The sequence below is a fragment of the Microbacterium sp. MPKO10 genome (assembly GCF_026107415.2).
In the GTDB taxonomy this organism is placed as follows: domain Bacteria; phylum Actinomycetota; class Actinomycetes; order Actinomycetales; family Microbacteriaceae; genus Paramicrobacterium.
The window spans coordinates 56,306-171,079 of sequence record NZ_JAPCHX010000004.1; the positions used below are offsets into that span (position 1 = coordinate 56,306).

At 64.5% G+C, this 114,774-nt stretch carries 107 protein-coding genes (2 of these 107 only partly in view); 23 read left to right on the forward strand and 84 right to left on the reverse strand.

Annotated elements, in window-relative coordinates:
* From OK352_RS08445 to OK352_RS08460, 4 genes are all read right to left on the reverse strand, one after another.
* Positions 1-450, reverse strand: the 5' end (the start) of a protein-coding gene (locus tag OK352_RS08445; RefSeq protein ID WP_265141028.1) for a dihydrolipoamide acetyltransferase family protein. It extends 882 nt beyond the left edge of the window; the window shows 450 of its 1,332 coding nt (coding positions 1-450); it begins with the start codon at positions 448-450; the stop codon falls past the left edge of the window.
* The gene (locus OK352_RS08450) at positions 447-1,484 is read right to left on the reverse strand and encodes an alpha-ketoacid dehydrogenase subunit beta (protein ID WP_265141029.1); all 1,038 of its coding nucleotides are present in this window, start codon (positions 1,482-1,484) and stop codon (positions 447-449) included. The genes OK352_RS08445 and OK352_RS08450 overlap by 4 nt, the downstream gene beginning before the upstream one ends.
* Positions 1,481-2,575 carry a pyruvate dehydrogenase (acetyl-transferring) E1 component subunit alpha gene (gene pdhA / locus OK352_RS08455; protein WP_265141030.1) on the reverse strand — a complete coding sequence of 365 codons (1,095 nt, stop codon included), beginning with the start codon at positions 2,573-2,575 and terminating at the stop codon, positions 1,481-1,483. Before pdhA ends, OK352_RS08450 begins: the two co-directional genes overlap by 4 nt.
* A 215-nt stretch (positions 2,576-2,790) precedes the next feature.
* Positions 2,791-5,076, reverse strand: coding sequence for a polyribonucleotide nucleotidyltransferase (locus OK352_RS08460; protein ID WP_265141031.1), 2,286 nt, complete (start codon positions 5,074-5,076; stop codon positions 2,791-2,793).
* A gap of 308 nt (positions 5,077-5,384) precedes the next feature.
* Between OK352_RS08460 and OK352_RS08465 the strand changes: the two genes are divergently transcribed.
* Entirely contained in the window at positions 5,385-8,837 is a 3,453-nt protein-coding gene (locus OK352_RS08465) for a DUF3376 domain-containing protein (protein WP_265141032.1), read from the forward strand.
* 14 nt (positions 8,838-8,851) lie between these two features.
* Positions 8,852-10,021: an acyltransferase family protein gene (locus OK352_RS08470; RefSeq protein ID WP_265141033.1), complete on the forward strand. Its 1,170-nt coding sequence runs from the start codon at positions 8,852-8,854 to the stop codon at positions 10,019-10,021.
* Positions 10,022-10,027: 6 nt separating this feature from the next.
* On the opposite strand, the gene OK352_RS08475 is transcribed toward OK352_RS08470, so the two are convergent.
* The 3 genes from OK352_RS08475 to OK352_RS08485 all read right to left on the reverse strand — a co-directional run bounded on the left by OK352_RS08475 (position 10,028) and on the right by OK352_RS08485 (position 11,144).
* Entirely contained in the window at positions 10,028-10,210 is a 183-nt protein-coding gene (locus OK352_RS08475) for a hypothetical protein (protein ID WP_265141034.1), read from the reverse strand.
* Between the two features lie 96 nt (positions 10,211-10,306).
* A complete protein-coding gene (rpsO, locus tag OK352_RS08480) occupies positions 10,307-10,576 on the reverse strand; it encodes a 30S ribosomal protein S15 (protein WP_265141035.1) in 270 nt (89 codons plus the stop codon).
* Positions 10,577-10,685: 109 nt separating this feature from the next.
* On the reverse strand, positions 10,686-11,144 hold the full coding sequence (locus tag OK352_RS08485) for a VanZ family protein (protein WP_265141036.1): 459 nt from the start codon (positions 11,142-11,144) through the stop codon (positions 10,686-10,688).
* 125 nt (positions 11,145-11,269) lie between these two features.
* Between OK352_RS08485 and OK352_RS08490 the strand changes: the two genes are divergently transcribed.
* Complete coding sequence (locus OK352_RS08490) at positions 11,270-11,464, forward strand: DUF5302 domain-containing protein (RefSeq protein ID WP_265141037.1); 195 nt, start codon at positions 11,270-11,272, stop codon at positions 11,462-11,464.
* Positions 11,465-11,538: 74 nt separating this feature from the next.
* On the opposite strand, the gene OK352_RS08495 is transcribed toward OK352_RS08490, so the two are convergent.
* From OK352_RS08495 to OK352_RS08510, 4 genes are all read right to left on the reverse strand, one after another.
* Positions 11,539-12,168: an FMN reductase gene (locus tag OK352_RS08495; protein ID WP_265141038.1), complete on the reverse strand. Its 630-nt coding sequence runs from the start codon at positions 12,166-12,168 to the stop codon at positions 11,539-11,541.
* Positions 12,169-12,171: 3 nt separating this feature from the next.
* Entirely contained in the window at positions 12,172-13,296 is a 1,125-nt protein-coding gene (locus OK352_RS08500; RefSeq protein ID WP_265141039.1) for an LLM class flavin-dependent oxidoreductase, read from the reverse strand.
* A 153-nt stretch (positions 13,297-13,449) separates the two neighbouring features.
* The gene (locus OK352_RS08505) at positions 13,450-14,493 is read right to left on the reverse strand and encodes an LLM class flavin-dependent oxidoreductase (RefSeq protein WP_265141040.1); all 1,044 of its coding nucleotides are present in this window, start codon (positions 14,491-14,493) and stop codon (positions 13,450-13,452) included.
* Positions 14,494-14,679: 186 nt separating this feature from the next.
* Complete coding sequence (locus tag OK352_RS08510; protein ID WP_265141041.1) at positions 14,680-15,156, reverse strand: Lrp/AsnC family transcriptional regulator; 477 nt, start codon at positions 15,154-15,156, stop codon at positions 14,680-14,682.
* A 110-nt stretch (positions 15,157-15,266) separates the two neighbouring features.
* On the opposite strand from OK352_RS08510, the gene OK352_RS08515 reads away from it, so the two are divergent.
* Positions 15,267-16,472, forward strand: coding sequence for a trans-sulfuration enzyme family protein (locus OK352_RS08515; protein WP_265141042.1), 1,206 nt, complete (start codon positions 15,267-15,269; stop codon positions 16,470-16,472).
* Here OK352_RS08515 and OK352_RS08520 read toward each other — a convergent pair.
* Complete coding sequence (locus tag OK352_RS08520) at positions 16,424-16,963, reverse strand: adenine phosphoribosyltransferase (RefSeq protein ID WP_265141043.1); 540 nt, start codon at positions 16,961-16,963, stop codon at positions 16,424-16,426. The genes OK352_RS08515 and OK352_RS08520 overlap by 49 nt on opposite strands.
* Positions 16,964-16,968: 5 nt before the next feature.
* Complete coding sequence (locus OK352_RS08525) at positions 16,969-17,343, reverse strand: FKBP-type peptidyl-prolyl cis-trans isomerase (protein WP_265141044.1); 375 nt, start codon at positions 17,341-17,343, stop codon at positions 16,969-16,971.
* A gap of 96 nt (positions 17,344-17,439) precedes the next feature.
* On the opposite strand from OK352_RS08525, the gene OK352_RS08530 reads away from it, so the two are divergent.
* Positions 17,440-17,664, forward strand: coding sequence for a hypothetical protein (locus OK352_RS08530; protein ID WP_265141045.1), 225 nt, complete (start codon positions 17,440-17,442; stop codon positions 17,662-17,664).
* 4 nt (positions 17,665-17,668) lie between these two features.
* Here the strand turns inward: OK352_RS08530 and OK352_RS08535 are convergent, their stop codons facing one another.
* On the reverse strand, positions 17,669-19,150 hold the full coding sequence (locus OK352_RS08535) for an aspartate ammonia-lyase (protein WP_265141046.1): 1,482 nt from the start codon (positions 19,148-19,150) through the stop codon (positions 17,669-17,671).
* Between the two features lie 56 nt (positions 19,151-19,206).
* The gene (locus OK352_RS08540) at positions 19,207-20,631 is read right to left on the reverse strand and encodes an NCS2 family permease (RefSeq protein ID WP_265141047.1); all 1,425 of its coding nucleotides are present in this window, start codon (positions 20,629-20,631) and stop codon (positions 19,207-19,209) included.
* A gap of 169 nt (positions 20,632-20,800) precedes the next feature.
* On the opposite strand from OK352_RS08540, the gene OK352_RS08545 reads away from it, so the two are divergent.
* Positions 20,801-22,081, forward strand: a complete 1,281-nt coding sequence (locus OK352_RS08545; protein ID WP_265141048.1) for a uracil-xanthine permease family protein — start codon at positions 20,801-20,803, stop codon at positions 22,079-22,081.
* Between the two features lie 17 nt (positions 22,082-22,098).
* Here OK352_RS08545 and OK352_RS08550 read toward each other — a convergent pair whose 3' ends face one another.
* From OK352_RS08550 to OK352_RS08560, 3 genes are all read right to left on the reverse strand, one after another.
* The gene (locus OK352_RS08550; RefSeq protein WP_265141049.1) at positions 22,099-22,428 is read right to left on the reverse strand and encodes a peptidase; all 330 of its coding nucleotides are present in this window, start codon (positions 22,426-22,428) and stop codon (positions 22,099-22,101) included.
* Positions 22,425-23,606, reverse strand: a complete 1,182-nt coding sequence (locus OK352_RS08555; RefSeq protein ID WP_265141050.1) for an inorganic phosphate transporter — start codon at positions 23,604-23,606, stop codon at positions 22,425-22,427. Before OK352_RS08555 ends, OK352_RS08550 begins: the two co-directional genes overlap by 4 nt.
* A 146-nt stretch (positions 23,607-23,752) precedes the next feature.
* A complete protein-coding gene (locus OK352_RS08560; RefSeq protein ID WP_265141051.1) occupies positions 23,753-24,592 on the reverse strand; it encodes an aldo/keto reductase in 840 nt (279 codons plus the stop codon).
* A gap of 61 nt (positions 24,593-24,653) precedes the next feature.
* Between OK352_RS08560 and OK352_RS08565 the strand changes: the two genes are divergently transcribed.
* Complete coding sequence (locus OK352_RS08565) at positions 24,654-26,762, forward strand: S9 family peptidase (RefSeq protein WP_265141052.1); 2,109 nt, start codon at positions 24,654-24,656, stop codon at positions 26,760-26,762.
* A gap of 68 nt (positions 26,763-26,830) precedes the next feature.
* Here the strand turns inward: OK352_RS08565 and OK352_RS08570 are convergent, their stop codons facing one another.
* Positions 26,831-27,859 (reverse strand): 6-phosphofructokinase, encoded by a 1,029-nt coding sequence (locus tag OK352_RS08570; RefSeq protein WP_265141053.1) that lies wholly within the window; start codon positions 27,857-27,859, stop codon positions 26,831-26,833.
* Between the two features lie 143 nt (positions 27,860-28,002).
* Here OK352_RS08570 and OK352_RS08575 point away from each other — a divergent pair, with 143 nt between their 5' ends.
* Both OK352_RS08575 and OK352_RS08580 read left to right on the forward strand, forming a co-directional pair.
* The gene (locus OK352_RS08575; protein ID WP_265141054.1) at positions 28,003-29,520 is read left to right on the forward strand and encodes a class I adenylate-forming enzyme family protein; all 1,518 of its coding nucleotides are present in this window, start codon (positions 28,003-28,005) and stop codon (positions 29,518-29,520) included.
* On the forward strand, positions 29,517-30,746 hold the full coding sequence (locus OK352_RS08580) for a beta-ketoacyl-[acyl-carrier-protein] synthase family protein (RefSeq protein WP_265141055.1): 1,230 nt from the start codon (positions 29,517-29,519) through the stop codon (positions 30,744-30,746). Before OK352_RS08575 ends, OK352_RS08580 begins: the two co-directional genes overlap by 4 nt.
* Positions 30,747-30,755: 9 nt before the next feature.
* Here OK352_RS08580 and OK352_RS08585 read toward each other — a convergent pair whose 3' ends face one another.
* Genes OK352_RS08585 through OK352_RS08595 form a run of 3 tightly spaced genes read right to left on the reverse strand, consistent with a single transcriptional unit; the run spans position 30,756 to position 33,014 of the window.
* The gene (locus tag OK352_RS08585; protein WP_265141056.1) at positions 30,756-31,556 is read right to left on the reverse strand and encodes a MetQ/NlpA family ABC transporter substrate-binding protein; all 801 of its coding nucleotides are present in this window, start codon (positions 31,554-31,556) and stop codon (positions 30,756-30,758) included.
* Positions 31,557-31,602: 46 nt separating this feature from the next.
* On the reverse strand, positions 31,603-32,274 hold the full coding sequence (locus tag OK352_RS08590; RefSeq protein ID WP_265141057.1) for a methionine ABC transporter permease: 672 nt from the start codon (positions 32,272-32,274) through the stop codon (positions 31,603-31,605).
* Complete coding sequence (locus tag OK352_RS08595; protein ID WP_265141058.1) at positions 32,271-33,014, reverse strand: methionine ABC transporter ATP-binding protein; 744 nt, start codon at positions 33,012-33,014, stop codon at positions 32,271-32,273. Before OK352_RS08595 ends, OK352_RS08590 begins: the two co-directional genes overlap by 4 nt.
* A gap of 286 nt (positions 33,015-33,300) precedes the next feature.
* On the opposite strand from OK352_RS08595, the gene OK352_RS08600 reads away from it, so the two are divergent.
* Positions 33,301-33,564, forward strand: coding sequence for a mycoredoxin (locus tag OK352_RS08600; protein WP_265141059.1), 264 nt, complete (start codon positions 33,301-33,303; stop codon positions 33,562-33,564).
* Positions 33,565-33,602: 38 nt separating this feature from the next.
* On the opposite strand, the gene OK352_RS08605 is transcribed toward OK352_RS08600, so the two are convergent.
* Both OK352_RS08605 and OK352_RS08610 read right to left on the reverse strand, forming a co-directional pair.
* On the reverse strand, positions 33,603-33,965 hold the full coding sequence (locus OK352_RS08605) for a DUF6804 family protein (RefSeq protein WP_265141060.1): 363 nt from the start codon (positions 33,963-33,965) through the stop codon (positions 33,603-33,605).
* Positions 33,962-36,109: a DEAD/DEAH box helicase gene (locus tag OK352_RS08610; RefSeq protein WP_265141061.1), complete on the reverse strand. Its 2,148-nt coding sequence runs from the start codon at positions 36,107-36,109 to the stop codon at positions 33,962-33,964. Before OK352_RS08610 ends, OK352_RS08605 begins: the two co-directional genes overlap by 4 nt.
* 205 nt (positions 36,110-36,314) lie before the next feature.
* Here OK352_RS08610 and OK352_RS08615 point away from each other — a divergent pair, with 205 nt between their 5' ends.
* A complete protein-coding gene (locus tag OK352_RS08615; protein ID WP_265141062.1) occupies positions 36,315-36,848 on the forward strand; it encodes a hypothetical protein in 534 nt (177 codons plus the stop codon).
* A 513-nt stretch (positions 36,849-37,361) separates the two neighbouring features.
* On the opposite strand, the gene OK352_RS08620 is transcribed toward OK352_RS08615, so the two are convergent.
* The 6 genes from OK352_RS08620 to OK352_RS08645 all read right to left on the reverse strand — a co-directional run bounded on the left by OK352_RS08620 (position 37,362) and on the right by OK352_RS08645 (position 45,654).
* Entirely contained in the window at positions 37,362-39,440 is a 2,079-nt protein-coding gene (locus OK352_RS08620; protein WP_265141063.1) for an HNH endonuclease signature motif containing protein, read from the reverse strand.
* A 530-nt stretch (positions 39,441-39,970) separates the two neighbouring features.
* Complete coding sequence (locus OK352_RS08625; protein ID WP_265141064.1) at positions 39,971-40,822, reverse strand: aldehyde dehydrogenase family protein; 852 nt, start codon at positions 40,820-40,822, stop codon at positions 39,971-39,973.
* Positions 40,819-42,330 (reverse strand): aldehyde dehydrogenase family protein, encoded by a 1,512-nt coding sequence (locus OK352_RS08630; RefSeq protein ID WP_265141065.1) that lies wholly within the window; start codon positions 42,328-42,330, stop codon positions 40,819-40,821. Before OK352_RS08630 ends, OK352_RS08625 begins: the two co-directional genes overlap by 4 nt.
* A 20-nt stretch (positions 42,331-42,350) precedes the next feature.
* Positions 42,351-43,343 carry a deoxyribose-phosphate aldolase gene (gene deoC, locus OK352_RS08635; protein WP_265141066.1) on the reverse strand — a complete coding sequence of 331 codons (993 nt, stop codon included), beginning with the start codon at positions 43,341-43,343 and terminating at the stop codon, positions 42,351-42,353.
* Entirely contained in the window at positions 43,336-44,331 is a 996-nt protein-coding gene (locus tag OK352_RS08640) for a sugar-binding transcriptional regulator (RefSeq protein ID WP_265141067.1), read from the reverse strand. Before OK352_RS08640 ends, deoC begins: the two co-directional genes overlap by 8 nt.
* A gap of 108 nt (positions 44,332-44,439) precedes the next feature.
* A complete protein-coding gene (locus OK352_RS08645) occupies positions 44,440-45,654 on the reverse strand; it encodes an MFS transporter (protein ID WP_265141068.1) in 1,215 nt (404 codons plus the stop codon).
* 22 nt (positions 45,655-45,676) lie between these two features.
* Here OK352_RS08645 and OK352_RS08650 point away from each other — a divergent pair, with 22 nt between their 5' ends.
* Positions 45,677-46,345: a maleylpyruvate isomerase family mycothiol-dependent enzyme gene (locus tag OK352_RS08650; RefSeq protein ID WP_265141069.1), complete on the forward strand. Its 669-nt coding sequence runs from the start codon at positions 45,677-45,679 to the stop codon at positions 46,343-46,345.
* Between the two features lie 19 nt (positions 46,346-46,364).
* Here OK352_RS08650 and OK352_RS08655 read toward each other — a convergent pair whose 3' ends face one another.
* Genes OK352_RS08655 through truB form a run of 4 tightly spaced genes read right to left on the reverse strand, consistent with a single transcriptional unit; the run spans position 46,365 to position 49,028 of the window.
* The gene (locus OK352_RS08655; RefSeq protein WP_265141070.1) at positions 46,365-47,294 is read right to left on the reverse strand and encodes a bifunctional riboflavin kinase/FAD synthetase; all 930 of its coding nucleotides are present in this window, start codon (positions 47,292-47,294) and stop codon (positions 46,365-46,367) included.
* A complete protein-coding gene (locus OK352_RS08660) occupies positions 47,291-47,728 on the reverse strand; it encodes a hypothetical protein (protein WP_265141071.1) in 438 nt (145 codons plus the stop codon). The genes OK352_RS08655 and OK352_RS08660 overlap by 4 nt, the downstream gene beginning before the upstream one ends.
* Before the next feature lie 23 nt (positions 47,729-47,751).
* The gene (locus tag OK352_RS08665; protein WP_265141072.1) at positions 47,752-48,111 is read right to left on the reverse strand and encodes a hypothetical protein; all 360 of its coding nucleotides are present in this window, start codon (positions 48,109-48,111) and stop codon (positions 47,752-47,754) included.
* Positions 48,108-49,028, reverse strand: a complete 921-nt coding sequence (gene truB / locus OK352_RS08670) for a tRNA pseudouridine(55) synthase TruB (protein WP_265141073.1) — start codon at positions 49,026-49,028, stop codon at positions 48,108-48,110. Before truB ends, OK352_RS08665 begins: the two co-directional genes overlap by 4 nt.
* A gap of 111 nt (positions 49,029-49,139) precedes the next feature.
* On the opposite strand from truB, the gene OK352_RS08675 reads away from it, so the two are divergent.
* Positions 49,140-50,012, forward strand: coding sequence for an HhH-GPD family protein (locus OK352_RS08675; protein ID WP_265141074.1), 873 nt, complete (start codon positions 49,140-49,142; stop codon positions 50,010-50,012).
* Between the two features lie 4 nt (positions 50,013-50,016).
* On the opposite strand, the gene OK352_RS08680 is transcribed toward OK352_RS08675, so the two are convergent.
* From OK352_RS08680 to OK352_RS08760, 17 genes are all read right to left on the reverse strand, one after another.
* On the reverse strand, positions 50,017-50,667 hold the full coding sequence (locus OK352_RS08680; protein ID WP_265141075.1) for a hypothetical protein: 651 nt from the start codon (positions 50,665-50,667) through the stop codon (positions 50,017-50,019).
* 82 nt (positions 50,668-50,749) lie between these two features.
* Complete coding sequence (rbfA, locus tag OK352_RS08685) at positions 50,750-51,193, reverse strand: 30S ribosome-binding factor RbfA (RefSeq protein WP_265141076.1); 444 nt, start codon at positions 51,191-51,193, stop codon at positions 50,750-50,752.
* 78 nt (positions 51,194-51,271) lie between these two features.
* Positions 51,272-54,019: a translation initiation factor IF-2 gene (gene infB, locus OK352_RS08690; protein WP_265141078.1), complete on the reverse strand. Its 2,748-nt coding sequence runs from the start codon at positions 54,017-54,019 to the stop codon at positions 51,272-51,274.
* 44 nt (positions 54,020-54,063) lie between these two features.
* Positions 54,064-54,309 (reverse strand): YlxR family protein, encoded by a 246-nt coding sequence (locus OK352_RS08695; protein ID WP_265141079.1) that lies wholly within the window; start codon positions 54,307-54,309, stop codon positions 54,064-54,066.
* A 74-nt stretch (positions 54,310-54,383) separates the two neighbouring features.
* A complete protein-coding gene (nusA, locus tag OK352_RS08700) occupies positions 54,384-55,373 on the reverse strand; it encodes a transcription termination factor NusA (protein ID WP_265141080.1) in 990 nt (329 codons plus the stop codon).
* 116 nt (positions 55,374-55,489) lie between these two features.
* Positions 55,490-57,262, reverse strand: coding sequence for a proline--tRNA ligase (locus tag OK352_RS08705; RefSeq protein ID WP_265141081.1), 1,773 nt, complete (start codon positions 57,260-57,262; stop codon positions 55,490-55,492).
* Positions 57,256-59,772 (reverse strand): helix-turn-helix transcriptional regulator, encoded by a 2,517-nt coding sequence (locus OK352_RS08710; protein WP_265141082.1) that lies wholly within the window; start codon positions 59,770-59,772, stop codon positions 57,256-57,258. The genes OK352_RS08705 and OK352_RS08710 overlap by 7 nt, the downstream gene beginning before the upstream one ends.
* A 126-nt stretch (positions 59,773-59,898) precedes the next feature.
* A complete protein-coding gene (locus tag OK352_RS08715; protein ID WP_265141083.1) occupies positions 59,899-61,905 on the reverse strand; it encodes a glycosyl hydrolase family 18 protein in 2,007 nt (668 codons plus the stop codon).
* A gap of 134 nt (positions 61,906-62,039) precedes the next feature.
* A complete protein-coding gene (locus OK352_RS08720) occupies positions 62,040-62,777 on the reverse strand; it encodes a hypothetical protein (RefSeq protein ID WP_265141084.1) in 738 nt (245 codons plus the stop codon).
* Positions 62,774-63,760: a VWA domain-containing protein gene (locus OK352_RS08725; protein WP_265141085.1), complete on the reverse strand. Its 987-nt coding sequence runs from the start codon at positions 63,758-63,760 to the stop codon at positions 62,774-62,776. The genes OK352_RS08720 and OK352_RS08725 overlap by 4 nt, the downstream gene beginning before the upstream one ends.
* On the reverse strand, positions 63,757-64,749 hold the full coding sequence (locus OK352_RS08730) for a vWA domain-containing protein (RefSeq protein ID WP_265141086.1): 993 nt from the start codon (positions 64,747-64,749) through the stop codon (positions 63,757-63,759). The genes OK352_RS08725 and OK352_RS08730 overlap by 4 nt, the downstream gene beginning before the upstream one ends.
* On the reverse strand, positions 64,750-65,202 hold the full coding sequence (locus OK352_RS08735; protein WP_265141087.1) for a hypothetical protein: 453 nt from the start codon (positions 65,200-65,202) through the stop codon (positions 64,750-64,752). It abuts the gene before it with no gap.
* Positions 65,189-66,076 (reverse strand): DUF58 domain-containing protein, encoded by an 888-nt coding sequence (locus OK352_RS08740; RefSeq protein WP_265141088.1) that lies wholly within the window; start codon positions 66,074-66,076, stop codon positions 65,189-65,191. Before OK352_RS08740 ends, OK352_RS08735 begins: the two co-directional genes overlap by 14 nt.
* Before the next feature lie 8 nt (positions 66,077-66,084).
* Complete coding sequence (locus OK352_RS08745; RefSeq protein ID WP_265141089.1) at positions 66,085-67,086, reverse strand: AAA family ATPase; 1,002 nt, start codon at positions 67,084-67,086, stop codon at positions 66,085-66,087.
* 76 nt (positions 67,087-67,162) lie between these two features.
* Positions 67,163-68,296, reverse strand: a complete 1,134-nt coding sequence (gene ispG / locus OK352_RS08750; RefSeq protein WP_265141516.1) for a flavodoxin-dependent (E)-4-hydroxy-3-methylbut-2-enyl-diphosphate synthase — start codon at positions 68,294-68,296, stop codon at positions 67,163-67,165.
* A gap of 125 nt (positions 68,297-68,421) precedes the next feature.
* Positions 68,422-69,060, reverse strand: a complete 639-nt coding sequence (locus OK352_RS08755; RefSeq protein ID WP_265141090.1) for a CoA transferase subunit B — start codon at positions 69,058-69,060, stop codon at positions 68,422-68,424.
* Positions 69,057-69,842, reverse strand: a complete 786-nt coding sequence (locus OK352_RS08760) for a CoA transferase subunit A (RefSeq protein WP_265141091.1) — start codon at positions 69,840-69,842, stop codon at positions 69,057-69,059. Before OK352_RS08760 ends, OK352_RS08755 begins: the two co-directional genes overlap by 4 nt.
* 160 nt (positions 69,843-70,002) lie before the next feature.
* Here OK352_RS08760 and OK352_RS08765 point away from each other — a divergent pair, with 160 nt between their 5' ends.
* A complete protein-coding gene (locus OK352_RS08765; RefSeq protein ID WP_265141092.1) occupies positions 70,003-71,187 on the forward strand; it encodes an acetyl-CoA C-acetyltransferase in 1,185 nt (394 codons plus the stop codon).
* Between the two features lie 52 nt (positions 71,188-71,239).
* On the opposite strand, the gene OK352_RS08770 is transcribed toward OK352_RS08765, so the two are convergent.
* From OK352_RS08770 to OK352_RS08780, 3 genes are all read right to left on the reverse strand, one after another.
* Positions 71,240-71,530 (reverse strand): SHOCT domain-containing protein, encoded by a 291-nt coding sequence (locus OK352_RS08770; protein ID WP_265141093.1) that lies wholly within the window; start codon positions 71,528-71,530, stop codon positions 71,240-71,242.
* A 118-nt stretch (positions 71,531-71,648) separates the two neighbouring features.
* Positions 71,649-72,308 carry a response regulator gene (locus tag OK352_RS08775; RefSeq protein ID WP_265141094.1) on the reverse strand — a complete coding sequence of 220 codons (660 nt, stop codon included), beginning with the start codon at positions 72,306-72,308 and terminating at the stop codon, positions 71,649-71,651.
* Positions 72,305-73,459 carry a sensor histidine kinase gene (locus OK352_RS08780; RefSeq protein ID WP_265141095.1) on the reverse strand — a complete coding sequence of 385 codons (1,155 nt, stop codon included), beginning with the start codon at positions 73,457-73,459 and terminating at the stop codon, positions 72,305-72,307. Before OK352_RS08780 ends, OK352_RS08775 begins: the two co-directional genes overlap by 4 nt.
* Before the next feature lie 92 nt (positions 73,460-73,551).
* On the opposite strand from OK352_RS08780, the gene OK352_RS08785 reads away from it, so the two are divergent.
* Complete coding sequence (locus OK352_RS08785; protein ID WP_265141096.1) at positions 73,552-74,949, forward strand: MFS transporter; 1,398 nt, start codon at positions 73,552-73,554, stop codon at positions 74,947-74,949.
* Here OK352_RS08785 and OK352_RS08790 read toward each other — a convergent pair.
* Positions 74,933-76,360, reverse strand: coding sequence for a M50 family metallopeptidase (locus tag OK352_RS08790; protein ID WP_265141097.1), 1,428 nt, complete (start codon positions 76,358-76,360; stop codon positions 74,933-74,935). The genes OK352_RS08785 and OK352_RS08790 overlap by 17 nt on opposite strands.
* Before the next feature lie 98 nt (positions 76,361-76,458).
* On the opposite strand from OK352_RS08790, the gene OK352_RS08795 reads away from it, so the two are divergent.
* A complete protein-coding gene (locus OK352_RS08795) occupies positions 76,459-78,027 on the forward strand; it encodes a Mur ligase family protein (protein WP_265141098.1) in 1,569 nt (522 codons plus the stop codon).
* On the opposite strand, the gene OK352_RS08800 is transcribed toward OK352_RS08795, so the two are convergent.
* On the reverse strand, positions 78,012-79,088 hold the full coding sequence (locus OK352_RS08800) for a 1-deoxy-D-xylulose-5-phosphate reductoisomerase (protein WP_265141099.1): 1,077 nt from the start codon (positions 79,086-79,088) through the stop codon (positions 78,012-78,014). The two genes, OK352_RS08795 and OK352_RS08800, sit on opposite strands and share 16 nt — an antisense overlap.
* Positions 79,089-79,108: 20 nt before the next feature.
* Positions 79,109-80,086, reverse strand: coding sequence for an FKBP-type peptidyl-prolyl cis-trans isomerase (locus OK352_RS08805; RefSeq protein WP_265141100.1), 978 nt, complete (start codon positions 80,084-80,086; stop codon positions 79,109-79,111).
* 119 nt (positions 80,087-80,205) lie between these two features.
* Between OK352_RS08805 and OK352_RS08810 the strand changes: the two genes are divergently transcribed.
* Positions 80,206-80,964, forward strand: a complete 759-nt coding sequence (locus tag OK352_RS08810; RefSeq protein ID WP_265141101.1) for a lysophospholipid acyltransferase family protein — start codon at positions 80,206-80,208, stop codon at positions 80,962-80,964.
* Between the two features lie 17 nt (positions 80,965-80,981).
* On the opposite strand, the gene OK352_RS08815 is transcribed toward OK352_RS08810, so the two are convergent.
* A complete protein-coding gene (locus tag OK352_RS08815) occupies positions 80,982-81,461 on the reverse strand; it encodes an OsmC family protein (RefSeq protein ID WP_265141102.1) in 480 nt (159 codons plus the stop codon).
* 69 nt (positions 81,462-81,530) lie between these two features.
* Here OK352_RS08815 and OK352_RS08820 point away from each other — a divergent pair, with 69 nt between their 5' ends.
* Together OK352_RS08820 and ald are read left to right on the forward strand one after the other, a co-directional pair.
* On the forward strand, positions 81,531-82,532 hold the full coding sequence (locus tag OK352_RS08820) for an asparaginase (RefSeq protein WP_265141103.1): 1,002 nt from the start codon (positions 81,531-81,533) through the stop codon (positions 82,530-82,532).
* A 97-nt stretch (positions 82,533-82,629) separates the two neighbouring features.
* Positions 82,630-83,754 carry an alanine dehydrogenase gene (gene ald, locus OK352_RS08825; protein ID WP_265141104.1) on the forward strand — a complete coding sequence of 375 codons (1,125 nt, stop codon included), beginning with the start codon at positions 82,630-82,632 and terminating at the stop codon, positions 83,752-83,754.
* Here ald and OK352_RS08830 read toward each other — a convergent pair.
* From OK352_RS08830 to OK352_RS08860, 7 genes are all read right to left on the reverse strand, one after another.
* Entirely contained in the window at positions 83,745-86,543 is a 2,799-nt protein-coding gene (locus tag OK352_RS08830; RefSeq protein WP_265141105.1) for an FtsK/SpoIIIE domain-containing protein, read from the reverse strand. The two genes, ald and OK352_RS08830, sit on opposite strands and share 10 nt — an antisense overlap.
* A gap of 72 nt (positions 86,544-86,615) precedes the next feature.
* Positions 86,616-87,464, reverse strand: a complete 849-nt coding sequence (locus OK352_RS08835) for a PP2C family protein-serine/threonine phosphatase (RefSeq protein WP_265141106.1) — start codon at positions 87,462-87,464, stop codon at positions 86,616-86,618.
* A 97-nt stretch (positions 87,465-87,561) separates the two neighbouring features.
* A complete protein-coding gene (locus tag OK352_RS08840) occupies positions 87,562-88,758 on the reverse strand; it encodes a DUF4192 domain-containing protein (RefSeq protein ID WP_265141107.1) in 1,197 nt (398 codons plus the stop codon).
* 73 nt (positions 88,759-88,831) lie between these two features.
* The gene (locus tag OK352_RS08845) at positions 88,832-90,805 is read right to left on the reverse strand and encodes an ABC transporter ATP-binding protein (protein WP_265141108.1); all 1,974 of its coding nucleotides are present in this window, start codon (positions 90,803-90,805) and stop codon (positions 88,832-88,834) included.
* A complete protein-coding gene (locus OK352_RS08850) occupies positions 90,802-92,535 on the reverse strand; it encodes an ABC transporter ATP-binding protein (RefSeq protein ID WP_265141517.1) in 1,734 nt (577 codons plus the stop codon). Before OK352_RS08850 ends, OK352_RS08845 begins: the two co-directional genes overlap by 4 nt.
* Positions 92,536-92,543: 8 nt before the next feature.
* Positions 92,544-93,125 carry a TetR/AcrR family transcriptional regulator gene (locus OK352_RS08855; RefSeq protein ID WP_265141109.1) on the reverse strand — a complete coding sequence of 194 codons (582 nt, stop codon included), beginning with the start codon at positions 93,123-93,125 and terminating at the stop codon, positions 92,544-92,546.
* A gap of 9 nt (positions 93,126-93,134) precedes the next feature.
* A complete protein-coding gene (locus tag OK352_RS08860; RefSeq protein WP_265141110.1) occupies positions 93,135-94,130 on the reverse strand; it encodes an aldo/keto reductase in 996 nt (331 codons plus the stop codon).
* Positions 94,131-94,234: 104 nt separating this feature from the next.
* Here OK352_RS08860 and OK352_RS08865 point away from each other — a divergent pair, with 104 nt between their 5' ends.
* Positions 94,235-94,744: a methylated-DNA--[protein]-cysteine S-methyltransferase gene (locus OK352_RS08865; RefSeq protein WP_265141111.1), complete on the forward strand. Its 510-nt coding sequence runs from the start codon at positions 94,235-94,237 to the stop codon at positions 94,742-94,744.
* Between the two features lie 8 nt (positions 94,745-94,752).
* On the opposite strand, the gene OK352_RS08870 is transcribed toward OK352_RS08865, so the two are convergent.
* The 14 genes from OK352_RS08870 to OK352_RS08935 all read right to left on the reverse strand — a co-directional run bounded on the left by OK352_RS08870 (position 94,753) and on the right by OK352_RS08935 (position 106,667).
* Positions 94,753-95,493 carry a YaaA family protein gene (locus OK352_RS08870; protein WP_265141112.1) on the reverse strand — a complete coding sequence of 247 codons (741 nt, stop codon included), beginning with the start codon at positions 95,491-95,493 and terminating at the stop codon, positions 94,753-94,755.
* A gap of 31 nt (positions 95,494-95,524) precedes the next feature.
* Positions 95,525-95,794 (reverse strand): F0F1 ATP synthase subunit epsilon, encoded by a 270-nt coding sequence (locus tag OK352_RS08875; protein WP_265141113.1) that lies wholly within the window; start codon positions 95,792-95,794, stop codon positions 95,525-95,527.
* 2 nt (positions 95,795-95,796) lie between these two features.
* Positions 95,797-97,260, reverse strand: a complete 1,464-nt coding sequence (atpD, locus tag OK352_RS08880) for a F0F1 ATP synthase subunit beta (RefSeq protein WP_265141114.1) — start codon at positions 97,258-97,260, stop codon at positions 95,797-95,799.
* Between the two features lie 32 nt (positions 97,261-97,292).
* Positions 97,293-98,189 carry a F0F1 ATP synthase subunit gamma gene (locus OK352_RS08885; protein WP_265141115.1) on the reverse strand — a complete coding sequence of 299 codons (897 nt, stop codon included), beginning with the start codon at positions 98,187-98,189 and terminating at the stop codon, positions 97,293-97,295.
* Positions 98,190-98,192: 3 nt separating this feature from the next.
* Complete coding sequence (gene atpA / locus OK352_RS08890) at positions 98,193-99,821, reverse strand: F0F1 ATP synthase subunit alpha (protein ID WP_265141116.1); 1,629 nt, start codon at positions 99,819-99,821, stop codon at positions 98,193-98,195.
* A gap of 51 nt (positions 99,822-99,872) precedes the next feature.
* Complete coding sequence (locus tag OK352_RS08895) at positions 99,873-100,667, reverse strand: F0F1 ATP synthase subunit delta (RefSeq protein ID WP_265141117.1); 795 nt, start codon at positions 100,665-100,667, stop codon at positions 99,873-99,875.
* Between the two features lie 6 nt (positions 100,668-100,673).
* Positions 100,674-101,234, reverse strand: a complete 561-nt coding sequence (locus OK352_RS08900) for a F0F1 ATP synthase subunit B (RefSeq protein WP_265141118.1) — start codon at positions 101,232-101,234, stop codon at positions 100,674-100,676.
* Between the two features lie 29 nt (positions 101,235-101,263).
* Positions 101,264-101,497: an ATP synthase F0 subunit C gene (gene atpE, locus OK352_RS08905; RefSeq protein WP_265141119.1), complete on the reverse strand. Its 234-nt coding sequence runs from the start codon at positions 101,495-101,497 to the stop codon at positions 101,264-101,266.
* A gap of 44 nt (positions 101,498-101,541) precedes the next feature.
* Positions 101,542-102,336 (reverse strand): F0F1 ATP synthase subunit A, encoded by a 795-nt coding sequence (gene atpB / locus OK352_RS08910; protein ID WP_265141120.1) that lies wholly within the window; start codon positions 102,334-102,336, stop codon positions 101,542-101,544.
* A gap of 171 nt (positions 102,337-102,507) precedes the next feature.
* Entirely contained in the window at positions 102,508-102,954 is a 447-nt protein-coding gene (locus tag OK352_RS08915) for a Cg1360 family ATP-synthase-associated protein (RefSeq protein WP_265141121.1), read from the reverse strand.
* Entirely contained in the window at positions 102,951-104,207 is a 1,257-nt protein-coding gene (locus tag OK352_RS08920) for an MraY family glycosyltransferase (RefSeq protein ID WP_265141122.1), read from the reverse strand. Before OK352_RS08920 ends, OK352_RS08915 begins: the two co-directional genes overlap by 4 nt.
* 8 nt (positions 104,208-104,215) lie before the next feature.
* Complete coding sequence (locus OK352_RS08925; RefSeq protein WP_265141123.1) at positions 104,216-104,875, reverse strand: L-threonylcarbamoyladenylate synthase; 660 nt, start codon at positions 104,873-104,875, stop codon at positions 104,216-104,218.
* 92 nt (positions 104,876-104,967) lie between these two features.
* The gene (locus OK352_RS08930; protein WP_265141124.1) at positions 104,968-105,765 is read right to left on the reverse strand and encodes an ABC transporter permease; all 798 of its coding nucleotides are present in this window, start codon (positions 105,763-105,765) and stop codon (positions 104,968-104,970) included.
* Positions 105,762-106,667 (reverse strand): ATP-binding cassette domain-containing protein, encoded by a 906-nt coding sequence (locus tag OK352_RS08935; protein ID WP_265141125.1) that lies wholly within the window; start codon positions 106,665-106,667, stop codon positions 105,762-105,764. The genes OK352_RS08930 and OK352_RS08935 overlap by 4 nt, the downstream gene beginning before the upstream one ends.
* Before the next feature lie 143 nt (positions 106,668-106,810).
* Here OK352_RS08935 and OK352_RS08940 point away from each other — a divergent pair, with 143 nt between their 5' ends.
* Entirely contained in the window at positions 106,811-107,749 is a 939-nt protein-coding gene (locus OK352_RS08940; protein ID WP_265141126.1) for a TetR/AcrR family transcriptional regulator, read from the forward strand.
* Between the two features lie 3 nt (positions 107,750-107,752).
* On the opposite strand, the gene prmC is transcribed toward OK352_RS08940, so the two are convergent.
* Positions 107,753-108,625, reverse strand: a complete 873-nt coding sequence (gene prmC / locus OK352_RS08945; protein ID WP_265141127.1) for a peptide chain release factor N(5)-glutamine methyltransferase — start codon at positions 108,623-108,625, stop codon at positions 107,753-107,755.
* A gap of 146 nt (positions 108,626-108,771) precedes the next feature.
* Here prmC and cysK point away from each other — a divergent pair, with 146 nt between their 5' ends.
* Positions 108,772-109,710, forward strand: a complete 939-nt coding sequence (gene cysK / locus OK352_RS08950; protein ID WP_265141128.1) for a cysteine synthase A — start codon at positions 108,772-108,774, stop codon at positions 109,708-109,710.
* 2 nt (positions 109,711-109,712) lie between these two features.
* Positions 109,713-110,276 carry a serine O-acetyltransferase EpsC gene (gene epsC / locus OK352_RS08955; protein WP_265141129.1) on the forward strand — a complete coding sequence of 188 codons (564 nt, stop codon included), beginning with the start codon at positions 109,713-109,715 and terminating at the stop codon, positions 110,274-110,276.
* A 33-nt stretch (positions 110,277-110,309) separates the two neighbouring features.
* On the opposite strand, the gene prfA is transcribed toward epsC, so the two are convergent.
* The 4 genes from prfA to thrC form a co-directional block, all read right to left on the reverse strand.
* Complete coding sequence (gene prfA, locus OK352_RS08960) at positions 110,310-111,389, reverse strand: peptide chain release factor 1 (protein WP_265141130.1); 1,080 nt, start codon at positions 111,387-111,389, stop codon at positions 110,310-110,312.
* Positions 111,390-111,490: 101 nt separating this feature from the next.
* The gene (gene rho / locus OK352_RS08965) at positions 111,491-113,581 is read right to left on the reverse strand and encodes a transcription termination factor Rho (protein ID WP_265141131.1); all 2,091 of its coding nucleotides are present in this window, start codon (positions 113,579-113,581) and stop codon (positions 111,491-111,493) included.
* Between the two features lie 179 nt (positions 113,582-113,760).
* On the reverse strand, positions 113,761-114,681 hold the full coding sequence (gene thrB / locus OK352_RS08970; protein ID WP_265141132.1) for a homoserine kinase: 921 nt from the start codon (positions 114,679-114,681) through the stop codon (positions 113,761-113,763).
* A protein-coding gene (gene thrC, locus OK352_RS08975) for a threonine synthase (protein WP_265141133.1) crosses the window boundary here: on the reverse strand, positions 114,678-114,774 show its end. 986 nt of this gene lie beyond the right edge of the window; only the last 97 of its 1,083 coding nucleotides appear in the window; the start codon falls outside the window, past its right edge; the stop codon is at positions 114,678-114,680. The genes thrB and thrC overlap by 4 nt, the downstream gene beginning before the upstream one ends.

Here is a 114,774-nt window from a genome sequence, read left to right on the forward strand (position 1 = left end):
CTCGGCCGGGGCATCCGCGCTCTCGCGCGCGCCCTGCCTCGGGGCATCCTCCGGCACCGTGGCCGCAGACGCTGACGGAGCGTTACCGTCCCATGCCCGGCGACGCCGTCTCGGCGCTGCGCCTGTCTCCTTCTTCGGCCCGTAGCCGACGAGCACAGGTTCACGCTCGTCGCCTGCCTTCTGCGAGCTGGCGGATTCGCTCGACTCTCCGTCAAGCTCGAAGGCGATGAGCGGTTCACCGACTTGAACTGTTGCACCCTCCTCGGCGTAAAGTTTCCTGATCTTCCCGTCGAACGGCGAGGGGAGCTCGACGAGCGCCTTCGCCGTCTCGATCTCGGCGATCACCTGGTTGACGGTAACAGTGTCGCCTTCGGCGATCTTCCAGCTGGCAATCTCGGATTCCGTCAGCCCCTCTCCCAGGTCGGGGAGGAGAAAGTCTGTGACGCTCATCCGTCGAACCTCCACTCGCTCAGGGAGTTTCTGCGGCCCATCGACCTGTCGACAGCATCCAGAATCCGATCCATGTCCGGCAAGAAGTGGTCTTCGAACGCCGCCGGCGGATACGGCGTGTCAAAGCCGGTGACCCGCTCGGGTGCTGACTCGAGGAATTCAAAGCACCGCTCGGTGATGGTCGCCGAAATTTCGGCCCCCATGCCCCCGAAACGCTGTGCTTCGTGGGTCACGATGAGGCGCCCCGTGACGCGGACGGATGCTGCGACGGCGTCGAAGTCGACGGGCTGCAGCGATCGCAGGTCGATGACCTCAACCGAGATGCCGTCTTCCGACGCTGCGGCCGCGGCATCGAGCGCTGTCGGCACGAGGGGCCCGTAGGCGACCAGCGTGATGTCTGTTCCGCTTGTGAGCACGCGTGCGCGCTCCATGCTCTGATCGGGCACGTGCTCGAGATCGACCTCGCCCTTCGTCCAGTACCGGCGCTTGGGCTCGAAGAAGAGAACCGGATCATCACTGGCGATGGCCTCACGCAGCATCGAGTAGGCATCTTGCGGATTCGAGCAGGTGACGACCCGAAGTCCCGCCGTGTGGGCGAAGTATGCCTCGGGCGACTCGGAGTGGTGCTCGACCGAGCCGATTCCCCCTCCGAACGGAACACGGATCGTGATCGGCATGCGCACATCCCCATTGGTGCGGGCGTGAAGCTTGGCCACCTGCGCCACGATCTGATCGAAGCCGGGGTAGATGAATCCGTCGAACTGGATCTCGCAGACAGGACGATACCCGCGATAGGCGAGACCAACCGCCGTTCCGATGATTCCTGCCTCCGCCAGCGGCGTGTCGATGACGCGCTGGGGGCCGAATTCGGCCTTCAGTCCGTCTGTGACCCGGAAGACCCCGCCGAGCTCGCCGATGTCTTCCCCCATGACGACGACCTTGTCATCGTCAGTCAGCGCTCGCCTGAGGCCTTCGTTGATCGATTTCGACAGGGTGAGAGTGCGAACGGCTCCCGCTGTTGCCTGTTCGGTCATGAGAGCTCACCCCCGTCGAAGGAGGCGAGGTAGGCCTCGTGCTGGCTGCGCTGACGCGCCAGGTGACGGTTCGGCTCGGCGAACACGTTGTCGAAGAACGACAGCGGCTCGGGTGGGCGCAACGCGCGGATCGCAGCGCGAAGCTCACGCGCGACGGTGTCGGAGTGCTCACTGATCCGCGCCGTTTCCGTGTCGTCGAGCGCGCCGATCCGAGTCAGGTAGCGCTCGACCCGATCGAGTGGATCCTTCGCACGCCACTCGGCAAGCTCGTCGTCTGAGCGGTACCTTGTCGGGTCGTCGCTCGTGGTGTGCGGACCCATCCGGTAGGTCACAGCTTCGATGAACGTCGGCCCGTTGCCGGAGCGCGCCCGGTCCGCGGCGATGGCTGTTGCCGCGAAGACCGCGAGAACATCATTGCCGTCGACCCGGATGCTGGGAATGCCGAAGCCCGGTGCGCGATCGGCGATCGGCTTCGTCGCCTGGACTCCAACGGGCTCCGAGATGGCGTACTGATTGTTCTGGCAGAAGAAAATCACGGGTGCCGCGTAGCTTGCGGCGAAGACCATGGCCTCGTTGACATCCCCTTGGCTTGTCGCGCCGTCGCCGAAGTAGGCAATCGAGATATCGTCTGAGGCATCGAAGTCGCAGCCCATGGCGTAGCCGACCGCGTGCAGAGTCTGTGCCCCGATAATGATGGCGGGTGCGGCCATGCTGATGTCATACGGATTCCACCCGGCGTTCGCGTTACCCCGCCACACGGAGATCATCGTCGTCAGGTCCACGCCGCGGCAGTAAGCCACTGCGTTCTCTCGGTAGCTGCCGAAGACGAAGTCGGACTGCCGGAGCGCGTGTGCTGATCCCACCTGCGCAGCTTCTTGCCCGAGAAGCGGAGGCCAGAGGCCGATCTCGCCTTGCCGCTGGAGTGCTGTCGCCTCGGTGTCGAGCCGCCGACTGATCAGCATGTCTTCGTACAGCGAGCGTAGTTCTGCCGAGCCGATGTCGGCCACCCAGGGATCGAAACCTGGTGCGTCCACGCGTTCTCCGCGTGGTGTGAGCAGTTGAACGTACTCCCCGGAATGTGTGAGGAGCATTGTCGGACCATGTGTTGTGGACACTGTGACACGCGTCTTTCTCTCGTGTTCCGAATGGGTCGCTTGTGGCTCGCCGTCCGGCCCCGGCCTCGTTGCCGGATTACTTCGAGACTACGTCACGTCGCGCGTGCGCTCAATGCGGCACGCATGCAGTTCACAGAGACGCGAAGGCCCGCCCCGCATTATGCGGGGCGGGCCTTCGGGTGAGAAACGGATCAGCTCTCGGCTGTGCCTGACTCGGCACCGGAATCGGCGCCGGAGTCGGCGTCCTCGTCCGCGATGACGGGCTGGAGCGACAGCTTGCCGCGATCGTCCACCTTGGTCACCTCGACGAGGATCTTCTGGCCGACGCCGAGCACGTCTTCGACGGCACCGACACGCTTGCCGCCGGCAAGCTTGCGCACCTCGGAGATGTGGAGCAGACCGTCCTTGCCCGGGAGCAGCGAGATGAATGCGCCGAACGCGGCGATCTTCACGACTGTTCCCAAGAACTGGTCTCCGACCTCAGGGTTCGTCGGGTTCGCGATGGCATTGACCTGCGCACGCGCGGCCTCAGCCGACGGGCCGTCGACCGCGCCAATGAACACGGTGCCGTCGTCTTCGATCGAGATGTCGGCCCCGGTCTCGTCCTGGATACCGTTGATCGTCTTGCCCTTCGGACCGATCAGCTCACCGATCTTGTCCAGCGGGATCTGCACGCTGATGACGCGCGGAGCCGTCGGAGCCATTTCGTCCGGTGTGTCGATCGCGGAGTTCAGAACCTGCAGGATCTGTGTGCGAGCATCCTTGGCCTGTGTCAGGGCTGCCGCGAGGACGGAGGCGGGGATTCCATCAAGCTTCGTGTCCAGCTGGATCGCCGTCACGAACTCGCTTGTTCCCGCGACCTTGAAGTCCATGTCGCCGAGCGCGTCTTCTGCGCCGAGGATGTCGGTCAGCGCCGCATATCGGGTCTGGCCGTCAACCTCGTCAGAGACGAGTCCCATGGCGATGCCTGCGACCGGAGCCTTCAGCGGGACACCGGCGTTGAGCAGCGACAGAGTCGAGGCGCACACGGAGCCCATGGACGTCGAGCCGTTGGAGCCGAGTGCCTCGGACACCTGACGGATCGCGTAGGGGAACTCCTCACGGGGCGGCAGGACCGGTGCGAGGGCGCGCTCCGCGAGGAAGCCGTGGCCGATCTCGCGGCGCTTCGGCGATCCCACGCGGCCCGTCTCTCCCGTCGAATACGGCGGGAAGTTGTAGTGGTGCATGTACCGCTTGTGCGTCTGCGGAGACAGCGAGTCGATCTGCTGCTCCATCTTCAGCATGTTCAGCGTGGTGACGCCCATGATCTGGGTCTCACCGCGCTGGAAGATGGCGGAACCGTGCACGCGCGGGATGACCTGCACCTCGGCGTCGAGCGGGCGGATGTCGGCGAGGCCGCGCCCGTCAATGCGGACGCCCTCGGTGAGGATCCGGTCGCGGACGATGCGCTTGGTCACTGCCTTGTAGGCGCCCGACACTTGACCGACTGCCTCAGCCGGAAGCTCGCCGGCCTCGACCTTGGCAGCCACCTGCTCCTTGACCCGCTCCTTGAGCGCGTCATCGGCGTTCTGGCGCTCGATCTTGTCAGCGATCTGGTAGACGTTCGTCAGCTCGTCGGCTGCGAGACCGTCGACGACCGCGAAGACCTCGTCGCCGTACGGAAGGAAGACCGGGTAATCCTGGACCTCCTTGGCGGAATGCGCGGCCATTTCCGACTGTGCACGCACGAGTTCCGCGATGAACGGCTTCGCCGCATCGAGTCCCGCAGCGACGATCTCCTCGTTCGGCTTGACGGCGCCGGCCTTGATCAGGTCGAAGCTGTGCTCTGTCGCCTCGGCTTCCACCATCATGATGGCGACGTCCTCTGAACCGTCAGCGTTGGTGACGACGCGTCCGGCGACCATGAGGTCGAAGACCGCCTGCTCAACCTGTTCGACGTTCGGGAACGCGACCCACTGGTCTTCGTGCTGCCCATCGCCGGGAATCAGCGCGAGTCTGACGCCCGCGATCGGGCCCGAGAACGGCAGTCCCGAGATCTGCGTCGACGCGGATGCCGCGTTGATCGCGAGAGCGTCGTAGAACTCGCCCGGTGCAATCGACAGAACGGTGACGACGATCTGCACCTCGTTACGAAGACCGGCGACGAACGACGGGCGCAGCGGGCGGTCGATCAGTCGGCAGACGAGGATCGCGTCTGTCGAGGGACGGCCCTCGCGGCGGAAGAATGATCCGGGGATCTTTCCTGCCGCGTAGCTGCGCTCCTCGACATCGACGGTGAGCGGGAAAAAGTCGAAGTTGTCTTTCGGGTGCTTGCCGGCGGAAGTCGCCGACAGAAGCATTGTCTCGTCGTCAAGATAGGCGGCGACGGAGCCTTGTGCCTGCTGGGCGAGACGGCCGGTCTCGAACCGCACGGTGCGCTTTCCGAAGCGCCCGTTGTCGAGGACGGCCTCGGCAGCAGTGATTTCTGGACCTTCCAAGGTCACTCTCCTTCTGTGTCCGCGGGCGCGCACGCCCGACGTCACGGAGCAGAACAGGCAGTACATACTCATGACCACAGTGAGGTCGTCATGGCTGATCTCCAGTAGAAAACCGCCCTCATCTGCTCTGAGGGAAATCCACCACCGAGGACCAGCTTCCTGCCGGCCTGCTCCGTTCTTGCGTGATCAATCAGCTGATCGATCCGGCACGATCCTATCAGAGCACCCTGTTCGCGGCCCGTATTCTGGGTTCTGGCACGTCGCCGCTCGCGAGCGCTACCGTGGACACAGCGAGAACGGGGGCGGTCATGACCGAGTCGAACGGGCAGGTCGTGTGCCTCGGGATCGGAACGGAGAGCGCGAAGACCCTGTCACGTTCTGACGACCTCGGCGAGGGTGTGCACGGCCGGGTGCTCCGCGTGGCCCTCGCGCTGCGTGGCGGGGTCAGTCTCGCGGTCTGGATCGGCGGTGCTGTGGCCGAACTCGACGTCGCCCGGCGCGTGCGCATCCGGCGCACACCTCGAGGCTGGGACGCCTTCTATATTCCACCATCCGATGCCAGAGCGTCTGATCTCGCGGAGGCTGAACTCACCCGTGCACGCGTGTATGCGCGTCTTCTCACTGATGCTGGGTTCGACGCGCTGGATGTCGACGTCCTCGCGGGGGCAAGCGCGGGCGGACTCAATGCTGTCGTCTACGCGGCGGCTCAGCGTGCGGGTGCGAGCGTGAATCGTCTGCTCGAGACCTGGCAGGATGCCGCTGATATTCGCCAACTCCTCCAGCCTCCGGGATTCTCGCGCGTGGACTCACTGTTGCGAGGCGACTACTACTTCTGGCCCTGTGTCACTCGTGCGCTTCACGATCTCTATGACTCCGACGACATTCCGCGCAATCCCCTTCACCGCTCGGGCACCGTGAGCATCGACCTGGCTGCGACGATCATCGACAGCGCTGACAGAAGCGTCCCCGGCGCACGCGATACGCGCGGATACTTTCATTTTGTGGGGACCGATGCGCCGGGAGATGCAGCCCGCGGGCGCAGCATCCCGGACGCGACCGGGGACGGCTCCGATCTGGCCCGGCTTGCCTATGCTGCCCGATCAACGTCGTCATACCCCGGCGCCTTCGAACCGGCCTTGATCTTCTCAACGACCAAGCGCGAGAGCGATGAACCCATCGGAGATGCGGCCCGTATTGATATGTCGTATGCCTTCAGCGCGCATCGGCCAACGTGGGATCATCCCTTTCGCGTGATCGACGGCAGCATTCTCGACGAGGTTCCGATTGCGCAGGCGTTCACAGCGGCGCGGCGCTCAGCATCGCCGACCAGCTCCTCACGTCTCGTCCTGTACCTCGATCCGAGCCCACCTGTTCCCTCCCCCCGCACCGTCCGTCCCACCCATTACGGGCCGAACGAGCCTCCACACGGACCGCTCTCCGTGCTGAAGCGGTTCACCGACCGCCAGTCGCGGATTCTCAACGTCGTGCGGCTCGGCGGCCGCTCGCCCGCAGAGCGTGAACCCGGCGCGGATGAGATCGCGCACATCGAGCGTGTCCGCCTGGCGTTACTACGGGAACACGCTCGTGGTGACGCCTATGCCGCCGCACGGTTGTCCGCTCGTTTCGAACCGGAAGCCGCCGCACGCGCCTATGTCCGTTTCCGCGCTGCCACAGACGTCGAGTACCTCAACGCCGTCACTGCCGATCCTGCGGCCTGGCAGAACTCGGCAAACATCTCATCGCGGTCCGTATGGCCGACCTGGACCGCCCAGGATCGCGAAGACCTGCAGTACTGCACCGAAACCCGCTATGGCTCGGGCGTTGACGAGCGGCAGCGGCCGAGCACCGTTGACGCGATCTCTCTCGGCTCCCAGGCCGTTCTCGATGCCGCACTCTGCGGGCTGGCCTGGGTGCGCGCCATCGAACATCGCCGAACTGAGCAAGATACGTCGATCGCCACGGTCCGCCTGCGCCTGTATCGCGTGCTCGGGGCGGCGACGGATGACCGGGATGCCGCGACAGTGCAGGTTCTCGATGCCGCGCGAGACGCTCCCGATCCCGCGGAACGCGCCGTTAATGCCTGGATCCAGGCCCAAGCGGATTCCGACGTCGACGATCTCTGGCGCGAGCTTGACGACGTTGTGTCCTCGCTTCGCGCACTGTCGCCTCCGGACGACGACCCGGAATGGGCACGCAGCCCGTTCAGCGCCTTCCCGGGGAAACCGGCCGGGGCACGTGACCTCGCCCCCTACCTTGCACCCCGAGGCATTCCGGAGCCGATCAGCTCGTTGTCATTCGAGCGCCTGACCGCCAGTGAGCCACCCGCCCATCTCGACCAGTTCGGGGCCCTCGTACGTCGCCGCCAGAGAGGCCGTGTGCGGATCGCCCTTGGACTCGCTCCTGCTGATGTGACAGACGAGACGATGGCCCGCCTCTTCGACGTGCCATCGCTCACCGCAGATGACAAGCTCTCCGGCTCACTCCTGTTCAACTTCGGTGGGTTCCTCAGCGGAGAGTGGCGTGCCAACGACTGGTGGTGGGGCCGGTTGGATTCAGCGGCCGCGCTCGTGCGGATTCTCAGCGATCGCTCGGGACCGACTCCGGCATCCGAGGATGCTGCCGACTCCGTCGATATCGTGCAGAGCGCACTGCTCGACGAGCTCGCCGACTCGCACCGTCCGCCTCTGTCAGCCGAGCATTCGCATGCGAGCACGGCAGACATCCGCGAGGCATTCGAGTTCGGCGCTGACTCGCTCGACAACCTCGCACCGGCCTACCGGCTCTCCATCATGTCCCGGGGGCTTCGGATCGCCTCGCGTGCGCTCAGCAGCTCCACCGGACCCGTGGGGCGCGCCCTCATCGCCCTCGCACGCCCTCTCGCCGTCGCCCTGCCCACGGTTGTCACGCCGCTGCGCGCTGCCGCATTCGGCGCGACGATCGGGCTCGCGATCGCCGTGACCGCCGGTCTCACCGCCGATCCGAGACCATCAGAGCTCACCATCACGTGGCCCGCTCATCTGGTGTCCGCGATCGTGATCGCCGCCACGATCGCGAGCGCCATCGATGCGGAACGCCGATGGCGGAACGTCATCCGCCGAATGCATCACGTGGCGGTTCGAATGCCACGAGATACGCTGCCCGATATTGTGGCCGTCCACGAGCGCGCGCGCGTACAAAGCCTGACGCTCTGCGCCCTGGCGATCATGACGGCCGTGTCAGGATCGGCAATCGTCGCCGTGCGCGGTCTCGACGCCACCTGGTGGATCCTGACGGCCGCTGCTTCTGCGACAGCGGCGCACGCCAGGACGCGTGCACTCGACCTGTCGCCCTCGCGGACGCCGCTTCTTCTGTACACAGTGAGCACTGGAATGTACGTCGCGTGGGCGGCACTGATCATCGCTACCCCGATGGTTCTCGCCCCGCTCCATGCCGATCACCGTTTGGTGACACCGGTCACTGTCGCCGTCACCGGGGCGATCTGTTCCGGGCTTCTCACCGCCGGGTGGCTGCGATGGGCGCCGACGCTGCGCGGCTGGATCGCCAACCCGGTGGTGACCAGCCTCGGTGCCGCGCTGGCCGGTGCCGCCCCGGTCTGGGTGGCCACACGCGTCACCGCCGCCCCGTTCCCGGCTCTCACAACGGTGTCGACAGTTATCATTGCGATCGTCGCGTGGGGCACGGTTCTCTGGTGGCTCCCCGAAGTACCAGCCGGGCCACGGGACCGGTTCACCGACGACGACTCGCGCCGCTCAGCCGCCTGATACGAAGGACGCTCATGTCGAGTTCACCCGCGACCGAATCCCGCCCCGCCCGCAGCAAGCGCATCCCGCTCTGGGACAACGCGCGTTTCGCCTGCATGGTGTTCGTCGTTGTGGGGCACGGCATCCAGAGACTCATCGGCGATTCGGATGCTGCACTCACGGTGTACCTCGTCATCTATTCGTTCCACATGCCGGCGTTCGCGTTCATCAGCGGATACTTCTCGAAGTCGGGACCGCCCTCCGTGCGGCAGATGCAGCGAGTCATCACGGACATCGTGCTGCCGTACGTCTTCATGGAGACGATCTGGACAGCCGTAAAGTTCTTTGCGGAGGGCGACGAGACGCTGAATCCGACGAAGCCGTCATGGACGCTCTGGTTTCTGCTCGCCCTCGCCATATTCCGGCTCGTGCTTCCCTACCTGGCGCTCGTGCGCTGGCCGCTGCTGTGGGCAGTCGTGCTCTCGGTCGGGGTCGGCTACCTCGATAACGTGGACAGCACTTTCTCGCTCGCTCGGCTCTTCGGCATCCTTCCCTTCTTCGTGCTCGGCTGGCGCGTGAAGAAATGGGATCTTGTGACCCGGTGGGGGCTCGATGTCCGCACCCCGTGGTGGCTGCGTGCCGCTGCTCTGGCCGTGGTCGCCGCGTGGAGCGCCGTCGTCTGGTTTTCCATCGATCTCTGGCGGGAGGTCGATCTGCGCTACTGGTTCTTCTACGACCAGTCCTATGACGGTCTCGGGCAGGATGCGTGGTGGGCCGGAGCCGTTCGGCTCGGGGTGATTCTTCTCAACACCGCACTCATCGCTGCATTCATGGTGCTGATCCCGCGGCGACGCACGGTCTTCACCGGATTCGGGCAGGCCACGATGTACGTTTACCTCTTGCACAGCTTCGCGCTCTACCCCATCCGGGAGTCAGGGCTTCTCACGCACGAAGCTCTCGCCGACTATCTTCTGCCGGTGATGATCGTCGTCAGCGTGCTGCTTGCCGTCGTGCTGTCGACCTGGCCGGTACGTCGGCTGTTCCGGCCACTCATCGAGCCTAAACCGCACTGGATCTTCACGCGCGACGACAGGCTCCCCGCGGGACCGAGCCGCACCGATCCGACCGGCTCACGGCGGCCGAAAACCGCGAGTGTTCCCACGGTGCCGCCGCAACCGGAAGCCGACACTCACCGGGCCGGATAGCGGCGGCTAGGAGCGCCGTCTCATGGCGATCAGCACGGCACCGACGATGACGAGTGCAATGATCACGGCAAGGAATGCTTTCACCACGAACCAGAGCACCTGAAAGAAGGCGCCGATCAGCCACCAGGCAACGACGATCGCGACGATGAACACAGCAATGGCAAGAATTCGCCGGGCAGTCGTTCCCATGTGATCCTCTCTGCGGGTTCGTGCCCCCAGACTACGGCAAACCGGCCGCCACCATAGTTGGTGACGACCGGTCTGCGAAAGAAGTGCGATATACGCTTAGCGGCGCAATCCGAGACGCTCAATGAGCTTACGGTAGCGGGTGATGTCCACGTCGGACAGGTAGCCCAGCATGCGACGGCGCTGACCGACGAGAAGGAGCAGTCCACGACGCGAGTGGTGGTCGTGCTTGTGGTCCTTCAGGTGCTCGGTGAGCCCCTTGATGCGCTCCGTCATCACGGCGATCTGAACCTCAGGGGATCCAGTGTCACCGGGGTGTGTCGCGTACTCTTCGATGATCGCCTTCTTGGTCTCTGCATCAAGTGCCATAGAATCGATCCCCTTCCAGTCGTTGCGCGGTGCCCGTCACCCGATGTGCGAGCTCTCTTTATCCGCGGCCGATAGACGGCAACCGAACAAGACTAGCAGACCGAACCTCCTACGGAGTACGGGTGAGGGCGCCCCGCGCATGGCGCACCCGTCGAGCGGCCAGTACAGAAATCCCGAGCGCGGCGAGAGCACCGATGAGGGCACCCGTACTGTTCGCGATCACGTCACTGACGGTTGCGTATCGGGTGGCCGAGAGCAGGACGCCCTGAATGGTCTCGATCAGGAGCGTGTCGCAAACGCCGACGACGATCCCGACCCACCACCGGGCGGGTCCCGCCCACAGTGCCACGAGCAGCCCCACGGGAATGAACATTCCGATGTTCGCCGTGAACTCCACGACGTCATACGTCAGCCACGCCGTCAGCGGATGCTGTGAGAATCCGTCGAGCACCTGGTCGATCAGCCCGACGACGCCATCGTCGAAGGGCTGGGGCGTCAGCGTGACCGCCCACACGAAGATCAGGTAGGCGACCGCCACAATGCCGAAGAGGAGCCGCTGAAGACGCATCCGACCATTCTGCCCGATGTCACGGCGTGATCAGTGCACTAGTCAATGGCACACGCGTCGCCTAGTCTGGGCGAACCGGGAAAATCTGCAGCGATCGACATCGCCGCCGCGTTGCAAGGAGGACAATGAGCGCCGACAATCCGGCCCCTGAGGGCCCGCCAGAGGACGTCAAACGCAAGTTCCGCGAGGCGCTTGACCGCAAGAACAGTCAGCAGAAAGGTCCCATCGACGGCGACGATCACCTGCGTGAGAATTCGCCCGTCGACCATGCGCAGGGACGCGCGGAGCAGAAGCGCGATTTCCGTCGCAAGACGGGCTGACGCGCAGCCCACAGCGGAGACGCGAAAGCGGACGGTCCCGTCGGGGCCGTCCGCTTTCGTGTGCGGGACCGCCGTCAGTTCCCCTGGAAGCCCCCGAGGAGTTGATCGAAGTTCTCATCGAGTGCGAAGGGGTCAACGACGTTGGCCGACCGCTCCGAATCTTTCATGAGTGCGGCAAGCTCCCCCGCCGCCCGGTCGATGCGCTCCGGCAGCGATTTCACGGTGTCTTCACCGGCGCCCCAGTCGTCACTTGCCGCATACACGGCAGTGGGGATGACGACGGAGTGCATGTAGTTGAACAGTGGTCGCATGGCGTAATCGAGCGCGAGCGAATGCCGCGGAGTCCCGCCCGTAGCACCGATCACCACCGGGAGATCGGTGAGCGCTGTGTTGTCGATCACATCGACGAATGATTTGAAAAGACCGGCATAGCTCGTCTTGAAAATGGGTGAGACGGCGATCAGACCATCAGCCCCGGTCACCTGATCGATCGCGTTCTGCAGCGGCTCATCGGCGAAACCCGTGAGTAGGTTGTTCGTAATCGACTGTGCCAGATCACGCAGCTCGAAAGTCGCGATGTCCACATCGTGGCCCGCCTCGACCAGGCGCTCCTCCGTGCTCTGCGCGAGCTTGTCCGCCAGCATCCGCGTCGACGACGGGGTGCTGAGGCCCGACGACACAACCGCGAGCTTCCGCGTTGTCATACTCTATTTCTCCGATCCCGCTGGTGACGCGCTTAGTGTAACCGTTTCACGGTGCTCAGCATTCCCCGCAGCGACGCGCGCGGCGTGAGTCGGAGCATCAGGAATGTGAGACGGGCGAACCCGCGCAAACTCGCGGCGCAGTACGGGAACGACCTCCGCGCCGAGCAGATCGAGCTGTTCCAGCACCGTTTTCAGCGGCAGGCCCGCGTGGTCCATGAGGAAGAGCTGGCGCTGGTAGTCGCCCACGTAGTCACGGAATCCCAACGTCCGATCGATCACCTGCTGCGGGCTGCCGACGGTCAGGGGGGTCTGCTTTGTGAACTCCTCGAGGCTCGGACCGTGACCGTAGACCGGCGCGTTGTCGAAATACGGCCGGAATTCATTCACCGCATCCTGTGAGTTCTTGCGCATAAAGACCTGACCGCCCAGCCCGACGATCGCCTGGTCGGCCGAGCCGTGGTAGTGCTCGAAGCGCTGACGATACAGCCCCACCATCCGCTGGGTGTGCGAACTCGGCCAGAAGATGTGGTTGGCGAAGAAGCCATCGCCGTAGTACGCGGCCTGCTCGGCAATCTGCGGTGATCGGATGCTGCCATGCCAGACAAACGGCGGGGTACCGTCCAGCGGCCGCGGGGTGGACTGGAAGCCCTGAAGCGGCGTGCGGAACTGTCCCTCCCAGTCGACGTACTCCTCACGCCACAGCTGGCGAAGCAGGCCATACTTCTCGATGGCGAGAGGAATGCCCTGGCGGATGTCCTCGCCGAACCACGGATAGACGGGTCCTGTGTTGCCGCGGCCGAGCACCACGTCCATTCGCCCTCCGGAGAGGTGCTGAAGCATCGCGTAGTCTTCGGCAAGACGAACCGGGTCGTTCGTGGTGATCAGCGTTGTCGCCGTGGAAAGGATGATGCGCGAAGTCTTCGCCGCGAGATAGCTGTTGATCGCGACAGGGCTCGACGGAAAGAACGGTGGGTTGTGGTGCTCGCCCATGGCGAAGACATCGAGGCCGACCTCTTCTGCATGCTGGGCGATCGTGAGGACGTCCTGCAGCCGCGACGCGTCGGTGGGCGTGCGTCCGGTTACGGGGTCTGGCGTGATGTCGCCGACGCTGAAGATTCCGAATTGCATTCTCGGCCGCTCCTGACATTTCGATGCAAATGAATAGATATTCGGGACAACAGGCATCGATGCCAGGGTATTCCCCCGTCATCCGAAACGGTGTGGCAGGGTGTTCTGGCGCCGCCAGCCGGCGTGTCAGCGCGCAACAGCGCCCGAAGACGCTCAGTCGACCGTCAGAAGTTCGCTGGCGAGAAGCTCAAGTGTTCGTTCGCGCGCGGGGATGGCCTCGAGCGGGTCGGCATCGTACGACCCGGCAACGGGTGAGACCATCAGCTCATCGACGTCGTACTGTCGTGCCAGGGCCTGAGCCTTCGCCGCCGCTGTTGCGGGGTCACCGATGATGTAACCGTCGAGCGCCTGCTGGATGAACTCCTCCGTCAGCGCGTCGGTCTCGGCAGCCTCGGCCTCTTCGATCGTGTCGAGCGGGCCCATCGGCTTATTCGTGCGCAAACGAGCCATCTGAAGCAGGTTCGGAAGCGCCTGCGCGTACGCCTCGTCGGAAGACTCGGCGACGACGGCGTTTGCCGTCATAAATGTCTGCGGCTTCTCCGCGTGCACGGAGGGCTGGAATCCTGAGCGATAGAGATCGAGAGCCCGATCGGCTCCCCTGCCGGCAAAGTGATTGGCGAACACGTATGGCAGCCCGAAAGACGCGGCCAATGTCGCCGAGTAGTCGCTTGAGCCAAGCAGCCACACCGTCGGAGATCCGTCGGCCACCGGTGTCGACCGCAGCGAGTACTCCTTTCCGCTCGTCAGCTCGACGGTGGCGCCATCGGTCGCCAGAAGGGCGATGATGTCACTGACGTTGTTCGGAAATCGGTTCACGTCACTTGTCGCGCCGGACTGCGCAAGCACAGCGGTCACCACCGGGTCACTTCCCGGCGCTCGACCGATCCCGAGATCGATCCGGCCGGGAGCAGCGGCCTCCAGGAGTGCAAACTGCTCGGCGACGACGAGAGGCGCATGATTCGGGAGCATCACACCGCCCGAGCCGACGCGAATGCGCTCGGTGCGCGACGCGACAAGTGCGATCAGCACGGCAGGGTTCGTCGACGCGACAGCCTTCATATTGTGGTGCTCGGCCACCCAGTAACGCGTGTAACCAAGCCCATCGGCTTTCTGCGCCAGACGCGTCGACGCATGAAGCGCCTGCGCCGTTGTCTGCCGGGAACGGACGGGGATGAGGTCGAGCACTGAAAGTTCCATCACAGAAGTGGAACGTCTCAGACTCTTTTTCATTCCCCCCTCATGCCTCGTCTCTGCCGTCACGGAAGGTCTCCGAGGTCAGAGGTACGGGTCGCGCCCGCCGTCGACTCGACGTCGCATGCCAGGCAACCGGCGTCGTCAGGCAGACACGAGCGTGTGGCAACCGTGTCGGGCAGATGTGCCGGATCAGTCGAGAAGCTCCTGCCACCCCGTTCCCTTGACGTGTTCGAAAACGATGTTCGTCTCGGAATGCGCAACGACAGCGTGGCCTGTGACGTACTTCACGACGAAATCACGCAGCTCTGTCGTACTGCGCGCGGCGACATGCAGCAGGTAGTCGTCTCGGCCTCCGAGGTGGAAGAGGGAGAGAACGCCGGGCCAGGTAGTCACCTCGCGACGGAAGGCCTCGATGTCCGATCTGTCGTGCTGTGTGAGCTGAATGGCGATCACCGCCTGAATCGGAGCGCCAAGCACGGCAAGATCGATGTCGGCGTAATAGCCTGTGATATCGCCCGATCGCTGCAGACGCTTGAGGCGCAGCGACACTGTTGACTCCGCGATCCCGAGATCGTGCGCGAGCTGCGAGCCCGATGCGCGTGCGTTCAGGGACAGGGCTTTCAGCAGCGCTCTGTCGGTCTTGTCGAGTTGGGGGGTGTTCGTCATTGTCTTACCTCACACGGGTTCGCGTTGAAGCTTCTTTGCTGTTTGGGAGTGGTTTCGCGAAAACTTCAGTCGTCCTTGAACATTGCCACAGATTCTGTCTTAATCACAGCATGAACAGAGACGTTCGCTTTGATACACGTGCCGTGCACGGTGGCATGGAGTCCGTGCGCGAGTCAGGATCCCACGTTCCAGTCATCGATCTGTCGACGACGAATCCACTTCCCGATGTTCGAACGGGAGGTGACTCGTACGAGAACCTGGCGGGAGGCGGCTCCCGTGGCGCCGACGACTCGCCCGTGTACCAGCGGCTCTGGAACGACGGCGTCGCTCGCTTTGAGCACTCACTTGCCGGTCTCGAGGGCACGGACTCCGCAGCCGCCTTCAGCACGGGGATGGCCGCACTCACCGCGACGCTGACAGCCATCACCGCTGCCGGCGATGCGGACATCGTCGCCATCAGGCCGCTCTACGGCGGCACCGATCATGTCCTCGACAGTGGTCTGCTGGGGACGCGCGTCACGTGGGCGACGCCGGAGACAGTCGGAAGGCACATCTCTCCTACGACGGCCCTCGTCGTCTGTGAGACGCCCGCGAACCCCACGCTCGATGTCGTCGACATCGGCAGCGTCGTACGCCAAGCCGGATCGGTCCCCGTCCTCGTAGACAACACGTTCGCCACGCCCGTGCTGCAGAGACCGCGCGAGCAGGGCGCAACGCTCGTTCTGCACAGTGCCACGAAGTTTCTCGGGGGCCACGGAGACGTCATGGGCGGCATCATCGCCGGCCCAGAGCCGTGGATACGCCGCATCAGGCATGTACGCGCACTCACCGGAGCGCTGCTGCACCCGTCGGCGGCGTATCAGCTGCACCGTGGGCTTCGGACCCTGCCCATCCGCGTGCGTGCGCAGCAGGAGAACGCTCGGCGTCTGGTCGACGTTCTTCGACAGCATCCGGCTGTGGCCACCCTTCACTACCCCGGGCTCGCCTCGGACGGCGATGTGGTCGCCCGGCAGATGTCGGGCTCCGGGTCCGTCTTCGCTCTTGACCTTGCCGGCGGGTTTTCCGCGGCATGCCGGTTCGTCGATGCCGTCTCGATTGCGTGCCATGCCGTGTCGCTCGGCGGCGTCGATACTCTCGTGCAGCATCCGGCATCGCTCACTCACCGCCCGGTCGCTGCGACGGCCCGCCCAGGAGACGGGATCGTGCGTGTTTCCGTCGGCCTCGAAGATGTGCGCGATCTCGAGCAGGACCTCACACGGGCGCTTGATCAGGCAGAGGGATCCGCAGATTCGGTCAGGAGCACGCGAACAGGGTAATCGCGGAGAGCTTCGATTCCGCCGAGCCCGTCGAGTGCGAGGACGAGCCCGAACCCGGCGACGATTGCCCCGGCACGTTCTACCAGCCGTGCCGCGGCGCGGCAGCTTCCGCCCGTCGCAAGAACGTCATCGACGATGAGGACGCGGGAGCCCGCGGGGAGAGTCGTCGGCTTCAGCTCCAAGGCAGCTGTGCCGTATTCGAGCGAATATTCCTCACGAAGGATATCTCCCGGGAGCTTCCCCTCTTTGCGGATGGCGAGCAGACGGGTGCCCGTAGAGTAGGCAAGCGCCGAGGCGAGAAGGAATCCTCGTGCCTCGATGCCGGCGACGACGTCAAAACCGCCGGCGACACCGGAACCAAGCTCGTCGACAACACGGCGAAGAGTCTCGGGGTCGGCGAACGCCGGGGTCAGGTCGCGAAAGACGATCCCGGGCTTCGGGAAGTCCGGGATCGTCTCGCTGAGTTCGAGAACTCGAGCAGCAGCTGTCACGAGAGCTACCGCACTCCGAGAAGATCGATGATGAAGATCAGCGTCTGACCGGAGAGCGGGTGACCTCCCCCGGCCGGCCCGTAGGCCAGATGCGGGGGAACCGTGAGCTGACGGCGTCCGCCGACGCGCATGCCGGGGATCCCCTCCTGCCACCCGGCGATCAGATTGCGCAGTGGAAAGTTGATGCTCTCTCCACGGCTCCACGACGAGTCGAATTCTTCGCCGCTATCGTAAGAGACACCAAGATAGTGCACGTCGACCGTCGACGAGGCGAGCGCTTCGTCGCCATCCCCCAGATCGATGTCGGTGATCTCGAGTGTTTCGGGGGCGGGTCCGACGGGAGCGTCGACCTCGGGCTTTGTCTTGTTGGATTCGGTCATAGGTCCATCCAAGCCGACTGACCGGCCAGCGGCAACCTGAAACAGGATGTCACGGCCAGTGATGCTTGCTTTCCCCCTTGATGAGAGGCATCCTTAATGGACAAACTCATCGCCCGGTCCGATTCGCAGGTGAAGCCGCGAACACCGGGCGATGAGGACGTTAACGCGGCAGTCACCCACGACCTCCCGCTCACTGAGGCCCTCTGCCACCGCGCTGGCCATACCCCGTTTCGCGCACCGACCCGTGCCGTCACAGCATCCGAGCGGCCAGTACCGCCACAGCATCAGAGCGCGCGGCCGGATGCTGTGGCGGGAAAGTAGCGAATCAGGAGTCGGTGGACTCCGTTGACTCGCTGCCCACTGGGGCGTGATCCGCATCGTCGATCACCGGAATCGCCATCGTGACAGCTTCGAGTCCGGAAAGCCGGGCTGGCGACAGCTGCTTCGTCACGTCTTCACGCGACATCAGATCAGCCTCGACGACGAGGTCGGCGATGTTTCGGTTCGTCAGGAGAGCCGTCTTCGCAAGTGCCGCGGCCGCCGTGTACCCGATGAACGGGGTCAACGCGGTGACGACGCCGACAGAGGTGCCGACCATTGTCTCGAGTCTGTCCTCGTTCGCTGTGATGCCGTCGATTGAGTTCACTCGGAGCGTCTGGCATCCGCGCGCCATCCACAGGATGCTCTGAAGAAGCGAGTGCGCGATGACGGGCTCGAATGCGTTCAACTGCAGTTGACCGCCTTCTGCGGCCATGGTCACCGTGGTGTCTGCTCCGACGACGGAGAAGGCGATCTGGTTCATCACCTCGGGGATCACGGGGTTGACCTTGCCCGGCATGATCGATGACCCTGCCTGCTTCGCCGGAAGGTTGATCTCGCCGAAGCCGGCCTGCGGTCCGCTCGAGAGGAGGCGCAGATCGTTGCAGATTTTGGACAGCTTAATGGCCGAGCGCTTGAGTGCGCTGCTGAACGACATGAACGCGCCGGCATCGCTCGTCGATTCCACAAGATCGGGTGCCGTCTCGAGCTTGAGCCCCGTGATCTCATTGAGGTGACGCACCACAACCGACGCGTAGCGAGGGTCAGCCGTGATGCCGGTTCCGATCGCTGTTGCCCCCAAGTTGATCTCGGCCAGAAGCCAGATCGTCTCGGACAGTCGCCTGTGGTCCTCGCCGAGCGTTGTGGCGAATCCGTGGAACTCCTGCCCGAGCGTCATGGGAACAGCATCCTGAAGCTGCGTACGCCCCACCTTGAGCGTGTGGCGGAATTCCTGCCCCTTCGCGGCAAACGACTGACGCAGCAGATCGAGCTCATCAAGAAGATCCGTGAGTGACCGCGCAAGCGCGATCTTGATGGCCGTGGGGTAAACATCGTTGGTGGACTGACTGCGGTTCGTGTGGTCGTACGGCGAGATATACGCGTAATCGCCCTTTTCGTGGCCAGCCATCTCAAGCGCGATGTTGGTGATGACCTCGTTCGCGTTCATGTTCGTCGAGGTTCCCGCGCCTCCCTGGATGACGCCGACGCAGAATTCCTCGTGGAATTCTCCGTCAATCACCCGCTGGCACGCACGGTCAATCAGGTCTGCCTTCTCGGCATTCAGAGCACCCAATTCGGCATTTGCGCGTGCTGCTGCCTGTTTGACCGAGGCTAAGGCGACGATCAGGTGGGGATACACCGAGATCGGACGCTTGGAGATGTCAAAGTTCTCGAATGCCCTCGCGGTGTGGATGCCCCAGTACGCGTCGCTGGGGATCTCCATCGATCCGAGAGAGTCGGTTTCCGTTCGTGTCGGACGTTCGCTCATGACAGCGACTCTACCGGCGAAATCGCCGGGCTCGGGCGCATCAGCACAGCACCGTCTCAGCCCAGCAGCGCCTCAATGGGTCCGCGAGCGAAGTAGACGAGGAAGCCAGCCGCGACGATCCAGAGAAGCGGGCTGATCTCGCGGGCCTTACCCGTCAGCGACCGCACAACGACCCACGCGATGAATCCCGCGCCGATCCCGTTCGCGATGGAGTACGTCAGCGGCATGATGGCGACAGTGAGAAACACGGGGAGAGTGATGGAGAAGTCGGTCCACTCGATCTCTCGGATCTGTGACATCATCATCCCGCCCACGACGACGAGAGCGGCGGCCGCCACCTCGCTCGGGACGATGCTTGTCAGCGGTGTGAGGAACATCGCCAGCAGGAAAAGCACGCCTGAGACGACGTTGGCGAGCCCGGTGCGCGCCCCCTCGCCGATGCCTGCACCCGACTCGACGAAGACGGTGTTCGACGAGCCTGACGTCAGGCCTCCGGCGACCGCTCCCACACCCTCGACAATAAGCGCCGACTTCAGCCGTGGGAAGGTTCCCCGATCATCCGCGAGCCCAGCCTCTTTCGACAATCCCGTCATCGTGCCCATGGCGTCAAAGAAGTTGGTGAAGACCAGGGTGAATACGAGCATGAGCGCTGCCAACACCCCGATCCGCTCGAAGCTGCCGAACGACACCTGGCCGATCAAGCCGAGATCGGGAAGGCTGAAGACGCGTGACGGCAGTGCGGGCACCGCGAGTCCCCAACCTCCAGAATTGTCGGTCGACGAGCCGAGGTGGAAGATGCTCTCAACGATCATCGCGATGACGGTTCCCACGAGGATGCCGATGAGGAGCCCGCCCTTGACCCGACGGGCGACCAGCACACCGCAGATGAGAAGCGTGACGACGAAGATCGTCGTCGGACCTGTCGCGACAGAGCCATCGATGCCGAGGCCGACAGGAGGAGACGACTCCCCCGTCGACGTGACGAATCCGGCATTCACAAGGCCGATGAAGGCGATGAACACGCCGATCCCCACGGTGATCGAGATCTTGAGCTGCATGGGAACCGCATCAAAGATCATGCGTCGCAGGCCTGTGGCGGCGAGAACGACGATGATGATGCCGTTGATGACGACCAGCCCCATCGCCTCGGCCCAGGTGACCTCTCCGACAACGCTGAAGGCCAGGAATGAATTGATCCCGAGTCCCGCCGCGAAAGCAAACGGCAGCCGTGCGACGACGCCGAACAGAATCGTCATCAGGCCCGCAGTGAATGCGGTCACTGCCGAGAGCTGTGCGAAATCGAGTGCCTGGCCATCGACATCCGTCCCCGAGGACAGGATGATCGGATTGAGGATCACGATGTACGCCATCGCAACGAACGTCACCAACCCGCCGCGCAATTCGGCGCCGATGGTGGAGCCGCGGGTCGTGATCTCGAAATAGCGGTCGAGACGTCCTGGCGTCGCCGTGTCGGTCGCCACGCGGCGCTCCCTCCTGGGCGACGTTCGTCGCCCGCTCTGATCAGTGCGCGGTCATCGACCGCCGTCGAACATCATATTGTGCTTCGTCGCTCCGGGCCCCGTCGCACAGCTGCCTGTACGGTATCTTCGGGGCCGCACGGCGCGAGACCCCCAGTGAGAGCGAGGACACATGCGACTTCCCTGGGCAGTGCACGGTGATGGCAAGGACATCGGAGCGCAAGAAGTCGTCGGTCCAGCGGAACGCCTCAGCTGGCCGCGCACGATCGGCATCGGAGCGCAGCACGTCATCGCCATGTTCGGTGCGACGTTCCTCGTTCCCGTGCTCACCGGTTTCAGCCCCAGCACGACTCTGCTGTTCTCCGGAATCGGGACGCTGCTCTTTCTGCTCATCACGCAGAACAAGCTCCCCAGCTATCTGGGCTCATCATTCGCCTTCATCGCACCGATCACTGCGGCGACAGCCACTCACAGCATGGGTGGCGCACAGTTCGGCATCATCGCTGTCGGTCTCCTCCTGGCACTTGTCGGCGCAATTGTGCAATGGACGGGATCTGGGTGGATCGACGCCGTGATGCCTCCCGTCGTCGCCGGAACGATCGTGGCGCTCATCGGCTTCAATCTCGGGCCCGAGGCGTGGAACAACTACAAGGTGGCACCCGTCAGCGCCACGGTGACGCTCGCCGCTGTCGTCGTCTCGTCCGTGCTGTTTCGCGGCATCCTTGGCCGTCTGTCGATCTTCATCGGGGTGGTCGTCGGCTATATCTGTGCCACGGTGCGGGGCGAAGTCGACTTCTCGGCGATCGAGGCGGCCGACTGGTTCGGCCTGCCCGTCCTCACAGCGCCGGCCAACCCATTCACCGACCTCACCCTCTGGGGGCTGCTGCCTGCTTTCCTCCCCGTCGTCCTGGTGCTCATCGCCGAGAACGTCGGCCATATCCGCGGTGTGGCTCAGATGACCGACCCGTCCGTGAATGCGCAGACCGGCCGCGGCCTCATCGCGGACGGGCTCGCCACGATCCTCGCCGGAGCCGGAGGCGGATCCGCAACAACGACGTACGGTGAGAACATCGGGGTCATGGCCGCCACGCGCGTCTATTCGACGGCCGCTTACTGGGTGGCGGGAATCGTCGCCGTGCTGCTCTCGCTCTCACCGAAATTCGGTGCGGTGATCGACACGATCCCGGCGGGCGTCCTCGGTGGAGTGACGACGGCCCTCTACGGCATGATCGGGATCATCGGCGTGAAGATCTGGATCGACAACCGAGTCGACTTCAACAAGCCGGCCAATCAGTTCACCGCTGCGACGGCGCTCATCATCGGCATCGCGAACTTCATCTGGAGCGACGAGGGCTCCGGAGTCACGTTCAATGGCATCGCATTCGGCACGATTGCCGCGATCGTCATCTACCACGTGATGACATGGGTCGGCCGGTGGCGCGGCACCAACTGATCACCGGGCGCGATCACTCAGTGAAAGAGCGGGATGATCAGATAGATCCCGTAGACGACTGCGCCACCGCAGACGACGAAGCACGCGTACGCGCCGATGCGCGCGATCATGCGCTGAGCGGGAGTGAGTGGGTTCTTCCGCACCGCCTTCTCCACACGCTTCTCTTCCCGCAACCGCTTCTTCTCGCTCATCACCGTGATGGCATCGGTGAACTCGGCCGGCGCGACGAGCGGAGCACGGCCCGCTGTGACGAGTAGCCTCAGCCCCAGCGCGTACAGGCCGACGACGGCGGCAGCGGCGATCAGCGCCGCGATGAAAACAATGAGAAAGGCCATCCAGTCGATCATGATTTCGCCTTTTTCTTCTTACGACGCGGCTTCGTGATCTTGACGGCGCCTCCTGACGCCGCGACGTCAGCGACAGCGTTGCTGTGATCGACCTTGTCCCGCCGGGACCAGAGGTAAATGCCAAGAATGACGGCAACGCCCACGATGGTGTCGATCAACAGTCCGAGAGGACCGATTCCCGCGAGGAATGCGGCAGCCGCTCCGACAATCGCCGCGGAGGGCAGCGTCATCAGCCATCCCACGGCGATCCGGCCCGCCGTGCCCCAACGCACCTTCGACCCGCGGCGGCCGAGTCCAGAGCCGATAACCGACCCCGACGCAACCTGCGTGGTCGACAAAGCGAATCCGAGGTGGCTCGAGGCGAGAATCGTGGCGGCGGTTGACGCTTCGGCTGCAAAGCCCTGCGCTGGTTTCACCTCGGTGAGTCCTGTGCCGAGCGTCTTGATGATGCGCCATCCGCCGATATAGGTGCCGAGCGCGATCGCGAGGGCGCACACGAGGATCACCCAGAACTGCGGGCCGGTCCCGATGTCTTGGGAGCCGACGGCGATGAGGGTCAGCGTGATGATTCCCATGGTTTTTTGGGCGTCGTTCGTGCCGTGCGAGAGTGCAACGAGTGACGATGTAAAGATCTGGCCGAACCGGAAACCGCTGCGGCCATCAGCCTTCTTGTCGTAGCGCCGCGTCAGCGCATAGGCCATGCGCGTCGTGATGAACGCGATGACACCGGCGGTGACAGGGGCGACGAGGGCCGGAAGGATCACCTTGGACAGCATCACCGAAAAGTCGACGGAATGAATGCCGACGCCCACGAGCGCTGCGCCAATCAGCCCGCCGAACAGGGCATGCGACGAACTCGACGGCAGCCCGAGCAACCAGGTCAGCATGTTCCAGACGATCGCTCCGAGAAGCCCCGCGAAGATCAGTGCGGGTGTGATCAGAACACCCTCATCTCCTTCGCGGATAATCCCGCCCGAGATCGTGCGTGCCACTTCCGTGGACAGGAACGCGCCGATGAGATTCAGAATGGCGGCGACGCCCACGGCCACCTTCGGCTTCATCGCCCCGGTGGCGATGGGAGTCGCCATCGCGTTAGCGGTGTCGTGAAAACCGTTCGTGAAGTCGAAGAACAACGCGAACGCGATAACGAGGATGACGACGAGGGAGGTTATTTCCACCAGTAGGGTCTCTGATTCGAAGCCGGTGTACGAACGTCTGTCCCCGCCATTTCACGGGAACGTCCGCGTCTGGACACCCGCGGCGGGCGCTGACGGTATCGAGTCTTGCACCGGCACGCCATATCGGTCAACTCAGGCGAGCCTTGTCACATCTCCTCGTGCACAGTCGGGTCACCGCCGAACAGCCGTCCATCCGGCGACCCGAGCGACGTGATGGCCGCAACCTCGTCAGAGCTGAGCGAGAACCCGAACACATCGAGGTTCTGACGCTGCCTGTCGGGGCTCGCCGATTTCGGAATCGGAACGACACCGCGCTCGATGTGCCAGCGCAGAACGGCCTGCGCGGGAGTGACGCCGTGCCGGTCGGCGATCTCGACGATCGTCTGCTCGTTGTAGGGGGCGGCTGACTTTCCCAAGGGGCTCCATGCCTCCGTGAGGATGTCGTGCTGGGCGTGAAACTCGATCAGCTGCTCCTGCGGGAAGTACGGATGAACCTCGATCTGGTTCACCGCGGGAAGCACCCCGGTCTCGGCGGCGAGCCGGGTGAGGTAGTCCCGTGTGAAGTTCGACACACCGATTGAGCACACCGTGCCGTCCGCCTGCAGATCGATCATCGCTCGCCATGCATCAACATATTTATCCACGCTGGGATTCGGCCAGTGGATGAGATACAGGTCGATCACATCGACACCGAGGGCTGCCCGCGACGCTTCGAATGAGTCGAGCGTCTCCTGGTACCCGTGGTGCCGACCGGGAAGCTTCGTGGCCACCACAATGTCTGAGCGATGAACGTCGGTCTCGGCGAGCGCACGCCCGACAACATCCTCGTTCTCGTAGTTGACAGCGGTGTCGATGAGCCGGTAGCCGGCGTCAAGGGCTGACAGCACCGCTGCCGTCCCCTCCTCTCCCTTGAGTGGATAAGTTCCGAAGCCAAGAGCGGGCAGGGACGTGTCATCGCGAAGCTGGCGTGCGGGGATCTCAGTCATGACTCCACCGTAATCGCTCCGATGCTCCTGTCCGCCGCCGGCGAACGGATAGCGTTGTCACATGACTGATGCACCACGCGCACCGCGTCGCGATTTTGCACGCACACATCACGGCGACACCGTCAACGATCCCTACCACTGGCTGAGCGACAAAGACGATCCGGCGGTGACCGATTATTTGAATCGTGAGAATGCCTACGCCGATTCCGCAACTGCCCATCTCGCCCCGCTGCGCCAGACGCTGTTCGACGAGATCAAAGCGCACACTCAGGAGACCGATCTGTCGGTGCCTGTTCGCGAAGGCGCCTGGTGGTATTACTCGCGGACGTTCGAAGGCAAGCAGTACGCCGCTCATGTGCGCGCTCCGGCCGCTGATTGGACACCGCCGGACACCGAGAGCGGCGACGTCGACGGTGAGGAGGTCGTTCTCGATGACAACATCGAGGCCGACGGACATGACTTTTACCGACTCGGCTCGTTCGACATCAGCCGAGACGGCACACGGATGCTGTACGCGATCGATGCCGTCGGAGATGAGCGGTACACGCTGCGCATTCGGGATCTGACGACCGGTGCCAACCTCGCGGACCATGTGCCCGGTACGTTCTCAGGCGCCGTCTTCTCGCCGGACGGCGAATGGGTCTTCTACACGACCGTCGATGACACATGGCGCCCCGACACCGTCTGGCGTCATCGCGTCGGTACCGCGGCCGCGGAGGATCAGCGAGTCTTCCACGAGCCGGACGACAGGTATTGGGCGGGCGTTGGTGTCACCCGCAGCGGCAGATACATCGTGATCGCTGTCGGCTCGAACATCACGAGTGAGTGGATGCTGATCGACGCCGATGCTCCGGAAAGCGAACCTCGCGTGATCTGGCAGCGTAGGGAGGGTGTCGAGTACGAGGTCGAGCACGCGGTCATCGGCGGGCGCTCAGTGCTGCTCATCCTGCACAATGCCGCCGCCGAGAATTTCGAGCTCGTCGCCATCGATGCCGATGCTCTCGGCGATCCGGATGCTGCTGTCACGGTGCTCCCCCACGACGATGCCGTGCGGCTCGAGTCCGTCGAGGCGTTCCGCGACCGTCTCGCCCTCGAATACCGCGAGGGCGGGCTGACCCGCATCGCGACCATCGAGCTGGATGCGTCGTCGACGCTGGAGAACCTCTCGGTCGCTCCGGTGGTTTTCGACGAGAGCCTGTATACGGTCGGTTTCGGGGGCAATCCCGAATGGGAACAGCCGACTCTCCGGCTCAGCTATACATCGTTCGTCACGCCAAGCACTGTCTACGCACTCGATCCCGCGTCCCAGTCACTGACCCTCCTCAAACAGCAGCCGGTCCTCGGCGGCTACGACCCCGAGAACTACGAGCAGTCACGCGAGTGGGCAACCGCGCGCGACGGGGAGCGAATTCCGCTCTCGATCGTACGACGGCGCGGAGCAGCATCCGGCCCCCTGCTCATGTTCGGATACGGGGCCTATGAGCACAGCATGAACCCCGGCTTCTCGATCGCGCGCCTGTCGCTTCTTGACCGCGGCGTGACGTTCGCGATCGCACACGTGCGCGGTGGAGGCGACCTGGGACGCCGTTGGTACGAAGACGGCAAGCTGCTGAACAAGAAGAACTCGTTCACCGACTTCGTCGACTCTGCTCAACACCTTGTCGACGCCGGGCACACCACTCCCGATCGCCTCGTCGCCGAGGGCGGCAGCGCCGGAGGTCTGCTGATGGGCGCGATGCTGAACCTCGCTCCGGAGCTCTTCGCCGGAGTGCACGCGGCCGTGCCTTTCGTCGATGCGCTGACGACGATCCTGAACCCTGAGCTACCGCTCACGGTGATCGAGTGGGACGAATGGGGCGACCCTCTGCACGATTCCGATGTCTATGCGTACATGAAGTCGTACTCGCCGTACGAGAATGTGCGTGACGACGTCGCGTATCCCCGCATTCTGGCGACCACGAGCCTCAATGACACGCGAGTGTTCTATGCGGAGCCGGCCAAGTGGGTCGCTCGGCTGCGCGACGTGGAGGCCCCGGCCCTGCTGCGCACCGAAATGCACGCTGGCCATGGGGGCGTCAGCGGTCGATACGCTGCGTGGCGGGAACGCGCGTGGGAGATGGCATGGATCCTGGATGTTCTCGGCTGCGCGGATGTCACTGTCGCGCACTGAACTCGCACTCGTCTCACACGACATGAGCGGCGGCCCGGGAACACCGGGCCGCCGCTCATGTCGGATGGTCAGCCGAAGAGAATCGCAGCTTCGTCGTAGCGGTCCTGCGGAACGGTCTTCAGCCCGCCGAGCGCGTCTTCGAACGGAACGTTGACGATATCTGTTCCGTGAAGTGCCAGCATCGTGCCCCACTCGCCGTTCATGACCGAGTCGATGGCCGCCATGCCCAGACGAGTCGCCAGCACGCGGTCATACGCGCTCGGGACGCCCCCGCGCTGCAGGTGACCGAGGACGGTTGAACGCGATTCGATTCCCGTACGCGATTCGATCTCGGGCGCCAGAACATCGGCGATGCCGCCGAGACGCGGCCTGTTGAATGCATCGAGGCCCTTCTCGGAATGCGCCGTCTCCATGGTGTCGAGCGTGAAGCCCTCGGAGACGACGACGACCGGCGCTCGCCCGCGATCGGCGACGGATTCTACCCAGTGCACAATCTGTTCCATGGACTGTGGCTGCTCGGGGACCAGAATGGCGTGCGCACCGGCCGCCATGCCAGCGTGCAGGGCGATCCAGCCCACGTGCCGCCCCATGACCTCGACGACCATGCAGCGCTTGTGCGACTCCCCAGTCGTCCGCAGTCTGTCGATCGCCTCCGTTGCGATCTCGACGGCCGTGTCGAAGCCGAACGAGTAATCGGTGGCGTCGAGGTCGTTGTCAATGGTCTTCGGCACGCCGACGATGTTGAGGCCAGCATCCGTGAGGCGCTTGGCCGCGGCGAGCGTCCCCTCTCCCCCGATCGCGATGAGCGCGTCGACGCCGATGCGATCGAGAGTCGCCTGCACGTTCTCGGGACCGCCGTGTGGTCCTTCGAACGGATTTGTGCGACTCGTGCCGAGGATCGTGCCGCCCTGTTTGCTGAGGCCGCGGACGCTGTGACGGTCGAGCGGCATCGTCAGGCCCTCGACGACGCCCTTCCAGCCATCACGAATGCCCACGAACTCCTGACTGTGGATCTTCGTGCCTTTGAGGACAGCTCCGCGGATCACCGCGTTCAGGCCCGGGCAGTCGCCGCCGCTCGTGAGTACGCCGATTCTCATGAAATAATCTCGTTCCATTGGGTCGGGGGGAATGGACAGGTCAGCGCCGTTGCTTCACCAGACGACAATAGCGCCTCGACGGATCGACGTCGTCATCGAGACGGGCACAAGCCGCCCAGACGCGACGGAACTAAGCTCGACGTATGCCCTTCACGCGCACCATCCTCAACGTTGCCGAGGCCGATCCCGACCGTCTCGCGCTTGCCGGTGACGGTGAGCGTTACAGCTACGCTCAACTTGTCTCCGCCGGTACGCGCATCCGCAGCGGCGCCGAGCAGATCCTTGCCCAGGGAGCGGATGCTCGTGCGCCTCGCCCGCCGGATGAAACGCAGGGCATCCCCATCATCGCCGTCTCGCTGTCGCGTTCCATCGATGTGGCCCGGTTCCTCTGCGGCGTCAACGGCTTTCGCGCCATCATCGCCGTCGTCGACCCGCTGTGGCCCCTCTCCCATCGTGTCGAGATCATGAAGCGTGTCGACGCGGCACTCGTGATCACAGACGACGCCGATTTCGAGCAGAGTCTGTCGCAGCTGAAGGGCTGGACCGGGAGCGTCGTCTCGCTTCAACGGTTCGACGAGCTGGCAGCATCCGCACCCCCATCGCTCGGCCCCGAGGTGCGCCCCCGCGAGGAGCCGTTCCTTCTGCTGTTCACCTCCGGCACCACGGACCTGCCCAAGGGCTTCGTGCGCACGCGTGAAAGCTGGGATCACAATGTCGAGATCAGCCGCCGGTACCTGGGAGCAGAAGAGGGAGTCGCCACGATTGCTCCCGGCCCCGTGTCGTACAGCCTCACGCTCTACGCCCTTGTCGAGGTCATGGCAACAGGCGGGTCGCTTCATCTGCAGTCGGGCTTCGATGCCATCGCGTCGGCCCGCTCCATCGACGGTGAGCAGATTCAGCGCTTCGTCGGCGTGCCCTCGATGCTTCTCGCGCTCGCTCGTGCTGCCGAGCACGCCGGGCTCGACCTCACATCGCTTCGCACGGTGATCACCGGTGGTGCAAATCAAAGCGAGAGCATCCGCACGGTGTTTGAAAAGGCCGCACCCGACGCGCACCTGCGCAGCTACTACGGTGCGTCGGAGATCGGCTTCATCGGCTACAGCGACGCGGGAGACGGCACGCGGCTCACCCCGTTCGACGGCGTCGAGGTCAGTGTTCGGGACGGCGATACTCTCGTTCCAGACGGCGAGATCGGCACGCTCTACGTGCGGGTGGCCTCGGCCGTCGAGCATTATCTAGCCGCGACGAGTTCTGAACGCATCACGGGCGCCGACGGCTGGGCAAGCGTCAACGATCAGGCATCGATCGAAGACGGGATGATCAGCCTCGCGGGCCGGGCCGGAGACATCGCCGTCTCAGGCGGCCACAAGGTCTCCCTTCCCCAGGTCGAGCGGGCGCTTGCCAGCATCCCGGGCTGCGAGACCTGCTGCGCTGTGGCTCTGCCCGACCCGGCGCTCGGCTCGCTGATCGCCGTCGCCGTCGAAGCCGCCGAGGCACCCCCCAAGGCGGTGATGCAGCGAGGCCTGCGTGATCTTCTCGCCCCGCAGTTCCTGCCTCACCGGTACTACCGGGCGAATGAACTGCCGCGCACGGCAGGCGGAAAGATCCGTCGCGTCGCCGTTGTCGACCTCCTTCTGACCGGATCGGCAGAGCGGCTGTGAACGCGCCGCGGCGCGCTGTCGTCACCGGAGTCGGCGCTGTGACGCCCCAGGCCACGACCATGGCCGGGACGTGGGACGCTGTCGTCGCGGGGCGCAGCGGGATCCGCGCGCTCGAATCCGTTGACGTGTCAGACCTCGCGGTCTCCGTCGGAGGCGAGGTGTCCGCGTTCGATCCCCTTGACCATGTGTCGCGCTCCGACGCTCGACGTCTCGACCCGCACGCCGTGTATGCCATCGCGGCGGCGCACGAGGCGATGCGCGAGGCGGGGCCGCGTGACCCCGATCGCTTCGGCGTCACAGTCGCCACAGGATCAGGCCCCGTGACACTGACTCAGGAGGCCGTCCGCGCCCTCGACAAACGCGGTCCCCGGCGCATTCCTCCCGGCGTCGTCGTCTATGGCGGCCCGGATGCTGCCGCGGCCTACCTGAGCCAGCTCTACGATGCTCGGGGCGCGAGCATGGGGCTTTCTGCCACGTGCGCGAGCGGGACGGTGGCGCTCGGCGAAGCGATGCGGGCGATCCGCCACGGCTACGCCGACACCGTGCTCGTCGTCGGAGCCGACGACTGTCTCAACCGGGTGAACCTCGCCGTGAACTCGTCGCTGGGTGCGCTCGCGCCCGGTTTCGCTGACGAGCCAGCGCGAGCAAGCCGCCCGTTCGACAGATCGCGCAGTGGCTTCGTCATGTCGGCGGGTGCCGCCGCAGTCCTTCTAGAATCGGCGGAGCACGCGGCAGCTCGCGGTGCCACCGTGCTGGGCGAGGTCGCAGGCTTCGGCGTGACCTCAGATGCCCACCATCCGACAGCGCCCCGTCCCGACGGACGCGGAGCCGTCGCAGCGATGCGCCTCGCCATTGACGATTCCAGGATGCTGCCAGCCGACGTCGACCATGTCAACGCGCATGGCACCGGAACACCTCTGAACGACGCGATGGAGGCCAGTGCCCTGCGCACGGTGTTCGGCGACAGCATCCGGACCCTCCCAGTCACCTCGACGAAATCGACGACCGGTCACCTTCTGGGAGCTGCGGGCACTCTTGAAGCGGCAGTCGCGCTTCTCAGCATCCGCGATGGCGTGGTCCCTCCGACGATCAACCTCGACGATCCGGAGTTTCCGGAACTCGATGTTGTCGCCGACGAGGCTCGCCCGGCCCGCCTCCGCGCGGTCGTGACGAACTCCTTCGGCTTCGGCGGGCACAACGCCTCTCTTGTGCTGCGCGCTGTGTGACGCCGCGCGTCAGAACGCGGCGGGCACTCCGAGATCGGTGAGCACCTCACGGACGTGATCGCTCGAGAGCGCGGCCGCGAGAGCAGCGATCTCCGGTGAGTCCTGATTGTCTGGGCGTGCAGCCATCGTCACCTCGAACGCCTTGTCCTGTTCGACCATCAGCCCGTCGTCTTCGGGTGTGAGGTCGAGCTGCCGGGCGAAGGAGGGCAGGTTGAAGACCGCATCGGCCTCGTCATACGCGGTGTTCAGCTGCATCAAGTCGACCTGGGTGATCTGAAGGTCACGGGGATTCTCGACGATGTCACCGACCGCGGCAGAGAATCGCTCGACGTTCTCATCAAGAGTAATCAGCTCGGCGTCGGCGAGCATCTGCAGCGCCCGGCCCGCATTCGCCTTGTCGTTCGGGATCACGACGCTGCCGCCGTCGGGCAGGTCGTCGAGCGACGCGAGGGTCTTGGAGTAGAAGGCGACAACGGTCTTGTACACCGGTTGGACGGCCACGAGGTCGGCGTCGTTTTTCGCGTTGAACTCTTCCATGAAGGAGGGGAACTGCACGAGGTTCGCGTCGATCTCCTTGTTCTTCAGCAGGATGTTCGGCTGCACGTAGTCCGACACCGGTACGAGTTCGATCTCGTATCCGTCTTCGATCACCTCGGCCGCCGCTTCGACAGCATCCGTCATGGGGGTCACCGTTGCGGCCACGCGGATCGTGACGGGACCGTCGTCCGCGCTGCCAGACGCAGCGCTGCAGCCGGTGGTGACCAGGGCAAGTGCCGCGATCGTGAGCGCGGCAAGTGGGCGGAGTTTCATCGGAACCTTTCGTCTGTGGTGGTGCGGGTGCTGAGAGTGTCGGAGATCACCGTCGGTCGAGAGCGGCGGATACCTTTTCGCCCGCGGTCTGCAGCAGCAGGACGCAGACGATCACGATGACGATCGTCGAGTACATGAGGCCGTAGTCGTACTCCTGGTATCCGTAGCGCAGAGCGAAGTCACCGAGCCCACCGCCTCCGACGATGCCGAGCACTGTCGAGTACGAGATCAGGCTGATCGCGGCGGACGTGAGCGCGTAGACGAGGCCGGAGCGTGCCTCGACGAGGAGAAAGCTGACGACGGTCTGGGCCGAGCTCGCACCCATCGAGCGGGCGGCCTGCAGGATGCCAGGCGGAACTTCGAGGAGGATCTGCTCGACGAGTCGGGCGTAGATGGCGACGCCGACGAAGCACAGCGGAAATGTCGCGGCACCGGTTCCGAACGTCGTACCGTACAGAGCGCGCGTCAGCGGAATGAGGAACACCACGAAGAGAAGAAACGGGAAGGATCGCACCACAGTGACGTAGAGGTTCGCGACAGACCACAGCGGTGTGCTCTGCTGCGCGCCGCCCGGGCGCGTCAGAAAGATCATCACGCCGAGGGGAAGCCCGATGAGCACGGCGGCCGCGAGCGAGAACGCGAGCATGAACCCGGTCTCCGCAAGGGCGATTCCGATCTCGTCTGCGTTGGCGGCGAACGATTCGAGGAGGTCGTTCATGCGCCGAGAACCCTCCGGGCATGCGCAAGATAGCTCGTCTCGCGCGGCCGCTCGCGTGCCGAGGGCGCGATGGGGAAGACGCTCATCAGACTCCCGTTCTCGAGGACCGCAGCGCGATCGCAGATCGCGCCAACGGCGTCGAGCTCGTGAGTGACCAGAACGATTGTCGTTCCGAAGTCTCGGCGTGTGTCGGCCAGCAGTGTGAGGATGTCTTCGGTGGTTCGGGTGTCGAGGGCGCTTGTCGGCTCGTCGCACAGCACGAGACCGGGGCGCGTGACGAGCGCTCGGGCAATTGCAACGCGCTGCAGCTGTCCGCCGGAGAGCTGTGCCGGATAGCGATCCGCGTAGTCGCCCAACCCGACGTAGTCGAGGAGTTCGGCGATCAGCGCCGGGTCACGGCGCCGCTGAAGCTTCAGCGGCAGAGCGATGTTTTGCCTGACCGTACGATTCGACAGCAGGTTGAAACCCTGGAAAACCATGCCGATACGCCGCCGCAGCAGGCGACGCTCGCGAGCACTGAGCTCCGTCGGATCGGTTCCCTCGACGAGCACGCGCCCTGCGCTGGGAGTCTCCACCGCGTCGAGAACGTTGAGGAGCGTTGATTTGCCCGCTCCGGACTCACCGATGATGCCGATGATCTCACCGCGGTCGATCGTCAGGTCGATGCTGTCGAGCGCGGTTGCCTGACCGTACGTGACCGTGACGCCGTCAAGCAGGGCGACGGGTGTTGCCTGCAGCATCCGTCGTCTCCGTTCATTCGTGAAGTCACAATAGTGTATTGCGTCCAAGTATACGAGTGAATCGGATGCTGTCGGGCACGGCACCTCCTGTTACATCCACGACTCGAGGTCCCACGCTCCGCTGAGCTCAGCTCCCAGCCCGAGCCCACGCGGTCCACACCCACACATCGCGCCGACCAGGCAACTTACGGCGGTTCATCGGTCCCGCTTGGCTCCATTCGGTCGCTCCGGTTCTGCCCAGCGGCATCCTGCCCCTCGCCGGACCGTACCGGATTATGGTGGCTGTATGGACTACACACCCGAGACCGGTTCGATCACCATGTTCAGCACCACCTGGTGCGGGTACTGCAAACGCCTCAAGACACAGCTGCAGAGTGCGGGAATCGAGTACACCGAAATCAACATCGAAGAGGCCGATGGTGCGGCCGAGGTCGTCGAGCGCGTCAACGACGGCAACCAGACGGTTCCGACGGTGCTCTACCCCGATGGCAGTGCCGCGACGAACCCTTCCCTCGCCGACGTTCAGAAGACTCTCGCCGGGCTGGCCTGAACTCGCTGATTGTCAGCAGCGGCAGAGAGCTGTGCTGCTCAGCGACGCGAACGCTCTGACGATGGCGTTGGCACGGTGATCAGGTAGCCCGCGACAACGAGAGCAATCGGCACGAGAAGGTGGGCAATCGCCCACCCGATGCCGCCCATCGTGATCGGGAAGACCGGGTTCCACGCGACGACGACCGGCACGATGACGATGAGCCACGCGTATGCCTTTGCCTGCACCGCGAACACTCCCATGACCGCGACGAGAATCGCGACGGCGAACCGAACGATGATGAACCACTCGCTGCCGATCAGCGCAGCGCCCGCCATCAAGGCGATTCCCGCGATGATCGCCGGGGCGAGCGCGGGGCGTGAGAACGACTTCTGCGGATAGCGCCCTTGCTGGGAACTCATCGATCCTCGAGCGCATCCTGCAGGAGCCCGATGAGGGCGGTGAGCTGAACAGCATCCTGCGACCCGGCCTCGGTGTCGCTTCCATCGAGCGCGCGGGCAGCGAGGCCCTTCTTCGAGTCGATAAGCTCGGCGATCTTCGTGTCGAGAGTGTGCGCGGCGATGATGCGCCATGCGGTGACCGGTTCTTCCTGCCCGATGCGGTGTACGCGGTCAATGGCCTGCGTCTGCTCGGCATCCGTCCACGACAGCTCGGCGAGGACGACGTTCGACGCCGCCTGAAGGTTCACACCCACGCCTGCCGCGGTCAACGAGCAGACAGCGACAGAGACCGTCGGATCGTTGTTGAACGCGTCGACAGCCTGCTGACGTGCCAGAGCCGTCTGGTCGCCACGAAGCGAGACAGTCGAGATTCCCTGCTGCGCGAACGCCTCTTCTGCGGAGTTCATGACATCGATGTGCTTGGCGAAGAACACGACCTTCCCCACGGAACGCGCGAGCTGACCGGCGTAGTCCGCGGCGAGCTGAGCCTTGGCCTGTCCGATGCGACGCACCATCGTAAAGACGTTCTCTGTGCCGCGTGCACCCTTCGACTCGTCGAGCTCTGACTGCGCGACGAGGCGGATGATGTCGCTGTCGACCGTCGACGGCTCGTCGCCACGCGCCGTGATGATGCGCTGGTAGCGCGCCTTGAGCCGCTCGGCGAGCTCACGCTCGGCGGCGCGAATCGACCGGGCCTCGTCGTCGTCGAGCTCGACCGGAAGGTCTGCCACGCGCTTCGAGGGGAGATCTTTCGCCACGTCCATTTTGCGGCGGCGTACGATCCCCATGCTGATGACCGCCTCGCGTGCTTCGCGATAGAACCCGTTGTCGGCGGGAGTGAGGCCTGTCGCGTCGAGTTTCTCCATGAGTGCAGCCGTCGGCTTGCCGTCTTTCACCCAGCCGAGGAACTGCCAGATCGCGTTGAAGTCTTCAACGTCGTTGATCAGCGGCGTTCCTGTCAGCGCCATCAGCAGCGGGTTGCCGCCGGGTGCATTCTGACGGATCCGGTTCGACAGAGAGAGCACGTGTTGCGAGCGCTGCGAGTGCAGGTTCTTGATGAAGTGCGCTTCGTCGACGACCATGCCGCGGAATCCGAGTGTCCCCAGCCATGACAGGTGGCGGTCGAGGACTGCGTAGTTGACGACGAAGACATCGGCGAATGCATCGACGTCGCGGCCATCACCGTGAATGACGGTGACCCGTCGCTGCGGTGTCCATTGCTCGACCTCACGCGCCCAGTTCATCTTGACGACGTTGGGCACGACAGCGAGGAGCGGGTAGGCGTCGGCGACGGATGCTGCGAGCACGGACTGTGCGGTCTTGCCGAGTCCTGGTTCATCGGCGAGAAGGAACGTCCGGTGGCCGTCCCGCACGCTCTCGACGAAACGCGCCTGGTGCCTCATGATCTCGAGTCCCTTGGGGGCGAGCCTGTCGAGCTTCGGCGCTTCGGGCAGGTTCATGGTCGCGGAGCCGCCTCCAGCACCCGCTTCGAATGCCTTGTACAGCGGCCCCATCAGTTCCCAGCCATCGAGGCGACGACGCACGGTCTCGTTTTGCGCCGCGCGCGAGAAGTCGGGGGCGCGGAAGGGGCTCGCGAGAAGGCGGGACTTCACAGATTGCGGCAGCACTTGCTTCTCGGCGAGTTCGGCGGGCACCGTCGGTTCGGCCGCGGGCTTCTCGACGGTGATGATCAGTTCGTCTGGCGAGAGCTCTTTGCCGGATTCGATCAGCCAGTCACGGCGCATACGCTGAGCGACTGGGCTTGTCGCCTGGTCGACTTCGAGCAGGCTGATGAGCGATGTGTCGCGTGCTGCCGTCTTAGCGAGGATCGTGGCGACGCCATCGAGTCGCTTCAGCAGTTCTGCCCGCGATGAATCGCTCAGGGTCTCATCGGATTTCACACGTGCGCGCTCTTCGCGCACGAGGAATGCGATCACCTGAAATTTCGTGCGGTTGGTCGGGCCGACCTTGCCTTTTTGCGCCTTTGCCTCGACCTCTCGGACCTTGCGGGCAAGGATCGGGATGATCGGGGCATCGTCATCGTGGCGTGCTGCGGTCCGTGATGAACCACGGCCGGATGCACGGCGTTGACCGTTGTGCGGCATGCTCCTCCTGAGCAGTCGAGGTGCCGGCGCGTTACCGGCGTCGAGCAGTGCGTACCATGCGACCAGGGCGGGACGGCGATGGTCTTCCTGCCAGACGAGGCGCACGGTACATGCACAGCTATTCTACGACACGTCGAAGTGACGTCTGTCGTCGTGTCCGCATATGACAATACGCTGACAGTGACATTATGCACCGAGGAGGGTCATGAACGCCAGAAAACACGCGAACCGGATGCTGTGGATCGGCGTGGCGCTGATCGTCGCTAACGTCATCGGTTCGATGATTCTCCAATTGTTGATGAGGGATGCCGGTCAGAATCAGTCAGCGCTGGCTGTACTGTTTCCACTGAGCTCTCTTGTGACGTGGACGCTGACCTGCGGATGTGCGTTTCTCGCCATCTCATTTCCGACGCGAGCACTCCATGGTCGTCAGATCAGTGTGCGGCACCGTCGGTCCTTGGCGACAATCCTCCTTCTGACTGGGGTCGGATGCATTGTCGTCGGGCTCGTCGGCAATCGTGTCGTCGCGGGCATCAATGAAGTCATGATGATGTCGAATACGGGACAGGATCTGCTCTTCACGGTGGGGACGGTGTTTCGTCCTCTCCTCACACAAGCGCTCCCCCTCTTCGGGACTGTGCTTATTCCGGCGTCCTTCCTGCAGCGGATGATTGAGCGGGATGCTGCGACGCACCAGGAGATCTTCAAAAGCCCAGTCGGTTCGGGGACCGAGCAATAATGTCACGCCTCGTGACCTCTCGAGCTGATCAGACAACCTTCCTGTCGACTCCCACACAGTCGTCACGGCACTATGCGTGAATCGAACGGTGAGGCATTTTCAGAGCTCAACCCTGCCTCGTAACACGGCGAGTGTGTCGTCACGGGCGCTTCAGCCGTCGAGGCTGCCGCATGCCTCAGGCGCACCCCGGTATCTCTCAGACTGACCCTCTGCGGGCCTATCGACGTTCGGCATGGAAGCGACCGCCACTCTTGACGGGGCAATTCACGCGGCAGCAGCACACTCCGAGTAGCGCTTCAAGCTGTACCGCTTGTGCGATTCAGATGTCGTAGCCGTGACGTACCGCGGGCGCGTGGCACGGTATCTCGATGCCTGTCCGGGACGCATCGGGCGGTCTGTGGCACGGAATCCATCAACACGATTGTTCGAGGACGACTCGCGCAGCAGCACACGCCGGGTAGCGCTTCAAGCTGTTCTGCTTGTGCGTCTCAGGTGTCGGGGCCGCCGCGTACGTTAGGTGCGCGGCCCGGTATCTCGACCATCATCGGGCGGGCGTCCTCCGGGACTGTCTGGGTCCTCGGGATTGCCTCTCTGTTCGGAACCGCAATCGCTTCCGTAACCGGCGCCGCTTCCGGAACTGCCACCGTTTCCGGAACTGCCACCGTTTCCGAAGCTGCCACCGTTTCCGAAGCTGCCACTGCCTCCGGGACGGCCACTACCGCCTGGCCGGTCGCCATCGATCGGCCGGCCATTACCGCCTGGATGGCCACCGCCTTCGGAGTTGCCACCATCGCTGGGCCGGTCACTACCGCTTGGTCGGTTACCGCTTCCGGGACCGTCGCCGCGTGGACTCTCCCCAGGATCGTCGCCGTCGGGATTGTCGCCGGAACTATTGCCGTCTTCATTGTCACCTTGTCGGCGACGTTTGCCGAGATACTTCCGGTTCACGTACCAGCCCGGTGGCACGAGGACCGGGTGGCCGTCGTGGTTGCGGGTGATCGCCCATTCGCCGTGTTCGACTAACCGGTGGTGGAACCAGCAGAGCAGGACACCGTTGTCGAGGTTGGTGGGGCCACCGTTGTCCCACCCCTGAATGTGGTGCGCTTCACACAACCAGGCGGGAATATCGCAGTCCACTGCCGCACACGTGGTCCCATCCCGCGCAACCAAAGCCAGGCGCTGCTTCGCAGTGAAAAACCGTTCCGTGTCTCCCAGGTTCAACACATCCCCGTGCTGATCCAGCGTCACTTTGCGGGTGTTGCCGTTGCACCGCATTTGTTTCACAAACGACATGGGCAATGCTGCTGGTGTCCCCGGCGACCATGCCGCACCGTTCCCGTTCTCCAGGTCATCCTCTGACACGGTGACCAAAACCGTGGGTGCACGACCGTGCAGTTTCGGTGTGCTGTCCTGTGTGCTGGTGCCGGCAATAATGCTGGTGAACACGTCCGCACGTTCCTGCGGCCTCGACCGGTTCTCCGGTGCCTGTTCCTTAGCGGCGAGTTCATCCGCCTGCATAAACGCCGGGCTGGTGCGTTTGGACATGAACGCGTCAAACACCGGGGTGACGTGTGCTGCCTGTTCCGGAGAGAGCACCCCGGTAAGACGCATACTCCCATCATCCAGATGACGAAACACCAACGACCGGGCCTCATGAAGTTCCTCCGCCGACGGTTGCACACCATCCGGATCCAACACAGCACAAAACATGCGCGCCTGACCCCGCAACACATCCGCCGCCACCGGCACCTCACCATCAGCACCGGTGGCATTACCCAGAAGGGTGGCTTCAGCCCAGTCCACCTGCTCCGGCGCCACCCGCGGAAGCACCGGGGCAAGCGTGGAGGTGATTGCCTCGGCCACATCCAAACCGATGGTGCCCTCAGCAAGGGCCTCAGCCGTCTGGGCAAACACCGGCTCCAACGGCAACCCGGTGTCGGAGACCCTCGGAGTGGTGCGCTGAGCGAGCTTCGTGTACCGGTACGCCGTGGAGTTCTTCACCCCCGTGACCTTCTCAAACAAAGCCGCCGGTGACGCGGAGCCGTGACGAGCAGCAAGACCATCCAACCCCGCGCCCGTGTCTGACCGTCGGGCAATATCACCAACATTACTGACCTGACGACCCTCGACCACCCGAGAAATATTCGCCAAAAGACCCACAAACGTGAGCAGAACATCTGCCGACAGGTCTGCTGGATCGATGGTGGTGAGGTCCGCAGCACCGGCCAAGACATCCTCAGCAGCACGCACCGCGACAGCATCCACGCCCTCCCCACGCGTTAGACCTGCGCCCGCAACATCACCCGCGCCCGCAGCATCCACGTTACTCGCAGCAGCGTCACGACTCTTCATGACACCTGCAGCATCGTCGTCCTCCGCGACCTCACGACCTGACACCTCGGCAGCACGCGCAGCAGCAGCATCCGGGCTCTCCAAGAAACCCGACGCGCCCTGATCCGCTGACTGCGGTGCGGACAGCTCCGGCACACGCTGGTTCCCCGATATCTCAGGCACACCCGGAGCCGCCCACCGGGCGCGGTTCTCCGGCTCCTCCGAAGACCCAAACCCGGGTGCCGAACCTGCGTTAACCATGGACACATTGTGACAGCAGCCACCGACATTCCCACCGACACAAACCCCCGATCAACACACCATTGTGGATAACTCGGAAAGTCGCATGCCTGTGGACGGAGAAGCGGAATCTGGCACCGACGAAAGGCTGCCTCCTGATGAACAAAGAAGCACGAGAAACGGGTGTTCACGAACTCCCTGCAGTGGTGAGTACACAGCCTCAGAGGCGACGGCAAACGAAAACGGTTCCGTCCGAAGTGGACGCTGCGCCACAGACACGCTCCGACCCGGACGCAGCGCCACAGCCACGCTCCGAAGATGTGACGCTGTGCGGTGGAGTAAGCCGTATGCACGCGTCAATCGAGAACGAATAGCCGCACTCGTGACAGCGTTCGAGTGACGAGGCAGTGCGTGGAATCGCGACAGAAACGAGGCTGAGGCCCGTGCCTGTCAGCGCTCAACAGCATGTGCTTCCGCCACAACTCGCTCGGCCGCACGGTCTCGACCCTGCACACATGCACCGCACCGGGCACCGTCAGGTGAATGGTGAATCAGAGCATGCTCTTGGTGTGCCACACCGTCTTCGTCTCGGTGAACGCCGTGATGCGGTCGAGGCTCGGGAACGCATCGCCCTCGGGCGGGAGCACACGCTTCAGGGTGTCTGCCGCTGAGATCTGCAGGTCGACCCAGTCAAGGTCTTCAGCCCCGGCAAGGTCGAGCGCATTCACGTCTGCATGGCTGGCGAGCCACGGCGCGATCTCCGCAGGCGACCCAGTGAGCACATTCACGACACCCCCGGGCACGTCACTCGTCGCCAACACCTCGGCCAAGGTGATGGCCGACAGCGGGAACCGCTCGCTTGCCACAACCACGACGGTGTTGCCCGTCACGAGCGCGGGAGCGACGACGCTGACCAGTCCCAGCAGCGACGAGTCCTGAGGCGCAATCATCGCGACGACACCCGTCGGCTCCGGTACCGAGAGGTTGAAGAATGGCCCCGCGACAGGATTGGCGTTCCCAGCAACCTGCGTGTATTTGTCCGCCCATCCGGCGTACCAGACCCACCGGTCGATCGCGTCATCGACCTGCCTCTCAGCGATGGCGCGGCTGACGTTCTCGCCACGCTGGATCTCATCAATGAACTGCCCGCGGCGCCCCTCAAGCAGCTCCGCAATGCGGTACAGCACCTGACCGCGGTTGTAGGCTGTCGCACCCGACCAGCCCGAGACCGCGCCTCGTGCAGCCTTCACCGCGTCTCGAGCGTCCTTGCGGGAGGCCTTTGCCGCGTTGGCGAGGAAGTCACCCTTGGCCGACAGGATCTCAAAAGTGCGACCGGACTCCGAGCGCGGGAACTTTCCGCCGATGAACAGCTTGTACGTCTTGGGCACCGCGAGCCTGCTCATTTCCGGTTCTCCTTCGTGGCCGTGCGCGTCGTACGCGTCCGTGTCTTCTTCTCACTGATCGCCGCCGGCGCCCCAGCCGGAGCGAGGTACGCACCAAGGCCGTGGCGCCCACCCTCGCGGCCGTAGCCGGACTCCTTGTAACCGCCGAAGGGACTCGCCGGGTCGAACCTGTTGAACGTGTTCGCCCAAATGACTCCCGCTCGCAGCTTGTCGGCCACCGCGAGAATGCGGCTGCCCTTGTCTGACCAGATGCCGGCAGACAGCCCGTACGGGGTGTTGTTCGCCTTCGCAATTGCCTCGGCTGGCGTCCGGAACGTCAGAACCGAAAGCACCGGGCCAAAGATCTCCTCACGCGCGATGCGGTGTGACGTCGAGACTCCCGTGAAAATCGTCGGCGCGAACCAATAGCCCTGCGACGGCAGCTCGCACGGCGCCGTCCAGCGCTCGGCCCCCTCAGCTTCCCCCGCCTCGGTCAGCGTTCGGATGCGCTCCAGCTGCTCAGCGGAGTTGATGGCACCGATATCCGTGTTCTTATCGAGCGGGTCGCCGAGACGCAGCGTCGACAGCCGACTCTTGAGCCTCTCGATCACGTCATCGTGGATGCTCTCCTGCACCAGCAGGCGCGACCCAGCACAGCAGACGTGACCCTGGTTGAAGAAGATTCCATTCACGATGCCTTCGATGGCCTGATCGATCGGTGCATCGTCAAAGACGATGTTCGCAGCTTTGCCACCAAGCTCGAGCGTCAGCTTCTTGCCTGTGCCCGCCACCGACTTCGCGATCGCATGCCCGACGCCCGTGGACCCGGTGAAGGCAACCTTGTTCACATCCGGATGCTGCACAAGAGCCTCACCCGTCGATCCAGCCCCGGTAATGATGTTCACCACGCCGGCGGGAAGCCCCGCCTGCTGCACGATCTCGGCAAACAGCAGGGCTGTCAGCGGGGTCGTCTCTGCCGGCTTCAGGACTACCGTGTTTCCGGCCGCCAGTGCCGGGGCGATCTTCCACGACAGCATGAGCAGCGGGAAGTTCCACGGGATCACCTGGCCGGCAACCCCCAGTGACTGTGGGTTAGGGCCGAGGCCCGCGTAGTCGAGCTTGTCTGCCCATCCCGCGTAGTAGAAGAACCAGGCGGCGACAAGCGGAACATCGACGTCACGGCTCTCTTTGATCGGCTTGCCGTTGTCGAGGCTCTCGGCAACAGCAAGCTCACGCGCCCGCTCCTGCACGAGACGCGCAATACGGAAGAGGTACTTACCGCGATCGGCACCCGACATTTTCGACCAGACACGCTCGTACGCCTGTCGTGCCGCACCGACAGCTCTGTCGACATCAGAGGCGTCAGCCGTCTGCACGGTCGCGATCGCCCGTTCGTCAGCGGGAGAGATCGTCGAAAACGCTGTTCCCGACCCTTCGACGAACTCGCCGCCGATGAACAGGCCGTATTCGTCCTTCAGATTCAGAATTGCCGTCGACTCGGGGGCCGGGGCATATTCGAGGAAGCTCATGAGATTCTCGCCTTTCCGAGTCAATCGATGGTGACGTAGTCGGGGCCGGAGTAGTGCCCGGTCGCCAGCTTCTGCCGTTGCAGCAGCACGTCGTTCAGCAGGCTCGATGCGCCGAACCGGAACAGCTCGGGAGTCAGCCAGTCTTCACCACAGGTCTCAGCAACGGTGACCAGAAACTTGATGGCGTCTTTCGACGTCCGGATGCCGCCAGCCGGCTTCACTCCAATGCGCTCCCCCGTGAGGCGGAACCAGTCGCGCACGACCTCGAGCATCAGCAGCGTCACAGGCAATGTCGCGGCGGGCGAGACCTTGCCCGTCGATGTCTTGATGAAGTCGGCCCCGGCCAGGATCGCCAGCCACGACGCCCGGCGCACGTTGTCGTACGTGTTCAGCTCACCGGTCTCGAGGATCACCTTGAGATGCGCGGACGTGCCGTCCTCACGACGGCAGGCGCGCTTCACCGCGACGATCTCGTCGAACACCTGCGCATACTGCCCGCTGAGGAAGGCGCCTCGGTCGATGACCATGTCGATCTCATCGGCGCCCGCTGCCACAGCATCCGCCGTGTCGGCCAGCTTCACGCGCAGGGACGCGCGCCCCGAGGGGAACGCCGTCGCCACTGCCGCGACGCTGATCTGTCCGTGCGCTGCGCCGAGAGCGTCGACGGCGGTGGCCACCATGTCTCCGTACACACAGACCGCTGCCGGCTGCGGGCACGCCGCGTCACCGGCATCCGGAACCAGCGCCTTCGCCACGAGTGAGCGCACCTTGCCTGGAGTATCGGCACCCTCGAGCGTCGTCAGGTCGATCATCGAGATGATCGTGTCGATGGCCGCGGCCTTCGATGTCGTCTTGATCGACCGCGTGCCGAGAGCGGCGGCGCGCTGCTCGAGGCCGACCGCGTCTACGCCGGGGATCCCCTCAAGGAAGCGGCGGAGGCTCGTGTCAGTGACGAGGCCGTCGAAAAGCTGAAGTGCCCGAGTGCGCGGGGCGAGCGCGGATTCGTCAGTCATTGTTGTCCTTGTCATCGGGGTCATCTCCGAACGTGTCGGTGAGAAGGTCGAGTGCCGTCGCCTCGTCCGTCACCAGGGCGGTGCAGAGGCCATTGCGGACGATCGCGCGCGTCACGGCGTGCTTGGATTCACCCGAGACGACGAGAATTGCTGTCGATGCGTGCTGCAGGCTCGTCAGCCCGAGTCCGAGCGTGCGCTGATCGAGTGCCGGGTCCACGATCATGCCCTCGGCGTTGATGTAGCGCCCCCAGACATCGCCGACGGCACCCCGACGCACGAGTTCGTCCATCTCGCCGGTCGTCAAGTAGCCACTCTGAATATGCGCCGAGCTGTGGGTGGCCGGACCGGCGCTGAACAGGTAGGCGGCTGCCGCCGCGGCCTCGTCGAGGACGGCGGCCACTGTGCGATCGTTCTCGATGCTCGTCTTCGTCTCGACGCGCTCGAGAATGGCCGGGCTCGGCAGAAGCGTCGCCTCGCCCGACGCCTTTCGGGCGATCTCGACGGCCGTCGCCGCTGCGGTGCCTGCACGCTGGTTGACGCTGACTCCGCCGTTGACCTGCACGACGTCAACGCCGACGGCCCATTGCTCCCCCAACAGCGTGGCGACATCATGCAGCGTGCGGCCCCAGCTGATCCCGAGCATGCGCGGCACCGGCCGCAGAGCGGCGAGGTAATCAGCAGCGCCCTGCGCCACACGTTCGCGAAGCTCGCTCTCACTGCGGGCGCCGGCGACGGGGACCACGACAGCATCCGTCAGCCCGTGCCGTTCACGCAACTGGCGTTCAAGTGCAAGCTTGCGCGCACGCGGATGGACGATCTCGATGCGAATGTACCCATTCTCACGGGCAGCGGCGAGCAGACGGCCGACCTTCCACCGGGTCAGTCCGAGAATCGCACCCACTTCGTCTTGGGTCTTGTCTTCGTCGTAGTAAAGCTCAGCCGCACGGATCGAGAGGAGCTCGTCGTCGGCAGTGTCAATACGGGGCATAGCGGTCTCCTCCCGCTCTCAGCGTAGACAGGCCGCCTGCTCACATCAACACTCGTAGCCCTATTTGCTCATATGAGCACTCAGGGGACGGATGCTGCACACTCGCTGTTACGCGGCGAGCTCGTCGTCGATCATGTGACGTCTGCCGATGACAAGCCCCGACCAGAATGTCGGCAGCGCGATGAGTCCCAGCAGGATCAGCGGCACGGTCCACCCGCCAGTGAGCTCATACATCGCACCGATGAGAAGGGGAAACACAGCGGCAATCACATAGCCGCAGCCCTGCACGAACCCGCTCACCGCGATCACCGTCTGGTGCGAACGGGAGCGCAGGTTGATCAGGGTGAGCGCCAGGGGGAACAGCAGCGGGCCCGAACCCAGTAGGGAGACCCACAGCCACGTCACTGTCTGCGGCGCCACCAAGAGGCCGAGCACCCCGGCAAGGATGAAGCAGCCGCCGCACCACACCAGGACCGCTGGCCGCTTCATGCGAGTCGCAAGCAGGGGCATGATGACGGCAGCGGGCAGCCCGAAGAACCCGAACAGGCTGAGCAGCGCTCCCCCAGCTGTCGCGCTGCTGCCCGCAACATCGGTGAGGATCTGCGGAAGCCACGCGAACGACGTGTAAGCAACGGATGAGGATGTTGCGAAAGCGAAGGTGAGCGCCCACGCGGTGCGCGAGTGCGCCACGCGCTTCGCCGCCCGATCGCGCAGTTCGGCGATTCCCGGGTCATTGCGCGCGGAACGCCGGCGCAGCACGCTCTGAATCAACCACGGAACGATGGCCAAAACGGCGAGCAGCCCCCAGATGCCCAGAGAGAACTGCCACGACACCGCGTGCGCCATCGGAACCGCGACCAGTGGAGGCACGAACGTCGCGATCGACATCACCGTCGTGTACACAGCCGTCATTTGGCCCAAGCGGTCCGAGAAGTACTTCTTTACGATTGCCGGAAGCAGGACGTTGCCCGCTCCGATGGCGACAAAGCAGAGGATGCTGCCGAGCAGCAGAGACTCGAAGCTCCACGCGAATCCCCGCATGACGTGGCCGACCAGCATGACGACGAGCGAGCCGACGAGCAGCTCTTCGAGAGCAAACCGACGCGAGAGCGACGGAGTGATCAAACCGAACACAGCGAAGCACAGCGGCGGGAGCATCCCGAGAACGCCCAGCCCGACGGCACCGCCGTGCAACTCCCCGTCGATGATGTCGTAAACAGGCGACAGGGCTGCGACCGCCGTGCGCAGGTTGACGGCGACGAGAACGAGTCCCAGTATCGCGAGTGTCCGACCCGCCCACAGTTTTCTTCGCTCACCCGTCACCAAATCAGCCTACTCTGGAGACATGACCACGACAGACACGGACGATGCCGTCGGACGGGCACTCCTCGTCGTCCGGGACGGCGTCGCAGGCCTGACCGATGAACAGTGGAACTCTCCGTCCCTCTGCTCCGAATGGACCGTCAAGGCGGCGGTCGCGCACCTCCTCTGGCGTGTGTCTGCGCCCGCGTCCGTGATGATGGAAGACATCGCCCGCGCCAGTTTCACCGGTCGGCATGTGAATCCCTCGCACGCGATGTCGGACATCGCGTTGTCGATCGCACAGAAGCGCTCAACGGGAGAGCTCGTCGACGACCTCACACTCATCTCGCGACGGTTCAGCACGGGTGATCAACGCGGCTCCTCTCCCCGTCTTCTCGAGACCATCGTGCACGGGTATGACGCGGCGCACCCCGTGGGTGTGCGTCTGGCCTTCGACACGACATCGACGCACACTGTCGCGACGCTGGCACGCCGCACGGCCTCGCGCGACGTCCGGACGCTGCTGCGCCACCGTGTGTTGAACGCCGTCGACGCCGACTGGTCGATCGGACGCGGCACCCAGGTGATCGATGGCACGGCCGAGAGCATCATCCTCTATCTCGCCGGGCGCCGTTCGATTGACCCGTCGTCACGCCCGGCCCGCGTTGTTGCGCCCGTGCGCCCGGGGTCTCCGTCACCCGGATTCGCTTAACCGGGCCGGATCCGCGTCGTCAGGCCAGAGCGGAACGCACGTGCGCGACATCGTCTGTCATCTGCGCGATCAGCGGCTCGATGCCTTCAAAGGCGACCATGCCGCGGATCCGCTGCACGAACTCGATGTCAACGACGCGATCGTACAGATCGATCTCCTTGTCGAGAACGTACGCCTCGACCTGCTTCTGCGCGACGCCGTCGAACGTGGGATTGTTTCCGACAGACACAGCGGCGGGAAACCATTCGTCGCCCACGAGCATCCGCCCCGCATACACACCGTCAGCGGGGATCAGTCCCTGCATATCCGGTGACAGGTTCGCCGTCGGAAAGCCCAGTTCGCGCCCGCGCTTCGCACCGTGCACGACCATCCCCCGCACCGCGTGCGGACGCTCAAGGAGCTCGGATGCTGCCGCGACGTCGCCCGCCGCCAGAAGCTCGCGAACCCACGTCGACGACACGCGGCGATCGCCAAAGGGGGCGACGTCAGGGATGCTCAGCACGTCGAAGCCCTGCTCCGGGGCCATCGACCGCAGCAGATCGACGGTGCCGCGGCCCTTGTGCCCGAAGCGAAAGTCATCACCCACGAAGATCGCCCGTGTGTGCAGGGAGCGTGTAAGCAGCTCGGTCACGAAGTCTTCCGCGGTCTGCGCCGAACGCTCAGCGTCAAAGGTCAGAACGAGGCAGGCGTCCACTCCCGTCTCGGTCAAAAGATCGAGTTTCTGCTCGAGACTGACGAGCGCTTCGGGGCACGCCTGCGGAGCGATCGTAGCCAGAGGGTTGCGGTCGAACGTCACGACGACGCTCCTCAGGCTGCGCTCGGCGGCAATCGCCTGCAGCTGAGACACAATGGCGCGGTGCCCGGCATGGACGCCGTCGAACTTGCCGATGGTGACGGCACTCGGCCCGAAGTCCTGGGGAATCTCGTCAACGCTCCGGAAGATGATCACTCAGACTCCTTCGCTCGTGACTGCGATCGCAGCCAGATCATGCCGAGCACGGGCAGCACCAGGGGGATGAACAGGTATCCGCGGCCGAAGACGCTCCACACGGTGTCGTGGGGGAACCACGCGGCTTCGACAAGGCTCAGCGTGCCGATCACCAGGACGCCGGCGAGTTCGAAGCTGATCGTCACCCACGCGATGGTGTGCCACACACGTGCGCGTTTCACCAGGGCAATCGTAGCGACGATGTAGACCACGGCCGAGAGCGCGGAGAGCGTGTAGGCGAGCGGGGCCTCGTCGAACTTCGAGACGATCTGGACGAACGAGCGTCCCGTCGCCGCGAGAGCGAGGACGGCATAGACGGCGATGAGTGCTCGACCGGACCCTGACAGACGAGGGTGTGGCGTGCCGCGGACAGGCGCGGAGGAGGGAGAAGACATTTCTCACCGATTCTACCTGCGGATCAGGCTCCCCAGATCTGCTGCATGCGATACACCATGATCGCCACGGTCAGGCATCCGGCCCCCAGAATCACCGTCGCCCACCGCGACCTGTCAACGAGTGCCCAGAACGCGGCAGCCGGAGGAACGAGGAGCGCACTGATCAAATACGTGTAGTACTCAAGAAGGCTGCCCTCTGCCGTGTTTCCCACGGCCGGCGCCACAAGTGCCGTGACCAGCTGCGCCACGAGAAGCACCTCAACGAGCGCGACGGCCCCCATCGTCAGATCGTTGGGCACTCGCCCCACGAGACCGAGAACCAGACACAGCAGGGCTCCGAGACCGGCGACAGCGACTTGCGCGATTGTGAACCCGAGGATCATCGCGTTCCCTGTGTGCCCTGCGGGAAGTTCATGAGGCTGCGCACGACACCCTTTCGCACCTCGACCAGGCCGATCAGATGTCCGTCCTCTGTCAGTGCCGCGATCGGCTCGGTGGTGTCTGGAAAGCCGTCGGGCGCGATGCGTTGCCCGTACCCAAGAGCACGAGCACGGCTACCGTCAAGTGTCACGCAGGGGAAGAGAGACTCAGCCGCGTCGGCTGAGGTGAGCAGATCGTCGGGGACGGCGAGTTCGTCGAGGGTTACAGCATCCGTGACCGAGAATGGTCCGATCCGGGTCCGTCGCAGGCTCGTCAAGTGACCGCCGACTCCGAGAGCGGTCCCCAGGTCACGGGCGAGTGCGCGAATATACGTACCACTCGAGCACTCCACGCGGACGTCGAGGTCGACGAATGGAGCGCTTCGGCGCATCGCGTGCAGGTCAAAGGCAGCCACCGTCACCGGCCGCGCCGCGAGTTCCACGTCTTCTCCCGCTCGCGCCCGCGCGTAGGCCCGTTTCCCGTCGACCTTGATGGCGCTCACTGTCGAGGGAATCTGCGCGATGTCTCCGGTGAGCGGCACCATCGCGCGGCGCACCGCCGGTTCGTCAATCTCTGCGGTCTCGGCTTCTGTCGCGGGCGATGCCAGCTCGCCTTCGGCATCGTCGGTCGTGCTCGACTGACCGAGGCGGATCGTCGCGACGTACTCCTTATCGCGCCCGACGACGTATGTCAGCAGACGCGTGGAGGGGCCGACTCCGAGGATCAACAGCCCGGTCGCCATCGGATCGAGTGTTCCCGCGTGGCCGACCTTTCGGGTTCCGGCGCGCTTCCGTGTGCGGGCAACGACATCGTGGCTCGTGTGCGCCGGAGGCTTATCGATGAGCAGAAGACCGTTCGGCTGAGCCTGCTGTGCCGTCACCGGTCGGCCTCCAGGGCCTGCGGTGCACGGGCCACGGTCGAAGACAGGATCCGCACGAGTGGGGTACGGACGTTTTTCATGCACACGAGCCTACCCGCATAGGCTGGAGCGGTGACGCAGCATCCTCTCGCCTCGGCCATCAACGAGTGGTACGCAGAGAACGCGCGCGACCTTCCGTGGCGACGCGACGGGTTCAGCGCGTGGGGCGTGCTGGTCAGCGAGTTCATGCTGCAGCAGACGCCTGTGACCCGAGTGATCCCGCATCTTGAACGGTGGCTCGAGCGATGGCCGACGCCACGCGATCTCGCAGCGGTTCCTGCCGGAGAGGCGGTGCGTGCCTGGGCGAACCTCGGCTACCCGCGGAGGGCGTTGTGGCTGCACCGGGCGGCCGAGCAGATCACCGAGGTGCACGGCGGCGTCGTTCCGCGTGACGTCGAGTCTCTGCTGGCTCTGACGGGTGTCGGAGACTACACGGCACGGGCCGTCGCCGTCTTCGCTTACGGGGACCGGCACCCGGTCGTCGACACGAACACCCGCCGCGTCATCGCCCGCACGGTTCACGGACAGGGTGAGCCCTCTCCCCCGTCAGCCTCGCGTGACCTCAGAGATATGGACGCGCTGCTTCCCGATGACGACATCGAGGCACGCACGTTCAACGCCGCCGCGATGGAACTCGGCGCTGTCGTGTGCCTCGCCAGATCGCCGCGCTGCGCAGAATGCCCGGTGCGCAAACTCTGCCGGTGGGTTGCCGCGGGCGCACCCGCCTATACCGGGCCGCGCAAGCCCGTCCAGAAGCGGTATGAGGGAAGCGATCGGCACGTGCGCGGCCTCATCATGGCCGAGCTGCGAGCCGCCGATGTCCCGGTCAGCACCGCCGAAATCGCCCAACTCTGGCCCGAGGCTGCCCAACGCGACCGCGCCCTGGCCGGACTCGTCACAGACGGTCTCGCGGTCGAAACTGAATCAGGGTACGTCCTGCCCTGATCGGTCAGGCGCAGGGCTCGTATGACGGAGCATCGCCCGCCGTCACGGAGATCTGCCAGATCGTGTCACCACCACGGGTCAACGTGAAGATGATGCCTCCCCCGCCATCGGCGGGCACGTAATACATCACGCGGTCCGGCACTCCAGTGTCGTCAAGCTCACGGGCTTCCGGATACGCAGCCTGCATGTCATCGAGAGACGAGCCCAGCCCGATTCCCTTGTCCGACTCCGGTCCGCCGGCGACGTCCTCGACGGTGTCCGCCGGTACGGACACCGAAATCTCGGCGAGCGTGCTCTCTGGATTGTGTTCTGACGCCATCACCCACATCGTCATGTCTGGGGCGTCGGGAACGGTGACCTGCGCAACGCCCTCGCAGAGCTCACCGACCTCTGAACCGGGAGACGTCAGTGCATCTGCATACCGCATTCCGATCTCGAACGGGCCAATTCCCGTCTCCGTGATCGCCCATGCCTCGGGGGTCGGCGTCGACTCCTCGGGATCCGGAGTCTCCGTCTGGGCCGTGCTCTCCGTCGACTCAGGATTCGAGGTTGGCTGCTCCGTTGATGTCCCGCTGCACGCGCTGAGCCCCAGCACGAGCACGGCGGATGCTGCGAGGCCCAGAACCGGACCCGCACGTCTCATTCGTGTGCTCATGATGCCCCCATCCACCTCTGCCGCCAGTCTAAGTGGGCGTCACGGGAGGGAGTCGAATCGTTATGCAGTCACCAGGATGTGGTCAGCTGGACTCGTCGTCCTCGTCATCGCGCGGCTTGACATACGGGTCTTCGTCTCCGGCGTAGGTGGAGGATGCTGCAAGGCCGGCCACCGCGGAGTCGCGTTCCCGTGCCTCTGTCAGGAGGTCCTCGATGTGCTGGGCGTTCTCGGGAATCGCGTCGGCGATGAACTCGAGACTCGGCGTGATGCGAGCCGTGATACCGCGACCTACCTCACTGCGCAGCATCCCCTTTGCCGATTCAAGCGCCTTGGCGCTGTCTGAACGCTCCTCATCGGTGCCGTAGACCGTGTAGAAGATGCTTGCGTGCTGCAGGTCTCCCGTCACACGCACATCGGTGATCGTGACGAAGCCGAGGCGCGGGTCACGCAATCCCTTGTCGAGACGCGTGGCGATGATCTGCTTGATGCGGTCGGCCAGGCGCCGTGCCCGTGGGTTCTCACCCATGGTGTTCTCCTTGTGTTGTGAGCGGTGCGGCCCGGCCGGACAGTGTCCGCGCCGGGCCGCACCACGTGACCGTGACGGCTAGACGCGAGGCTTCTCGACCAGCTCTGTGGTTTCGATCTCGTCGCCCTCCTGGATGTCATTGAACTTGCCGAGGCCGATACCGCACTCGTAATCGGTGCGAACCTCGGTGACGTCGTCCTTGAACCGCCGCAGCGACTCGATGGCGAGGCCGTCAGCAAGCACGACACCATCGCGGATGACGCGTGCCTTTGCGTTGCGCGTGATCGTCCCGGAGCGCACGATGACTCCGGCAATGTTGCCGAACTTCGACGAGCGGAAGACCTCGCGGATCTCGGCGACACCCGACTGAACCTCTTCGTACTCCGGCTTGAGGAGTCCCTTGAGGCTCGACTCGACGTCTTCGAGCGCGTTGTAGATGACCGAGTAGAACCGGATGTCCACACCTTCGCGAGCGGCACGGTCGCGTGCCTTCGCGTCGGGTCGCACATTGAAGCCGAGGATGATCGCATCGTCGATCGTCGCCAGGTTGACGTCGGATTCGGTGATGGCGCCGACACCGCGGTGGATGATCCGCAGCTGCACGCTTTCGTCGACCTCGATCTTCATGAGCGATTCCTCAAGCGCCTCGACGGCACCGGAGACGTCACCCTTGATGATGAGGTTGAGCGACTCGACCTTGCCCTCCTGCAGAGCACGTGTGAAGTCCTCGAGGCTGATCCGCTTGCGCGCCTTCGCCAGCTGGGCGTTGCGTTCGGCTGCCTCACGCTTTTCGGCGATCTGGCGTGCCGTGCGGTCTTCCTCGGTCACGATGAACGTGTCGCCGGCGCGCGGAACCGATGAGAGCCCCTGCACCTGAACGGGGCGGGACGGACCTGCCTCGTCGAGGTTTGCACCGGTCTCGTCGATCATGGCGCGGACGCGGCCGTACGCCGTTCCCGCAACGATCGCGTCACCGATGTGGAGGGTTCCCGACTGGATGAGCACCGTCGCGACAGAACCACGGCCCTTATCGAGCTTGGCCTCGATCGCGACGCCTCGAGCGATCTTCTCGGGGTTGGCGCGTAGGTCGAGTCCTGCATCTGCGGTCAGCAGCACTGCGTCGAGCAGCTCCTGAATACCGATGTTGTTGCGAGCAGACACGTCGACGAACATGACGTCGCCGCCGTATTCCTCGGCGACCAAATCGTATTCTGTCAGCTGCTGACGCACCTTCTGCGGGTTCGCCTCGTCCTTATCGATCTTGTTCACAGCGACCACGATCGGGACGTCCGCCGCCTTCGCGTGGTTCAGCGCCTCGATTGTCTGCGGCATGATGCCGTCGTCCGCTGCGACCACGAGGATCGCGATATCGGTGACTTGGGCACCGCGGGCGCGCATGGCGGTGAACGCCTCGTGACCCGGGGTGTCGATGAACGTGATGGCACGGTCGTGACCCTCATGCTCGGTGTGCACCTGGTACGCACCGATGTGCTGGGTGATCCCGCCGGCTTCGCCCTCCACCACGTTGGCGTGACGCATGGCGTCCAGAAGGCGAGTCTTACCGTGATCGACGTGACCCATGACGGTGACCACCGGGGGCCTCGGCATGAGGTCCTCGTCGTCTTCGGCCTCGAGTTCGCCTTCGAGGTCGATGTCGAAGCCTTCAAGAAGCTCCCGATCCTCGTCCTCGGGCGAGACCATCTGGATCTTGTAGCCGAGCTCCTCGCCGAGGACTTCGAACGTCGCCTCGTCGAGTGATTCGGTTGCCGTCGCCATCTCACCGAGGTGGAACAGCACGGTGACCAGGTCACCGGGGCTCGCATCGATCTTGTCGGCGAAGTCGGCGATGGACGCACCGCGGCGCATCCGCAGAATCGTGTCGCCGTCACCGCGAGGCACGTTCACGCCGCCAATGGACGGCGCCTGCCTCATTTCAAATTCTTGCCTCTTCGCCCGCTTCGACTTACGGGACTTCGCCCGACCGCCGCCGCGACCAAATGCACCGGCTGTTCCGCCACCGCGGCCACGACCGCCGGGGCGACCGCCGAAGCCGCCGCCTGGGCGCTGGAAGCCGCCACCACCGGGACCGCCGCCCGGACGCTGGAAGCCACCTCCACCGCCACCGGGACGCGGAGCGCCGGGACGACCGCCGCCACCGCCGCCGGGACGGCCACGACCGCCGCCGGCCCCACCGGGACGCGGAGCGCCGGGTCGAGGTGCGCCAGGCCGCGGAGCCTGCGGGCGCGGTGGGCGAGGAATGTTCGCCGGCGTGGGACGCTGCCCCATGCCCTGCGAACTTGAGTACGGATTGTTGCCCGGGCGCGGCGCGCCCTGCGGACGCTGTCCCATGCCCTGAGCGCTCGAATAGGGATTGTTCCCCGGGCGCGGCGCGCCCTGCGACCGCTCTTGTCCCGGCGCGGGTGCCGGACCAGGTCGCGGAGTCGGCGAGGGCTTCTCGTCGTCCTTCGCCGTCTTCTCCGCCTCAGCAGCCGGTACCGACTCAGCGGCGGGTGCTGGCTTCGCGTCTTCTGCGGGCTTCGGTGCCTTGGGTGTCGGCTTCCCGGGCTTTGCCTGCGACGTCTTCGGCTTCTCTGACGCCTTCTTCTCGTCGGCTGCCGGCTTGGCGCCGTCCGCCTCAAGGGCCGCACGCAGCTTGCGCGCGACCGGAGGCTCGATGCTCGACGAGGGTCCCTTCACGAATTCGCCCAATTCCTTGAGCTTCGCGAGGGCAACCTTGCTGTCTACCGAGAACTCAGATGCGATCTCGTGTACGCGTGGTTTTGCCACTTCTCTCCTGTCTGGGTCTGCCCAGACAGGGCAGACCATTAGTTACGGACGGGTCTCATTTCGAGCCGCTCATTAGTTGTCCATTAGCCGTTCAGCCTGTTCTCTAGTGTTTGCGTGTTCAGGTTCGAACTCACGCGAAGTGCGCGCCCGAAAGCTCGTCGCTTCACAGCTCGTTCGCAACACACGACGGTCGGATGCAGCCACGCCCCTCTGCCGGGCAGCGACGCAGTCTCATCAACAACGAGCTCGGAGTCCCGGGCAACGACCCTCAACAAAGAGGACCGATCAGCGCGCATACGGCATCCGATGCACGTTCTCACGGGCTCCATCTTACACTCCCCGCGCTGTGTGCCGACCAGGTATCCCGCATGGCGGATCAAGCGGGCCGGTCAGATTCCTGTCGTCAGTCCTCATCCAGAATCGAATCGGGCTGAATGTCAATCTTCGCACCCGTCAGTTTTGCCGCAAGACGGGCATTCTGACCCTCCTTGCCGATGGCGAGAGACAGCTGGTAGTCCGGAACGAGAGCGCGCACCGCCTTCGTCTCAGCGTCGAGCAGGAATGACGATGACACCCGCGCGGGCGACAGTGCGTTCGCCACAAAAGTCGGCAGGTCGCTCGAATAGTCGACGATGTCGATCTTCTCGTCTCCCAGCTCCTCGGTCACCGCACGAACCCGGCGGCCGAGCTCGCCGATGCAGGCACCCTTGGCGTTGATGGACGGGTCTTTCGCGAGAACAGCGATCTTCGTGCGGTGCCCCGCTTCGCGCGCCAGCGACACAATCTCGACAAGTCCATCGGAGATCTCGGGAACCTCGAGCACGAAGAGCTTCTTCACGAGTGCCGGGTGGGTGCGGGATACGGTGATCTGCGGTCCCTTGAGGCCTTTGGCAACGCTCGTGACGTAGACACGGATGCGTCGACCGTGTGCGTACTCCTCACCGGGAACCTGTTCTTCGGGGGGCAGGACTGCCTCGACGGTGCCGAGGTCGACGTGGATCATGCGCGGGTTGGGTCCCTGCTGCACGATACCGGCGACGATATCTCCCTCGCGCCCCTTGAATTCACCCAGAACGGCGTCGTCGGCAATGTCGCGGAGCCTCTGGTTGATCACCTGTTTGGCGGCGAAGGCGGCGATGCGCCCGAAGTCCTCAGGCATGGTCTCCGACTCGCCGATCAGGTTGCCATCGTCGTCTCGCTCCGGGATGAGTACGGAGACGTGGCCTGTTTTGCGATCGAGTTCGACGCGGCCCACAGCGTCTTCGTTGCCGTTCTGCGCCTCGTTCTTGAGGTAGGCCGTCAGAATGGCCTGCTCGATGATGTGGATGAGCTCATCGAAGGGGATCTCTTTCTCCCGCTCCATCAACTTCAACACGCTCAGATCGATGTCCACCAGAGAGCCTCCCTATTCAGATGTGGCGCGAGCTGACGATGCGATGCCCGGCCGAGCTATAAGGCTACCCGACCGCGCTGCACTTCGTCACCAGGCCGCGCATTCGCCGCCGTACTTTAGCGGTCGTCGAGGATCCGCGCCGTGATCTCGCTGAGCGGAACCTGCGTGCGTTCGCCGCTGCGGCGGTCCCAGAGCTCGACGAGCCCGTCGGCGATGCCGCGACCGGCAATCACGATCGTCGGCACCCCGATCAGCTCGGCGTCGCCGAACTTCACGCCGGGCGAGACTTTCGGGCGATCGTCGTACAGCACCTCGAGCCGCTGTGCTTCGAGTTCGTCTGAGATACGCTCGGCGGCGTCGTAGATGGCGGCATCCTTGCCCGTCGCGATCACGTGCACATCGAACGGCGCGATGTTCCGCGGCCAGCACAGACCTTTGTCGTCGTTGTGCAACTCGGCGAGCAGGGCGAGATCACGCGTAATGCCGAGACCGTACGAGCCCATAGTGACGGTGACGAGCTTGCCGTTCTCGTCGAGAACCTGCAGTCCGAGAGCCTCGGCGTATTTGCGGCCGAGCTGGAACACGTGCCCAATCTCCGTCCCCCGTGCCAGATGCACAGGACCGGACCCGTCCGGGGCCGGGTCTCCCTCGCGAATCGTCGCAGCTTCGATCGTGGCGTCCACCGTGAAATCACGCCCGACCGTGAGCCCAAGCACGTGCTTTTCTGCTGCGTTAGCGCCCGTGACCCAGGAGCTTCCCTCCACGACACGCGGGTCAGCGACATACCGGATGCCACTCGCGGAGTCCTCACCCAGCACTGCGCCAGAGGCCGACCAGGGGCCGATGTAGCCCTTGACCAGTGCCGGGTGCGCGGCAAAATCGGCATCCGTAGCGGCCTCGACTTCGCTCGGCGCGAAGGCGACCTCGATGCGTTTCATGTCGACGTCGCGGTCGCCGGGAACGGCAACGACGACTGTCTCACGGGTACCGTCGAGGTGCTTCAGCGTGAGAACCACGTTCTTCAGCGTGTCTGCGGCCTCCCACACGCGCCCGTCATCGCGAGGGTGCCGCTCGTTGAGCAGATCGACGAGAGTGGCGATCGTCGGCGTGTCCGGGGAGTCGAAGACGCGTGCCTTAGGACGGCCCTCGAGCGGAAGCGGCTCGGCGCGCGGAGTCTCGTAGGCCTCCACGTTCGCCGCGTATCCGCCCTCAGTGCGGACGAACGTGTCTTCTCCAACGGGCGTCGGATGCAGGAACTCTTCGCTCTTCGAGCCGCCCATCGCACCAGCATCCGCTTTGACGATGACGTAGTCGAGACCGAGGCGCGTGAAAATGCGCTCGTATGCGTCACGCTGCCGCTGATAGCTGGCATCGAGGCCGGCATCGGACACGTCGAACGAGTAGGCGTCCTTCATCGTGAACTCTCGCCCGCGCAGCAGTCCGGCGCGCGGCCGGGACTCATCGCGATACTTGTCCTGAATCTGGTAGATCGTCAGCGGCAGATCCTTGTACGACGAGTAGAGGTCTTTGACCAGAAGCGTGAATGCCTCCTCGTGCGTGGGCGCAAGGAGCATGTCGGCACCCTTGCGGTCGGCGAGACGGAACAGGTTCTCACCGTATTCCTCCCATCGACCCGACGCTTCGTACGGCTCGCGCGGCATGAGGGCGGGAAAGTGCACTTCAAAGGCACCGGCCGCGGCCATCTCCTCACGGACAATCTGCTCGATACGCGCCTTGACGCGCAGCCCGAGCGGCAGCCAGGCGAAGATTCCCGGAGCCTGGCGCCGGATGTACCCGGCGCGCACCAGCAGTCGATGGCTGGCGACCTCCGCGTCTGCGGGGTCTTCTCGGAGCGTACGGACGAAGTAGTTAGATAGGCGCGTTACCACGTCACCATCGTACTCATGCGGGAAGCTTCGTCGGCACGCACGGCGGCAAGCCTCGATTCCGTTGCCGACGCGCTGAGCACGCGGTGACCGAGTTCGCTGCGAGATCGGACGGCGAGTTTGCGGAACACACGGCCGAGATGAACTTCGATCGTTCGCACCGACACACCGAGCCGTTCCGCAACAGACGCGTTCGAAAGACCGTGCACGACAAGCTCTGTCACCTCACGTTCGCGCGGAGTCAATGGCGTCGACCACCCGTCGGATCCTGGAGTCACACCCAAACGCACCCTCAGCCGGTCGAGTGCCTGGGCTCCGCAAATCGCAAACAGCTCATCAGCCACAGCACGATGGCGCTGTGCTCCCCTCTCGTCTCCGAGTCGCAGGGATGCATTCGCGAGCGCATTCTCGAGCTGTGCTCGAGCCAGCTGCGACACAATCGTCGTCGTATGCTCTTCTGCCTCGGCGATCACCCGCACGAGGTCGGGCATCGACGTCTCCCACAATCGCGTGCACAGGCGCGCGATCTCTGAGGCGTGTTCAGACGCGCAAACATCCTGCATCCTCACTGATGGTGATCCGCCCACGCCCAGCATCATTCCGGTTGTGTCCAGCATGAGCGACGGCGCGAGACTGTCGTGTTCCGAAGCACCGACGGTCAGAGAAGCCACGAATCGCTGAGGCCCTTCGTTCGCCGCGCGCACGAGTGCCGCTTCAGGATCGAGACCTCGCTCGGGGTCGAGTGCTCTCACGAGACGGCTTTCTCCCCCGGTGCACGCCGCTTCAGCGCGCTGGAGGGCAGTCACCCCTACTCCCCCAAACGGTATGGTGAGAACACTGTCATAGGAGGCCTGAGTCAGTACGGTGCGTGCATCGGAGACACGGCCCTCCGCCAGGGCTGCACAGCCAACGGCAACCGATTCAAACGCTCGCATGAGCGGAGATCTGTGCTCCGGCCCCTGTTGATGACCGCTCGGGTCGTCTTCGCGGGTCAGCCAGGCAAGTGAATCGGCGAAGAGCGTGGCGCCTAAGACGCCAACTGCCCGCTCCGCCTCTCGCCACGTCACCGGGCCGGGGTGTGCATCCAGTCTGATAGAGAGTGTGCTCCAGGCCGCGACGAGCGTCGCAGACGCCTCTGTTGCCGTGGCAGACGCTTGCTTCTGCATCCGAACAGCTTCGCGCGGGTCGCCGTGCAGGTTCGCGAGTGCGCCTCCCACTGCGAGTGCGATGGAGCTGCTGTACCTCACGGCCATGGTGGAGGTACTGAGCTGCGAGAGACGGTCGAGTGCGATCGCCTCATCTCCAGCACTTCCGCGAGCTATCGCGGTCAGCATCATCGGCGCGAGCGATGCCGCACATGTTGTGTCATCACCGATCTCCATAACACGTGCACAGGCATCTGCGGCATCATCGATCCATCCGAGGTTCAGAGCTGCGATCGCCGCGACAGCAAGGGCAGCGGGTTCGTCACCGGGCGAAGCCTGGCTCGCTGCTTCGCGCGCCGCGGCATACGCCCATGCGCAATTCCCCGCACGCGCAGCCTGAGCCGCAAGTATCGCGACGTCCCGCGCTCGTTCGGTCCCGCCCGTGAATGACGAGAGGATCTCGTGCCACGCGGCACGATCGTCGCCAATATCGGTGAGAGCCGCAGCCAATCGCTCATGAGCATCCGTTCGTGCGCACAATGACGCCGATTCGTGAACGAACTGACGGGTACGTGCATCGCGGAACGCGAACCGACCGCCCGCGATGTCGAGTTCATGCACCAGCGGGCTTTCCACAAGAACGTCAGTGCTCTCTCCCATCGCCGCAAGCAGGGTATCGACGCGATCGTCGGTGGAGACGGATGCTGCCCGAGCCAGAGCTCGCTCAGGCTCCGACAAGCTCTCCCACCAGTGCTGCGCACGACGCTGAATACTCAGCGTGAGTGGTAACGGGTCGGGAAGAGCTCGTCGCCCCCTGAGGACGCTGTCAGGAAGCTGAGCCGCGCATTCCATGATGCTTCCCAGAGCACCGCTCAACTGGGTGACAAGATGATTTGTCGTCATCGGAGACGCTCCAGTGACGTACACGAGCGCCTCACCGGACGTCACCGGCGGAATCTCTCGAATCTCGAGCGGGTGGCACCCCGAATGTGCCCATGATCGGTCGGATGCTGTCGCCAGTATGAAGGTGGATGCTCCGAATGATGTGACGGCATCGAAGAGTTCTTCCCGTTGTGTGGATGTGAGCTCATCGATGTCGTCGACAACAATCAGTACACGCGATGGTGCACCCTCAACACCGCGCCACGAGAGACTCGGCTGGCCGCCCTCCCCTTTCACGAACTGCGCTCTGACGACAGAGGTGCGACTGTCGGCGCAGGCCGCCCTGAGTACAGACTCGAGCCGGTACGAGCGCCCCGCACCGTGATCCCCGACCCACAGGATGCCGGGCCAGCCGGCGGAGAGTGCCTCCGTGACGATTCCGTCATATTCGTGCGCATTCGGGTCGGTCGTCTGGTTGTTCCGCACGTTCTACGCCCCCTCGATTGTCGCCATCGACACCGTATGTTAACGATACTAACAATCAGGGGGTAGGCACGACGCGACAGAAAAGGGGACCGGGTAGATGCCCGGTCCCCTTCCCCTGCGCTCACATCAGCTGAGGCCGTTGTAGATCGCTGAGATCAGGTCTCCGTCAGTTGTGTCACCGGAGAGCTCCCAGAAGAATGCACCTCCGAACCCGTTGTCGTTCACGTACTGCATCTTGGTCCCGATTGTCTCGGGAGTGTCGTAGCTCCACCATTCGTCACCGCAGTGCGCGTAGGCGGTACCACCGATGGTTCCGGTGGGCGGGCAGGTTTCAATGAGCACCTTGTAGTCCTCAATCCCCGCCTCGTACGTGCCTGGGGCCGGCCCTGTTGCGGTCCCACCCGGGGCATCTTGCGTAACGCCGGTCCACCCGCGGCCGTAGAAGCCGAGTCCGAGGAGCAGCTTGTCGGCGGGCACTCCCATCGAGCGAAGCTTGAGCATCGTCGTCGTCGCGTTGAATCCGTCAATCGGGATTCCGCTGTAGCTGGTCAGCGGCGAATGCGGTGCGGTCGGTCCCTGTTTGTCCCACGCTCCGAAGAAGTCGTAGGTCATCGGCATGTAGAAATCGACATACTGAGCGGCTGTGGCGTAATCAGCAGCATCCAACTTGCCACCATCGGTGCCGTCAGCGCTGATCGCCGAGGTGACCAGGTCGTCTCCGAAGCGCTCACGAAGCGCCTTCATCATTGTTGGGTACGCGTCGGACCCCGATGTGTCACACGACAGTCCACACGCGTTCGGGTATTCCCAGTCAATGTCGATGCCATCGAAGACATCGGCCCAACGGGGATCCTCGACGAGGTCGTAGCACGAGTCGGCAAAAGCTTCAGGATTCGCCGCAGCCTCGCCGAATCCTCCGGACCATGTCCAGCCGCCGAACGACCAGACGACCTTGAGATCGGGGTGCAGCTCCTTCAGCTCACGGAGTTGATTGAAGTTGCCACGGAGCTCTTGATCCCAGGTGTCAGCAACACCGTCAACGCTGTCTTCCGCGGTGAAGGCCTTCTGGTAGTCAGCATAGGCGTCGCCGATTTTGCATTCGCCACCGGTGACGTTGCCAAACGCATATAGGATGTGCGTCAGCTTGTCTGCGGAACCCGACGTCTCGATGTCTTTCACGGTGAAGTCACGTGCGTAGATACCCCAGTTTGTGAAGTACCCAACGACACGATCATCTGTGCTCGTCGGCGGGTCAGTGGGATCCGTCGGATCTGTGGGATCCGTGGGGTCCGTCGGATCTGTGGGATCCGTGGGGTCCGTCGGATCTGTGGGATCCGTGGGGTCCGTCGGATCTGTGGGATCCGTGGGGTCTGTCGGGTCCGTCGGGTCTGTCTCACACGCACCAGCGTCCTCCCAGACGCCCCATTCTCCCGTCGTTCCCGGCTCCTGTCCCTTCGTCCACCACTTCGCCGTCCAGAGATGGTCTTCGTGGCTCACCGAGTCGCCGCCAAGGTAGACGGCGGCTGGGTCCCAGGCCGTCGCGCACTCTTCGGTACCCGGGTCCGTCGGATCAGTCGGGTCCGTCGGATCAGTCGGGTCCGTCGGGTCGGTGCTGCCATCTGTCACGTTGACGTCAATGCAGCTGTAGAACGCGTTGGTCGTGTCCGCCACGTTCCAGCGGGCAAGAATGGTGTGCTCTCCGGTCGGCAGCCCCTCGAGGTGGTGCGTCACGGTGTCTGGCGGCTGCTGTCCGTTGCCATTGACCGTGGCAAATGGCTGGCCGTCGACAAAGTACTCCCAGGTGCTTGTCGCGTGGTTTGCCGTGAAGTTCCAGGTCAGATCGAGCGAACTCGACACATCTTTCACGGGCCAGGGTTGTGACTCGTCGTCGAGAATTGCAAACCGTTCGTTGCCGCCACTGCATTGCAGCGAGCCCTTCGGCGCTTCAACGCTCTGAGGCTCATACGCCAGTGGACCGCAATCGAACGACGTGGAACCGGTCGAACAATAGTCTTGCCGACTCGGTGGGTCGGTAACCCAGCCGTGTGCTTGTGCGCTTGAAGCGTTCGCCAAGGGCACCAGCATGGCCCCGAGAACGCCGAGCGTCACGAACGAGGCACGTAAAACCTTCATCGTGATTCCAGCTCCTTTGTTGGAAAGAACCGCCGTGCAGGCGGCGCGGACGAAGCCCGCGCCCGAAACGCTACCCAGGCAGAGCAGATCACGTAAGTGTGGAAAATACGTACGCAGACGACGATGTCGCCTCATTACCAGGGCTTGTCTGTGTCTCCCCCACCCGAGCCGCGCCTGTCGGCGTCGCCTTCCTGCTTCTTGCGCTCGGCGTCCTTTCCACGCTCGTCCAAATCGTCGAGGGGGTCGTCGCCGTCCGACTCGTCATCGCCGGAATCCGAATCGGAGTCGGAATCTGAGTCGTCGTTCTCAGACCCGTTCTCGTTCTCATCCCCGCTGTCATTCGAGTTCTGCTTGAGCTTCTCCTCGATGCGCTTCTGGGCGGTCTCAAGCTCTTCGTCCGCTTTCGACTCCTGTGGCTGGTCGCATCCTTCGTCAGCTCCGGCCTCGATGACGGCGAGTGCCGTCTCCCACATCTGCGTGGCACCCTCGGCCGAGCCGGCCTCCGCGTAAGCGTCACCCTGTTGTTCCCAAGCCAACGCCAGGTTGACGCGGATCTCGCAGGTTTTTCCCTCGGGGGCGAGCACCAGCGCCTGGGACAGATCTTCGGTCGCAGCGGGAAAGTCGCCGGCTGCGGCGTTCGCTGTGCCGCGGTTGAACGGTGCGATCCAGGGATCGAACGCGTTCCACAGCATCAGACCATCAAAGTGCCCGGCCGCCGCGTCGTAGTCCTCCGCCGCGTACGCGCGCGAGCCATTGCCCTCCAGCACGCCGAGGCTGACGAGCTTGCCCGCGAACACCAGGGCGATGAGCACGAGCGGCAGGGTAATGAGAATCAGACGGGTTCTCACTCGCGTCGTCTTCGCGCGCGTCATCCCCCACCTCCCAATCGTGTCCGCCGGAATTCGATGATGAAGCCGGCGAGTTCGTACAGCACCAGCGCTCCGAACGGGATCGCAAAGATCCAGTACAGCTCGGGTTCCGGTTCGCGATTCTCGCCTGGCTCCGATTCGGGCACGACGGTGATTCCGGATGCCGCTTCGGCGACGCTCGTCGACGCATCGCGGTGTATATAGTCAACGCCCAGTTGACCGGCGATCGCCGTCAAGGCGTCCTGGTCGATGCGGGAGATTGCGTCGGATCCGGTCTCGGGGTCCTGGATGTACGCGCTCTCGCCTGTCGCATCCAAACCGCGGTTCTCGAGCATCCTTCCGCCATCTTCCGTCCCGTAGCCGAGCACGGCTCCCCCGTCGATCGCGTCGGCGAGCGGAGCGAAAGACTCCGGTTGCTCATCAACCGTCTGCTCGCCATCGCCCAGGTAGTAGAGGATCGTTGTGTGGTTCGGATCCGCCTCATCGAGTGTCTTCTTCAGATGACTGAGCGGCTCTGAGATGCTGCTTCCCGACGAGTATCCGGTGATCTCCTGCGTCATCGCGGCCACTGTCTGTTCGACGGCTCCCGCGTCGGTGGTCAGCGGAACGCGTTCAACGGTAGCGGCGTCGAACGTCGTGACCGAGAACCGCGCCCCGGCGAGTTCTTCGGTGAGCTCGGCGATGTCCGCACGCACCCCATCAAGCCTCGGGTTGTCGCCGTCCCAGTCTTCAGCAGCCATGCTGCTTGTCGTATCGATCACGAAGTACACATCAACGTCGCCGCCGACGGCGTCGAGTGCCCTGCCGTCGTTCACGACAGGTCGGAGCATCATGGCTCCCAATAGCACGACGAGCGCGGTGCGCGCGAGCCAGTGCCGCCGAACCTGCGATGTGCGCGCGACAACAATCTGGATGATGGTGAACGTCAGGAGCCCGCCGAACACGATGAGCATCAGGATTCCCGGCATCAGGGGGGCGAAGGTCATCGTCTGAGCCTCCATCCCACCGTAAGGAGCGCGAGGACGGTCCAGAAGGCGATCCACAGGTACTTGTCAGGATCGTCAGTTTTGACGACGTACGACGGAGCATCCATCTTCGCCGTCTCCTGCTTCTGAATGGAAGTCACGATATCGGGTACCGCCTGCGGATCTCCCAGAGCAAAGTACTCGCCGCCCGTCGTCTCGACAGCATCCTTCATTTCTGCCGCGAGTTCTGCGATGTAGTTCTTCGACGACGAGTCTCCCGGGTTGAGGCCGTACACGATGACACCGTTGTCTTTCGCATACTTTCCGGCCTGCGGCAGCGAGACGAGCTGCTTGCCCGCCACGAAGTTGTCTGTCGCGAAGATGATCGACCGCGAGCGCTCCTCGTCGAGGTTGTCGAATCGCTGCGTACACGATGCGAGTCCGTCGCCGATAAGGGATGATCCATCGCCGAGCAGCGTGCCGTCTGTATATGCGTAGTCGGTGTTCGGGTCGTCCATGTTCTCGCGCAGTTCAGTCATCTGCTCAGTGACGTAGTCGTAGTCAGTCGTGAGGGGGAAATAGGTGACAGCCGAGGCATTGAAGATCGTCAGACCGATGCGCTCCCCCTCGAACTCGTCGACAAGCTCGATGAAGGTGTCAAGAATGGCGACATCGTACCCCGTCATCGATCCGGACGTGTCAAGACACAGAACGATGTCACGATTGTGAATCTCGGGTGTGACGGTGTGCACGGTCACGATGCGGGTGCTCAGCGCTGCGGATGCTGCGACGGCCACGACGGTCAGGGCGATGCCGATGCTGAGCCACAGCTGCATGCGCGTGCGTGCCCGGCGGTACCCGGGAAGGGCGGTCAGGCGCTCTAGATGTGCGATTCGCACCGAGGCCCCCGGCGCCCGACGTCGACGTCGCCGGATGAGCAGGGCGATCGCGACGGTCACCGCAAGCGCCGCGACCCAGACCAGCGGCATCCACCCGTTGATCACCTCCATCTACATCACCAGCTCTCGCGCGCGCCGAACCGATGGTGCGAGCTCGCCAGACGATCTCGGCGCGAACTCAAACGGGTAGTACGCCGCCACGGTGTCCGCGAGGCCGGCGTGTTTCGACTCGGTCAGATCGGCGAGCGTCAGTGCCGATACGCGCGTTCCGGAGCGCTCCTCTACGTAGAGCCGCACCAGGATGCTGAGTTTCAGGTGTGCTTCGCGCGTCGTGATTTCGTTCGCGGCGTGCGCGGCCTCGATCTCGTCGATCAGCCGACGATAACGCTGTGACAGCTCGCCAGGTGCCGGTCTGCTCTCACGGGGCTGCTTGGGTGCGCGTGCTCGCGGGAAGAACCAGACAACGAGATACCAGAGCAGAACAAGGGCGCCGATCCCGCACGCAATCCACAGCCAGGCCGAGCTGTACGAGACGGGCGCGTAATACCCGTTATCGCCGACCATGATTATGCCTTTCCAAGAGAGCGAATACTCCGGATACCGCTCCATCGGCTCCAGTGATGCGTACGCCGGTGATTCCCAGAGACTCCAGCGTGTCGATCGTCTGAGACGAGGATGTCGCGACGGACGCGGCGAACTCGCGGTGCAGTGCTGAGCTGCGTCTGATCGCGTCTGGCAGGAGCGCGCCGTCAGCGATGTCAACGATGGGGCTGGTCCGCCAATTCGGATCGAGCGGGTCGGCGTCGGCGATGCTGACCCAGAGCAGCTCGTGCTGGGCGTGCAGACGCCGCAGCATCCGGGCTCGCTCGTCGTCAATGCCCTCGTCGTCGCTGATGATGACGAGGATGCTGCGTCGCCGCGTTCGACGTACGACGTATGTGAGCAGCCGGTTGAGGTCGCTGCGCCCGGCGTCTGGAACGGCACGCGATTGAATTTTCGCGAGCACCTGCTCGACGTGCGATTCCGTCCCGGCCGCGGGAAGAGACACGACTCCGTCAGCATCGCCACAGACGAGCGACATATGATCGCCGTGCCGGTGAGCGAGGTAGGCGAGGATGCCGGCGACGAGCACAGCTGTCTCTCGCTTTGGTTCGCCCGACGCACCAACGGCCGCCATATTGCGGCCGGTGTCGACGACGAAGGTCACGAGGTGCTTACGCATCGCGACGTAGAGCCGTGTGTACGGCGTGCCATTGCGCGCCGTCGCCTTCCAGTCAATGTCGCGCACCTCATCGCCGGGAACGTAGGGGCGTAGCTCGTCGAACTCGTGGCTCTTGCCGTGCATGACCGACGCGTACTCTCCATCGAGCACGCCTCTGACCCGTCGGTGTGCGCGGATCGACAGCTTCGACTTCACACGGTAGAGCAGCCCTGTCATCGCTCAGCTCACGGAGCCTGCACGCTGGAGAAGCAGGCGTCGATGATCGTCTCGGGGCTCACGCCATCGGCATCGGCTTCGAAATTGAGGATAATGCGGTGACGGAGCACGTGGTGTCGGAATGCCTTGACGTCGTCGGGAATCACGTGATCGCGACCGTTCAGCACAGCGAGCGCGCGCGCGGCTGACGCGAAGGCGATGCTCGCGCGCGGGCTGGCACCGTATTCGATGTAGCGCGACAGCGTCTCGGGGAGGTACTGGTCCGCATGCCGGGTCACGTACACGGCCTGAACGATGTAATTCAGCACAGACGGATCGAGGTACACCCGGCGCGTCAGATCCTGCAGCGCCGTGACATCGTCGAGAGTGACGCTGGCCGGAGATGAGTCGCGGTCGTAGACACCGGATCCGACCCGGCGGACGATCTCGGCCTCGTCGGCGATGGAGGGATAGCCGAGCACGTCTTTGATCAAGAATCTGTCGAGCTGCGCCTCGGGAAGGTGGTAGGTGCCCTCCTGCTCGATCGGGTTCTGCGTCGCCAGTACAAGGAACGGCTTGGGAAGCTCGTGGACTTCGCCGCCAATCGACGTCTGGCGCTCCTGCATCGCCTCGAGCATGGCCGACTGCGTCTTGGCGCTGGCGCGGTTGATCTCGTCGAGAAGCACGAAGTTGGCGTGGATCGGCCCAAGCTGGGTGAAGAACGAGCGAGCGCCCGGATCGTAGACCTGTGTTCCGACGATGTCGGAGGGCAGGAGGTCCGGCGTGCACTGCACACGCTGGAACCGTGCCTGGACAGCATCCGCGATCGCTTCAGCCGCCGTCGTCTTCGCCAGCCCGGGCACGCTCTCGAGAAGCACGTGCCCTCCCGTCATCAGGGCGACGAGAAGGCTCGTGCGGAGCCCGGCTTGGCCGACAACCTTGGTGCTGTACGAGCGGACGATGGTCTCGAGGATGCGGCCGGCTCGCTGCATTTCACTCGGAGTCAGGGCGGCAGCCTGAGTCTGATTCACGTCGGTTCTCTCCCGGGTGTCATGGTGGCGGTGCGCGACACAGTGTATCTGCGCCGCATGGGCGAACGCTTGCCGGTCAGCCGATCGAGACCGTGGGCGCCCCCGTCGAGGTGTCTGACGCATCCATCTCGGCAGCGATCCTGTTCGCCTCGGCAATCAGCGTCTCGACGATCTCTGATTCGGGCACGGTCTTGATGACCTCGCCCTTGACAAAGATCTGACCCTTGCCGTTGCCCGAGGCAACGCCGAGATCCGCCTCGCGAGCCTCGCCCGGGCCGTTGACCACACAGCCCATAACCGCCACGCGCAGCGGAACCGACATGCCCTCAAGACCTGCCGTCACCTCGTCGGCGAGAGTGTACACGTCGACCTGGGCGCGGCCGCAGCTGGGGCACGACACGATCTCGAGCTTCCGCTCGCGGAGGTTCAGCGATTGGAGGATCTGCAGGCCCACCTTGACCTCTTCGACCGGTGGTGCGCTGAGCGAAACGCGAATCGTGTCGCCGATGCCTTCCGACAGCAGGATGCCGAAGGCTGTGGCGCTCTTGATCGTTCCCTGGAAGGCGGGACCAGCCTCGGTCACACCGAGGTGCAGCGGCCAGTCGCCACGTTCGGCGAGCTGCCGGTATGCCTTGACCATGACGATGGGGTCGTTGTGCTTCACTGAGATCTTGAAGTCGTGGAAGTCATGCTCTTCGAAGAGGCTGGCCTCCCACACGGCACTCTCGACGAGGGCCTCCGGCGTCGGGCGTCCGTACTTCTCGAGCAGCCGCTTGTCGAGCGACCCCGCGTTGACACCAATGCGCAGTGAGACATTGGCGGCCTTGGCGCGCCGGGCGATCTCGCCGACCTGGTCGTCGAACTTGCGGATGTTTCCCGGGTTCACGCGCACGGCAGCACAGCCGGCGTCGATGGCCGCATAGACGTAGTTCGGCTGAAAGTGGATGTCGGCGATGACGGGGATCTGGCTCTTCTGCGCAATCGCGGGCAGAGCCTCGGCGTCCTCCCGCGTGGGAACAGCCACGCGGACGATGTCGCACCCGGATGCTGTCAGCTCGGCGATCTGCTGCAGCGTCGCGTTGATATCCGTCGTCGGCGTTGTCGTCATCGACTGCACGCTCACGGGAGCGTCGCCGCCCACAAGGACCTTGCCGACCTTGATCTGCCGCGAGGCGCGTCGGGGGGCGAGAGTTTCGGGAATGTTCGGCATACCGAGGTTCACTGCTGGCACGCCGACAATCCTACGTCCTCGTTGTCCGCCTCGGCTGTGAGCCCGGGCAACAGGCTACACAGCCTGGCGGAGCACAGCTCTGGTCTGGGGCTCCGCCCGCTCGATCAGGGGATGTCGATGCTCAACGGTGGCTCTGTCGCCGCAACAACCTCGTCGACAGTGACTCCGGGTGCGAGTTCGACGAGCGAGAGGCCATCCGGGGTCACCTCAATCACCGCAAGGTCCGTAATGATGCGGTGCACCACCGCCCGGCCGGTGAGAGGAAGCGAGCACTCGTTCACGATCTTCGGGCTGCCGTCCTTCGCCGTGTGGGTCATCAGCACGATCACGCGCCGTGCCCCGTGGACGAGGTCCATGCCGCCGCCAGGCCCCTTCACCATTTTGCCCGGAATCATCCAGTTGGCGAGATCTCCTGCGCCAGAGACCTGCATCGCCCCCAGGATTGCCGCGTCGATCTTTCCTCCGCGGATCATGGCAAAGCTCATCGCAGAGTCGAAGAACGCCGTCCCGGGAAGCGTAGTCACGGTCTCCTTCCCCGCGTTGATGAGGTCCGGGTCCACGTTCTCCTCTGTCGGGTAGGGCCCGACACCGAGGATGCCGTTCTCAGACTGCAGTGTGACGGTCACTCCCTCGGGAACGTAGTTCGGCACGAGTGTCGGCAGCCCGATCCCCAGGTTGACGTACGCGCCATCGGTCAGCTCGCGAGCCGCACGTGCGGCCATCTCCGTGCGTGTGAGACTCATGACTGCGCCCCCTTCTGATCGCTGACTGTTCGTCGCTCTACCCGCTTCTCGATGCCGGAACCGACCTCGACGACGCGGTGCACGAAGACACCGGGCAGGTGAACAGCATCCGGATCGATCTCGCCCGGCTCGACAAGCTCTTCGACCTGAGCGATGCAGACGCGGCCGGCCATGGCCGCGAGCGGTGAGAAGTTGCGGGCCGACTTGTTGAACACGAGGTTGCCGTGACGGTCCCCGCGCAGTGCGTGCACGAGCGAGAAATCCGTGGTGATCGCCTCTTCGAGGACGAACGGCTTCTGCACGCCGTCGACGTCGAAGGTGCGAGTGTCTTTGGGCTCCGAGCTCTCAGCGATCGAGCCATCGGGCGCATAGCGGCGCGGCAGCCCGCCCTCGGCCATCTGCGTGCCGACACCGGTCTGCGTGTAGAACGCGGCGATGCCGGAGCCGCCCGCGCGCAGCTTCTCGGCGAGCGTTCCCTGCGGCGTGAGATTCACCGCGAGTTCGCCCGAGAGATACTGCCGCTCGAACTCCTTGTTCTCGCCGACGTAGGACGACGTCATCGTGCTGATCCGACGCGCACCGAGCAGGAGGCCAAGCCCCCAGTCGTCGACGCCGCAGTTGTTGCTGACGATCGACAGGTCAGAGCTGCCGTGATCGAGCAACGCCGTAATCAGCGCCATCGGGTTGCCGCACAGCCCGAATCCCCCGACGGCGAGCGACGCCCCGTCCGGAATGTCCGCGACAGCATCCTGCGCCGTCGCAACGGTCTTGTCCATGGTCATGACTGCACCTCCATTGCTGCACCTCGACCCACGGCATTGTGTGCCCTGTGGATCGCCTTGTTCCAACCTACTGGGTATCGGACCTCACTCGATACAGAGGTCGACGACGTGCGAAGCTAGAACCGGCTGAACATCCACCATTGACAAAGGGGTCATCACCATGACACAGACAGAAGTCGTCATCCTCGGCGGCGCTCGCACACCGTTCACTCGACTGCTCGGCGCACTCGCCTCTCAGTCCGCCGTCGATTTGGGAGCTCTGGCGATCTCGGAGGCTCTGAACCGAAGCGGGATCGCGGCTGCCGACGTGGAGCAGGTCATCATGGGCCAGGTGCTCCAGGCGGGAGCTGGGCAGAACCCGGCACGCCAGTCCGCGATCGGCGCGGGGATCGGCTGGGATGTCCCGACGGTCACCATCAACAAGGTCTGTCTCTCGGGTCTCGTCGCGATCACCGACGCCGCGCGGCTCATTCGCTCGGGCGAGGCTTCGGTCGTCGTCGCCGGCGGTCAGGAGTCGATGACGAACGCGCCACACGTGCTGCCCGGAGCACGCGCGGGCTTCAAATACGGTTCGACAGAACTGCTCGACGTCGCCGCGCATGACGGGCTGACTGATGCTTTCGACCGGGTGTCCATGGGCATCTCGACAGAGCGCCACAACACGCCGCTCGGTATTTCTCGCCAGGAGCAGGATGCTGTCGCCACGGCGTCGCACGTGCGCGCCGCGGCCGCCGCGCAAGGCGCCCTGTTCGACACGGAGATCGTGCCTGTCGAGATCGCCGGCCGCAAAGGGGCCGTCACCGTCGTCGATGCCGATGAGGGCATTCGAGCCGATTCGACGCCGGAGTCTCTGTCGAAGCTGCGCCCGGCGTTCGACCCCGAGGGCACGATCACGGCGGGCAACTCGTCGCCGCTCAGCGACGGAGCAGCGGCTGTCGTCGTCGCGGATCGTGCGTGGGCTGAGGAGCGCGGCCTAGAGTGGCTGGCCGTGTTGCGCTCCCCCGGTCAGGTGGCCGGGCCGGATACGTCGCTGCACTCGCAGCCGTCACGGGCGATCGAACATGCTCTCTCGCGGCAGGGCTGGTCGGCAGCCGAACTGGACCTGGTCGAGATCAACGAGGCGTTCGCTGCCGTTGCGATCCAGTCGATGCGCGATCTGGGCCTCGAGAACGACATCGTCAACATCCACGGCGGCGCAATCGCGATCGGCCACCCGATCGGCGCGTCTGGGGCGAGGCTGGCCCTGCACGCCGCGCTCGAGCTCTCGCGTCGCGGCAGCGGTCGCGCCGCGGTCTCGCTCTGCGGCGGAGGCGGTCAGGGCGAAGCGCTGCTTCTCGAACGCTGACGCGCGGATGCTGTCTGCCGGCACCTGCCCGGCAGACAGCATCCGGTGTCGCCTACTCCGTCGAATTGGCGCGCAGCACCTCGAGGCGGGCACGATACTCTGGCTCGTCGATGTCGCCGTTGGCGTACCGCTGCGCGAGTGTCTTCTCGGCGCTGTGCCGCGGCGAGTGCTCGGTGTGCCAGCGCCGCATGGCGTCACGGCGACGGCGGAAGACGAACGTGAACAGCAACGCGAACACGGCGATCCAGAACAGCGGAATCAGGAGAAACCACCAGCCGGGGCCGCCTCCGCCGGCGAAGGGCCCGTGAGCGACGAGAGACGTGATGATGGATGAAGTGATCATGGTGAACCTCACTGTGTGAATGTCGGCTCCGTGTGAGCCGATGATTCAAGCGTCGCGGTGATCACACCGACGCACATCGGCCCGGGGACGTCACCTGAACTACTCCCCCGGGTGCAGTTCAGAGACTGCCCGGGCGTACGAGCCCTGTCTCGTACGCGATGATCACCAGCTGCACGCGATCTCGGGCACCCAGCTTGCCGAGCATGCGCGACACGTGTGTCTTGGCGGTGAGGGGGCTCAGAAAGAGTCGCGCGGCGATCTCGTCGTTCGTCAGGCCCTCGCCCACGAGCGCCAGCACCTCACGCTCGCGGGAGGTGAGCGCATCAAGCGAATGCGCCTGCGGCGGGCGGATGCTGCCGGCGACCCGCTCGAGCAGGCGTTTGGTCACCGTGGGAGACAGTAGTGCATCGCCCTGGGCGGCGACGCGCACGGAGCGGATCAGCTCGACGGGCTCCGTGTCTTTCACGAGGAATCCGCTCGCCCCGGCGGTGATGGCCTGGGCTACGTACTCGTCGAGTTCGAACGTGGTCACGATCACGATGCGGCAGTTGGCGAGCGCGGGGTCGGCGACCAGCTGCTCTGTGGCCCACAGTCCGTCGCCCGACGGCATCCTGATGTCCATGAGAATCACATCGGGACTGCTCGCTCGCGCCAGCTCCACGATGTCTTCCCCCGTCGCCGCCTCTCCGATCACCTCGATGTCGGGCTCCGCCTGCAGGAGGGAACGGAACCCCGCGCGGATCAGCTGCTGATCGTCGGCGAGCGCCACCCGGATCATGTCGTCTCCCGTCCGAGGGGAAGGTGCGCAGTCACGGTCGTCCCCTCGGCGCCCGTCGCAATCTCCAGTGTTCCGCCGAGCAGCTCAGCGCGCTCGCGCATGCCGAGTACCCCATTGCCCGACTCACGAGCGCCGCCACGGCCGTCATCTCGGATGCTGACGACGAGCTCACCGCGCGCGTCCCGATGGCCGTGGCTGTGGCGCAGTTCCACTCGTGCTGTTGTGGCGTGCGCATGCCTGACCACGTTCGTGAGCGATTCCTGCACAATTCGGTACGCCGCCTGCTGCACAGCTTCGGGAATCGCACCGTTCGTGCGTTGCTCGAGCAAGACGTCGACAGCAGTGATCGTCTCGGTCAGCTCGGCGATATCGTCGAGGCCGGGTGCCGGGGTCAGCGGCGCATCGTCGCCTCGCAGCATCCCGAGAACGCCGCGCACTTCGTCGAGTGCGTCTTTGCTCGTCGCTTTGATGTGCTCGAGGGCGCTGCGCGCCTGGTCGGGCTGGGCATCCATGAGGTGCAGCCCCACACCGGCTTGCACCGAGATCTGCGACAGCGAGTGGGCGATGACGTCGTGCAAGTCGCGTGCGATTTTCACGCGTTCCTCGCGCTCAGCGCGTGCTCGCTGCTCACGAATGCGCTGCCAGCGCTCTCGCGCTCGCTGTCGCCGATGGCGGATCGATTCGCCGATGACGATCAGGATGCCGACGGCGAGAGTGGTGCCCACAATGCGGGCGGGATGCCAGTCGAGGCCCGACGAGCCGCCGAGCAGCAGCACAGCACTCCAGCCGAGCATGAGTGCGACGTATACCCAGATGCGCGCTCCGCGGACAAGCCCGAGAATGACGCCGAAGATCATGGCAAGCGGTGGGCCCTGAGGCGCGGGTGCCAGAAGGATGTCGGCGGCCGCCGCGGCGACGGTGATCGCGGCAACGGGGCCGGGCAGTCGCCGGGCAGCAATGAGTGCAGCCGGCCCAAGCACAGCGACGGCGATCGCGATGCTCCATACCCGAGCATCCGGCGTCCCGAGCCGGTTCAGCGCCCACAGAACGCCGCCGAGCTGAACGAAGAGCGACAACACGACCGGAAGCCAGAGCCGCACTGCTGGCGGCATCCGGAATCGGGGCGGCTCGGCTCCGCTCGTCGTGGGCATACCCGAAGTTTACGGTCATGCCCCGACCGGCGCGTCCTGTCGCGGGAGGCCCGGTGTACTCCGCGGGGAGTACGCCGATCTAGAGTAGTACGGTGAACCAGAGCCATCCGATGACGCCCCGCGCCGCCGGGCTCGCTGTCGGGGCTCTCAGTGTGGGCACGCTTCTCAATCCGCTGAACTCGTCGATGATCGCCGTCGCCCTTCTGACACTGCGCGATGCCTTCGGGCTCGACGTTTTGACGGTGACGTGGGTGATCACCGCGTTCTACCTGGCGTCGGCAGCTGGTCAGCCACTCATGGGGCGTCTCGGCGACCGGTTCGGCCCACGCCGACTCTTCGTCTTCGGCATGTCCGTCGTTGTGCTCACGTGCGTTCTGACGCCCTTCGCACCCTCATTCTGGTTGGTGTGCGCCGGCCGAGTATCGCTCGCAATCGGCACGGCCTGCGCCTTCCCCTCTGCCGTCGCACTGCTGCACCCGATCACCGCACGTTCCGGGCTCAGTTCGCCACGACTCCTCGGTCGGCTGCAGATCGCGAACACCGCGGGCGCCGCCATCGGCCCGGTGATCGGAGGGCTGCTTGTCACGTTCCTCGGCTGGCAGGCGATCTTCTGGATCAACGTTCCCCTCGCGCTGATCTCGCTCATCGGTGTGCGCGCGTTCGCTCCCGTCGACGCCCCGCGTCCACGTCAGAACCTGTCGCGCGTGCTCGTCGACTCGGATGTTCCCGGCGTCCTCGCCTTCACCGCAGCACTCGTGAGCCTTTTGGTGTTCCTTCTCGGAATCACGAGCAGCCCTCCCTGGGCCCTGCTGGGCGTCGCCGTTGTGAGCGCTGGACTCTTTGTCTGGCGCGAGCTGGCAGCGTCCCAGCCGTTCATCGACGTGCGGATGCTGTCACGCAACCGTCGGCTCGTCCTCGTGTACACCGGATTCGCCCTGTTCAACATCGTGTACTACGTCGTGTTCTTCGGGCTGCCTCAGTATCTGGAGGAGTTCGGCGGCTACCGCGCGGATGCTGTCGGCCTTCTCATGCTGCCGCTCGCATCGCTGAACGTGCTGTTGACGCCGCTGGCCGCTCGGTTCATCGAGCGCCGCGGCATCCGGCCGGCCTTCCTCATCGGCGGGGTGTGGCTGGTCGCGGCAGCTGCGCTCATGGCCACCCTGGCGACGAGCGTGACTCCACTGGTTCCGCTGCTGATCACCGCGATGATGGGCGTTCCGTACTGCCTGGTCAGCATCGCCATGAGCCAGGCCCTGTATTCGTCGGCAGCCCGCGAGTCGGCGGGTGTCGCCACGGGCATCTTCCAGACCTCGCGGTACATCGGCGCGATCCTCTCAACGACGATGCTGGGAATCGCGTTTAGCGACGGGACCACACCGTCGAGCTGGCTCGAGGTGACCGTCGTCGCGACGGCGCTCGGAATCGTCCTGCTCGTGCTTGTTTCGCGGTGGCGCCCGACCAGCCAAAAACCGGTCAGCCGAACAGAGTGATGGGCTTGACGAGGTCTGCGTAGATCAGCAGCACGCTCATACCGCCGAGGATCACCACGACGGTGAAGGTGACCGGCATCAGCTTCGCCGCATCGACAGGCCCTGGGCTCTTCTTGCGGCGAAGCTTCGCCCACCCCTTCTTGATTCCTTCCCACAGCGCTGCGGCGACGTGGCCGCCGTCGAGGGGTGGGAGCGGAATGAGATTGAATACGAAGAGGGCCACGTTGAGCGAGGCGAGGATGCCGAACATGGTCTGCGCCTTCGCCACAATCGGAATCGTGTCGATGCTGACAACCTCACCGGCCAGCCGCCCGACGCCAACGACGCTCATGGGCCCGTTGGGGTCACGCTCCTCGCTGCCGAATGCCGCCTGAGCGATGTCGACGAGCCGTTCGGGCAGATGCGTGATGATCCCGACGACGGCGCCGATGTTGTCGCCCACGGCCGGCAGAACCGTCGTGACCGGCTGCGGCTGCATGTCACCCGCCCGAGTGATGCCGGCGAAGCCGACCTCCACCATGGTGCTGCTTCCCGCCCCCTCTGGGCGTGAGGTGAGCTTCGGCGTCAGCTGCAGAGTCTCGTCTTGCCCGTCACGCAGCACGGTGACGGTCAGCTCGTCGCCCGGGTGATCTCGAATGATCGCCGAGAACTGATCCCACGACGTGACGGTCTCGCCGTCGACGCTTGTGACCCGGTCTCCCGGTTCGAATCCGGCGGCGGCTGCGGGCGAGGGTTCAGCATCCGCGGCACATGAGTCAGTGGATGCTCCGGCCGGAACCACACATTCGCTGACCGCGCCGACAGATGCGGCGGGGGCGCCGAAGCCGACGAGCACGATGCCGTAGAACAGAATGGCGAGCACGAGGTTCATCGTCGGCCCACCGAGCATGATGATGACGCGCTTGTAGACCGGCAGCCGGTAGAACGCTCGCGCATCTTCTCCCTCGCCGATGGTCTCTGCGCTCATGTCGCGAGCATCCTGAACGAGCGCGTCGAATGCGCGACGCTTGGTCTCGCCCGCGACCGGTGGTTCCTCGTCGCCCGGTGACGGAGCCTCAATCGCCTCTTCGACGGCACCGGCGACATCTGTCGTGCCCGCGTTGGGGTGGGCGTCAGACAGCTGCTGCACGAAGCCGGTGCTCGATGCGTGCACCTTCTCACCCGGTTTCGTGGGAGGGAACATTCCGATCATCGAGATGTACCCGCCGAGCGGGATCGCCTTAATGCCGTACTCGGTCTCACCCTTCTGGCGCGAGAAAAGTGTCTTGCCGAAGCCGATCATGTACTGCGTGACCTTGACGCCGAAGAGCTTTGCGGGAATCAGGTGACCCATTTCGTGCAGCCCGATCGACACGGCGAGGCCGACAACAATGATGAGCACGCCGAAGATATAGAGAAGCACTGATTCCACACGGAAACGATATCGCGGCTCGCTCTGCTCAGGCTGTCTCTGCCCTGTGAGAGCATGGGGAGATATTCATCGCACGCTTCGAGAAGGACATACCCGCCGTGGAGGCTGAATCGCCCCGGGCATCGCGACCACACAGTCCGACGCCACGATCTCTGACCGACTTCGCAGAGGCATTCTCGCTCACGCCGCCCGACACGTCCGTGACATTCACCGGAATCACCCTTGCCAGTGCGCTCGTTCAGCCGGGCGACGTCTATGTCGCGGTTCCGGGGGCGCGGTTCCACGGTGCCCAGTTCGTGCCCGACGCACTCGACCGTGGTGCCGTCGCCGTGGTGACGGATGCTGCCGGGGCAGCGCAGCTCAGCGACAGTCCGGTTCCCGTGCTCGTCGTGGATGCCAACCCGCGTGAGGTCCTGGGGCGCATGGCCGCATGGACATACGACACCGACCGCGACAGGCCGCCGATGTTCGGGCTCACAGGCACCAACGGAAAGACCTCGACGGCGCATTTCCTCGAAGCGATCCTCACCCAGCTCGGTTTGCGCGTGGGCCTCAGTTCGACGGCTGAGAGGCGCGCTGGTTCCGAGGTGTTCCCCTCGGTGCTCACTACTCCGGAGTCTCCCGAGATGCACGCGCTGCTGGCGCGGATGCGCGAGGTCGATGTCGAAGCCATCGTTATCGAGGTCAGTGCACACGCTCTGTCACGACACCGCGTTGACGGCCTGATGTTCGACGTCGCTGGCTTCACCAACCTCAGCCACGATCACCTCGACGACTACGTCACGATGGATGACTATCTGGCCGCCAAGCTGCGGCTCTTCCAACCGGACCGCGCGCGCTCCGCCGTCGTCTGCCTCGATACCGATGCTGGCCAGCGGGTCGTCGACGCCTCCGGCATCCCGGTGACGACGATCAGCTCCCGTGATGATGTGTCGGCCGACTGGACCGTCGACATCGGTATGGAGAGCCCGGCCGCCACCGAGTTCACCCTGACGAACAGCCACCACGGGTCCCTCACCACTCGTGTCCCCCTCATCGGCCGCCATATGGCCGCGAACGCCGCGCTCGCGATCGCGATGCTGGTCGAGGGCGGCTTCGCGCTGGGCGACATCGACGGCGTGCTCTCCCGCGATGACGGCATCCTGGTCTCGATTCCCGGTCGCTCGAACCGGGTTCCCGTCGATGTCGGCCCCACGGTCATCCTCGATTCCGGTCACAGCCCAGATGCCTTCGCCAAGCTGCTCGAGGCGGCGCGCACCGTCTCGACGGGGAAGGTCATCATGGTGGCCGGTGCCAATGGAAACCGCGATACGACAAAGCGCGGCGAGATGGGCGAGGTGGCTGCTCTCGGCAGTGACATCCTGGTCATCACCGACCACCATCCGCGCGACGAAGACCCGGGCGCGATCCGCAGCGCGTTGCTCGAGACGGCCCGAGCCGCCCGTCCAGACGGCGACATTCGCGACGTCGCCGACCCCTCGGACGCGATCCGTGTCGCGGTATCCGCGGCGGACGCCGACGACACGATTGTGTGGGCTGGCCTCGCCGGAAAGGACTACCGCGAGATCGCGGGCGAGAAGGTTCCGTTCTCGGTGGAGGGCGAAACCCGGGGCGCGCTTCTCGAGGCGGGCTGGCAGCTGAGCGCCACTGATCAGCCGATCAGTTGATCAGCCGTTCGCCGCGCCCAGTCCTCGGCATCGGCGAGCGACTCCCGACTGAGTTCCCCCACGGGCTCGTGCGCGTCGACAACCCGCTGCACCGTGCCCACGATGTCGAGGTATCCGATCCGCCTGTCGTGAAACGCGTGTACCGCTTGCTCATTTGCCGCGTTGAACACGGCGGGATATGTCCCTCTCGCACGCCCGACGCGTTTGGCCAGCGCGACGGCCGGAAACACCTCGTCGTCGAGCGGCTCGAATGTCCACTGGTGTGCCTGCGTCCAGTCCAGCGGTCGCCCGACGCCTCCCACGCGATCCGGCCAGTCGAGACCGAGTGAGATCGGCAGCCGCATGTCGGGTGGAGAGGCCTGGGCGATCGTCGAACCATCGATGAATTCGACCATCGAGTGCACGACCGACTGCGGATGCACGGTTACGACGATGTCGTCGTAGTCGACCCCGAACAGCAGATGCGCCTCAATCACCTCGAGCCCTTTGTTGACGAGCGTCGCCGAATTCGTCGTCACCACGCGGCCCATGTCCCACGTGGGGTGCGCCAGCGCCTCCTCGGGCGACACGTCGGTGAGCGATGAGCGCGAGCGTCCGCGAAAAGGGCCGCCGGATGCTGTCAGCACGAGGCGGCGCACTTCACTCGCCGTTCCCGAGCGCAGCGCCTGTGCGATCGCGGAGTGCTCGGAGTCCACGGGAACGATCTGCCCGGGCTCGGCTGCCTTCGTGACGAGCTCCCCGCCGACGATGAGGGACTCTTTGTTCGCCAGCGCGAGAGTCCGACCGGCGTCGAGGGCGGCGAGTGTCGGGCCCAGGCCGACGGATCCGGTGATGCCGTTCAGAACGACATCGGCGTCGACGTCGCGGACGAGCTGCTCGGCCTCGTCGGCGCCGAGGGCGACGGCGTCGACCGAAAAGGCAGCGGCCTGCTCGTCGATGAGCTCCCGGTTCGACCCCGCGGCCAGGCCGACGACGTCGAATCGCCGAGGGTTGCGTCGGATGACGTCGAGGGCCTGGGTGCCGATCGAACCGGTTGAGCCGAGGATGACCACGCGTCGCATGAGGTCAGCCTATTCCTCGATCAGCGACTGGTGGCCAGAATGTCCACGACGAAGACGAGCGTGTCGGTTCCCTTGATTCCGGCGGAATCGCTGCCTGCCTCACCGTACCCGTCTTCGGGCGGGATGACGGCGATGACCTGGCTGCCCACCGTCTGCCCCACGAGAGCCTTCGTAAAGCCGGCGATCACCTGATCGGTGCCGAACTGTGCGGGGGCATCTCCCCAACTCTGATCGAAGACCTCGCCTGTGCGCCAGTTGACTCCCTGGTACTGCACGGTCACGGTGTCGCCGTCTTCGACTGTGGTCCCATCGCCCTTCTTCAGGACTCCGAGTTGGAACTCCTCAGGCGGATCGGTCGAGGGGATCGTGACGGTGGGCGCTCCCGAGTCGTCGAGCGTCACCTCGGGAAGTGAGGGGTCGACCTCCTGGGGCTCGCCCGTCGCCGTCTCCGGCGTGAGTGAGACAACGTCCGCGACGATGACGACGCCGTCTCCCGGCCCGATTGCACCGTCTTCGGTTCCCTGCTCACCCCATGCGTCAGACGCGGGCGACACGGAGACGACTCGAGACCCGGCGGGGACGCATTCGATGGCGCGCACGAGCGCCGGAACGAGTGCGTTGTCGGCGATCATCACCTGCATCGGTGCCCCGGCATAGGAGCTCGACTGCACCTTCTCGCCGGTCTCGGCGTTGTACAGCGTCACCTCGACGCCGGCCCAGCTGCCGTGCTTCGCCTCGGCACCGTCGCCCTCCGAGATGATGGTCCGCTCGGTCGTGTCAACGGTCAGCGGTGCGTCGAACGTCGCCGTCGGAGCCGCGCCCTTCTCGCCCTCGACAGTGACTGATTCGGATGCTGCGCCCGACGACGTGTCGACACAGGTCCCGATATCGGATGCAGCGTCGTCCGTCGACTGCGGCGCCGATTCGGGGCTTGACGAGCATCCGGCGAGCACGAGCGTCGCGATGAACAGAGGGGCGATGGCGTGGCGAAGGCGCACGGGCTGACTCTTCCTTGGAGGGGCTGTTCGGGCTCCCCCAGTCTGCCGTACTCAGCATCCGGAATCGCTGGACGCTGTCTATGCCGTTACCGGAATGAATCGCCGAGTACCGTCGGAGCGTGTCTGATGCAACGACGCCCGCGCCCGAGCGGGCGAAGAAGCCCGGGTTCGTCTATGCGCTCGGTCGTCTCGTCCTCACTCCCCTGGCGCGAGGCTACTACCGCCCTGTCGTCTCCGGCCGCCACAACGTGCCGAAGGCCGGCCCGGTCATTCTCGCGAGCAACCATCTCTCGTTCATCGACAGTCTCGCGATTCCTCTGTGCGCGCCGCGTCGCGTGCAGTTTCTGGCGAAGTCGAGCTACTTCACCGGTCGAGGCATCAGAGGCTGGATCGTTCGCACGTTCTTCACGTCCATCGGCGCCGTCGGCGTTGATCGCGGAGCCGGGCATGCCGCCCAGGCGGCGCTGGATGCAGGCAGGGAGATCCTCGAAACTGAGAGCGCCTTCGCCATCTATCCGGAGGGAACCCGCTCACTCGACGGGCGTCTTTACAAGGGCCGGACGGGCGTGGCCTGGCTCGCACTCACGACAGGTGCCGTCGTGGTTCCGGTCGGCCTTCGCGGCACCGACGCGATGATGCCCGTCGGCGCGACGCTGCCGAAACGATCGGCAGTTTCCGTATCGTTCGGTGAGCCGATCGACGTCAGCCGGCACGGACCGGCCACCTCCGGGCGCGCACGGCGGCAGGCAACGGACGAGATCATGGCGGCAATTCACTCGCTGAGCGGGCAGGAGCTCGCAAACACGTACAACGAGTCTCCGCCCGCGACGACCGTCGAGAAGTTCAAAGCGGCTGTGCTGCGCTCCGAGCGCTTCTAGTTGCGGGCGAACGTCGCTCAGTTCGCGGTCTCCCACTCGAACTCAGGCTCGATCTTGATCGGCACAGAGATGGAATTGGCGATGAAGCAGAGTCGGTGCGCTTCGTCATGGGCGTCCGCGGCAGCATCCTCATCTGTTCCCGCGGCGAGCCGGACGCGCGGTCTCAGCGTGACCCGGCTGAAGCGTCCAGAACCATCGGAGTTCACGGTGAGGGTTCCGCTCGGGGCATCCGTGTAACCCGTGACGACGATGCCGCTTTTCACCGCGGCGTGAAAGTACGACAGCATATGGCACTGTGCGAGCGCGGTGAGAAACAGCTCCTCGGGGTTCCACCGGTCGGCATCACCGTGGAATGTCTTATCGGCCGAGCCTCGGATCTCGGATTTGCCCTCGGCCGAGACAGTGAGCTCTCGGCCGTAGCTGCGATAGTCGCTCGTTCCTGTTCCTCTGTTGCCCGTCCAGACGATCTCGACGGTGTATTCATGCTGACTCGCCATAACGCCAGCATGCCACGTCACCGGCGGAGAGTACGCTGAATGATCGGCGCATTCACTGATGGAGGTTTCATGGCACAGCTCGGCACATTCACGGCAGACGACGCTCACGAGCTCGCGGTCGTCACACGCTCGGGATTCGTCGAGTCTCGTCATGTCGGGTCGGCGGTCGTCCTCGACCAGCACGGTGAGGTGCAGCGTCGTGTCGGTGCGCCGGAAAAGCCGATCTTCCCACGATCATCGTTGAAACCATTCCAAGCCATCGCCGTCCTGAATTCCGGTGTGCAGCTGCACGGTGCGCACGCGGTTCTCGCGACAGCGAGCCACACCGGCACCATGAAGCATATGTCCACAGTACGGGCGATGCTGGCGACCGCTGGCGTGTCAGAAGACGCGCTGCGCTGCCCACCCGCGCTGCCGCAGGATGAGCCCACGCGGACGGACATGATCCGCCAGGGCGTCGGCCCGCAGCGCATCGCCATGAACTGCTCGGGGAAGCACGCAGCCATGCTGCTCGCCTGCGCCGCCAACGGCTGGGAGACCGAAAGCTATCTGCACCCCGAACACCCGATGCAGCGCGCAGTGCGCGATACCGTGGAGCGGTTCACGGGTGAGAAGCCGGCCGCGACGGCGATCGATGGCTGCGGGGCCCCGGTCTTCGCTGTGTCGCTCGTCGGCCTCGCGCGCGGAATCGCCCGGGTCCGGACGTCCTCGCCGTCGTCGCCGTTCGCCATCTACCGCAACGCCGGTGTGCTCGTCGACGCCGTTCTCGAGGACCCGTGGGGAATCCAGGGGCCGGGCACGCCGAACACACTCGTGATTGAGCGCCTCGGCGTCTTCGCAAAGCTCGGTGCCGAGGGGGTCATGGCGATGGCCGCTGCAGACGGTACGACCGTCGCCTTGAAGGTGCTCGACGGGAGCGGGCGAGCGGCGACGCTCGTCGGGCTTGAGCTTCTGGTGAGAGCCGGCGCTCTCGATCGCGGCGATGTCGACGATCTTCTTCCTGAGCTCGGGCTCGCCGTCACCGGTGGCGGTGCGACGGTGGGGCAGATCGAGGTCTCGTCCTCCCTCTAGGGCCCATCAGGGCGCAAGCGCCCCCTGATGATTCTGACGGCCATAGGCTTGACGATGGGCGAAACATGCCCATTCACCGTGCACAATGAGGAGCACCATGCGCATAGCCGTACCAACAGAAATCAAGAACAACGAATACCGGGTGGCCATGACCCCGGCGGGCGCTCACGATCTGATCGCCGCCGGCCATGAGATCATCGTCCAAGCCGGCGCCGGCGAGGGCTCGTCGATTCCCGACTCCGCATTTGAGGACGTCGGTGCGCGCATCGTCGCCGATGCCGACGATGTCTGGGCTTCGGCCGAGCTTGTTCTGAAAGTCAAAGAGCCGATCGCGAGTGAGTATCGCCATTTCCGAAAGCATCTCGTGCTCTTCACCTACCTGCATCTCGCGGCGGATAAGCCGCTCACCGATGCGCTCCTCGACTCGGGGATGACGGCGCTTGCCTACGAAACCGTCGAGCTCGCCGACCGATCACTTCCGCTTCTCGCTCCCATGAGCGAAGTCGCTGGCCGGCTCTCGGCCATTGTGGGTGCCCACACGTTGCTCAAGCCCGCAGGAGGACCGGGTCTTCTCGTCCCCGGCGTTCCCGGAACGCACCCGGCGAACGTCACGGTCATCGGCGGCGGAGTGGCCGGCAGCAACGCGGCACACGTCGCGCTCGGGCTGGGTGCGCGAGTCACCGTTCTCGACACGAATCTGGCTCGGCTGCGCGAGATCGATGCACTCTACGGCGGACGCATCGAAACCGTGGCATCGAACGCCTTCGAGATCGACCGTTCCGTCACCTCCGCCGATCTCGTCATCGGATCTGTGCTCGTTCCCGGCGCACGCGCGCCGAAGCTGGTCACGGGCGAGCTGGTGAGCCGGATGCGCCAAGGCAGCGTCCTCGTCGACATCGCCATCGACCAGGGCGGATGCTTTGAAGACAGCCACCCGACAACCCACGCCGACCCGACATTCCCCGTGCACGGGTCACTCTTCTATTGCGTGGCGAACATGCCTGGCGCCGTTCCACACACATCGACATATGCGCTCACGAATGCGACGCTGCCGTACATTCGCGCCGTCGCGGCACATGGCTGGCGGGCTGCTGCTGCACGTGACACAGCGCTGCTGAAAGGCGTGAACGTCACCGACGGGCAGCTCACCAATCGTCCAGTTGCCGAGGCGCACGCTCTCGAGCACACGCCCGCGGAGTCCCTGGTAGCCGATCAGAGCTGACAGCGGGTGATGACGCCATCATTCGCAATGCGCCAGGCCCGCCCGGGATGCGTGTGCAGATGGGGTGGACGAACACGTGAACGTGTGATCGCCCGGTACTCCCCCATGGAGCACGATTCGACGACGAGTGTCGCGCTAACCCGTAGTGCCGAGAGCAGCGTCCAATTGGCCTGCCAGGCATCGGGATCGGCGACAAGGACGGTCTGCCCGCCCGATGTGTGTGCGGCAGGTGGCGGTGTGCCGGACGCCACGGTGACGACCGTGGCGTCCGGATGCCGTTCGCGCAGGTTCGCCGCGGTCTGCTGGGGGCGTGCGCAGCAGACGAGGACGGTTTCGGTGGCCGAGATCTCGAGTGGCGGCACCTCGGACGGAGCGTCGTCACGCGGGATCCCGGGCGTCGCCGCGAGCTGAAGCGTCTTCTGATTCCAGACGGCACCGCCTGCCGGCCTGTCGTCCGCGTACGTCGCGCTGTCACCTCCGGCGAGAATGTGCTCTTGCCGGGAGGCGAGGCGCATCATGATTGTGCTGTCGAACAGTGCGGCGAGGCTGTTCATCCCTCGGCCGAGGCGCTGCGCTGTCGTGACGACCCAGACGCCGGCGCGCGGTCCCGTCCTGAGCACGCGGCTCAGCAGTGAGATCGCGTGATCGGCTTCGTCATCTCGCAGCCGTCCCAGCAGGGCATCGAGGTCGTCAATGATCAGAACCGTGCCCCGCCCCGCTGCGGCGGGCTGCGGTCGCTCCGACTGTTCGGCACGGTGCTCCAACTCGTCGAATGCTCGCTCCAGATCGTCAGAGAGCACGGAGACCTGCCACCGCTCTCCCGCCTGGCGCGCGAGGCTGCTCACGAGCGTCGACTTTCCCGTGCGCGATGCTCCGAGAACAAGCAGACTGCCCTCGGCATCCGGGCGCCACTCGGCGACGTCCTGACGCTGTTCGCGCGGCAGATCGGCCATGCCGAGCACGAAGGCGTCTGCTGAGCGAGGCAGATCGTCAAGCGAGATCTCGTCCGGGAGCGGATCAAGCCATGGCCGACGCGGTGTGGGAGACCCGGCATATTCACGGGCGACCCGGCGAATGTCGTCGGGTTGGACCCGGCCGATCTGGACCGTCTCCGGGTCACGATCCGGCACGACGACGATGCAGCGTCCCGGCGGGTCGATCGGAAGAGAGGCAGCCGCATCGACGCCGACGACGGCCGTGCTGTCTGTGCGGTTGTTGACTCTGAGACTCAATCGCAGAGTGCAGTTGGCCAGGAGCGAGTCTTTAACGACCCCGGTAGGACGCTGCGTGCAGAGGATGAGGTGCATACCGAGGGAACGTCCGCGTGCGGCGATGTCGACGAACAGCGCATGCAGCTCCGGAAAACCGTCCAGCATTGCCGCGAACTCGTCGACGATAATCACGAGCCGCCCGAGATCGTCGACGTGCGCCGCGTCGTGCACACCGTGCTCACGGAGCGTCCGCTCACGGTAGGTGACCTCCGCTTTGAGACTCTCGAGTGCGCGCGTGGCCCCGAGTGGATCGAGGTCGGTGATCACGCCCACAACGTGCGGAAGCATCTGCAGCGGGGCGAATGTTGCACCACCCTTGAAATCGACGAGGAGCAGGGCGAGCTCGCGCGGGGTGTTGCGTGCTGCGAGCCCCAGCGCCCAGGCCGAGAGAAGTTCGCTCTTTCCGCTCCCCGTCGTGCCGCCGATCACGGCGTGCGGGCCGTGCTCCACTAAGTCGACGGAGACCTCGTCTCGGGCGCTCCTGCCGAGGACCACGTGTGTTCCCGCACCGGGCTCGGTGTGAGCAAGCTCCGACCACGCCACGGCGTGCGGCGGAATACCGTAGGCGGAGAGCACACCGGTCTCGGCGGCCAGCTCGGCCAGTCGCCTGGCGTACGCCTCTGCCGCAGCCTCGGTCACGGGGTGCGTGATCAGGTGCAGGGCCCCGGATGGGTCATCGGCGCTCTGCCAGAGGGCCGTCGTCGCCGTCTCACACGTGATCAGCTCGGCACAGGCTGCGGGTGAGGACTCCACGTCTGTGGCGAGCGCGATCGTGATATCTGCCGGCGTCGTCGCGAGTGCAGGATCCTCGACGATGCGGACTGTAAGATCGGCGTCTCCCGCTGGTGCCGTGTGTGGAAGGGTCAGAGCCCAGTCCCACCCGCTGTCGGGAAGTGAGACGATGCGGATCGTCCGCGGGTCAGCAGCATGGCAGAGCTGCAGGAGATACCCGCGGCACACGGCACGCGCCAGAGCGGTCGGCCCGAGCACAGCGATTCCTCGCGCGGCATCCGCTGTGCACGGAGCATCGCTGATGGTAGCGGCATCATGGCACAGCTCCTCGTTCTCGGGCGCGTCTGTCGCTCCGGTCAGCGCCAGCGTGCTGTGCTGGTCGCCGAGTCCCACGGCGACGACGCGGCGTCGCGAATCCGGAGCCCGCCATCTGGTCATGCGTCCTGCGTCGTCCAGAACTTCCCGCGCGGTCGGCGTCTGCGTGAGCCGGGCAGCGCGTTCCGTCTCATGGAGCGACTCGATATCGTCGGAGAGCTCACGGATGCTGTCGCGGTACGCGCGCGCCTCTTTGCGGCGAGTGCGACGCCCCGTGATGCGATTGTCCAACATCCCCGCGATGGCGATGACCGGGCCCAAGATGGCGAACATGAGAACGTATGGCGACCGGGTGATTGCCCAGATGGCACCAGCGGCAATGACGGGTGCAATGCTCGCCATGAGCGGAAACGGGGCGCGCGTCGGCTCCCCCGGCGGCGCCGGAACCCGGATCTGTGCGTGCTGAGTCATGCGTCCAGAACATCAGACCCCGAACGAGGTGTGTGGGCTCAGCGCTGCATTGTGAGCGGGAGCGGCACTCCGTCAGGCTGTGGACGACGAGTCGTCGGCCGCCGAGTCGGCATCAGAATCAGCACCAGCATCCTCCTCGCGACCGCCGTCGGCATCGTCGACATCGACGATGAGTACTGTGACGTTGTCACGCCCGCCGTTCTCGACAGCTGCCTCCACCATGAGGTTCGCCGCGTCGAGGGGGTCGGGTCCGCGTTCGAGAAAGTGCAGGATGCCGTAATCGGTCAGCTCTTTGGTGAGGCCATCTGAGCAGATCACCCAGCGGGTGCCCTTTTCGATCGGCATCTGCAGGTAGTCAGGAACCGGGTCCTCGGTAAACCCGACGGCACGGGTGATGACATTGCCCTGGGGGTGATTTTCAGCGTCATCTGGGGAGATCGCTCCGATGGCGATCAGCTCTTGAACGACTGAGTGATCGGTAGTGACCTGCGCGAGTTCTCCCTCACGTTCGACATAGACCCGTGAGTCCCCGATGTTGAAGACCGTCCAGAATGGCTCGTCTTCGGTCGTGGTGACGGCGATGCCGGTCACCGTCGTTCCCGTCCCCACATCGATGTCGTCTTCGTCGGCGAGCGCGACGATGGCATCGCGGAGCGCCGCTTCGAGGCGGTCGTGAGTGATAGGTTCGCCGGATCGCGCAAGCTCGGCGAACTGGGTGACGACTGCCGCACTCGCCAGCTCGCCTGCCGCGTACCCGCCCATGCCGTCAGCAACGGCGAAGAGCGGAAACTCGCCCATCACGGAGTCCTGATTGACGTCGCGCTTTCGGCCGACATGGGTGACGGCGCCCCATGTGAGAAGGAGGCTCTCCCCGCGCACCGTCACGGCGTGAGAATCCGTGAACGTGGTGGCTTCAGACACGTGCTGCCCTTCGGTCGCATCCGGACGCTCGGGATACGACGTCCTAGCGTGCCATAGTACCGGTTCAGGCTCTGCATTCGCGCCATCGAGTGCCGAGTCACGCCGCAGGATCAACCTGCGCGTCTTCTGGTGCGGAGTGTGCGTCGTTCAGCTCATTGGGGTCCGTGAAGGCCCAGTCTGGGATTGTTCCCGCGTCGAGCATCATGCCCAAGATGATTGCGAGACCATACGTGCCGTCGACCTCCAGGGCGTCGCGCTGCCATGCACCGGCGAAGGAGCCCAAGCCGAGTGCCCAATAACACCAGCTGATCAATGTGAGAACCGGGGCCCGGTCATCCGGGCGGGTGCGTGCGCATATGCTCTTGAGGAGCCGGATCGAACGGCGCAGTCGATCGGGGTCGGGGCGAACCTCGATTCGGCCGGCGAAGGCATACATCCACGGGTCGTCCTCGCTGTCAGTGATGAACTGCTCGGGGGCGAAAACACGTCGCCAGAGGTGCGCCCCGGCTTCAGCACCCCACGCCCAGCTGTATGCGATCACATCGCGAAGGGCCGGCTCGTCGATCAGTCGGGAGATGAGAGCGAGCTCGGCGTCAAGGACCGTGGCGCCCTCGTCGACATAGGACGCCATTCCCGTGGCAAACTCGGGCCCGGCCAGCGCCGGCGTCGGCGTCGGCATCGGCATCGGCGCCTCCGGGCCTTCCAATGTCGGCTCGCCGGAGAATGGAATGCCCTCATCATCGTCGGATTGCCGTGCCAGGGCGGCGCTGGCTCGGGCGAAGGTCTCGCGCTCGACTGCGCTCACGGCGGGGAGACTCAGTTCGTCTGCCGCATCGAGAAGCCGTCTGCCGGGCAGCGACTCTGGCTCGGTCACCATCGTGCGATCGTGGCCGAGACACGAATCATCGAGATAGCCACCCCAGGCGTCCGCGGCGACGCACAGCATATCGACGACCTCCAGTCCGCACACTTCGATCTGCGACGAGAGCACGGCCGCGACATCTTCATGCGGGGCCCGCCCGCTCTCGCTGAACTGGCGCGAGGTGTAAATCACCGGCAGAACGCCGGTGATGCGAGGAATCCGGCACAGTCCGTCAAGAGCTTTGCCGACAGCAGCCGCACTGGTGCGGGGATTCGTAAACGCCCCGAGGTCGAGGCGCATGGCCCCGCAGGTGCCCTGGTCGCGAAACGCGACAAGGACGACGGAGTCGACGGGCTGAAAGCCTACGAGAGCCGGAACATACGACAGGAACTCATGAGGAGCAGAGAGGCTGATGCGTGAGGGTGTGTTCATGGCGTCAGTGTCGCCCGCTCACCCGCCACGGTGCCACCGTCGTCACGTCGCGTGTGGACAGGCGGGCCCACCGTCACGTCTGTGGAGGGAGATTCCCAGCCAGGTCGACGGCGAGCGAATCGCCGCCCAGGTCCTCGTCGAGCGGGGCTTCAAACTGCGACCGGTACAGCGCCGCATACGCGCCATCGGCCTGCAGAAGCTGATCGTGATTTCCGCTCTCCACGATCTGACCGTTCTGCATCACAACGATCACATCCGCATCGCGGATTGTCGAGAGCCTGTGCGCGATCACGAAGCTCGTGCGGTCGGCCCGCAGCGCGGCCATTGCCTCCTGCACAAGGACCTCTGTGCGCGTGTCCACGGAGCTTGTCGCCTCGTCGAGGATCAGGATGTCCGGCTTCGCGATGAAGGCGCGCGCGATCGTGAGAAGCTGCTTTTCACCCGCGCTCACGTTGTCAGCGTCGTCTCCGAGAACCGTGTCGTATCCGTCGGGAAGTGCGTGGACGAAGCGGTCGACGTACGCTGCCCTGGCAGCATCCATGATCTCGTCGTCTGTGGCACCGGGCCGACCGTATGCGATGTTCTCTTTGATCGTCCCCTCGAACAGCCAGGTGTCCTGGAGGACCATCCCTGTGCGTGACCTGAGGCCGTCACGCGTCATCGTCGCGACATCGACGCCATCGAGCATGATCCGACCGTGAGTCGGCTCGTAGAACCGCATGATCAGGTTCACCAGCGTCGTCTTCCCCGCCCCGGTCGGACCGACGATCGCAATGGTGCTGCCCGGCTCGGCCACGAGCGAGAGGTGCTCGATGAGAGGGGCGTCCGGGCTGTAGTTGAACGAGACATCATCGAACTCAAGGCGCCCTCGCTCCGCCTCAGGAATGCCGGGACGCTCCGGGTCGGGGCTCTGCTCGTCGGCATCGAGAAGCTCGAACACGCGCTCGGCCGACGCAACGCCCGATTGCAGCAGGTTCGCCATCGAACCAAGCTGCGCCAGGGGCTGCGTGAACTGCCGCGAATACTGGATGAACGCCTGAATGTCGCCCAGTGCGAGGCTTCCGCCCGAGACCATGAGCCCGCCGATGACGGCGATGACAACGTAGAGCAGGTTGCCGATGAACGTCATCGCGGGCATGATGATGCCCGAAATGAACTGTGCGCCGAAGCTCGCCTTGTAAAGCTCATCGTTCTTCGTGCGGAACCGCTGCGAGACCTCACGCTGACGCCCGAACACCTTCACAAGAGCGTGGCCGGTGTAGCCCTCTTCGATCTGCGCGTTGAGCTCACCTGTCGAGCGCCACTGAGCGACAAAGCGCTTCTGGCTTCGCTTCGCGATCTGCGCCGTGACGACGACGCTGATCGGTACCATGACGAGCGCGACCACCGCGAGGAGCGGCGAGATGATGAGCATCATGGTCACGACGCCGATGACGGTGAGCAGGCTCGTGAGAATCTGGCTCATCGTCTGCTGAAGGCTCTGGGAGATGTTGTCGATGTCGTTCGTGACACGGCTGAGCAGTTCACCGCGCGGGACACTGTCGAAGTAGCGGAGCGGAAGAGCGTGGATCTTATGCTCGACGTCCTGCCGCATCCGGTACACCGTACGCTGGACGACCCCGTTCAGGATGAGCGCTTGAACCAGGGCGAACCCGAACGAGAACAGGTACACGGCGAGCGCGAGCAGCAGCGTTCCTCCCAACGCTCCGACGTCGATTCCCTCGCCAGGGGTGAGCGTCATGCTGGACATCATGTCGGCCTGCTGGTTCTGGCCGTTCTGCCTCAGCCCCTCGATCAACTGCGCCTTCGAGACGCCCTCGGGGATCTGCAGTGAGATCGCGCCCTCGAACACGAGGGTCGTCGCGTTGCCGAGGATCTTCGGGCCGAGCACGTTGAGCCCGACACTGATGACGGTCAAGACAATCACGAGCGAGATGCGCAGGCGCTCTGGCCTCAACCGGCCGAGCAGCCGCTTGGCACTCGGGCCGAAGTTCATAGGTTTCTGCCCGGGAGCGAGACCCGGGCCGCCGCGCTTTTCGTCGCTCATGCTGCGTCCTCCACGGTGAGCTGGGATTCGACGATCTCCCGGTAGGTCTCGTTGGATTCCAGGAGCTGATCGTGAGTGCCGATCCCGACGATGCTGCCCTTGTCGAGGACGACAATCTGATCGGCACCCGTGATGGTCGAGACGCGCTGGGCGACGACGATCTGGGTCGTCGTTCCCGCGTCTCGCCTGAGAGCACGACGCAGGCGGGCGTCCGTCGACACGTCGAGGGCGGAGAACGAGTCGTCGAAGACGAGGATGTCTGGACGCTTCACGAGCGCGCGAGCGATGGCGAGTCGCTGGCGCTGACCGCCGGAGACGTTCGTTCCGCCTTGTGCGATGGGGGAATCGAGCCCATCGGGCAGCGCGTCGACGAAGTCGCGGGCCTGCGCTGTCGTGAGTGCCCGCCACAGATCATCGTCGCTGGCTTCGGGGTGCCCGTAGCGGAGGTTCGAGGCGATCGTGCCGCTGAACAGATACGGTTTCTGCGGCACGAGTCCGATCGATGCCCAGAGCGTATCCGGATCGAGGTCTCTGACATCGACGCCGCCGACGCGCACGCTTCCGCTGGTTGCGTCGAAGAGCCGCGGAAGCAGTCCGACGAACGTCGTCTTGCCCGCTCCTGTCGAACCGATCACCGCCGTCATTGTTCCGGGTTCGACGGTGAACGAGATGTCGTCGAGCACGGGCTGCTCTGCCCCGGGATAGGCGAATGACACGTTCTGCAGGCTGATGTGCCCCGGTGCCGGCAGGTGTGTCTCACCGGCATCCGGAAACTCGACGCTCGGGTCGGTGTCGAGGACGTCGCCGATGCGCTCGGCACACACAGCCGCACGCGGAAGCATCATGAACATGAATGTGGACATCATGACGGCCATGAGAATCTGCATGAGGTACTGCAGGAACGCCATGACGGTCCCGACCTGAATGTCGCCGTCCTGCACACGGAAGGCACCGAACCAGATCACGGCGACGCTGGAGACGTTGAGGACGAGCATGACGACGGGGAACATCATCGCCATGTACCGGCCTGCGCGCAATGCGGTGTCTGTGACGTTCTCATTTGCGACGTTGAATCGCGAACGCTCGGTCGCCTCACGCACGAACGCGCGAATGACACGGATGCCGGTGAGCTGCTCTCTCAGCACCTGGTTGACCGCATCGATGCGGCGCTGCATCGCGCGGAACAGCGGGACCATCCTCGAGATGACGAAGAGCACGAACACGAGGAGGACGGGGATTGACACAGCCATGAGCCACGACAGCTGAACGTCCTGCTGCAGGGCCATGATGACTCCACCGATCGCCAGGATCGGCGCCATGACCATGAGCGTGCAGCTCATCAGCACGAGCATCTGCACCTGCTGCACATCGTTCGTGGTGCGCGTGATGAGTGAGGGTGCGCTGAAGTGCGCGACCTCGCGCTCGGAGAACGCTGCTACCTTGTCGAACACAGCGGTTCGCACGTCACGCCCCAGCGCCATCGCTGCCTTCGCGCCGAAGTATACGGCGACGATGGAGCAGATCACCTGACCAAACGAGATCCCCAGCATGAGCATCCCGACACGGATGATGTACCCCGTGTCCCCCGTGGCGACACCCTTGTCGATGATGTCGGCGTTGAGCGTGGGCAGATACAGCGAAGCGACGGCCTGTGCGAACTGGAAGACGACGACGCCGATCAACAGCGGAACATGAGGCTTCAGGTAGACCTTCAGCAGGCTCGCGAGCATCCCAGCCTTCATGATTGCCCTCCCGGCCGCCGGGTGACACCGTACAGCAGCACCCGCGTGAGCTCGTCGTCGTCGAAATCCGCTTCGCAGTTGAACGCGGGAATCGACGCGGCGAACGCCAGCATCCTGGCCATCTGCCCCACCCGTTCAGGCGGCATTGTCAGATCGTCGGCGTCGGGCGCGAGGATCTCGCCAACGAGCTCGGCGAAGACGCGCCGCTGCTCCTTCTGGGGTGCGCTCCGCGGGTCGCCCACGAGTCCTGCGAGGCGCACCACTCCGGTGAAGCGCTCGCGAAGCGCTGTCACGATGTCGCGCACCTTGCTCTCAAGCGGCTGATCACGTGGGATGTGTCGGAGACGCTCGCGAAAGGCCTCCGGCTCGAAATACTTGTCGACAGCGGCGCGGACGATGCTGTCTTTGTCATCGAAGGCGCGAAACAGCGTGCCCTCGGCCACGCCTGCCGCCTCGGCGATCTGCCTGGAGGTCACCGTGGGTCCGTGCTCGAAGATCAGCGGGATGACGGCATTAAGAATCGCCTCGCGTCGCTGGTCCGGCGCCATCGGGCGCGCACGTCTCGTCTCTGTGGTCACCCGTCGACACTAGTGGAGTGAGCGCTCACTCCGCAAGTTTTCCGCGTCGAAGATCGCCGCGATCTCCGCGATCTCCGCGTCCGACGGCTGCCACGCCGTAGCGGCATCCGCGTTCTGCCTGATCTGCTCGGGTCTCGTCGCGCCGGCAATCACGCTTGTGAGGTTCGGCTGCGCCAGAAGCCACGCGAATGTCGCCTGCAGCATGCTGATGCCTCGCGCGTCACAGAATCTCTGATAGCTCTCCAGCGCGTCCCAGGGCGCGTCGTCGAGCACGTGTCGGCGCTGGCGCATGATCCGGGTGTCCTCGGGCCCGCCTGTTCTGCGGAACTTTCCGGTGAGAAGACCGTTGTTGAGGGGAAAGAACGGCAGAAACCCCAGACCCGCACGGCGGACGGCGGGCAGCACCTCTCGTTCGACACCGCGGGCGACGAGGCTGTATTCGTTCTGCGCCGAGATGAATTTCTGATGCCCGCGCAGCTCGGCGGTCAGATGGGCCTCGATCACCTGCCACCCCGCGAGGTTTGAATGACCGATGTACCGGATCTTTCCCTCGGTGATTAGCTCATCGAGTGCGCTGAGGGTCTCCTCAATCGGCGTGATCGGATCGGGTGTGTGCAGCTGATACAGGTCGATCCAGTCGGTCTGCAGACGCCGCAGTGAGGCCTCAACCGCCAGACGCACGTAGCGGCGAGACCCTTTCGCTCCCCACGAGGGCAGGCCGACGTCGGCATTCGCGTGCCCAAACTTGGTGGCGATGACGACGTCGTCCCGCCGTCGCCCGAGTGCCGTGCCGAGGAGTGATTCGCTGAGCCCCGGCTCTTTTCCATACATGTCGGCGGTGTCGAAGAAGTTCACGCCGCACTCGAGCGCCGCAGTGACGACGGCAGTCGTGCCGTCCTGCGTCTCAGTCACCGTGCCGGTGCGTCCGAAATTGTTGCACCCGAGCCCTGTCGCCGACACCATGAGCCCAGAGCGTCCCAGAGCGCGATACGCCATGTCTGCCATGCGCCCAGCCTATCGCCGTCCACAGGCCTGCCTGTTGTGATGGTTATCACCACAACAACCGGATGCTGCGAGACGACGGTCTCGCAGCACCTAGCGTATCGTGCATGATTGACGCACCATTTGACATCCCGGAATACCTCGCCGTCGTCCCGTCACCGATCGGCAGGCTGGAACTCCTGAGCGACGATGACACGGTGACGCGCCTGGTGATCGAGGACGACGGCTCGCTCCCCCACGACGACCTGCCGCGGCGGACAAACCCCGTTCTCGATGAGGCGGCTGCTCAGCTCTGCGAATACTTCGACGGCACCAGACGCGAGTTCACGGTGCCGGTGACAGCCACCGGAACTGCTTTTCAGCGGGCGATCTGGGACGGCCTCACGCTCGTTCCGTACGGTTCGGTGATCAGTTACGCCGCTCTGGGAAGCACGGCCGTCGGAACCCGCGGCGGTCGCGCCGTGGGTCGTGCTGTCGCGGCGAATCCGCTGCCACTTCTGATTCCGAGCCATCGTGTCGTGTCGACAAGGGGCGCCGTGACCGGATTCAGCGGCAGTCAGGGGCCGGCGATCAAACGCTGGCTGCTTGAGCACGAGCGTGCCGAGATCGTCGTGTGATAACTCCGCTATACGATGAGTGCGAGTTCACCCTCGTCCGGTTCGACGCGGAAGCCCGCATCAGCGGCCCACGCGCAGAGGTCCTCGAGCGTCTCGAAGTCCTGCTCCGCTGCGATGAGGGCGCGGGCGAATTCGCCCTTCGCCTTCTTGTTGAAGTGGTTGAGGGCGCGCCTGCTGCCGTCCGGACCGTCCGCGAGCACCCGCAGATAGCAGGAGTCTGGCCGACGCGGTGCCAGCCCCAGTTCGGCGTAGCCCTCAGAGCGCATGTCGACGATCACGTCATCGCGCGTCGCAAGAATCCCGCTGACGGCCTCACGCCAATGCTTCTTGAGTGAGAGCCCGGGGATGCGCGACGAGTGAGAGAGCCGGTAGGCGGGAATGGGATCGAGCGCGTGGATGAGCCCGAACAGCGCGGAGTGCACGGCGACGTGGCTATCGGCGAAAGCACGCTGCGCGGGTGTCAATGATGCCGCATCAAGGGCGTCGAAGAGCACTCCCGTGTATCGATCGAGTGCGGGCATCGTGGGAGACGAGCGCAGTGCCCCGTTCACGGCTACCTCGCTGTGCTGTGTGCGCCCGAGCTTCAGCGCGGTGATGGACTGCTCGGGGGAGGCTGCAAGATCGATGAGAGCGTCGACAAGAGCATCCCTGTGGTCATCGAGTTCGCGATACCGGAGCGCATCCACAGACAGCGAACGCCCCGTGCCACCCGCTCGCTTCGTCTCAGACGGAGGGAGCAGGATCAGCACGGGGCGTTCAGGTGAAGAGAGAGAAGCAAGACTACTTGACGAGGGAGGCGTTGCCGGCGACGACGGTGACCGTGTCGTTCTCGACGGACAGGAAGCCGTCGTCGGCCTGTGCCGTAACCTTCTCACCGCCGGTCGTCGTCACGCGAACCTCACCCTGAGCGAGGATCGCGAGCATCGGTTCGTGACCGGCGAGGATGCCGATCTCGCCCTCGACGGTCTTGGCGATGATCTGCACCGCCGCACCCGACCACACCTCGTGGTCGGCTGCGACGACGCTGACCTGCAGTGAACGGCCCGCCATGATCAGCCGTTCTCCTTCTGGATGCGCGCCCACTGCTCTTCCACATCGGTGATGTCACCGACGTTGAAGAACGCCTGAACGGCGACGTGGTCGAACTCGCCCTTGCAGATGGCGTCGAATGACTCGATCGTGTTCTTGAGCGGCACCGTTGAACCGTCGACACCCGTGAACTTCTTCGCCATATACGTGTTCTGCGAGAGGAACTGCTGGATCCGCCGAGCGCGCTCCACAGTGATCTTGTCTTCTTCAGAGAGCTCGTCCACACCGAGGATCGCGATGATCTCCTGAAGCTCCTTGTTCTTCTGCAGGATCTGCTTCACAGTCGTCGCCACGCGGTAGTGGTCTTCACCCAGGTAACGCGGGTCGAGGATGCGGCTCGACGAGGTCAGCGGGTCGACCGCCGGGTACAGACCCTGCGATGCGATCTCACGCGACAGCTCGGTCGTTGCATCGAGGTGCGCGAAGGTGGTCGCCGGCGCGGGGTCGGTGTAGTCGTCAGCGGGGACGTAGATCGCCTGCAGCGACGTGATGGAGTGACCACGTGTCGAGGTGATGCGCTCCTGCAGCACACCCATCTCGTCCGCCAGGTTCGGCTGGTAGCCCACGGCGGAGGGCATGCGTCCGAGAAGCGTGGAGACCTCGGATCCGGCCTGAGTGAAGCGGAAGATGTTGTCGATGAAGAGCAGAACGTCCTGCTTCTGCACGTCACGGAAGTACTCGGCCATCGTCAGTGCCGACAGCGCGACGCGCAGACGCGTCCCGGGCGGCTCGTCCATCTGACCGAACACGAGGGCAGTCTTGTCGAAGACACCGGCCTCGTCCATCTCCATGATGAGGTCGTTGCCCTCACGGGTGCGCTCACCGACACCGGCGAACACCGACACACCACCGTGGTCCTGGGCGACGCGCTGAATCATCTCCTGAATCAGAACCGTCTTCCCCACACCGGCACCGCCGAAGAGGCCGATCTTTCCACCCTGGACGTACGGGGTGAGCAGGTCGATCACCTTGATGCCAGTCTCGAACATCTGAGTCTTGGACTCGAGCTGGTCGAAGTTCGGCGCCTTGCGGTGGATCGGCCAGCGCTCGGTGATCTCAATGTTCTCACCGGGCTCCGCGTTGAGCACGTCACCGGTCACGTTGAACACGCGACCCTTCGTGATGTCGCCGACGGGCACCGAGATCGGAGAACCCGAGTCGACAACCTCCTGCCCGCGGACGATACCGTCCGTCGGCTTCAGCGCAATGGCACGGATGACGTCATCGCCGAGGTGCTGGGCAACCTCGAGCGTGATCGTGTTCGTCTCGCCGCCGATGGTGATCTCGGTGGTGAGCGCATTGTAAATGCCGGGAATCGAATCGTGCGGGAACTCGATGTCCACGACAGGACCGGTCACACGGGCGACGCGGCCGATAGCACCGGCCGTTCCTTCCGCCTGCTCCGGAGCGGTGGCAGTGTCTGTCATAGCTCTTTCTTCTCTCTTCGTGGTCGAAGCTCTTAGGACGCAGACAGAGCGTCGGCTCCGCCGACGATCTCTGAGATCTGCTGGGTGATCTCCGCCTGACGCGCGTTGTTGCGCAAGCGGGTGTAGTCAGTGATCAGCTTGTCCGCATTGTCGCTTGCCGACTTCATCGCCTTCTGCGTCGCTGCGTGCTTCGCGGCGGCCGACTGCAGCATCGCGTTGAAGATGCGGCTCTCGATGTACACCGGCAGCAGCGAATCTAGAACGCTCTCGGCGTCCGGCTCGAATTCGTACAGCGGAAGCACGTCCGTGGACTCGGGCTCTTCGACGCCCTCAACCACTTCGAGCGGCAGCAGACGCAGAACCTCCGGGGTCTGCGTCATCATGCTGACGAAACGGTTGTAGACGACGTGGATCTCGTCGACGCCGCCCTCATCAGCATCCTTCTCGAATGCTTCGAGCACGGTCTTCGAGATCTCCTGCGCCGTCACGAACTCGGGCGCTTCGGCGTTGGCGATCCATTGCCCGGCGATTGGGAACTTGCGGAACTGGAAGTAGCCGACGGCCTTGCGGCCGTACAGGTAGTGCACGACCTCCTTGCCCTGGCTGCGCAGCAGTTCAGTGAGTTCGCTCGCTTCGCGCAGGACCTGCGAGTTGAACGGACCGGCGAGACCGCGATCGCTCGTCAGCACGATGACCGCAGCCCGGTTGACGTTCTCGGGCTCCGTGGTCAGCACGTGATCGACGTTCGAGTACGTGGCGACCGCCGACACAGCCCGAGTGATCGCCCGCGAGTACGGTCCCGATGCCGCGACCCGCGCCTGCGCTTTGGCAATGCGGGATGCGGCGATGAGCTCCATCGCCTTGGTGATCTTCTTTGTGGTCTGCGCAGATTTGATCTTCTGCGTATAGACCCGAAGCTGTGCGCCCATAGATTATCGACGTCCCTTGACGATCTTCTCTTGGTTGACGTCTTCCTCGGGAAGCTCCTCGACGACCTCGTTCGAGAGCGACTCGCCCTCTCCCGTCTGGAATTCAGACAGGAATGTGTCGACGGAGGACTCGAGGGTTTCGACGACCCCGTCAGTCAGCTGGTTCGTCTCGCGCAGCTCGTCGAGCACGTTGGTGTTGCGCCGCAGGTAGTCGAGAAGCTCACGCTCGAAGCGCAGAACGTCTTCAACGGGAACCGTGTCGAGCTTGCCCTTCGTGCCCGCCCAGATCGAGACAACCTGCTCTTCAACCGGGTACGGGGAGTACTGCGGCTGCTTGAGCAGTTCGGTGAGGCGCGCGCCCCGCTCGAGCTGGCGGCGGCTCGCAGCATCGAGGTCCGAGGCGAACATCGCGAAGGCCTCGAGCGAACGATACTGCGCGAGCTCGAGCTTCAGTGTTCCCGACACCTTCTTGATGCTCTTCAGCTGAGCGTCACCACCGACACGGGACACCGAGATGCCGACGTCGACGGCGGGCCGCTGGTTGGCGTTGAACAGGTCGGACTGCAGGAAGATCTGACCGTCGGTGATGGAGATCACGTTGGTCGGAATGTACGCCGACACGTCGTTCGCCTTGGTCTCGATGATGGGAAGACCCGTCATCGATCCGGCACCCAGCTCGTCCGAGAGCTTTGCGCAGCGCTCAAGAAGACGCGAGTGCAGGTAGAACACGTCACCGGGGTATGCCTCACGACCCGGCGGACGACGCAGGAGCAGCGAAACCGCACGGTAGGCCTCGGCCTGCTTCGACAGGTCGTCAAACACGACGAGCACGTGCTTGCCTGCGTACATCCAGTGCTGGCCGATGGCCGAGCCGGTGTACGGGGCGAGGTACTTGAAGCCCGCGGGGTCGGATGCCGGTGAGGCCACGATCGTCGTGTACTCGAGCGCTCCAGCCTCTTCGAGCGCGCCCTTCACCGAGGCGATCGTCGAGCCCTTCTGCCCGACGGCCACGTAGATGCAGCGAACCTGCTTGTCGGGGTCGCCCGACTCCCAGTTCGCCTTCTGGTTGATGATCGTGTCGATCGCGAGAGCGGTCTTGCCCGTCTGCCGGTCGCCGATGATCAGCTGGCGCTGTCCGCGCCCGACGGGGATCATGGCGTCGATCGCCTTGATGCCGGTCTGGAGCGGCTCGTGCACGCTCTTGCGCTGCATCACGCCCGGTGCCTGCAGCTCGAGTTCACGGCGGCCCTCAGAGGCGATGTCGCCGAGACCGTCGATCGGGTTGCCCAGCGGGTCGACAACGCGGCCCATGTAGCCGTCGCCGACCGGAACCGAGAGCACCTCGCCCGTACGCGTGACTTCCATACCCTCGACGATCCCGGTGAATTCGCCCAGGACGATCGCACCGATCTCATCTTCCTCGAGGTTCTGCGCGAGACCGAGTGTGCCGTCCGCGAAGCGGATCAGCTCATTTGCCATCACACCGGGCAGTCCCTCAACGTGCGCGATTCCATCGGCAGCGTCAGTGACGTAGCCGACCTCGGTCTTCGACGCCTTGTCAGGCTCGTACGCCGAGACGAAGTCCTTGAGAGCATCCCGGATCTCATCGGGGCTGATCGTAAGTTCTGCCATCTTCTTCCCTATCTGTGCCGGGGATGTTCCCCGAAAGTGTATGAAACCGGTCTACCCGGCGAGCTTGAGTTTCAGATCACCAAGCCGCGAGACGATACTCGCGTCGATGACGTCGTCACCGGCCTGGATGCGCATTCCGCCGACCAGCGACGGATCGACGACGAGATTGAACGTGATATCACGACCATACGTCGCCGCGAGCCGCTCGCGAAGCTGATCGCGCTGTGCATCGGTCAGCGGGTTCGCGCTCGTCACCGTGGCGATCGTGCGCCCGCGCTGATCAGCGACAGTGGATGCTGCCGTGCGCAGGAGCTTGCCGATGCGCCGTCCACGCGGCTGCTGAATCAGGCGGGAGACAATGACAACAGTGGCTTCCGAGGCCGTGCCGTCGAGCAGGCGCTTCACGACATCAGCCTTGCGCGCCGGGTCGCCGAGCTTCGAGCTGAGCGCCAGCTCGAGTTCGGCGTTCGCCGTCACGACCTGACCGAACTGGAACAGCTCAGACTCGATGGGTGCGTCTCCGGAAGCGACAGCCGCCGCGCGAATTCCCAGCTCTTCGACGCCGGCGAGAAGATCGTCCGATGACGACCAGCGTGCACTCGCGACGGTCTCGAGCAGAGACCGTGCAGACCCATCGACCCGGTCGCCGAACACGCGTCCGATGACGCTGGCCTTGGTTCCGGAATCTTCAGCGGGATCGGCGATCAGCGTGCGCAACTGCGCGGACGCGTCGATCACGTGTCCCGCGTCGAGCAGCGACGCTGCGGTGGAGAGATCGACGGAATCGCTGACGGCGTTCAGTGCCGCCACCGACTGAGCGAGAGCTTCTCGTGTTGCGCTACCCATTGCTGATTACTTGTTCCCTGCTGCTGTCGTCTCGGATGCCTCAAGGTCCTTGAGGAAGCGATCCACGACCGCGGTTGCCTTCTTGTCGTCGTCAAGCGACTCACCGATGACGCTGCTGGCCAGCCCGAGGGCGAGCGAGCCGACCTCGCCGCGAAGCGAGACAAGTGCCGACTGGCGTTCCGCCTCGATCTGCGCGTGAGCGCTCGTCGTGATGCGCGAAGCCTCTTCAGACGCCTGGTCCTTCGCCTCAGCGACGATCTTCTTGCCGTCTTCACGAGCACCCTCGCGAATTCGCCCGGCCTCGGCACGAGCATCCGCAAGCTGCGCTGTGTACTCTTCGAGCGCTGCCTCGGCCTTACGCTGCGCCTCATCTGCCTTGGCGATGTTGCCCTCAATCGCTGCGCCGCGCTCATCAAGCAGCTTGTAGAGCCGCGGAAGGGCGACCTTCCAGAACACGACGAGAACGATCACGAAGCACACGGCCGACCAGATGATGTCGTACGTCGCCGGCAGAATCGGGTTGTGTGCCGCCCCGTCTTCAGCCGCCGTCACAAATGCGTTCAGCATCATTCCTCCTTACGTATGGTGAAAGAGGATCAGACGAAGATGTAGAAGGTCGCGATCCCGATGAAGGCGAGAGCCTCGGTGAAGGCGATACCAATCCACATCAGCACCTGAAGACGGCCGGCCAGCTCTGGCTGACGGGCGACACCCTCAATGGTCTTTCCGACGACGATGCCGATACCGATAGCCGGGCCGATGGCAGCGAGGCCGTAACCGACCGTTGCGATGTTTCCGTCGATAGCAGCGAGAACGGTTGTTGCGTCCACGTGTTTTCCTTCCGTGATGGTGAGCAGGCGGTTGCCGTGCCCGGTTAGTGTTCCTCAGCGACCGCGAGCTGAATGTAGACCGCGGTGAGAATGGCGAAGATGTAGGCCTGAAGCACGGCGACAAGCACCTCGAACAGCGTGAACACGAGGCCGAAGGCAAACGTGAACACACCGAGCGCAGTGAACCAGCCGCTGAGCGAGATGATGAAGAACTGCGTTGCTGCGAAGAACAGCACGAGCAGCAGGTGCCCCACGATCATGTTCATCATGAGACGCAGGGTCAGGGTGATCGGCCGGATGATGAATGTCGAGATGAACTCGATGGGCGTCACGATGATGTAAACCGGCCACGGGACACCCGCGGGGAAGAGCGCGTTCTTGAAGAATCCCGACGGGCTCTTCTTGATGCCTGCGTAGACGAATGTGATCCACGACACGATCGCGAGAACCAGCGGAACGCCGATGACGGACGTGCCGGCGATATTCAGGAACGGGATGATTCCGGTCAGGTTCATCGCCAAGACCATGAAGAACATCGTCGCGAGGATCGGCAGGAACCGCTTGGCGTCCTTCTTGCCCAGAAGGTCCTCGGCAATGTTCACGCGGACGAAGTCGAGGCCCATCTCGACGACGCTCTGGAAACGACCGGGAACGACCTTCATTCGGCGGGTGCCGAGCCAGAACAGCAGCACGATCGCAAGGACGGCGATGAAACGGATCAGGATGATCCGGTTGATCTCAAAAGGAGTGTCTGCAAAGAGCAGCACTTGGGGGAAGAACTCGTCGATCGAAGGAGAGTGGAATCCACCATCGTCGGCGGTCGGCACGAGCAGGTTCACAGCGTTCGCTATCAGCGCTATCTCCTGGATTTCAGAGCAATGAGCACGGCTCACGCTACGTTCGATCGGTGGGAAAGACGCCTTACCCGGCAGCCGAAGGCTCACACCTGGCAGGGAGAATCTCTGTACACTCTAGCAAACGAAAAGCCGTTCTACGAATCGTAGAAGTACCTAATCATCGTGATTTTCATCGCCGGGCAATACAACATCGCTCGCATGGGGAACCCGCACCTTCGCGACCACAATGCCGTCGACAACGAGCGAGCCGATCACACCGGCGATGACGGCGAGGAAGAAGATGGTGTCGTTCACCCACTCCTGCTGCTTCACGACCCAGGCCAGCACGAGAAAGACGACGAATTTCACGAGCCAACCGCCCATCACGCCCGCGAAGAAGATCGGCACGAACAGGTCGCTGCCCGCCTTGCGGTTCGCCAGGAGAATGCTGACAGCCGTGACGCTGAGGAAGATCAGTGCCACGACGGCGCCGAGAAGTGCACTGATCAGCCCACGGGGTCCGTCGACGAGGAGTCCGACGATGCCGCCGACGACGGCGATGACCGCTGTGACGGCGGCTCCCCACACGAGGCTGGCGCGAAAGACGGGGTTCGAGGTCATGATGATCCTCCTTCGGTTCGCGGGGCAGACGACGTCCCGTGAGCGTGTGTCTCAGTCATTGACTGATCGAGCGGGTCATGTTTGCGCTGCGCGTCGCTCGTCTCATCGTCCGGCGTCAGCTGCGCGGCGACCTCGTGGCGTTTGCGACGTCCAAGGGGCGCGAATGTCGCCACCGTGCAGGCGATGACGCCCGCGACGAAGAAGACGAGGGCGACCCAGTACGTGTCGAAGAGGAACAGGAACAGACACGGCACTGAGATCACGACGGTCCAGGCGTAGAAGATCAGCACGGCGTGAAGCTCCGAGTGGCCCATGTCGATGAGCCGGTGATGCAGGTGGAGCCGGTCGGCGCTGAACGGGCTCTTCCCCGCCCGCAGCCGCCGAAAGACGGCGAGGCTGAAGTCGACGAGGGGGACGACGAGGATCGTGATGGGCAGCAGGAGCGGAATGAACGCGCCGACAAGCTGCGAGCCGCCAAGACCGTTCCCGTCGCTGCCCTCGACAGCGGAGGGATCGATCTGTCCCGTAATCGAAATGGCCGACGTGGCCATGAGCAAGCCGACGAGCAGAGCTCCGGCGTCGCCCATGAACATCTTCGCCGGGTGCCAGTTGAGTGGCAGGAATCCGGCGCAGACGCCGAGCAGGACGGCGGAGATCAGCAGCGAGAGATTGAAGTAGTTGTACTGGCTGACGGTTCTCACCAGAAGGTAGCCGTAGACGAAGAACACGCCATTCGCGATGAGGGCAACTCCCCCGACGAGGCCGTCAAGACCGTCGATGAAGTTCACGGCGTTCATGACGAGCACAATCGTGAGCACCGTCAGGATGAACGACATCCAGCTTGATCCGACGGTGCGCCCAGCGATGGGGAGCGAGTAGATCTGGACGCCGAGCCACGCAATCAGCCCCGCGGCGAGGAACTGCCCGGCGAGTTTGATCATCCAGTCCAGGTCGATGAGGTCGTCGATGATGCCGAGCACGACGATCAGGAGAGTGGCACCGAGAATTGCGAGAATCGGGCCCGGTTCGTCAAAGATCACATCGAAGAACGGGTTGAACGAGGCGATCGTCATCGCCGCTGCCACACCGAAGAACATGGCGACGCCGCCCAGCCGCGGCGTAGGCCGTGAATGCATATCGCGGTCGCGGATCGGCGGGTAGAGCTTGAACCGGAGGGCGAATCTGTAGACCGCCAGTGAGAGCACCCACGTGATGATCATGGCCGCGAGGGCGATGAGCGCATACTGACGCATGAACCGTCCTAGTCGTCCGCGAGGCGGTCGCCGAGGACCTCGCGAAGCTGGTCACGCGAGATGACGCCCTCGCGGAGGATCGTGGCCACGCCGTCGTCGAGCGTCAGCGCCGTGGCGTCGATGATCGTCGACGGAACGCTCGTTCCCGTACCAGCATCCAGGTAGATCTCGACGCTTTCTCCGAGCATCTCCTGCGCCGAGGCAGCGGTCTCTGCGGGAGATTCGCCTGTCAGGTTCGCGCTGGACACGGCGAGCGGGCCGCTCTCGCGGAGCAGCTCGAGGGCGATCTCGTTGTCGGGCATCCGTAGCGCAACAGTGCCGTCTGTGTCGCCCAGATCCCACACGAGAGACTGCTGCGCGGGGAGGATCACTGTGAGGCCACCTGGCCAGAACTCCTCGACCAGCTGCGTGACGAGATCGGGCACGACAGACGCGAGCGCCGCAAGCGTGTCTGTCCCCGACACGAGAACGGGCGGCGGCTGCTGTCTGGTGCGCCCCTTCGCGTCGAGCAGACGCTGCACGGCGGCGGGGTTGAAGGCGTCGGCCGCCAGCCCGTACACCGTGTCGGTGGGGAGCACGACGAGCTCGCCGCGGCCAAGGGCCGTTCGGGCGAGCCGCATTCCTGTGAGGAGCTCAGAGTCGACAGAGCAGTCGTAGAGGTTCGACATCGCCTGTGATTGTATCGCGAGCAGAGTGTGAGGATGCCGCGAGCAGCGCCCCGCGGCATCCTCATCGACTCACATTCGATGACGAATCGTGCTCAGCGACGGCCCGCTTTCCGCGTGAAGGTCACGCTGCTCCAGGCGATGGCGACGACAAGGATCCCGGCGCACCAGATCATCGCAACGAGTGCGTCCGAGCCGGCGTCTCCGCCCATCAGCAGGCTGCGAATCGACTCGATGACGGGCGTAATGGGCTGATATTGAGCCACCCATTGCAACCACGAGGGCATCGTGTCGACGGGCACGAAGCCACTCGAGAGGTACGGGAGAAAAAGCAGAACGAACCCGTATGCATTGGCTGCCTCAATACTCCCGGCCACGAGACCGATCGCCGCGAACAGCATGGTGATCGTCGTGATGTATACGGTGATGATCACCAACGCGCCGAGCCAGCCGAGCGGGTCGGCGGATGGACGGAACCCGGCAACCAGCCCGACGACGATGATGACGGTCGTCGCCACGAGGTTGCGCAGAACACTCGCCACGACGTGCCCCGTCAATACAGCACTGCCGCGAATCGGCATGGTGCGGAACCTGTCAACGATGCCCGTCTGCAGATCACCGGCCACCAGTGTCGCCGTCGACGACGCTCCGAACCCCGCGCACATGATGATGATGCCCGGCACGATGTACGACACATATCCTTCGTCTCCCGCAAAGCTCATGGCTCCGCCGAAGACGTAGACGAAGAGGCCCATCATGAACACCGGGAGCAGAATGGCCATCAGCAGACCTTCACCGTCGCGCAGAGAATGGCGGATGCTGCGATCGATGAACACCAGATCCGCGTTGCCCGCAGGCGGGACACGGCGCGTCCCCATCTCGATTGTCGTCATGATGCCACCTCCCGTGTTGCGCGAGCACCATCGTGACGGGACCCCGTCTCTGAGGTCACGGCGAGGAAGACATCGTCGAGCGTCGGCCGTCGGATCGTCACGATCCCAGCATCCTGTACCCCTGATGCGGAGAGGACGTCGATGACATCGCGTGGGGTCCCATCCGTGTGGAGTTCGTGAACGAGAACCCCGCGTTCGTTGCGGACCTCGACGATGTCTGAGCCCACCTGCGCCTTGAGCTGTGCCGGTGTGCCCCGTGCGACGACCCTCCCTCGATCGAGAACAGAGATCTCGTCGGCGAGCGCGTCTGCTTCGTCCAGATACTGCGTCGTGAGCAGAATCGTCACCCCCTCGGTGCGAAGACGCTGAACTTCATCCCACAGCGTGCGCCGGCTGCGCGTGTCGAGCCCCGTCGTCGGCTCATCGAGAAAGACGATCTGAGGCCGACAGATCAGGCTGATCGCCAGGTCGAGCCTGCGGCGCATTCCGCCGGAGAAGGTGCTCACGCGCTTTTTCGCCGCTTCGTCAAGCGCAAAGCGTTCGAGCAGCTCATCGGTTCGCACCCGTGACTCTGCCCGCGTCAGCCCGAGAAGCCGTGCCATCATCGTGAGATTCTCTCGCGCGGTGAGCACATCATCGACTGCCGCGTTCTGACCGGTGACGCTGATTCGCCGCCTGACCTCTGCCGCCCGCGCAACGACGTCGGATCCGCCGACTGCTGCGGTGCCGGAGTCAGGTCGCACCAGTGTCGTCAGCACGTTGATGAACGTCGTTTTTCCCGCTCCATTCGGCCCGAGCACCGCGTGAATGCTGCCTGTCGGCACAGTCACGTCGAGACGATCGAGCACGACCTGATTACCGAATTTTTTCGTCAGCCCGCGCACGTCTATCGCGTACGTCATCGCCTCACCTTTCATCTCTGCACACCCGCGCGCTCACTGCGTACGTCGCATACTGTTTATTATGTACACATTGTTTATAGCACACACAGTTTATGGTGTAAACACGACCTCGATAGACTGGCGTGACGTCGAGAGGATGACAGATGGCAGATGACTCCGAGTACACGCTTCCCCGCGCCGTCGCCCTGGCCTGGGGCGTCGCGGCGGATCCCCAGCGCGGGCCGAAGCGCGGGCTGAGCATTGAGCGCATCGTCGAGACGGGCATTGAGATCGCCGACGAGGGCGGGCTCGAGTCCGTTTCCATGAGCGCGATAGCCGGCCGCCTCGATTTCACGACGATGTCCCTGTACCGATACGTCACGGCCAAGGACGAGCTCATTGTCCTCATGGGTGAGCAGGCGTTCGGGGTCCCCACCGAGTTCCCCGACCCTCCCCTTCCCTGGCGTGAGGGGCTGCGCAGGCTCGCGGCTGAGCTGTTCGCCGCGTACTCCGAGCATCCGTGGCTGATCGACGTGCCAATCGACGGCATCCCGGTGACGCCCAACCAGCTGTCATGGCTCGATCAGGGCCTTGCGTGCCTCGGCGAGACGGGACTCAGCAGCGAGGAGCGTGTGGCGATCACGCTCATGCTCAGCGGCCTCTCGCGCTGGAAGGCCACCGTGTATCGCGGGTACCAGTTGGCGAGCGTATCGAGCGGGTCGACGCCGGATCAGCTTGACGCGTCAGTCAACGAGATGATGCGAGAACTCATCACGGAAGATCGTTTTCCCGCCCTCACATCCGCGGTTCAGGCCGGAGCTTTCGCTCCCGACGCCTCTGATCCCTTCGATTACGCACTTGAGCTGTTCCTGAACGGCGTCGCTGAAACACTGCAGCGCCTTGAGGACGGCGCACCAAAACCAGAACCCCGGTCTCTCCCCGCTCCCCCGGTGCCGAAGGACAAAGCCGTTCGGGAGGCAGCGCGCATCCGTCGTGACGCAGAGACCGCTCTGCGCGAGGCACGACGCAGGGAGCACGAAGCGATAGCCAAGGCGCGAGAGCGAGCCGCGAAGGCTGCCGAGAAGGCGGCGAAACGTCAGTAGCGGCTACGCTCGGATCGCCGTCGTTGCGCGATCCCGCATCGTGAAATCGGGGAACGTCGCGGGAGCCCGCCAGCCGTCAGCGGCCAGAAGCGAGCGGATCGAGTCTCCCTGCAACTCGCCATGCTCAATCACGAGTGTTCCGCCCGGGCGCAGAAGGCGCGCCGCGGATCGGGAGAGAGCGCGCACCACGTCAAGCCCGTCCTCTCCCCCGTACAGTGCCGCGGGCGGGTCAAAGAAGCGCACTTCGGGGTCGACAGGGACAGCCTCGGCCGGAACGTACGGCGGGTTGGAGATGACCAGGGCCGCTGTGCCGTCCCACTCGGGCAGGGCCGAGCCGAGATCGTCGAAGACGAACGTCGCGTTCGGTGCGCCGACGCGACGAGCATTCTCCGTCGCCCAGAGAAAAGCATCAACGGAGTTCTCGACGGCGAACACGCGCGCCGTGGGCACTTCTGTCGCCAGCGCCAGAGCAATCGCGCCACTCCCCGTTCCCAGATCGATCGCGATCGGCTCCGGATCGGGGACGGCCTGAAGTGCGTCGATGGCGATCTGCGTAACCTGCTCGGTCTCGGGTCGGGGAACGAAGACCCCGGGGCCGACCCGGAGCTCGAGGCTTCGGAAGCCCGCCACCCCGGTGATGTGCTGCAGCGGTTCGCGTGTGGCACGTCTCAGGACAAGCTGCCCGATGCGCTGGGCTTCGGCGGGCAGCATCCGCCTTTCTGTCATACCCGCTGCCTGTACCTCGCCGCGCCCCAGACCGAGAACGTGCCCGACGAGCAGCTCGGCGTCGACGTCGGCCGCCAGGATCCCCGAGCGCGCCAGCTCGGCCTCGGCCGCCCGGAGGACGACGGGTACGGTGGGGGCTTGAGAAGTCATGGCACGCTTTCACACGGAGAATCTTGGCCACAAGCCTATCCGTGTGATGACCCGAACCGTCACAGTTACCCCCTCAACGCCTCGAGGGGACTAGTCTCGACAGGACACGAATAACTTGTAGCTAAAAGTATCGAAGGAGAGATTCCGTGACCGGAAAGATCCACGCAAACATCACCGAGGCCTTCGGGAACACCCCGCTCGTCACGTTGGGACGCACGGCCAGCGGCGTTTCGGCGAACGTGCACGCCAAGCTCGAGTTCTACAATCCGGCGGGCAGCGTGAAGGACCGCATCGGCATCGCCATCCTCGACGCTGCCGAGGCCTCGGGCGATCTGAAGCCCGGAGGCACGATCGTCGAGGGAACAAGCGGTAACACCGGCATCGCCCTCGCCTCGGCTGGAGCCGCCCGCGGGTACCGTGTCGTGCTGACGATGCCGTCCTCAATGAGCATGGAGCGTCGTGTCCTGCTGCGCGCCTTCGGAGCCGAGCTTGTGCTCACCGACCCGGCAGAGGGCATGCGCGGAGCCGTCGAGAAGGCGGAGCAGATCGCGGCTGAGACTCCGGGGTCGATCCTCGCGCGCCAGTTCGAGAATCAGGCGAACGCCGACATCCACCGCACGACGACGGGTGAGGAAATCTGGCGCGACACGGACGGCGCTGTCGACATTCTCGTCTCCGGAATCGGAACGGGCGGAACCATCACCGGCGCCGGTCAGGCCCTCAAAGCACACAACCCTGAGGTTCAGGTCGTCGCCGTCGAGCCCGCAGATTCCCCGATTCTCAGCGGCGGGAAGGCCGGCCCGCACAAGATCCAGGGCCTCGGCGCCAACTTCGTCCCCGGCATCCTCGACACCGAGATCTACGACGAGGTCGTCACGGTCGGCGTCGATGACGCTGTGAAGACCGCGCGCACGCTCGCAACCGACGATGGCATTCTCGCCGGCATCTCGTCTGGTGCGGCTGTCTGGGCGGCACTGCAGGTCGCTGCGCGCCCGGAGAACGAGGGAAAGAACATCGTCGTCATCGTTCCCGACTTCGGTGAGCGGTATCTGTCGACGTTCCTCTATGAGGACCTGCGCGACTGAGTATGTCGATCTGGACCCGCTTCCGTGAGGACATCACGGCGGCTCGCGTGCACGACCCCGCTGCTCGGGGCGCGCTCGAGATCGCCGTGGTGTACTCGGGCTTGCACGCCATCTGGTGGTATCGACTCAACCATCGGCTGTGGTCACGCGGCTGGAGGGTGATGGCGCGCATCGGCTCGCAGCTCGCTCGTGCCGTAACAGGAATCGAGATTCATCCGGGTGCGCGCATCGGTCGCCGACTGTTCATCGACCATGGCATGGGCGTCGTCGTGGGCGAAACCGCCGAGATCGGCGACGACGTCATGCTGTACCACGGGGTCACGCTCGGCGGCAAAGGAGGGGGCACGGGCAAACGCCATCCCACTCTCGGTGACGGCGTCACAGTCGGTGCCGGTGCCCAGGTGCTCGGCCCGATCGTCGTCGGCGGCGGCTCCATCGTCGGCGCCAACGCCGTCGTCACGAAGGATGCTCCGGAGCGCTCCATCCTCGTGGGCGTTCCCGCACGAGCACGCCCTCGGGTCGCTGGTGAGCGTTACGGGCTCGTCGAGCCCGATTATCACATCTGACGCGGGATGCCGCCGCCGGGGCCGTGCGCCCGGTCAAGCCTTGTCGGCGAGATGCGCCAGGCGTTCCTCTTCGTCTGACTGAATGCAGGACTCGATGACCGCGTCGAGATCGCCGTTCATCACGTGATCGAGGTTGTACGCCTTGTACCCGGTGCGGTGATCTGCGATGCGATTCTCTGGGAAGTTGTATGTGCGAATGCGCTCGGAACGATCCATCGTGCGGATCTGGCTCTTGCGCGCATCAGAGGCCGCAGCATCCAACTCTTCTTGCTGACGCGCAAGCAGACGTGCTCTCAGCACGCGCATGGCTGCCTCGCGATTTTGAATCTGACTCTTCTCGTTCTGCATCGAAACGACGATCCCCGTGGGCACGTGCGTGATGCGCACAGCCGAATCCGTCGTGTTCACCGACTGCCCGCCCGGCCCGGATGAACGGAACACGTCGATGCGGATGTCGTTCTGGCTGATCGCCACCTCTTCAGGTTCATCGACCTCGGGAAAGACCAGCACACCGGTCGTTGACGTGTGGATGCGACCCTGCGACTCCGTGACCGGCACCCGCTGCACACGGTGGACACCGCCCTCGTACTTGAGGTGCGCCCAGACGCCCTCGGCGGGATCGTTCGACGAGCCTTTGATGGCCACCTGCACGTTTTTGTAACCGCCAAGATCCGATTCGTCCTTCTCGAGAAGCTCGGTCTTCCAGCCTTTGGCTTCGGCGTAGTGCAGGTACATGCGCAGCAGATCCGCGGCGAAGAGCGCGCTCTCGGCACCGCCCTCACCGCCCTTGATCTCCATGATGACGTCGCGGCCATCGTCGGGGTCTCGAGGGACGAGCAGGCGACGCAGCTTCTCCTCGGCTTCGGCGAGCTCCTCCTCGAGCGCCGGCACCTCCTCGGCGAACGTGTCGTCCTCTTTCGCAAGCTCCTGGGCAGCGGCCAGGTCATCCTGCGCGCCGACCCACGCCTGGTGAGCCGCGAGGATCTTCGAAAGCTCGGAGTATCGCCGATTGATCTTGCGCGATCGGGCGGGGTCGGCGTGCACCGCCGGGTCGCCCAGCTGCTCTTGCAGGTCGGCGTGCTCATCGATCAGCGCAGAGACTGATTCAAACATTGCTTCTTCCGTTTCGTGAGATCGAGGTGTGAAACGACGCGAACCCGCCTGCTCCGCACATGCCTATCGTAGGCGGCGGAGCAGACGGGTTCGAGAATCAGCTAACGGTGGTCGCGCTCGTGACCGTTGGATGTCGGCTGCGGAATCGACTTCTGCATCTGCACAAGGAATTCGACGTTCGTTGAGGTCTCCTTGAGCTTGCCGAGAACGACCTCGAGTGCCTGCTGTGTGTCGAGCCCGGCGAGGGCACGGCGCAGCTTCCAGGTCACTCTGACTTCATCCTGCCCGAGCAGCATCTCTTCGCGACGCGTCGACGAGGCGTTGACATCGATCGCGGGGAAGATGCGCTTGTCGGCGAGCTGACGCGACAGACGCAGCTCGGAGTTACCCGTTCCCTTGAACTCCTCGAAGATGACCTCGTCCATCTTGGATCCGGTCTCGACGAGTGCCGTGGCGAGGATCGTCAGGGATCCACCGTTCTCGATGTTGCGCGCGGCGCCGAAGAAGCGCTTCGGCGGGTACAGCGCTGCAGCGTCCACGCCGCCGGAGAGGACGCGACCGCTCGTCGGCGCCGAGATGTTGTAAGCACGGCCGAGGCGTGTGATCGAGTCAAGAAGCACGACGACGTCGTGGCCGAGCTCGACAAGGCGCTTCGCGCGCTCAATCGCAAGCTCTGCCACCGTGGTGTGGTCTTCGGCAGGGCGGTCGAACGTCGAGGCGATGACCTCGCCCTTGACCGTTCGCTGCATGTCGGTGACCTCTTCGGGGCGCTCGTCGACGAGAACGACCATGAGGTGCACCTCGGGGTTGTTCCTGGCGATGGCGTTGGCCACCTGCTGAAGAACGATCGTCTTGCCTGCTTTCGGGGGCGCGACGATGAGCCCGCGCTGACCCTTCCCCACCGGGGCGATGAGGTCGATGAGCCGCTGCGTGAACTTCCCCTGCTCGGTCTCCATGCGCAGACGCTCCTGCGGATAGAGGGGGGTCAGGTCGCCGAACTGCACGCGATCGGCAGCCTCGTCCGTGCTCTGTCCGTTGACGGAGTCCACCTTGACGATGGCGTTGTATTTCTGGCGCGAGTTGTGCTCGCCCTCGCGCGGCTGACGGACGGCCCCGACGATCGCGTCGCCCTTGCGCAGGTTGTACTTCTTGACCTGCCCGAGAGACACATACACGTCGTTGGCTCCCGGAAGGTACCCGGTCGTGCGCACGAACGCGTAGTTGTCGAGAACGTCGAGGATTCCCGCAATCGGCACGAGGACGTCGTCCTCGGTGATCTCCGGCTCCACGTCATCGTTGCGCCCGCGCTTGCGGTCGCGGTACCGGTTGCGTCCGCGTCCGCCCTGATCGTCGTTCTTGGTATCGGCACGGTTGCCGTCCTGACGGCCCCCGTCTCCACGACCGCTGTCATTACGGCTGCCCTCGTTGCGGTCGCCGCCCTGATTGTCACCGCGGTTGTTGCGGTTGCGGTTACGGTTTCGTCCGCGGCCACGCTCGTCAGAGGTGCCGGAGTCGGAGGAGTCCGCGTTCTTCGCGTCGTCCTTCCCCGACGACTTCTCGTCAGCGTTCGCCTGCTTCGAGCCACTCTGGTCGTCGCTCTGGGCTGCATCGTCATCGCTTTTGCCGCCACGGCGACGGTTACCGCGACCGTTCTTCTTCTCGCGTTGAGCGGGTCCACCGTTGTCTGACGACTTCGCGTCCGGAGTCTTCTGCTCGGCAGCATCCGTGCCCGATGCCTCCTGGCTCGGCGTTGTCTGCTCAGACGATGCGCGGCGCGAACGCGGCGGCCTGCCGGCCCGGCCCGATGTCGGCTCGTCGAGAACGGACTCGGCGGCCTGCTCGGGAGTCGGTGTTGCCGAGCGCTCTGGTGCCGGCGTCTCGGCGGGCGCTGGCGACGCTGTCGGCTCGTCAGCAGTCGGTGCCGTCGATTCGATGATCGGCGTCGACACGCGTCGCGAGGTGCGCTTCGCCTGCGTCTTCTCTGCGGGGGCGCTCGATGGTTCCGACGAGCTCGGCGCGGCACCTCCGCCGCCCTGTTTGTCGGAGATTGCGGCGATCAGCTCGCCCTTGCGAAGCTTCGATGCGCCCTGAACGCCAAGGCTGGCGGCGAGCTTCTGGAGCTCGGCAACCTTCAGCGTCTGAAGGTTCGTACCGCGGTCCGCGCCTTCTGTGCGGGTTCCTGCGTCTGTCACTGGAGAGTATTCCTTTCTCATCCTGACCATCGACGATGGACCAGGGAGAGCCGCTCACTCCGCTGCGAGACCCCCGAAGGGGCGAACGCATCGGTCGCATCAGAACGCGACACACTGCGGGTAAGGGGCTGTGATTGGTGAATGATCCGAGGGCCAGATTCACCCTGGCGGGTGGTTCCCTATGAGATCGGTACTACTGTAGCACCCTTGACGTCGACAGCCAGCATCTCGGCGCGCCACAGCGACGTTGCCTCGTTCTCGACGAGTTCCGTTGCTGACATTCTGTCGCCCGGGCCGTCGCAGAGCACCAGAATCGAGGGCCCGGCTCCCGAAACCACGGCGGCGTACCCGTTGTCGCGCAGAAGCGCGATGGTCGCCGCGGTATCCGGCATTGCCGACGCTCGATAGCCCTGATGGAGCCGGTCCTCGGTGGCCTGGAAGAGCAGCTCCGGGCTCTGAAGCATCGCGGCGACCAGCAGAGCCGAACGCGACACGTTGAACACAGCATCCTCGTGGGGCACATTGGCGGGCTGCAGCTCCCGCGCCGTCCGCGTGGACAGCGTCGTCGCGGGGATGAATACGAGGGGCGACACTCCGCGATGCGCGAGCAGCTTCTTGTGCCGTGGCCCGTCTGCCGTGGTCCACGCGATCGTGAGTCCGCCGAACAGAGCGGGCGCGACGTTGTCCGGATGCCCCTCGAGCTCTGTGGCAATGCCGAGAAGCAGTTCTTCCGTGAACGTCACGGTGCCCTCGAGAAGGCCCTTTGCCGCCGCGATTCCCGCGACGACCGCCGCGCCGGACGACCCGAGGCCGCGGCCATGCGGGATCGCGTTGTGTGCCTCGATGTGCAGACCCGGAGCCGTCTGCCCGACCGCCGCGAAGGTGGCCAGGAGCGATGAGGCCACCAGATTCGTCTCGTCGAGAGGCACCTCGCCCTCGCCGACACCGTGAACGGCGACGGTGACGCCGCTGCCATCGGTCACCGTGACGGTGAGCTCGTCATACAGCGACAGCGCAAGGCCCAGTGTGTCGAATCCGGGCCCGAGGTTTGCCGATGTCGCCGGCACTTTCACCGAGACGCCGGGACGTGCCTGGCTCACGCGCGCGTTCCGCTCAGACCGAGGACGCTGGCGACCTCTGAGACGTCCACGGGAACGATGGTCGGCTCGACCTGACCGCCGCTCTCCGTCCGC

What these genes read in the sequence shown, in the direction of transcription:
- OK352_RS08620 (WP_265141063.1), bottom strand. Translation starts at nt 39,440, where the DNA reads ATGGTTAACGCAGGTTCGGCACCCGGGTTTGGGTCTTCGGAGGAGCCG.
- OK352_RS08915 (WP_265141121.1), bottom strand. Translation starts at nt 102,954, where the DNA reads ATGACCTCGAACCCCGTCTTTCGCGCCAGCCTCGTGTGGGGAGCCGCC.
- OK352_RS08500 (WP_265141039.1), bottom strand. Translation starts at nt 13,296, where the DNA reads ATGCAATTCGGAATCTTCAGCGTCGGCGACATCACGCCAGACCCCGTA.
- OK352_RS08505 (WP_265141040.1), bottom strand. Translation starts at nt 14,493, where the DNA reads ATGGAACTTTCAGTGCTCGACCTCATCCCCGTCCGTTCCCGGCAGACA.
- rpsO (WP_265141035.1), bottom strand. Translation starts at nt 10,576, where the DNA reads ATGGCACTTGATGCAGAGACCAAGAAGGCGATCATCGAAGAGTACGCG.
- OK352_RS08775 (WP_265141094.1), bottom strand. Translation starts at nt 72,308, where the DNA reads ATGATCCGGGTGGCGCTCGCCGACGATCAGCAGCTGATCCGCGCGGGG.
- OK352_RS08815 (WP_265141102.1), bottom strand. Translation starts at nt 81,461, where the DNA reads ATGGCGAGTCAGCATGAATACACCGTCGAGATCGTCTGGACGGGCAAC.
- OK352_RS08875 (WP_265141113.1), bottom strand. Translation starts at nt 95,794, where the DNA reads ATGGCGGGCCGTTCACTGCAGGTCAGCGTCGTCGCAGCCGACCACGAG.
- OK352_RS08545 (WP_265141048.1), top strand. Translation starts at nt 20,801, where the DNA reads ATGCGACTTCCCTGGGCAGTGCACGGTGATGGCAAGGACATCGGAGCG.
- ald (WP_265141104.1), top strand. Translation starts at nt 82,630, where the DNA reads ATGCGCATAGCCGTACCAACAGAAATCAAGAACAACGAATACCGGGTG.
- OK352_RS08860 (WP_265141110.1), bottom strand. Translation starts at nt 94,130, where the DNA reads ATGGCAGACATGGCGTATCGCGCTCTGGGACGCTCTGGGCTCATGGTG.
- OK352_RS08475 (WP_265141034.1), bottom strand. Translation starts at nt 10,210, where the DNA reads ATGGGAACGACTGCCCGGCGAATTCTTGCCATTGCTGTGTTCATCGTC.
- OK352_RS08590 (WP_265141057.1), bottom strand. Translation starts at nt 32,274, where the DNA reads ATGAACGACCTCCTCGAATCGTTCGCCGCCAACGCAGACGAGATCGGA.
- OK352_RS08485 (WP_265141036.1), bottom strand. Translation starts at nt 11,144, where the DNA reads ATGCGTCTTCAGCGGCTCCTCTTCGGCATTGTGGCGGTCGCCTACCTG.
- OK352_RS08930 (WP_265141124.1), bottom strand. Translation starts at nt 105,765, where the DNA reads ATGACGACAATCGAGATGGGGACGCGCCGTGTCCCGCCTGCGGGCAAC.
- OK352_RS08600 (WP_265141059.1), top strand. Translation starts at nt 33,301, where the DNA reads ATGGACTACACACCCGAGACCGGTTCGATCACCATGTTCAGCACCACC.
- OK352_RS08515 (WP_265141042.1), top strand. Translation starts at nt 15,267, where the DNA reads ATGAACAGAGACGTTCGCTTTGATACACGTGCCGTGCACGGTGGCATG.
- OK352_RS08535 (WP_265141046.1), bottom strand. Translation starts at nt 19,150, where the DNA reads ATGAGCGAACGTCCGACACGAACGGAAACCGACTCTCTCGGATCGATG.
- OK352_RS08525 (WP_265141044.1), bottom strand. Translation starts at nt 17,343, where the DNA reads ATGACCGAATCCAACAAGACAAAGCCCGAGGTCGACGCTCCCGTCGGA.
- OK352_RS08885 (WP_265141115.1), bottom strand. Translation starts at nt 98,189, where the DNA reads ATGGGCGCACAGCTTCGGGTCTATACGCAGAAGATCAAATCTGCGCAG.
- OK352_RS08940 (WP_265141126.1), top strand. Translation starts at nt 106,811, where the DNA reads ATGGCAGATGACTCCGAGTACACGCTTCCCCGCGCCGTCGCCCTGGCC.
- pdhA (WP_265141030.1), bottom strand. Translation starts at nt 2,575, where the DNA reads ATGCTCCTCACACATTCCGGGGAGTACGTTCAACTGCTCACACCACGC.
- OK352_RS08935 (WP_265141125.1), bottom strand. Translation starts at nt 106,667, where the DNA reads ATGACGTACGCGATAGACGTGCGCGGGCTGACGAAAAAATTCGGTAAT.
- OK352_RS08840 (WP_265141107.1), bottom strand. Translation starts at nt 88,758, where the DNA reads ATGAACACACCCTCACGCATCAGCCTCTCTGCTCCTCATGAGTTCCTG.
- OK352_RS08770 (WP_265141093.1), bottom strand. Translation starts at nt 71,530, where the DNA reads ATGATCACTTCATCCATCATCACGTCTCTCGTCGCTCACGGGCCCTTC.
- OK352_RS08730 (WP_265141086.1), bottom strand. Translation starts at nt 64,749, where the DNA reads ATGGAGGTGATCAACGGGTGGATGCCGCTGGTCTGGGTCGCGGCGCTT.
- OK352_RS08450 (WP_265141029.1), bottom strand. Translation starts at nt 1,484, where the DNA reads ATGACCGAACAGGCAACAGCGGGAGCCGTTCGCACTCTCACCCTGTCG.
- OK352_RS08510 (WP_265141041.1), bottom strand. Translation starts at nt 15,156, where the DNA reads ATGACGAACACCCCCCAACTCGACAAGACCGACAGAGCGCTGCTGAAA.
- OK352_RS08680 (WP_265141075.1), bottom strand. Translation starts at nt 50,667, where the DNA reads ATGAGCACACGAATGAGACGTGCGGGTCCGGTTCTGGGCCTCGCAGCA.
- OK352_RS08765 (WP_265141092.1), top strand. Translation starts at nt 70,003, where the DNA reads ATGACACAGACAGAAGTCGTCATCCTCGGCGGCGCTCGCACACCGTTC.
- OK352_RS08865 (WP_265141111.1), top strand. Translation starts at nt 94,235, where the DNA reads ATGATTGACGCACCATTTGACATCCCGGAATACCTCGCCGTCGTCCCG.
- OK352_RS08925 (WP_265141123.1), bottom strand. Translation starts at nt 104,875, where the DNA reads ATGTCGAACCTCTACGACTGCTCTGTCGACTCTGAGCTCCTCACAGGA.
- OK352_RS08630 (WP_265141065.1), bottom strand. Translation starts at nt 42,330, where the DNA reads ATGAGCTTCCTCGAATATGCCCCGGCCCCCGAGTCGACGGCAATTCTG.
- OK352_RS08560 (WP_265141051.1), bottom strand. Translation starts at nt 24,592, where the DNA reads ATGACTGAGATCCCCGCACGCCAGCTTCGCGATGACACGTCCCTGCCC.
- OK352_RS08900 (WP_265141118.1), bottom strand. Translation starts at nt 101,234, where the DNA reads ATGCTGAACGCATTTGTGACGGCGGCTGAAGACGGGGCGGCACACAAC.
- OK352_RS08715 (WP_265141083.1), bottom strand. Translation starts at nt 61,905, where the DNA reads ATGAAGGTTTTACGTGCCTCGTTCGTGACGCTCGGCGTTCTCGGGGCC.
- OK352_RS08800 (WP_265141099.1), bottom strand. Translation starts at nt 79,088, where the DNA reads ATGCGACGCGTGGTCATCCTCGGCTCAACCGGTTCGATCGGCACCCAG.
- OK352_RS08895 (WP_265141117.1), bottom strand. Translation starts at nt 100,667, where the DNA reads ATGGGTAGCGCAACACGAGAAGCTCTCGCTCAGTCGGTGGCGGCACTG.
- OK352_RS08575 (WP_265141054.1), top strand. Translation starts at nt 28,003, where the DNA reads ATGCCCTTCACGCGCACCATCCTCAACGTTGCCGAGGCCGATCCCGAC.
- OK352_RS08595 (WP_265141058.1), bottom strand. Translation starts at nt 33,014, where the DNA reads ATGCTGCAGGCAACACCCGTCGCCCTGCTTGACGGCGTCACGGTCACG.
- deoC (WP_265141066.1), bottom strand. Translation starts at nt 43,343, where the DNA reads ATGACTGACGAATCCGCGCTCGCCCCGCGCACTCGGGCACTTCAGCTT.
- OK352_RS08470 (WP_265141033.1), top strand. Translation starts at nt 8,852, where the DNA reads ATGTCGAGTTCACCCGCGACCGAATCCCGCCCCGCCCGCAGCAAGCGC.
- OK352_RS08615 (WP_265141062.1), top strand. Translation starts at nt 36,315, where the DNA reads ATGAACGCCAGAAAACACGCGAACCGGATGCTGTGGATCGGCGTGGCG.
- OK352_RS08760 (WP_265141091.1), bottom strand. Translation starts at nt 69,842, where the DNA reads ATGACCATGGACAAGACCGTTGCGACGGCGCAGGATGCTGTCGCGGAC.
- OK352_RS08665 (WP_265141072.1), bottom strand. Translation starts at nt 48,111, where the DNA reads ATGATCCTCGGGTTCACAATCGCGCAAGTCGCTGTCGCCGGTCTCGGA.
- OK352_RS08605 (WP_265141060.1), bottom strand. Translation starts at nt 33,965, where the DNA reads ATGAGTTCCCAGCAAGGGCGCTATCCGCAGAAGTCGTTCTCACGCCCC.
- epsC (WP_265141129.1), top strand. Translation starts at nt 109,713, where the DNA reads ATGTCGATCTGGACCCGCTTCCGTGAGGACATCACGGCGGCTCGCGTG.
- OK352_RS08625 (WP_265141064.1), bottom strand. Translation starts at nt 40,822, where the DNA reads ATGAGCAGGCTCGCGGTGCCCAAGACGTACAAGCTGTTCATCGGCGGA.
- OK352_RS08695 (WP_265141079.1), bottom strand. Translation starts at nt 54,309, where the DNA reads ATGGAGCCCGTGAGAACGTGCATCGGATGCCGTATGCGCGCTGATCGG.
- OK352_RS08830 (WP_265141105.1), bottom strand. Translation starts at nt 86,543, where the DNA reads ATGACTCAGCACGCACAGATCCGGGTTCCGGCGCCGCCGGGGGAGCCG.
- OK352_RS08640 (WP_265141067.1), bottom strand. Translation starts at nt 44,331, where the DNA reads ATGCCCCGTATTGACACTGCCGACGACGAGCTCCTCTCGATCCGTGCG.
- OK352_RS08920 (WP_265141122.1), bottom strand. Translation starts at nt 104,207, where the DNA reads ATGCGTCAGTATGCGCTCATCGCCCTCGCGGCCATGATCATCACGTGG.
- prfA (WP_265141130.1), bottom strand. Translation starts at nt 111,389, where the DNA reads ATGTTTGAATCAGTCTCTGCGCTGATCGATGAGCACGCCGACCTGCAA.
- OK352_RS08740 (WP_265141088.1), bottom strand. Translation starts at nt 66,076, where the DNA reads ATGACAGGGCTGCTCTACCGTGTGAAGTCGAAGCTGTCGATCCGCGCA.
- OK352_RS08530 (WP_265141045.1), top strand. Translation starts at nt 17,440, where the DNA reads ATGGACAAACTCATCGCCCGGTCCGATTCGCAGGTGAAGCCGCGAACA.
- rbfA (WP_265141076.1), bottom strand. Translation starts at nt 51,193, where the DNA reads ATGGGTGAGAACCCACGGGCACGGCGCCTGGCCGACCGCATCAAGCAG.
- OK352_RS08610 (WP_265141061.1), bottom strand. Translation starts at nt 36,109, where the DNA reads ATGCCGCACAACGGTCAACGCCGTGCATCCGGCCGTGGTTCATCACGG.
- atpA (WP_265141116.1), bottom strand. Translation starts at nt 99,821, where the DNA reads ATGGCAGAACTTACGATCAGCCCCGATGAGATCCGGGATGCTCTCAAG.
- OK352_RS08550 (WP_265141049.1), bottom strand. Translation starts at nt 22,428, where the DNA reads ATGATCGACTGGATGGCCTTTCTCATTGTTTTCATCGCGGCGCTGATC.
- infB (WP_265141078.1), bottom strand. Translation starts at nt 54,019, where the DNA reads ATGGTCTGCCCTGTCTGGGCAGACCCAGACAGGAGAGAAGTGGCAAAA.
- OK352_RS08570 (WP_265141053.1), bottom strand. Translation starts at nt 27,859, where the DNA reads ATGAGAATCGGCGTACTCACGAGCGGCGGCGACTGCCCGGGCCTGAAC.
- OK352_RS08650 (WP_265141069.1), top strand. Translation starts at nt 45,677, where the DNA reads ATGACCACGACAGACACGGACGATGCCGTCGGACGGGCACTCCTCGTC.
- OK352_RS08755 (WP_265141090.1), bottom strand. Translation starts at nt 69,060, where the DNA reads ATGAGTCTCACACGCACGGAGATGGCCGCACGTGCGGCTCGCGAGCTG.
- OK352_RS08780 (WP_265141095.1), bottom strand. Translation starts at nt 73,459, where the DNA reads ATGCCCACGACGAGCGGAGCCGAGCCGCCCCGATTCCGGATGCCGCCA.
- OK352_RS08720 (WP_265141084.1), bottom strand. Translation starts at nt 62,777, where the DNA reads ATGACGCGCGCGAAGACGACGCGAGTGAGAACCCGTCTGATTCTCATT.
- prmC (WP_265141127.1), bottom strand. Translation starts at nt 108,625, where the DNA reads ATGACTTCTCAAGCCCCCACCGTACCCGTCGTCCTCCGGGCGGCCGAG.
- atpD (WP_265141114.1), bottom strand. Translation starts at nt 97,260, where the DNA reads ATGACAGACACTGCCACCGCTCCGGAGCAGGCGGAAGGAACGGCCGGT.
- OK352_RS08660 (WP_265141071.1), bottom strand. Translation starts at nt 47,728, where the DNA reads ATGTCTTCTCCCTCCTCCGCGCCTGTCCGCGGCACGCCACACCCTCGT.
- OK352_RS08725 (WP_265141085.1), bottom strand. Translation starts at nt 63,760, where the DNA reads ATGACCTTCGCCCCCCTGATGCCGGGAATCCTGATGCTCATCGTGTTC.
- OK352_RS08850 (WP_265141517.1), bottom strand. Translation starts at nt 92,535, where the DNA reads ATGCTCGCGAGCCTGCTGAAGGTCTACCTGAAGCCTCATGTTCCGCTG.
- OK352_RS08585 (WP_265141056.1), bottom strand. Translation starts at nt 31,556, where the DNA reads ATGAAACTCCGCCCACTTGCCGCGCTCACGATCGCGGCACTTGCCCTG.
- OK352_RS08820 (WP_265141103.1), top strand. Translation starts at nt 81,531, where the DNA reads ATGGCACAGCTCGGCACATTCACGGCAGACGACGCTCACGAGCTCGCG.
- OK352_RS08845 (WP_265141108.1), bottom strand. Translation starts at nt 90,805, where the DNA reads ATGAGCGACGAAAAGCGCGGCGGCCCGGGTCTCGCTCCCGGGCAGAAA.
- OK352_RS08465 (WP_265141032.1), top strand. Translation starts at nt 5,385, where the DNA reads ATGACCGAGTCGAACGGGCAGGTCGTGTGCCTCGGGATCGGAACGGAG.
- OK352_RS08490 (WP_265141037.1), top strand. Translation starts at nt 11,270, where the DNA reads ATGAGCGCCGACAATCCGGCCCCTGAGGGCCCGCCAGAGGACGTCAAA.
- OK352_RS08565 (WP_265141052.1), top strand. Translation starts at nt 24,654, where the DNA reads ATGACTGATGCACCACGCGCACCGCGTCGCGATTTTGCACGCACACAT.
- ispG (WP_265141516.1), bottom strand. Translation starts at nt 68,296, where the DNA reads ATGCCGAACATTCCCGAAACTCTCGCCCCCCGACGCGCCTCGCGGCAG.
- OK352_RS08495 (WP_265141038.1), bottom strand. Translation starts at nt 12,168, where the DNA reads ATGACAACGCGGAAGCTCGCGGTTGTGTCGTCGGGCCTCAGCACCCCG.
- OK352_RS08735 (WP_265141087.1), bottom strand. Translation starts at nt 65,202, where the DNA reads ATGGTCGGCGATAACGGGTATTACGCGCCCGTCTCGTACAGCTCGGCC.